Source organism: Gilliamella sp. CG22, assembly GCF_046635725.1.
Classification (GTDB): Bacteria; Pseudomonadota; Gammaproteobacteria; order Enterobacterales; family Orbaceae; genus Gilliamella; species Gilliamella apicola_I.
Genome location: NZ_JBIDFK010000009.1, coordinates 1 through 91,849, shown reverse-complemented (window position 1 = coordinate 91,849; position 91,849 = coordinate 1). Strand labels below are relative to the sequence as shown.

At 36.0% G+C, this 91,849-nt stretch carries 83 protein-coding genes, 1 tRNA gene and 2 pseudogenes; 38 read left to right on the top strand and 48 right to left on the bottom strand.

What is annotated here, in order from left to right; translation table 11 throughout:
* The 3 genes and pseudogenes from ACGH46_RS08960 to nusG all read left to right on the top strand — a co-directional run.
* Positions 1-105 (top strand): annotated as a pseudogene (locus ACGH46_RS08960) (elongation factor Tu); the annotation flags it as partial.
* Between the two features lie 136 nt (positions 106-241).
* Complete coding sequence (gene secE, locus ACGH46_RS08955) at positions 242-643, top strand: preprotein translocase subunit SecE (protein WP_065559723.1); 402 nt, start codon at positions 242-244, stop codon at positions 641-643.
* A gap of 1 nt (position 644) precedes the next feature.
* Positions 645-1,190: a transcription termination/antitermination protein NusG gene (gene nusG / locus ACGH46_RS08950; RefSeq protein WP_065559722.1), complete on the top strand. Its 546-nt coding sequence runs from the start codon at positions 645-647 to the stop codon at positions 1,188-1,190.
* A gap of 179 nt (positions 1,191-1,369) precedes the next feature.
* On the opposite strand, the gene ACGH46_RS08945 is transcribed toward nusG, so the two are convergent.
* Both ACGH46_RS08945 and ACGH46_RS08940 read right to left on the bottom strand, forming a co-directional pair.
* Positions 1,370-3,292 carry an ABC transporter ATP-binding protein gene (locus tag ACGH46_RS08945; RefSeq protein ID WP_411605346.1) on the bottom strand — a complete coding sequence of 641 codons (1,923 nt, stop codon included), beginning with the start codon at positions 3,290-3,292 and terminating at the stop codon, positions 1,370-1,372.
* Positions 3,293-3,586: 294 nt separating this feature from the next.
* Positions 3,587-5,599, bottom strand: coding sequence for an OPT family oligopeptide transporter (locus tag ACGH46_RS08940; RefSeq protein WP_267360764.1), 2,013 nt, complete (start codon positions 5,597-5,599; stop codon positions 3,587-3,589).
* A 228-nt stretch (positions 5,600-5,827) separates the two neighbouring features.
* Here ACGH46_RS08940 and mazG point away from each other — a divergent pair, with 228 nt between their 5' ends.
* Positions 5,828-6,625 (top strand): nucleoside triphosphate pyrophosphohydrolase, encoded by a 798-nt coding sequence (mazG, locus tag ACGH46_RS08935; RefSeq protein ID WP_411605344.1) that lies wholly within the window; start codon positions 5,828-5,830, stop codon positions 6,623-6,625.
* On the top strand, positions 6,618-7,055 hold the full coding sequence (locus ACGH46_RS08930; protein WP_220215880.1) for a hypothetical protein: 438 nt from the start codon (positions 6,618-6,620) through the stop codon (positions 7,053-7,055). The genes mazG and ACGH46_RS08930 overlap by 8 nt, the downstream gene beginning before the upstream one ends.
* A 235-nt stretch (positions 7,056-7,290) precedes the next feature.
* Here the strand turns inward: ACGH46_RS08930 and ACGH46_RS08925 are convergent, their stop codons facing one another.
* Together ACGH46_RS08925 and gltB are read right to left on the bottom strand one after the other, a co-directional pair.
* A complete protein-coding gene (locus tag ACGH46_RS08925) occupies positions 7,291-8,703 on the bottom strand; it encodes an FAD-dependent oxidoreductase (protein WP_294827790.1) in 1,413 nt (470 codons plus the stop codon).
* Between the two features lie 13 nt (positions 8,704-8,716).
* Entirely contained in the window at positions 8,717-13,174 is a 4,458-nt protein-coding gene (gltB, locus tag ACGH46_RS08920; protein ID WP_411605342.1) for a glutamate synthase large subunit, read from the bottom strand.
* Between the two features lie 323 nt (positions 13,175-13,497).
* On the opposite strand from gltB, the gene ACGH46_RS08915 reads away from it, so the two are divergent.
* Positions 13,498-13,947 (top strand): DUF2846 domain-containing protein, encoded by a 450-nt coding sequence (locus ACGH46_RS08915; RefSeq protein WP_411605340.1) that lies wholly within the window; start codon positions 13,498-13,500, stop codon positions 13,945-13,947.
* A gap of 155 nt (positions 13,948-14,102) precedes the next feature.
* Positions 14,103-15,308 (top strand): NAD(P)/FAD-dependent oxidoreductase, encoded by a 1,206-nt coding sequence (locus tag ACGH46_RS08910; RefSeq protein ID WP_411605338.1) that lies wholly within the window; start codon positions 14,103-14,105, stop codon positions 15,306-15,308.
* Here the strand turns inward: ACGH46_RS08910 and ACGH46_RS08905 are convergent.
* Entirely contained in the window at positions 15,305-16,741 is a 1,437-nt protein-coding gene (locus ACGH46_RS08905; RefSeq protein WP_370632181.1) for a sigma-54 interaction domain-containing protein, read from the bottom strand. The genes ACGH46_RS08910 and ACGH46_RS08905 overlap by 4 nt on opposite strands.
* 258 nt (positions 16,742-16,999) lie before the next feature.
* On the opposite strand from ACGH46_RS08905, the gene lysA reads away from it, so the two are divergent.
* From lysA to ACGH46_RS08885, 4 genes are read left to right on the top strand one after another with little or no spacing between them, the layout of a single operon-like run.
* Positions 17,000-18,397: a diaminopimelate decarboxylase gene (gene lysA / locus ACGH46_RS08900; protein ID WP_065559713.1), complete on the top strand. Its 1,398-nt coding sequence runs from the start codon at positions 17,000-17,002 to the stop codon at positions 18,395-18,397.
* Positions 18,398-18,450: 53 nt separating this feature from the next.
* Positions 18,451-19,863 carry an APC family permease gene (locus ACGH46_RS08895; RefSeq protein ID WP_065559712.1) on the top strand — a complete coding sequence of 471 codons (1,413 nt, stop codon included), beginning with the start codon at positions 18,451-18,453 and terminating at the stop codon, positions 19,861-19,863.
* A gap of 18 nt (positions 19,864-19,881) precedes the next feature.
* Positions 19,882-20,988 (top strand): alanine/ornithine racemase family PLP-dependent enzyme, encoded by a 1,107-nt coding sequence (locus tag ACGH46_RS08890; protein ID WP_267352017.1) that lies wholly within the window; start codon positions 19,882-19,884, stop codon positions 20,986-20,988.
* 53 nt (positions 20,989-21,041) lie between these two features.
* Positions 21,042-22,451 carry an amino acid permease gene (locus tag ACGH46_RS08885; protein WP_411605336.1) on the top strand — a complete coding sequence of 470 codons (1,410 nt, stop codon included), beginning with the start codon at positions 21,042-21,044 and terminating at the stop codon, positions 22,449-22,451.
* A 112-nt stretch (positions 22,452-22,563) separates the two neighbouring features.
* Here the strand turns inward: ACGH46_RS08885 and ACGH46_RS08880 are convergent, their stop codons facing one another.
* The 13 genes from ACGH46_RS08880 to aas all read right to left on the bottom strand — a co-directional run bounded on the left by ACGH46_RS08880 (position 22,564) and on the right by aas (position 35,417).
* Entirely contained in the window at positions 22,564-23,172 is a 609-nt protein-coding gene (locus tag ACGH46_RS08880) for a MarC family protein (protein ID WP_267352013.1), read from the bottom strand.
* A 154-nt stretch (positions 23,173-23,326) separates the two neighbouring features.
* A complete protein-coding gene (gene rplS, locus ACGH46_RS08875; protein ID WP_034900792.1) occupies positions 23,327-23,677 on the bottom strand; it encodes a 50S ribosomal protein L19 in 351 nt (116 codons plus the stop codon).
* A gap of 31 nt (positions 23,678-23,708) precedes the next feature.
* On the bottom strand, positions 23,709-24,461 hold the full coding sequence (gene trmD, locus ACGH46_RS08870) for a tRNA (guanosine(37)-N1)-methyltransferase TrmD (RefSeq protein WP_220215872.1): 753 nt from the start codon (positions 24,459-24,461) through the stop codon (positions 23,709-23,711).
* A gap of 16 nt (positions 24,462-24,477) precedes the next feature.
* Positions 24,478-25,005, bottom strand: coding sequence for a ribosome maturation factor RimM (gene rimM, locus ACGH46_RS08865; protein WP_267380141.1), 528 nt, complete (start codon positions 25,003-25,005; stop codon positions 24,478-24,480).
* Positions 25,006-25,030: 25 nt separating this feature from the next.
* The gene (rpsP, locus tag ACGH46_RS08860; protein ID WP_065559705.1) at positions 25,031-25,279 is read right to left on the bottom strand and encodes a 30S ribosomal protein S16; all 249 of its coding nucleotides are present in this window, start codon (positions 25,277-25,279) and stop codon (positions 25,031-25,033) included.
* A gap of 238 nt (positions 25,280-25,517) precedes the next feature.
* On the bottom strand, positions 25,518-25,892 hold the full coding sequence (locus ACGH46_RS08855; RefSeq protein WP_220215870.1) for a DUF956 family protein: 375 nt from the start codon (positions 25,890-25,892) through the stop codon (positions 25,518-25,520).
* A gap of 163 nt (positions 25,893-26,055) precedes the next feature.
* On the bottom strand, positions 26,056-26,967 hold the full coding sequence (locus ACGH46_RS08850; protein ID WP_411605334.1) for a PTS system mannose/fructose/sorbose family transporter subunit IID: 912 nt from the start codon (positions 26,965-26,967) through the stop codon (positions 26,056-26,058).
* Between the two features lie 17 nt (positions 26,968-26,984).
* Entirely contained in the window at positions 26,985-27,785 is an 801-nt protein-coding gene (locus ACGH46_RS08845; RefSeq protein ID WP_065559702.1) for a PTS mannose/fructose/sorbose transporter subunit IIC, read from the bottom strand.
* 22 nt (positions 27,786-27,807) lie between these two features.
* A complete protein-coding gene (locus ACGH46_RS08840; protein WP_220215867.1) occupies positions 27,808-28,782 on the bottom strand; it encodes a mannose/fructose/sorbose PTS transporter subunit IIA in 975 nt (324 codons plus the stop codon).
* Between the two features lie 371 nt (positions 28,783-29,153).
* Positions 29,154-30,893: a carboxylesterase family protein gene (locus tag ACGH46_RS08835; RefSeq protein WP_411605332.1), complete on the bottom strand. Its 1,740-nt coding sequence runs from the start codon at positions 30,891-30,893 to the stop codon at positions 29,154-29,156.
* A gap of 288 nt (positions 30,894-31,181) precedes the next feature.
* A complete protein-coding gene (gene murQ / locus ACGH46_RS08830) occupies positions 31,182-32,087 on the bottom strand; it encodes an N-acetylmuramic acid 6-phosphate etherase (RefSeq protein ID WP_411605330.1) in 906 nt (301 codons plus the stop codon).
* The gene (lplT, locus tag ACGH46_RS08825) at positions 32,053-33,261 is read right to left on the bottom strand and encodes a lysophospholipid transporter LplT (RefSeq protein WP_267352001.1); all 1,209 of its coding nucleotides are present in this window, start codon (positions 33,259-33,261) and stop codon (positions 32,053-32,055) included. The genes murQ and lplT overlap by 35 nt, the downstream gene beginning before the upstream one ends.
* Before the next feature lie 14 nt (positions 33,262-33,275).
* Positions 33,276-35,417: a bifunctional acyl-ACP--phospholipid O-acyltransferase/long-chain-fatty-acid--ACP ligase gene (gene aas, locus ACGH46_RS08820; protein ID WP_411605328.1), complete on the bottom strand. Its 2,142-nt coding sequence runs from the start codon at positions 35,415-35,417 to the stop codon at positions 33,276-33,278.
* A 200-nt stretch (positions 35,418-35,617) separates the two neighbouring features.
* On the opposite strand from aas, the gene ACGH46_RS08815 reads away from it, so the two are divergent.
* Complete coding sequence (locus ACGH46_RS08815) at positions 35,618-36,592, top strand: ornithine cyclodeaminase family protein (protein WP_411605326.1); 975 nt, start codon at positions 35,618-35,620, stop codon at positions 36,590-36,592.
* Between the two features lie 86 nt (positions 36,593-36,678).
* Here ACGH46_RS08815 and gpsA read toward each other — a convergent pair whose 3' ends face one another.
* From gpsA to ACGH46_RS08800, 3 genes are read right to left on the bottom strand one after another with little or no spacing between them, the layout of a single operon-like run.
* Entirely contained in the window at positions 36,679-37,695 is a 1,017-nt protein-coding gene (gene gpsA, locus ACGH46_RS08810) for an NAD(P)H-dependent glycerol-3-phosphate dehydrogenase (protein ID WP_370632180.1), read from the bottom strand.
* Positions 37,696-37,734: 39 nt separating this feature from the next.
* Positions 37,735-38,217, bottom strand: coding sequence for a protein-export chaperone SecB (secB, locus tag ACGH46_RS08805; RefSeq protein ID WP_220215860.1), 483 nt, complete (start codon positions 38,215-38,217; stop codon positions 37,735-37,737).
* A gap of 25 nt (positions 38,218-38,242) precedes the next feature.
* Positions 38,243-38,683, bottom strand: a complete 441-nt coding sequence (locus ACGH46_RS08800) for a rhodanese-like domain-containing protein (protein WP_065559726.1) — start codon at positions 38,681-38,683, stop codon at positions 38,243-38,245.
* A gap of 393 nt (positions 38,684-39,076) precedes the next feature.
* Here ACGH46_RS08800 and glnA point away from each other — a divergent pair, with 393 nt between their 5' ends.
* The 11 genes from glnA to fruA all read left to right on the top strand — a co-directional run bounded on the left by glnA (position 39,077) and on the right by fruA (position 52,308).
* Entirely contained in the window at positions 39,077-40,486 is a 1,410-nt protein-coding gene (glnA, locus tag ACGH46_RS08795) for a glutamate--ammonia ligase (protein ID WP_267360734.1), read from the top strand.
* 71 nt (positions 40,487-40,557) lie between these two features.
* Complete coding sequence (gene glnL, locus ACGH46_RS08790; RefSeq protein ID WP_411605324.1) at positions 40,558-41,607, top strand: nitrogen regulation protein NR(II); 1,050 nt, start codon at positions 40,558-40,560, stop codon at positions 41,605-41,607.
* Between the two features lie 11 nt (positions 41,608-41,618).
* Entirely contained in the window at positions 41,619-43,085 is a 1,467-nt protein-coding gene (gene glnG / locus ACGH46_RS08785; protein WP_411605323.1) for a nitrogen regulation protein NR(I), read from the top strand.
* A 179-nt stretch (positions 43,086-43,264) separates the two neighbouring features.
* A complete protein-coding gene (locus ACGH46_RS08780) occupies positions 43,265-44,239 on the top strand; it encodes a siderophore ABC transporter substrate-binding protein (protein WP_411605321.1) in 975 nt (324 codons plus the stop codon).
* A gap of 6 nt (positions 44,240-44,245) precedes the next feature.
* Positions 44,246-45,205: an ABC transporter permease gene (locus tag ACGH46_RS08775; RefSeq protein ID WP_411605319.1), complete on the top strand. Its 960-nt coding sequence runs from the start codon at positions 44,246-44,248 to the stop codon at positions 45,203-45,205.
* On the top strand, positions 45,195-46,166 hold the full coding sequence (locus ACGH46_RS08770; protein ID WP_411605317.1) for an iron chelate uptake ABC transporter family permease subunit: 972 nt from the start codon (positions 45,195-45,197) through the stop codon (positions 46,164-46,166). The genes ACGH46_RS08775 and ACGH46_RS08770 overlap by 11 nt, the downstream gene beginning before the upstream one ends.
* Complete coding sequence (locus tag ACGH46_RS08765) at positions 46,163-46,918, top strand: ABC transporter ATP-binding protein (protein WP_411605315.1); 756 nt, start codon at positions 46,163-46,165, stop codon at positions 46,916-46,918. The genes ACGH46_RS08770 and ACGH46_RS08765 overlap by 4 nt, the downstream gene beginning before the upstream one ends.
* A 128-nt stretch (positions 46,919-47,046) precedes the next feature.
* On the top strand, positions 47,047-48,075 hold the full coding sequence (cra, locus tag ACGH46_RS08760; RefSeq protein ID WP_411605314.1) for a catabolite repressor/activator: 1,029 nt from the start codon (positions 47,047-47,049) through the stop codon (positions 48,073-48,075).
* A gap of 389 nt (positions 48,076-48,464) precedes the next feature.
* Positions 48,465-49,667, top strand: coding sequence for a fused PTS fructose transporter subunit IIA/HPr protein (fruB, locus tag ACGH46_RS08755; RefSeq protein ID WP_411599611.1), 1,203 nt, complete (start codon positions 48,465-48,467; stop codon positions 49,665-49,667).
* Positions 49,667-50,602, top strand: coding sequence for a 1-phosphofructokinase (gene fruK / locus ACGH46_RS08750; RefSeq protein WP_411605312.1), 936 nt, complete (start codon positions 49,667-49,669; stop codon positions 50,600-50,602). Before fruB ends, fruK begins: the two co-directional genes overlap by 1 nt.
* 8 nt (positions 50,603-50,610) lie before the next feature.
* A complete protein-coding gene (gene fruA / locus ACGH46_RS08745) occupies positions 50,611-52,308 on the top strand; it encodes a PTS fructose transporter subunit IIBC (RefSeq protein ID WP_411605310.1) in 1,698 nt (565 codons plus the stop codon).
* Between the two features lie 51 nt (positions 52,309-52,359).
* On the opposite strand, the gene ACGH46_RS08740 is transcribed toward fruA, so the two are convergent.
* Positions 52,360-52,935 carry a TIGR00730 family Rossman fold protein gene (locus tag ACGH46_RS08740; protein ID WP_411605308.1) on the bottom strand — a complete coding sequence of 192 codons (576 nt, stop codon included), beginning with the start codon at positions 52,933-52,935 and terminating at the stop codon, positions 52,360-52,362.
* 148 nt (positions 52,936-53,083) lie between these two features.
* Between ACGH46_RS08740 and ACGH46_RS08735 the strand changes: the two genes are divergently transcribed.
* A tRNA-Asn gene (locus tag ACGH46_RS08735) sits at positions 53,084-53,159 on the top strand.
* Between the two features lie 353 nt (positions 53,160-53,512).
* On the opposite strand, the gene ACGH46_RS08730 is transcribed toward ACGH46_RS08735, so the two are convergent.
* The 8 genes from ACGH46_RS08730 to ACGH46_RS08695 form a co-directional block, all read right to left on the bottom strand.
* Positions 53,513-54,145, bottom strand: a complete 633-nt coding sequence (locus ACGH46_RS08730) for a hypothetical protein (RefSeq protein ID WP_411605307.1) — start codon at positions 54,143-54,145, stop codon at positions 53,513-53,515.
* Positions 54,111-54,524, bottom strand: coding sequence for a hypothetical protein (locus ACGH46_RS08725; RefSeq protein WP_411605305.1), 414 nt, complete (start codon positions 54,522-54,524; stop codon positions 54,111-54,113). The genes ACGH46_RS08730 and ACGH46_RS08725 overlap by 35 nt, the downstream gene beginning before the upstream one ends.
* A 365-nt stretch (positions 54,525-54,889) precedes the next feature.
* Entirely contained in the window at positions 54,890-55,480 is a 591-nt protein-coding gene (locus ACGH46_RS08720) for a hypothetical protein (protein WP_267351973.1), read from the bottom strand.
* A gap of 75 nt (positions 55,481-55,555) precedes the next feature.
* Positions 55,556-56,230: a hypothetical protein gene (locus tag ACGH46_RS08715; RefSeq protein ID WP_411597279.1), complete on the bottom strand. Its 675-nt coding sequence runs from the start codon at positions 56,228-56,230 to the stop codon at positions 55,556-55,558.
* Between the two features lie 318 nt (positions 56,231-56,548).
* On the bottom strand, positions 56,549-56,851 hold the full coding sequence (locus tag ACGH46_RS08710) for a hypothetical protein (RefSeq protein ID WP_267374250.1): 303 nt from the start codon (positions 56,849-56,851) through the stop codon (positions 56,549-56,551).
* A gap of 232 nt (positions 56,852-57,083) precedes the next feature.
* Positions 57,084-58,466, bottom strand: coding sequence for an MATE family efflux transporter (locus tag ACGH46_RS08705; RefSeq protein ID WP_411605303.1), 1,383 nt, complete (start codon positions 58,464-58,466; stop codon positions 57,084-57,086).
* Positions 58,467-58,704: 238 nt separating this feature from the next.
* Positions 58,705-59,631 carry a serine hydrolase domain-containing protein gene (locus tag ACGH46_RS08700; RefSeq protein WP_411605301.1) on the bottom strand — a complete coding sequence of 309 codons (927 nt, stop codon included), beginning with the start codon at positions 59,629-59,631 and terminating at the stop codon, positions 58,705-58,707.
* A gap of 101 nt (positions 59,632-59,732) precedes the next feature.
* Positions 59,733-62,045, bottom strand: coding sequence for an excinuclease ABC subunit UvrA (locus tag ACGH46_RS08695; RefSeq protein ID WP_411605300.1), 2,313 nt, complete (start codon positions 62,043-62,045; stop codon positions 59,733-59,735).
* A gap of 456 nt (positions 62,046-62,501) precedes the next feature.
* Here ACGH46_RS08695 and ACGH46_RS08690 point away from each other — a divergent pair, with 456 nt between their 5' ends.
* Positions 62,502-63,242, top strand: a complete 741-nt coding sequence (locus ACGH46_RS08690; protein ID WP_411605298.1) for a carbonic anhydrase — start codon at positions 62,502-62,504, stop codon at positions 63,240-63,242.
* A gap of 269 nt (positions 63,243-63,511) precedes the next feature.
* On the opposite strand, the gene ACGH46_RS08685 is transcribed toward ACGH46_RS08690, so the two are convergent.
* The 7 genes from ACGH46_RS08685 to ACGH46_RS08655 form a co-directional block, all read right to left on the bottom strand.
* A complete protein-coding gene (locus ACGH46_RS08685; protein ID WP_411597274.1) occupies positions 63,512-64,348 on the bottom strand; it encodes a transporter substrate-binding domain-containing protein in 837 nt (278 codons plus the stop codon).
* Positions 64,349-64,389: 41 nt separating this feature from the next.
* Positions 64,390-64,815, bottom strand: a complete 426-nt coding sequence (locus tag ACGH46_RS08680; RefSeq protein WP_411597273.1) for a GNAT family N-acetyltransferase — start codon at positions 64,813-64,815, stop codon at positions 64,390-64,392.
* A gap of 18 nt (positions 64,816-64,833) precedes the next feature.
* The gene (locus tag ACGH46_RS08675) at positions 64,834-65,592 is read right to left on the bottom strand and encodes an amino acid ABC transporter ATP-binding protein (protein WP_411590399.1); all 759 of its coding nucleotides are present in this window, start codon (positions 65,590-65,592) and stop codon (positions 64,834-64,836) included.
* Positions 65,589-66,329, bottom strand: a complete 741-nt coding sequence (locus tag ACGH46_RS08670) for an amino acid ABC transporter permease (protein ID WP_267351956.1) — start codon at positions 66,327-66,329, stop codon at positions 65,589-65,591. The genes ACGH46_RS08675 and ACGH46_RS08670 overlap by 4 nt, the downstream gene beginning before the upstream one ends.
* Positions 66,330-66,346: 17 nt before the next feature.
* Positions 66,347-67,318: a glutathione S-transferase family protein gene (locus ACGH46_RS08665; protein ID WP_411605297.1), complete on the bottom strand. Its 972-nt coding sequence runs from the start codon at positions 67,316-67,318 to the stop codon at positions 66,347-66,349.
* Between the two features lie 173 nt (positions 67,319-67,491).
* Complete coding sequence (locus tag ACGH46_RS08660) at positions 67,492-68,193, bottom strand: response regulator (RefSeq protein WP_065559672.1); 702 nt, start codon at positions 68,191-68,193, stop codon at positions 67,492-67,494.
* Between the two features lie 18 nt (positions 68,194-68,211).
* Complete coding sequence (locus ACGH46_RS08655) at positions 68,212-69,801, bottom strand: sensor histidine kinase (RefSeq protein WP_267360554.1); 1,590 nt, start codon at positions 69,799-69,801, stop codon at positions 68,212-68,214.
* Positions 69,802-70,080: 279 nt separating this feature from the next.
* Here ACGH46_RS08655 and ACGH46_RS08650 point away from each other — a divergent pair.
* The 7 genes and pseudogenes from ACGH46_RS08650 to citX form a co-directional block, all read left to right on the top strand.
* A pseudogene (locus ACGH46_RS08650) lies at positions 70,081-71,373 on the top strand (2-hydroxycarboxylate transporter family protein); the annotation flags it as partial.
* A gap of 94 nt (positions 71,374-71,467) precedes the next feature.
* Positions 71,468-72,310: a fumarylacetoacetate hydrolase family protein gene (locus ACGH46_RS08645; RefSeq protein ID WP_267360551.1), complete on the top strand. Its 843-nt coding sequence runs from the start codon at positions 71,468-71,470 to the stop codon at positions 72,308-72,310.
* Between the two features lie 8 nt (positions 72,311-72,318).
* On the top strand, positions 72,319-73,374 hold the full coding sequence (gene citC / locus ACGH46_RS08640) for a [citrate (pro-3S)-lyase] ligase (protein WP_411605295.1): 1,056 nt from the start codon (positions 72,319-72,321) through the stop codon (positions 73,372-73,374).
* Positions 73,375-73,665: a citrate lyase acyl carrier protein gene (gene citD / locus ACGH46_RS08635; protein ID WP_065559668.1), complete on the top strand. Its 291-nt coding sequence runs from the start codon at positions 73,375-73,377 to the stop codon at positions 73,663-73,665.
* Positions 73,662-74,549, top strand: a complete 888-nt coding sequence (gene citE / locus ACGH46_RS08630) for a citrate (pro-3S)-lyase subunit beta (RefSeq protein ID WP_065559667.1) — start codon at positions 73,662-73,664, stop codon at positions 74,547-74,549. Before citD ends, citE begins: the two co-directional genes overlap by 4 nt.
* A 12-nt stretch (positions 74,550-74,561) precedes the next feature.
* On the top strand, positions 74,562-76,091 hold the full coding sequence (citF, locus tag ACGH46_RS08625; protein ID WP_267379073.1) for a citrate lyase subunit alpha: 1,530 nt from the start codon (positions 74,562-74,564) through the stop codon (positions 76,089-76,091).
* 70 nt (positions 76,092-76,161) lie between these two features.
* The gene (gene citX / locus ACGH46_RS08620) at positions 76,162-76,698 is read left to right on the top strand and encodes a citrate lyase holo-[acyl-carrier protein] synthase (RefSeq protein ID WP_267360548.1); all 537 of its coding nucleotides are present in this window, start codon (positions 76,162-76,164) and stop codon (positions 76,696-76,698) included.
* A gap of 107 nt (positions 76,699-76,805) precedes the next feature.
* Here the strand turns inward: citX and metB are convergent, their stop codons facing one another.
* A complete protein-coding gene (gene metB, locus ACGH46_RS08615) occupies positions 76,806-77,990 on the bottom strand; it encodes a cystathionine gamma-synthase (RefSeq protein WP_411605293.1) in 1,185 nt (394 codons plus the stop codon).
* Positions 77,991-78,164: 174 nt separating this feature from the next.
* Between metB and metJ the strand changes: the two genes are divergently transcribed.
* The gene (metJ, locus tag ACGH46_RS08610; protein ID WP_065559663.1) at positions 78,165-78,482 is read left to right on the top strand and encodes a met regulon transcriptional regulator MetJ; all 318 of its coding nucleotides are present in this window, start codon (positions 78,165-78,167) and stop codon (positions 78,480-78,482) included.
* A 106-nt stretch (positions 78,483-78,588) separates the two neighbouring features.
* On the opposite strand, the gene rpmE is transcribed toward metJ, so the two are convergent.
* The 7 genes from rpmE to ACGH46_RS08575 all read right to left on the bottom strand — a co-directional run bounded on the left by rpmE (position 78,589) and on the right by ACGH46_RS08575 (position 84,685).
* The gene (gene rpmE, locus ACGH46_RS08605; protein WP_065559662.1) at positions 78,589-78,804 is read right to left on the bottom strand and encodes a 50S ribosomal protein L31; all 216 of its coding nucleotides are present in this window, start codon (positions 78,802-78,804) and stop codon (positions 78,589-78,591) included.
* A 143-nt stretch (positions 78,805-78,947) separates the two neighbouring features.
* On the bottom strand, positions 78,948-80,000 hold the full coding sequence (degS, locus tag ACGH46_RS08600) for an outer membrane-stress sensor serine endopeptidase DegS (RefSeq protein WP_267351941.1): 1,053 nt from the start codon (positions 79,998-80,000) through the stop codon (positions 78,948-78,950).
* Positions 80,001-80,112: 112 nt separating this feature from the next.
* Positions 80,113-81,486, bottom strand: coding sequence for a Do family serine endopeptidase (locus ACGH46_RS08595; RefSeq protein ID WP_324101220.1), 1,374 nt, complete (start codon positions 81,484-81,486; stop codon positions 80,113-80,115).
* A gap of 72 nt (positions 81,487-81,558) precedes the next feature.
* Complete coding sequence (locus ACGH46_RS08590) at positions 81,559-81,960, bottom strand: ZapG family protein (protein ID WP_065559659.1); 402 nt, start codon at positions 81,958-81,960, stop codon at positions 81,559-81,561.
* A 61-nt stretch (positions 81,961-82,021) separates the two neighbouring features.
* Positions 82,022-82,483 carry a DUF721 domain-containing protein gene (locus ACGH46_RS08585; protein ID WP_267351938.1) on the bottom strand — a complete coding sequence of 154 codons (462 nt, stop codon included), beginning with the start codon at positions 82,481-82,483 and terminating at the stop codon, positions 82,022-82,024.
* A 730-nt stretch (positions 82,484-83,213) separates the two neighbouring features.
* Positions 83,214-83,798 (bottom strand): hypothetical protein, encoded by a 585-nt coding sequence (locus ACGH46_RS08580; RefSeq protein WP_411605291.1) that lies wholly within the window; start codon positions 83,796-83,798, stop codon positions 83,214-83,216.
* Between the two features lie 182 nt (positions 83,799-83,980).
* Positions 83,981-84,685, bottom strand: coding sequence for a lipopolysaccharide core heptose(II) kinase RfaY (locus ACGH46_RS08575; RefSeq protein ID WP_411605289.1), 705 nt, complete (start codon positions 84,683-84,685; stop codon positions 83,981-83,983).
* Between the two features lie 188 nt (positions 84,686-84,873).
* Here ACGH46_RS08575 and ACGH46_RS08570 point away from each other — a divergent pair, with 188 nt between their 5' ends.
* A complete protein-coding gene (locus tag ACGH46_RS08570; protein WP_267351934.1) occupies positions 84,874-85,173 on the top strand; it encodes a GIY-YIG nuclease family protein in 300 nt (99 codons plus the stop codon).
* Between the two features lie 24 nt (positions 85,174-85,197).
* On the opposite strand, the gene ACGH46_RS08565 is transcribed toward ACGH46_RS08570, so the two are convergent.
* From ACGH46_RS08565 to ACGH46_RS08555, 3 genes are all read right to left on the bottom strand, one after another.
* A complete protein-coding gene (locus tag ACGH46_RS08565) occupies positions 85,198-86,184 on the bottom strand; it encodes a serine/threonine protein kinase (protein ID WP_411605287.1) in 987 nt (328 codons plus the stop codon).
* Between the two features lie 12 nt (positions 86,185-86,196).
* Positions 86,197-86,808, bottom strand: a complete 612-nt coding sequence (gene yihA / locus ACGH46_RS08560) for a ribosome biogenesis GTP-binding protein YihA/YsxC (RefSeq protein WP_065559653.1) — start codon at positions 86,806-86,808, stop codon at positions 86,197-86,199.
* 68 nt (positions 86,809-86,876) lie between these two features.
* The gene (locus tag ACGH46_RS08555) at positions 86,877-88,088 is read right to left on the bottom strand and encodes an aspartate aminotransferase family protein (RefSeq protein WP_411605285.1); all 1,212 of its coding nucleotides are present in this window, start codon (positions 88,086-88,088) and stop codon (positions 86,877-86,879) included.
* 208 nt (positions 88,089-88,296) lie between these two features.
* On the opposite strand from ACGH46_RS08555, the gene ACGH46_RS08550 reads away from it, so the two are divergent.
* The 4 genes from ACGH46_RS08550 to ACGH46_RS08535 form a co-directional block, all read left to right on the top strand.
* Positions 88,297-88,566, top strand: a complete 270-nt coding sequence (locus ACGH46_RS08550; RefSeq protein WP_065559651.1) for an oxidative damage protection protein — start codon at positions 88,297-88,299, stop codon at positions 88,564-88,566.
* Between the two features lie 8 nt (positions 88,567-88,574).
* Positions 88,575-89,645 carry a membrane-bound lytic murein transglycosylase MltC gene (gene mltC, locus ACGH46_RS08545; protein ID WP_411605283.1) on the top strand — a complete coding sequence of 357 codons (1,071 nt, stop codon included), beginning with the start codon at positions 88,575-88,577 and terminating at the stop codon, positions 89,643-89,645.
* A 365-nt stretch (positions 89,646-90,010) separates the two neighbouring features.
* Complete coding sequence (locus ACGH46_RS08540) at positions 90,011-90,556, top strand: hypothetical protein (RefSeq protein WP_411605281.1); 546 nt, start codon at positions 90,011-90,013, stop codon at positions 90,554-90,556.
* A 241-nt stretch (positions 90,557-90,797) separates the two neighbouring features.
* The coding region (locus tag ACGH46_RS08535; protein WP_411605279.1) for a hypothetical protein at positions 90,798-91,849 on the top strand (1,052 nt) is incomplete at its 3' end.

The following is a 91,849-nucleotide window of genomic DNA, read 5'->3' as shown; positions in this document are numbered from 1 at the left end:
GTATCATTAATTCACCCAATCGCGATGGCAGAAGGTTTACGTTTTGCGATTCGTGAAGGTGGTCGTACTGTTGGTGCAGGTGTTGTTGCTAAGGTTATTAAATAATTTATATTTAATAACTGTTGAAAGGGTATCATGCGATGCCCTTTCTTATCTGGTCTGTTTAGCAAAATGTTTTTATTTTAAAAAGAGCATTTTGGAAAATAGATATTATTATAAATAACATACTCATAGGTTTTATATGCAAGTAAGTAACGAAAGTCAAGCTACAAACTCGGTTCTAGATAAACTCAAATGGGGTTTAGTTTTAGTATTGATTGCAATTATTGTTTGGGGAAATTCCTATTTTGCTCAAGCAAATGATATATATCAACCTAATACAATCGTCCGCATTATTACGGTTAGTGTAATTTCACTTTTCACTTTATTTATTGCTCTTACAACCACTAAAGGTAAGTCATTTCTTGCATTTTTACAGGATTCAAGAAAAGAGTTAAGAAAGGTGGTATGGCCTTCTCGTAAAGACGCTACACAGACAACTATGCTCGTTGTGGCTGTTACAGTAGTCGTTGGTTTAGCCCTTTGGGGAATGGATACTTTATTCCGTTGGGTCGTCTTTTATTTAACATCAATAGGACGTTAATATGAGTGAAATACAACAAAAACGATGGTATGTTATTCAAGCTTATTCTGGCTATGAAGCACGTGTTGCACAATCACTACGTGAATATATCAAGTTACATAATATGGAAGATTCTTTTGGTGAAGTGCTTGTGCCTACCGAAGAAGTTGTTGAAATGAAAAGTGGTCAACGTCGTAAAAGTGAGCGTAAATTCTTTCCCGGTTATGTTTTAGTTGAAATGATGATGAATGATGCAACTTGGCACTTAGTTAAAAGTGTACCAAGAACCATGGGATTTATTGGCGGTACTTCTGACAGACCAGCCCCAATAAGCCAACGTGAAGTTGATGCTATTATGAATCGTTTACAACAAGTTGGTGATAAACCTCGTCCTAAAACGTTATTTGAGCCAGGCGAATTGGTACGTGTTAATGATGGTCCATTTGCAGACTTTAATGGTGTGGTTGAAGAAGTCGATTATGAAAAAAGTCGCCTGAAAGTTTCAGTTTCAATTTTTGGACGTTCAACACCTGTTGAGCTTGATTTTAGTCAAGTTGAAAAAAGTTAATTTTAATTGAATAAGTTTAGTTCAATTAAGAATAAAAAAATCACAGCAAAGGCTGTGATTTTTTTTGCACAAAATAAATAGTTAAAATACGATTAACAACCTGAAACTTATTGCGATTGAATTAAGACTCATGCTCTTAATATTTTGTGTGCTTCTCTTTTTGTATCTTAAATACAAAGTTAGTTTAATTGAAAATCTTCAAGTTGTTGTTGTAAATCTAACCAGTTCATTTCAGTGTCTTCTTGTTCGCTTTTAATTTTACTTTGTTTAAGTAGTAATTCGGTCAACGCTGTTTTTTTATCGTTTTCATAAATAGCAGGATCTGCTAGTAACTGTTCAATATTTTGTAATTGCTCAGTTAATAGCTCAAGTTTTTGCTCCATTTTTTGTAGCTCTTTTTTAATGGGTTGCATTTGTGCTCTTAATTCTGCTTCACGGCGTTTTTGTTCTTTGCGATCGGTGGCGGAAACATTTTGAATGCTATCATTTTTACTGGCTATGTTAACGGTATCTGGTTTATTTTCTGCTTTTTGTTCTTCGGCAAGCCATTTTTGGTAATCATCAAGATCGCCATTAAATGGTTCGACTTTGTGATCATGCACTAAATAAAATTCATCCGTTGTCGAGCGCAATAAATGGCGATCATGCGATACAACGACTAAAGCACCTTCAAAGCCTATAAGTGCTTCAGTTAATGCTTGACGCATATCTAAATCCAAATGGTTAGTGGGTTCATCAAGTAATAATAGATTCGGTTTTTGCCACACAATTAGCGCTAAAACCAATCGAGCTTTTTCACCGCCCGAAAATGTTTTAACTGGTTCATTCACTTTATCACCATGAAAATCAAAACCACCCAGATAGTTACGCAATTCCTGTTCTGTTATTTTTAGATCAGCAAGCTGAGTTAAATGCCAAAGTGGTGATTCATCGGCACGTAAATATTCCAATTGATGTTGAGCAAAATAGCCTAATTGAACACCTTTAGCGAGATTAATATGCCCCTCTTTAGGTTGAAGTTCGCCCGCTAATAATTTTATTAAGGTTGATTTACCGGCACCATTACGACCCAGTAAGCCTATGCGTGACCCCGGAACAAGATTTAATTTAATTTTTTCAAGCACGATTTTATCATCGTAACCTGCCACAACTTTGTCCATCATCAGTAATGGACTTGGCAAAAATTCAGAAGGTTTAAAATTAAAATGAAAAGGATTGTCTACATGTGCAGGGGCAATGAGTTCCATTTTTTCTAGCATTTTTATTCTGCTTTGAGCTTGTTTGGCTTTGGTTGCTTTTGCTCTAAAGCGGTCTATGTAGCTTTGTAGGTGTGCGACTTTTTGTTGTTGGCTTTCATAAAGTGATTGTTGCTGTGCTAATTTAGTTGCACGTTGAACTTCAAATGATGAATAGTTACCGGTATATTCAAACAAACTTTTTTGTTCAATATGAATAATTTTATTAACTAACGGATCTAAAAAATCACGATCATGTGAGATTAAAATTAATGTACCTTGATAGTTACTCAGCCATTTTTCCAGCCAAATAACGGCATCTAAGTCAAGGTGATTGGTAGGTTCATCAAGAAGGAGTAGATCAGAACGACACATGAGTGCTTGAGCTAGATTTAAACGCATGCGCCAACCACCAGAATAAGATTTAACTGGTAATTGTAGTTGCTCGTTAGAAAATCCTAAACCATGTAATAATGTGGCGGCTCTTGCTCGTATTGTCCATGCGTCAATGTTATCCAGTTTTTCATGAATATTAGCTATTTGTTCACCATTATTGTCTTGGTTGGCGATAGCTAGCTTTTGTTCTAGCTGTCGATATTCACGATCACCATCAATAGCATATTCAATAGCGGGTATATCTAGCGCGGGAGTTTCTTGGTTAACCCAAGCTAATTGCCATTGTGATGGAAAACTTAAGCTGCCTGCATCCGTTTGAATTTCGCCTTTTATTAATGAGAAGAGAGTGGACTTTCCGCAACCATTTTTCCCAACTAACCCTACTTTTTGTTTAGGATTAATGGTAGCAGAGGCATTATCTAAAAGTAAATTAATGCCTAAGCGAACTTGAATGGAATCAAATACTATCATGATTTTGCTGTTTAATATGTAAAATAAATTGGGTTATGCTAACAAATATTGAAAATTATGCAAAATGAAAAAGTTTAATGGGTAAAGTGAAAGTTTCATTATTTTAAAATTTAACTTGTGGCAATAATTGGTTGAGCGTGCTATTGAATATTTCCAGACAGGGAAAAGGTTATCATTTAATCTAGTCACAAAAATAGGATGATAATTAATTTATAGCGGGGTTTAAATTGGAAAAGCGATTTTATCAAGCCCTCTATTTTAAGCAATAAAGGGCTTAATTATAAATATAAATTATTACTGTTTTTTAATTGCGGATAATGCTCGACGAATAATATATAAGCAAATACCCACAAAGACAGCTAAACCTAAATATTGTGGTAAGAAACCTAAATCAGCCTCTATTGCTAATGGAGCTTCACCTTTACCTTGCGTGATACTAATAACAATAACGATCGCTAATAAGACACCAACTAAGCTTTCACCAACTATTAATCCCGAAGAAATTAATGCCGCTTTACGATCCACTTTTTTAAATTGTTCTTCAGGATTTAAATTGTATTTTTGAGCTTTAGCGTAAGCATTACGTTTAATTATCCATGATAGCAATGTACCGACAAAAATTGGGGCAGTAATTGTTGGTGGTAAATAGATACCTAAACCGACAGCTAGTGCGGGTAAGCGAAATTTACATTTTGCTTTCGCCAAAAGAAGATCAATAATAATAATCACGGTTCCAACGACTAATCCAATTAGAATCATTGTCCAATCAAGTTTATGTGAAAAGATTCCTTTTGCAATGGTTGTCATCAGTGTTGCTTGAGGGGCAGCTAAAACTTGTGATTGATCCATATCTGGTCGTGGTAATGCCCCCGTGAAACCATACGCGTTATAAAGAATTTCTAAAATAGGAGCGATAACAATGGCACCAACAACACAACCTATTAGTAATGCAACTTGTTGTTTCCAAGGTGTTGCATTAACCAAGTAACCCGTTTTAAGATCTTGCAAGTTATCATTTGAGATACAAGCAACGGCTAATACTGCGCTGGTTGTGAATAGCGCTAAGGCTGTCGCAAAGTTTGTGCCTTCAGCCGTGGAAAGTATATTATTTGCTTCGCCTAATCCAAGTAAGATAAGTGATATCACGATAGCGGCAACAATTGCAATACCTGAAATAGGGCTAGCTGACGATCCGACTAATCCTGCCATATATCCGCAAGCAGCTGCAACAAGAAAGCCCATAATAAAAGCAAATAAAACAGCACAAATAACCAGTATCCATGCAACGCCCGTCGATAACCCACTATCTGAAATAAATGAGTAAAACGTAGCGACTAAAATAATAACCATACCTGCCATAATCAAAAAGATTGATTTAGGTGATAGATCACGTTCTGTCGGTGCAATATCATTTACAGATACATCTGAACGTAACGTTTTGAATGATGTTTTTAAACCTTCAATAACTGGTTTGATTAAGGTTAATAATGTCCAAATTGCCGCAATAGCAATCGTTCCTGCGCCAATAAAACGGATATCTTTAGCCCAAAGTCCCATTGCAATATTTGCCAGTGGTTGCGTTGTATCATAATCTGTCATTGCACTTAAAATTGGAATTCCAAATCCCCAGGCAATAATGGTTCCTATTAAAACGGCAATCCCAGATACAATTCCAATCAAGTAACCTGCACTAAGAAGTGCTAATGAGAACCCCATAGGTAATTGAAAAATCGATTTTCCACCGGTAAACCAGTATGAAGCGCTTTCAGATAAAACCCGAAAACCATTGGTCAATAAACTGACAGTAGAAGCGATAACGCCTCCCACTAAAATATCTTTCAATCCTTCGTTGGCAGAAGCATCATTACTGTCTGTTTTCGAGCCTGCTTTTAAAATCTCAGCGGCAGCAACACCTTCAGGGTAAGGTAATGTACTTTTGACTACCATCACATGACGCAATGGAATTGAGAATAGTACCCCAAGCATTCCCCCAGCGGCACAAATGGCAAAAGTTAACCAAAATGGAAAATCTTGCCAGTAACCAATCATCAATAATCCAGGTAGAACGAATATAATAGATGATAGCGTTCCGGCAGCAGAAGCTTGAGTTTGTACCATGTTATTTTCTAATATGGTTGATCCTGAAAATAGTCTTAAGATTGCCATTGAGATGACAGCGGCAGGAATAGCCGAAGAAAAGGTTAATCCGACTTTTAAACCAAGGTACACATTTGATGCAGTAAAAATAATTGTAATAAAAGCACCCAGTATTGTGCCTCGAAGTGTAAGTTCTCGTAAATTATTCATATATTATCGTAAAGTTAATTCAATATGCGGTTATTATATACTTAATTCAGCTTTATGGGCTAGAAGTTATGATAACTCAATTAATTTAATCTTTTTTGTGCGTGTTTCAGGATAAATAATAGACAATTATATTTACAATAGTATAAATTCACTATTGAAAATAAAAATAGTTTAAATTTATGATACACTGATTAGATTAATGTTCCGTTACGATTGGTGAGATAGATTGTGAACCCACTCAAGCGTTTACTTGCAATTACTAAACAATTACGTGACCCTATTGACGGTTGTGAATGGGATCGCATGCAGACTTTTGATTCATTAAAATCTTATACACTAGAAGAAACTTATGAAGTTCTTGATGCGATAGATAAACAGGATATGAATGAACTCAAAAAAGAATTGGGCGATTTATTGTTTCAAATTATTTTTTACGCCGATCTTGCCAGTGAACAAGGTCAGTTTGATTTTGAGGATATCTGTCAAGCTGTTGCTGATAAATTAGTTAGTCGTCATCCGCATATTTTTGATGATAAGACAACTGAAAAACCGAATTGGGAACAATTAAAACAAAAAGAGCGTGACGAGCGCGCACAATACTCATTGTTAGATGACATACCTAACGCCATTCCTGCTTTAATGAAAGCCGAAAAAATCCAAAAACGTTGTGCGTCGGTTGGGTTTGATTGGCAGGAGTTAACTCCAGTTTTAGATAAAGTTAAGGAAGAGCTCGACGAAGTAGAACATGAGCTTAATAAAACGGTACAAGATCAATCAAAAATCGAGGAAGAACTGGGGGATCTGTTTTTTGCGACCGTCAATTTAGCCAGACATCTAAAAGTTAAATCGGAGCTCTGTTTACAACGGGCAAATCATAAATTTGAACGTCGATTTAAACAAGTTGAAGCAATACTGAAACAAAATAATCGTCGTTTAACGGATGCAACACTTGAAGAAATGGAAGCCGCATGGCAACTTGTTAAACAATTGGAAATATCAACTAGCGAAGTAAATAAATATGACTGAAAAAAATGAATTATTTCAAGAAATCGAAGCATGGGCACAAAATGCCATTTTACATAGTCCAACGTGGAGTATCAATCAACTCGATTATTCCGAAAAAAGTATTTCTGTCGTTGAAATGATTATTGGTGAATTAGCTGAGAAAAATTTTAGTATTCCTGAAGAACAGCTTAATATGATTGCTCAAGAGTATGGTTGTTATTTATTATTGACAGCCCAAAAATTATACGGCGGTGAGTTTTATTGGAATGAAGAACTTGAACAACCGATGTTAATTAGTTGTGAACCACAAGCTGCTATCGTGTTATTAACTTGGAATAAAGTCAAAGGGCGCCTTTTAGGGGATGAAGCAGATCATCTTGCCTTTTTCTTAGAAGGGTTTGCTGAGGCGACTAAAAATCCTGAAAATGGTTCTCAGGTTGTCTATTTATAGCCAAGTAATCTAATAATCAAAGGTTATTAGCTGATACAAATTCATGGTATCAGCTAATGGTAATTTAATGCCAATTATCAAAGTAAATATTCATTGGCAATTTCAATCCGATAAATAACGATATTTAGGTTGTAATCAATAAACGTTATGGTTTAGACAGATCAATAAATATTGAGTAGTAAACCTTACTCCCGCTCAGTAGGGTATGGGCATAAGGTTAACTTAGTCAATCGCTTTATACTTCTAAATAATCTAAAATCCCTTCTGCCGCTTTGCGACCTTCGCTAATGGCAGTCACCACTAAATCCGATCCTCTTACTGCATCACCACCAGCAAAGATTTTTGGATGGCTGGTTTGGTAGCCTTTAATTTCTGGGGCAACAATACGACCTTGAGTATCAAAATTGACACCATGTTCTGCTAACCAAGGCATGGCATGAGGTCTAAAACCAAATGCCATAATAACAGCATCGGCAGGAAGTATGAATTCAGATCCTTCGATAATCACTGGCGAACGGCGACCATTTGCATCGGGTTGACCGAGTTCTGTTCTAACCATTTTGACACCAGTAACTTGACCTGTATTGTTAATTTCAATACTGAGGGGTTGCACATTAAATTGGAATTGTGCACCTTCTTCTTTCGCATTTTTTACTTCTCGTTTAGAGCCGGGCATATTGGCTTCATCTCGACGATAAGCACAGGTGACTTCAATTGCACCTTGACGTATAGACGTCCGTACACAGTCCATTGCAGTATCACCACCGCCTAAAACCACAACACGCTTATTTTTCATGTCAATGTAAGGCGTATCATCGCTTTGATTATGCTTCATAATATGTTTGGTATTGGCAATTAAAAATGGAAGGGCATCATAAACACCATCCGCATCTTCATTCATTAGACCGGCTCGCATTGATTGATAAGTACCGGTTCCAACAAAAATAGCATCAAATTCATTGAGTAAGTCCGTTAATTGTACCGTTTTCCCCACTTCGGTATTCAGCCGAAATTCAATACCCATGTCGGTAAAGATACGTCGACGATTAATCAACACTTCTTTATCTAATTTAAAGGCAGGAATACCAAAGGTTAATAGTCCACCTATTTCAGGATGGCGGTCAAAAACAACGGGCGTCACACCATTGCGGACTAGCACATCGGCACAAGCAAGTCCTGCAGGCCCTGCACCAATGATTGCAACTTTCAACCCTGTTTTTTCAACATTAGACAAGTTAGGCTTCCAACCCAGTTTAAAAGCTTCATCGGTAATATAACGTTCAATGTTACCAATAGTTACTGCACCGAACTCAGCATTTAAAGTACATGAGCCTTCACAAAGCCGATCTTGAGGGCAAACCCGACCACACACTTCTGGTAGACTGTTTGTTTGATGAGAAAGCTCAACCGCTTCTAAAATTTTGCCTTCATTCACCAGTTTTAGCCAATTAGGTATATAGTTATGAACAGGACAACGCCATTCACAATAAGGATTCCCACACGCTAAGCAGCGATCGGCTTGGGCTTGTGATTGTGAAGCCGAAAATCCCTCATAAATTTCAACAAACTCTATTTTTCGAATATTCAACGATTTTTTAGGTGGATCAACACGTTGTAAATCGATGAACTGATAAACATTTTGACTCATTTCCGTGTTCTCCTTATTGTGCTTGAACATGAAGTTCTGCTGATGATCGGCTTCGATGACCGAGCAGCGCTTTTACATCACTGGATTTAGGTTTAACTAATACAAATTGTTTAGCGAAATCTTCCCAGTTAGCTAAAATTTCTTCAGCACGTGAAGAGTGGGTTAGTTGAGCATGTTCCATGATTAAGCCTCGTAGATGCTCTTCATGAATCGAATAATCAGCAACGTTTAACATTTCAACAAGTTCTTGGTTGATCCGTTTATGGAAATCACCATCGGCATCTAAAATATAAGCAAATCCACCAGTCATGCCAGCACCAAAGTTAACACCAGTTTTACCTAAGACACAGACAATGCCACCTGTCATATATTCACAGCCGTTATCGCCGATACCTTCAACCACGCTAATTGCACCAGAGTTACGTACGGCAAAACGTTCACCAGCACGTCCTGCTGCAAACAATTTACCGCCTGTTGCACCATATAGACAGGTGTTACCGGCAATGGTTGCTTCATGACTTAAAAATGCCGAGCCTTGAGGTGGTCGAATGACGATGCGACCCCCTGCCATGCCTTTACCAACGTAGTCATTGGCATCACCTGTTAGGGTTAAATTTACGCCACCAGCATTCCAAACACCAAAGCTTTGCCCAGCAGTACCGGTGAAATTGAGTGAAATTGGATCGGCAACTAAACCTTGATCACCATATTTTTTGGCAATATAACCTGATAAGCTAGTTCCCACCGAACGATCAGTATTTTGAATATCAAAGTAGAAACTTTTACTTTGACGATTATCCACAAATTGTTGTGCTTGAGTAATAATTTCTTTATTCAATACACCTTTATCAAACGGTTTATTATCTTCAGTACAGTAGACGGGTTTGCCTTCTACTGGTGTCGCAGTTTCAAGTAATCCTGATAAATCCAGTTTTTGTTGTTTAGCCGTAATACCATCAAGCTCTAACAGTAAATCGGTACGTCCAATTAAATCAACAATTCGACTTACGCCAAGTTCTGCCATGACTTCCCTTGTGCTACGTGCAATAAAACGGAAATAGTTCATCGCTTTTTCGGGTAAACCATGATAATGGTCACTACGTAATTTTTCATCTTGTGTCGCAACTCCTGTGGCACAGTTATTTAAATGGCAAATACGTAGATATTTACAACCTAAAGCCACCATTGGCCCCGTACCAAAGCCGAAACTTTCTGCACCTAAAATTGCCGCTTTTACAATGTCTGTACCGGTTTTTAACCCACCGTCAACCTGTAAACGAATTTTGTGACGTAAACCATTAGCAACCAATGATTGTTGTGTTTCAACTAAACCCAGTTCCCATGGTGAGCCAGCATATTTGACTGACGTTAATGGGCTAGCACCGGTACCACCATCATATCCCGAAATCGTGATCAAATCGGCATAAGCTTTTGCGACCCCAGTTGCAATAGTTCCTACGCCAGGTTCGGACACTAATTTCACCGAAATCATTGCTTGAGGGTTAATCTGTTTTAGATCAAAGATCAACTGTGCCAAATCTTCGATTGAATAAATATCGTGATGCGGTGGTGGCGAGATTAATGTCACCCCCGGTACGGAAAAACGTAATTTAGCTATGTAAGGGGTTACTTTGTCACCTGGTAATTGACCGCCTTCACCCGGTTTTGCACCTTGCGCTACTTTGATCTGAATCACATCAGCACTCATTAAATAGCCCGGCGTTACACCAAATCGACCTGATGCGACTTGTTTTATGCGTGACACTTTTATACTGTTATACCGAGCAGGATCTTCACCTCCTTCGCCTGAATTAGAATAGCCACCTAATGTGTTCATTGCTTCAGCAAGCGATTGATGAGCTTCAGGACTTAATGCACCAATTGACATTGCCGCCGAATCAAAACGTTTGAATAGTGACTCTTCAGGTTCAACCTGATCTAACGAAATTGCTGCATTTTCAGGGGGATTAAGTTTTAATAAATCCCGTAATGTCGCTGGCGGGCGATTATTAACGATATCGGTATAAAGCTTATAATCTTCGTAACGCCCATTGTTAACCGCTTTTTGTAACGATTGAACTACATCGGGATTATAAGCGTGATATTCGCCGCCATGGACAAATTTGAGTAAACCACCTTGGTCTAATGGTTTACGGCGTAACCATGCTTGTTTCGATAAATTGAACTGATCTTGAGCAAAATCATCAAAATTTGCACCACTAATACGGCTAGTCACACCTTGGAAACAAAGTTCTACCACATCTTTATGCAGACCAACCGCTTCAAAAAGTTTTGAGCAGCGGTACGAGGCGACAGTGGATATCCCCATTTTAGACATGATTTTGTACAAGCCTTTATTAATACCATTGCGGTAGTTGATAATGGCTTCACGGTAAGACTTATTTATCGTGCCATTGTCGACCATTTGGGCTAGGGTTTCGTAAGCTAAATAAGGATAGATAGCCGTTGCACCAAAACCAAGGAGCACGGCAAATTGGTGTGGATCGCGACAGCTTGCGGTTTCAACAATAATATTGGCATCACAGCGTAAGTTTTTTTCAACTAGACGTTGCTGTACTGCACCTACAGCCATTGGGGCAGGAATCGGTAATCGATCGGCTGCGATATTTTTATCGGATAAAATGATTAATACGGTACCATTACGTACTTTGGCTTCGGCATCACCGCATAATTGTTCAATGGCATCACGCAAGCTACCATCGATTTCGTAAGTAATATCTAGTGTTTCTGATTGATAGTAACGTGATTCCAATGCAGTTAATTGTTGGAAATCAGAGTAAACCAAAACAGGGTATTTAAACGCGACTCGATGTGCTTGACCTTCGGCTTCAGCAAAGACATTCATCTCGCGACCAATGCTAGTTGATAGCGACATGACGTGAGCTTCACGTAATGGATCAATAGGTGGATTGGTTACCTGCGCAAATTTTTGACGAAAATAATCATAGATTAATCGAGGTTTACTTGATAAGACAGCAAATGGCGTATCATCGCCCATTGAACCTGTTGCTTCTTGCCCATTTTCACCTAAGACACGAATACATTGATCAATTTCTTCTGCACTATAACCAAACTGTTTTTGGTAAGTAGCTAGTAAAGTGTCATCGTAATCACGTGAGCCAATGTTCTCATCAGGTAGACTTTCAAAAGGGATAAGCTGTTTAACATTTTTTGCCATCCATTCTTTATAAGGATGACGTTTTTGTAAGTCATTGTCCGTTTCAGAAGATTGTAAGATACGGCCTTCTTCGGTATCGATTACTAATAACTCACCAGGCCCAACTCGTCCTTTGCTGACGACTTCGTCAGGTTGATAATCCCAAATACCAATTTCAGAAGCACAGGTAATGAGTTTATCGGTGGTAATAACATAACGAGCAGGACGTAAGCCATTTCGATCTAAATTACATGCGGCATAGCGACCGTCTGACATAACAATACCAGCAGGGCCATCCCACGGTTCCATATGCATCGAATTAAAGTCAAAGAAGGCACGAAGATCTTCATTCATATCGGGATTATTTTGCCATGCTGGTGGTACTAATAAGCGCATCGCCCTGACAATATCCATCCCACCGACAAGGAACAGTTCTAACATGTTATCCAGTGAACTGGAATCAGATCCTGTGACATTCACAAACGGAGCCGCATTTTGTAAATCAGGAATCAGTGGTGTTTTAAATTTGTAGGAACGGGCTTTTGCCCATTGACGATTGCCTTCAATGGTATTGATTTCACCATTATGCGCTAAATGTCTAAACGGTTGAGCAAGTGGCCAACGTGGAACGGTATTGGTTGAAAAACGTTGATGAAATAAACAAATCGCCGTTTCCATTCGAATATCGGCTAAATCTAAATAGAATCGAGGCAAATCTTTAGGCATACATAAGCCTTTGTAGATATTAACCTGATTCGAAAAGCTACAAACATAAAAGGTGTCGTCTTGTACGCGTTTTTCAATGCGACGGCGAACCATATATAAACGGCGTTCTAAATCAATTTTCGTCCATCCTGCTGGCGCATTGACAAAGACTTGTTCAATTTTAGGAAGTGAAGATAATGCAATTTCACCTAAAACACTTTTATCAATAGGCACTTCTCGCCAACCTAATATTGATAGCGTTTCGTCAGCTAATTCCTCTTCTACAATCTGACGGCTTGCTTGTGCTTCTTGCTCATCTTGGCTAAGAAACAGCATGCCTACCGCATAATTAGTTGCTAAACGCCAACCTGCGTCTTGCGCAACTAATCTAAAAAATCGATCTGGTTTTTGTAATAAAAGTCCACAGCCATCGCCGGTTTTACCGTCAGATAAGATTGCGCCTCGATGCTGCATTCTTGCTAATCCGTGGATAGCGGTGCGCACCACTTTATGACTTGGTTGCCCTTCAATATGAGCAATCAGACCAAATCCGCAGTTATCTTTTTCATGATGCTGGTTATATAACATATCATTGCCTCTAATTCATCGCTTTATAATTTGTGAAGGTATAGGCATTAATCCCATATTGGCTAAGAAATTAAAGAAAAATGCTATTTTGGTCAAATAAATATTACTTATAAGTCAATCTTTTAATAAGTTGTACTAAAGTTATTAATGAAGCTAATAATAGAACATTATCTTTTCATTTAACTATTAGCATAACTAAATGATTTAACATGATAAAAATTATTGGGCTTATAAAATTGTTAATGATAATATGCTAATGTAAATTTTAAATAGTGTGATAACAATTTAATTCATTAATCATTATGAAAGGAATGTTTAATTTAATGAAAATTTTTAAAATAGTGTTCATATTAATTGCAAGTATATTATTTGTTGGATGTTCTGCAAGAGTTGATTTAGCCGATCCAAAATTAGATCGTGAAGCTAAAAAATTTGCTGAACCAGATGCAAATTTTTCAGGTATTTATATTTATAGAGATAGTCTAACGGGTAAACCTAGCAAAAAGGCTATTTATATTGATGGGGAATATTTGGGTAAAACGGCTGACAGAACTTATTTTTATAAAATTGTTAAGCCTGGCTATCATACCATTGAAACAGAATCTGAATTTAGTAATAATTCGCTAGAGATTTATGCAGAGGGAGGCAGTAACTATTTTATCAGGCAATATATTAAAATGGGTGTTTTTGTTCCAGGAGCGGGTCTTCAAGAGGTTAATGAACTGTTAGCCAAGAAAAGTATAATAAAAAGTAAATTAATCAAAACAGAATAAAATTATTCTAACTTGATAAGCATTGTTCAAAATTACTATTTTTAATTTACTTAATTCCGTTGGTAAAAACTGACGGAATTGTCATATTTTCAAGTTCTAGTCTATTTACTTAATCCTGCTATAATTCCTTCTATTTATGGTTTCACAAGACTATTATGCAAACTAATATTACAATTGTTGGAGCAGGGGCTGCGGGTCTATTTTGTGCTGGATTATTAGGTCAAAAAGGGCATCGTGTGACCGTTATTGATAACGGAAAAAAACCGGGACGAAAGATCTTAATGTCGGGTGGCGGAAAATGTAATTTTACTAATCTTGATGTGGATGCGCACCATTACATTTCTGAAAATCGTCATTTTTGTAAATCAGCCTTGAAACGGTTTAACCAATGGGATTTTATCCAATTAGTTAATCAATATAATATTGCTTATCATGAAAAAGATCATGGTCAGCTATTTTGTGATAATTCAGCCAAAGACATTGTCGATATGCTGCTTAGCGAGTGTCAAAAAGGAAAAGTTAACCTAATGATGCAAACGCAATTAGATGACGTCGAAGCGGTTGAAGATGGATTTAAATTGCAGACTTCGCAAGGTATGCTGAGTTGTCAAAACCTGATTATTGCTACAGGCGGGTTATCGATGCCAGCACTCGGTATGACTTCAATAGGTTATAAAGTGGCAGAAAAATTTTCCATTCCAATTGTACCGGTCAAAGCTGGGCTGGTGCCTTTTACCTTACATAAACCCTTATTAGATGTGTTATCGCAACTATCCGGTATTGCTATTCCGGTTGAAGTGACTTATGAGCAAATGCATTTTAAAGAAAATTTATTATTTACTCATCGAGGGCTTTCAGGCCCCGCCATTTTACAGATATCAAGCTATTGGCGAGTGGGTGAACCCATTACGATCAACTTATTACCAGATATGACATTTGAATCATCATTTAAACCGTTATTAGAAAAAAATCGTAACCAAACTTTGAAAAATTGTTTAGCACAAATTTTACCTAAAAGAGTAGTAGAAGCATTGATACAACTGGATATGATTACAGATATTACTGTGAAACAACTCAATTTGCATCTACAACAGCGTCTTTTTGACACATTAACCAAGTGGCATATTGTACCAAACGGAACCGAAGGGTATCGAACGGCTGAAGTCACATTAGGCGGGGTGAGTACCGATGCATTATCATCAAAAACAATGGCGACCAAGTCACAGCCGAATCTTTATTTTATTGGCGAAGTGGTTGATGTAACGGGTTGGTTAGGTGGTTATAATTTTCAGTGGGCTTGGAGCAGTGCCTTTGCATGTGCGAAGGCATTGGATGAAAAAACTGTTAGCCATCAATGTTAATGATTCATTACACCCATTTGAATATGGTACTTTTTGACCTTATATTGTAATGTAGTACGCGAAACATTTAATAATTTAGCGGCATTGATAATTTTTCCATTAGCTTGATTTAACGCATCGATAATCAATTGTCGCTCATAGTTTTCCACTTGGGTTGTTAAATCCCTAAATCGAGAAAAATTTGTGGCAGAATCATCGATTTTTGTCATGACATCTGCTTGCTGATGAGGGCTTTCAATTTCAAATAGCTCTTCATCAAGAACGATATGTTGTAATTCTCCGGGTTCATTTTGTAAAACCATACTTCGGACAATTGCATTTTCAAGCATACGTACATTGCCTGGCCATGGTGCTGACATCAATTGTTTCAAAGCATGCTTACTTATACCACTGATGGTTACTTTTATCTCATCTTGGTGTTTATCAATAAAATAGCGAGCTAAAACAGGAATATCTTCTGTTCGTTCGCGTAGTGCAGGAAGTTTTATTAATCCCACATTTAATCGATAAAACAGATCACTGCGCATTTTACCGTTTTTTAAAAGATCAGTAGGTGATTCGTTCATGGCGGCCACAATGCGAACATCAGAATGCAGCTCTTTATTGCCGCCTAGTCGCCAGTAGGTTTTTTCTTGTAGAAATCGCAATAACTTGCTTTGCATTTCAAGTGGCATGGCGTTTAGTTCATCAAGAAATAGTGTGCCACCGTTAGCCAGTTCTAGATAACCTTGGCGATTTTCAGCTCCCGTAAAGGCGCCTTTCACAGTACCAAATAGTGTACTTTCAATTAGCGTAGTAGGTAGTGCACTACAATTGAGCGATATAAAGGCTTTATCTCGGCGGTCGCTAGTTTGATGAATTAAATGGGCGAAGAGTTCTTTACCGGTACCTGTCTCACCAACAATGAGTACTGGCACATCATTAGCGCCTAAAATATTCGTCTGATCAATAACCGATTGCATTTTTTGAGATACAAATACGATTTCGGGAAGTGATTGTTCTTTACTGTGATATAAACGGCTGTTGAGTTTAAAAACTTGATCTTGTAATTGTCTTACATTAGATAAATTTCGACCGATTTCGATTGCGCCAATGATCTGTTTGTTATGATTGTAAAGTGGAACCGTGGTATGCAAATAATCGACAACTTTACCAACATGATTATAATAGCATTGATAATTATCCAGATATTCCTTACCTTCTAGCAAGGCTTTTAACATAGTACTATCTTCTTTTTGTAAATTAGGATAAACTTTAAGCAATGGTTTTCCTATAGCTTTATCTTGAGGATAGCCATCGAGTTCTGCACTTTCCTGATTGTAGTAAATATATTTACCTTCTTTATCAATAATGGCCATTGGCTGATGTATTAGATCAAAAAAATGTTTAAATATTTCCAATGATTGTAATAATTCAGGATCAACTGTCATGATATTAGTACCTTATAAAATTTGGATTATTGCTTAATAGCATACTTTTATTTAAATACCTTTCGACTATCACTAAAAAATGACAAATTTTTGTCATAAAGACATATTTTTAACTTAATGACAAAATTTGTTGCTAGATTGTTTAGTTTAACTTATTGATTATTTGTATTATTAAATTGGCATGCTGATTGCATTACAAGAGAAAAGCCATTTTACTTATTTTCTTATGTACTTTTTGAGTACTCATTAACTGGAGGTCATATGTCCGACAAAATTATGTCAAATTATAACAAATTACGTCACGATCTTATAACTAAAGATCGTCGTTTTAGTGCTGAAAACGGTAAATTATGTTTTGATGGCGTTAATTTAGAAGAGTTAGCAAGAAAATATCCAACGCCGTTTTACGTGTTTTCTGAAAAAGAAATTGATCGTAATGTTCAAGAAATTAAACAAGCATTCAAAGCGCATCCAAAAACAAAAATTTTCTATGCTTCTAAAACTTGTTCGGTTATGGGCGTACTCAAAGCCATTAAAGATGCGGGTATTTACGCTGAAGCAAACTCAATGTTTGAAGTACGTAAATGTTTAGAGATTGGTTTTCCGGGTAGCCAAATCGTGTTTAATGGTGTGGTAAAAAAACCAGTTGATCTTGAATATGCCATTAAAAATGATCTGTATATTATTAACGTCGATAGTTTATATGAACTTGATATTATCGATGAAATATCAAAAAAATTGAAAAAAGTGGCGAATGTGTGTGTACGTGTTGAACCGAATGTACCATCAGCAACACACGCTGAATTAGTTACTGCTTATCATGCTAAGTCAGGTATCGATTTAGAACAAGCAGAAGAGACTTGTCGCCGTATTCTTGAAATGCCTTATGTCCATTTACGTGGTCTACATATGCACGTTGGGGATCAAGTACCGGAAGCTGAACCTTTTGCGAAAGCAACCAAAGTACTTGTTGATGAATCTCGCCGTTTAGAAGAGGTGTTAGGAATTAAGTTTGATTTAATTAATGTAGGAGGTGGTATTCCTGTTCCTTATAAATACGATGACGAAAACGGTAACCCATTACAAGACAATATGTATGCCGGTATTACAGCCCAAGATTTTGCTGATGCAGTCATTCGTGAAGTACATAAATGGCGTACCGATGTCGAAATCTGTATTGAACCTGGTCGAAAAGTTACCGGTTCAGCTGGGGTGCTATTAACAGAAGTTGCCTGTGAAAAACGTAAAACGAATTACGATTTAGACGGTAACATCGAAGAACATGTTGAATGGAAATTTGTTGATGCAGGTTATAGCGTGTTATCTGATAGTCAACATTTCGATTGGTTCTTCTATGTTTATAATGCATCTCGAATTAATGAATCACATGATGAATATATTAAATTAGCCGGTCCTTTGTGTGATGGTGGTGACTATTATCATGTTGGTGTTAAAGGTGAAGAGTTCTTATTACCTAAAGATACCGACATTGGCGATATTATTGCTTTCCTTGATGCTGGAGCTTACACCATTGAAAGTCAGACAGTCTATAACAATCGCCCTCGTACGTCGGTTGTGATGATAGACAAAAAAGGCAAAGATCGCTTGATTCGCCGTGAGGACACTTACGAAGATATGGTTGGATACGACATCTATTAATCATGATTTATCTGGGGCACACGTTGCCCTAGATACTACAATGTGAGGTTATTATGAGTGATTCTAAAGATTCAAGTTTGCTCGGTATCAAAGACATTGTATTTATGAATGTCATTGCGATACTGAGTTTACGACAAATTCCTAACGTTGCTCCTTATGGCGCATCAGCAATGGTGCTTTGGCTCATTGCGGCATTTTGTTTGTTTTTTCCATTAGCCATGGTGTGTGGTGAACTTTCAACAGGTTGGCCAAAAGATGGCGGGATATTTGTTTGGGTTAAAGAGGCATTTGGTAAGCGTATCGCTTGGATTGTAGTGGTTTGTTTTTTATTTTCCTGTGTACTCTTCTTCCCATTGATGTTGCAATTTGGTTTTACTGCTATTGGTTATATGTTTAGTCCCGAATTAGCCCAAAATGAAGTATTTATTGGGGTGGGATCCATGGTGGTCTTCTGGATTTTAACACTGATGAATATTCGGGGATTAAAATGGACTAAGATTATTAATAGCGTGAGTGCTTGGCTTGGTGTATTTATTCCCGCAGCGATTATTGTCTTACTCGCGATTGTTTGGTTATTGACTGGTCATCCAATGGCAACCGATTATACGCATTTAAGTGATTGGATTCCTGATTTAGGCAGTTGGGATACGATTGTGTTTTTATCCAGTATGATGTTTGCGTTTGCTGGGCTTGAAGTGGCACCAATGATTGCCGGGCGTACACGTGATCCACAACGTGATTTTCCAAAAGCGATGGCTGTGTCAGCAATTGTTATTGTTGGTATTTATATGATTGGCTCTTGGGCTATCAATACATTATTACCAGCCGAAGATACCGATATTGTTGCTGGCGTTATGCAAGCGATGCAATCTGCTGCCAATGTATTACATATGCCTTGGTTGTTACCTGTTATGGCAATATGTTTATTCTTTGGTGCCTTAGGACAAATTAACTCATGGTTAGTTGGGCCGATCTATATGCTACAAGAAGCCTCTAAAGAGGATAATTTGTTGGGTGAACGTGTAGGTCGTTTACATCCGGTTTATCAAACACCGACATTTGCACTGGTTGTTCAAGCAATCATCGTTACTGTACTTTGCTTCTCAACATTTGTATCACCAAGTATTGCTGCAGCTTATTGGATGTTGACGGCGTTGACAACAATTTGCTATTTCATTCCTTACTTAGTGATGTTTATCGCTTACTATCGACTACGAGTGACTCAACCTGATGTACCACGTAGCTTTAAAATTCCGGGTAAAGTGTTACCAGTGGTATTACCCGCTTTAGGGTTCTTATCTACACTATTTGCTGTGATTTTAGTCTTTATACCACCAGCTCAAATCGATATGGGTGGATACGTTGAGTATATTGCTAAGATAGTTGGTGGCGCTGTACTTGCGATTGTATTAGCAGAATGGATATATCATCGTGCTCAAAAACGCAATCGTTTGCTCGAACAGTAAGGTATAGAGGAGTAAAGCATGTACAAACCCATATTGGAAATTGATTTACGCAAATTAAAAGAAAATGCTCGTGTTGAGAAAGACATTTTAGCTAAACACGGCATTGAAGTCATGGCTGTCAATAAAGTATTTGATGGCTGTGTCGAAACAGCGAAAGCTGTATTAGAGGGTGGTATTGATGTTATTGCTGAATCAAGAACTTACAATTTAAAAAAACTCAAAGAGGCTTTAAATTGTAAAACGTGTTTATTACGTAGTCCTTGTTTAAGTGAAATCAGCGACGTTGTGAAATATGCGGATATTAGCTTAAATAGTGAAAAGCAAGTCATAACGGCTTTATCTGATGAAGCCGTTAAACAGCGAAAGATTCACCAAGTGTTGCTCATGGTGGATATGGGGGATTTACGAGAAGGTATCTGGTTTGAGCATCTTGATGAGATTATTGATACCGTCAATCTCATTCTTTCGTTACCGGGTGTTGAGCTTTATGGGCTTGGCACCAACTTTAACTGCTATGGAACCGTTTTGCCTACGGTTAAAAATGGTGTTGATTTTTTACACATAGCACGCAAAGTAGAGGAAACTTGTGGTATTAAAATCAAATACTTATCTGCCGGTAATTGTACCAGTTACCATTTGTTAGATAAAGGTGTTTGGCCTAAAGGATTGAATCACATCAGAATAGGTGGTTTACATGAGTTTGGTATTGAATATGTCGATATGAAATATCTGGATGAATTTCATCATTCCAATAAACCTGTCGATAAAGCATGTAGCGATATCTATAAGCTATACGCACAAATTATTGAACTCAATAGTAAGCCAACCGTGCCTGTAGGGGAGCTTGGAGTCGATGCCTTTTTAAATAGTAAAACCTTTGTCGATCATGGTACTCGTAAACGTGCACTACTTGCTTTTGGTCGTCAAGATGTGCCGGCTGAAAACTGTGTACCTATCGATGATAGTATTACGGTTTTGGGGCAAACCAGTGATCATACCATCGTTGATATTGAAGATGTGTTAGAAACATTGAAAGTAGGTGATATGATTGGTTTTGAACTCGATTACACAGCCTTACTTATGGCATGTCAAACGAATGGTGTAGAAAAACGGTTTATTTATTAATTCGTGTTAGCTGCTGGTTTCCAGCAGCTTTTTTACCTTACTAGGCGGTTTACATGGCAACATCTGAATATCAAGGAAGTTCCTATCCGAGTACCACTAGTTTAAAAAAGAATTTAAAAAATCGGCATCTGTTGATGATCTCTTTGGGTGGTTCGATTGGTACCGGATTATTTATTGGTATTGCAGCACCACTTAGCACGGTTGGTCCGCTAGGGACGATTATTGCTTATTTGATGGCTGGTTGTATTATGCTCTCCACCATGCTCTGTTTAGGTGAGCTTTCATGCGCATTTCCTCATGCCGGTTCTTTCCAGCACTATGCGTTAATGTTTATACCTAATCCCATTTGGAGCTATACTATAGGTTGGTTATATTGGTTAAGTTGGGTGCTGTCGATGGCGGCTGATTTAACGGCGGCATCAATTATTGCTCACCAATTTATCACTTCTATTCCTATTTATCTGTTTAGTCTAATTATTTTAATTGTTTTAACCTTTGTACATCTCACATCGGTACGAGCTTACGGCGAAAGTGAATACTGGTTTTCAACAATAAAAGTTCTGGCAATTATTGCTTTTATCGGGACAGGTATTTACTTGCTATATCATCAATATGCTGAAACTCATGTGCTACCAACATTGAAAACAGAAAACGGATGGTTTCCTAACGGTTTTTCAGCGATTTTTGTCTGTATGACGATTGTCACTTACTCTTTTCAAGGCGTTGAATTGATAGGAAGTGCAGCAGGGGAAGCCCAATCACCGCAAACCGTTTTACCTAAAATAATTACAGGTGTCGCTTTTAGAATCATCCTATTTTATGTTTTAGCAATTGCAGTTTTGGCACTCGTTTATCCCTATGGTAATGCACAAGAAGAGATAAGCCCTTTTGTTTGGGTATTTACGCAAGCAGGCATTAATTTTGCATCTTATGTCATGTTATTTGTGATTTTTTGCGCCGCTATATCGGCAGCTAATTCTGCAATTTATGCTAGTTCTAGAATGTTATGGTCAATGTCTCAGGATAATTTAGCACCAAAATATTTTGCAGAGGTAAATAGGCGGGGTGTGCCAACCAAAGGAATATTGTTTATATCCATTATTGCGCTGGTATCATTATTTTCAAAGTACATTGCTGCGGAAAAACTTTATCTTTATTTGGTTGCAGCGACAGGGCAGGTTGGATGTTTTGCTTGGATTATTATCGCTTGGTGTCAATTTCAGTTTCGTCAAGGGGTCAATAAGGGGAAATATCCGCAAGAGACCATTAAATTTAAATCGCCATTTTATCCATGGCTTGCGATCATTTCGATGGTGATTAATACGATTATCATTATTGGAGTTTGGTTTGGTGAATCTGGCTATTTTATTTTTATATCGGAATTGGTATTAATTATGATTATTATCAGTTCGTATTTTTTCTTCAAGAAAAGAAAATTAATTATGCCCCATGCAAATGACTAAACTATTTGGTTAAATAAGGTTGGTGTAATCACTCACTACCGTAAACGTAGTAGTGATTACCGAGAAGATAACATCTGACCTTTGTCATTATCTAATATATTCAATGATCTGACTAATTAAGATTTAAAATTCCGGCGACGCCAGTAAATACGACTTGGGCAGCAATTGCTGAAATTAATAATCCGGTTAATTTTGATAAAATTGCAATTCCGGTATTTTTTAAAACTTTAGCGATGGTTTTAGAGCATAATAACATGGCATAAATACCACTTGATGCAATGAATAGTGATAACGCACCAATTAAATTTTGAATTAAACCATCTGAACTTGTCCCTAATACGATAATTGTACCAATTGATGCGGGGCCCATACAAAGCGGGATAGCCAAAGGGACAACACTAATATCATCATCGCTATTAATTTTATTTTTGTCAGGCGAATCGTTCATTAATGCCACTGCCGTTACAAAGAGTAATGCCCCCGATCCAATTCGAAATGCATCGAGAGTAAAGCCAAAAATACTAAACATCGCATTACCGAAAAAGAATAGCACAATGCCAATAATAAAAACGGCACAAGACGTTTTACGTGCGGTTTTTCGGCGTGCTTGTTCATCATACTGTTTTGTACCACTCAAAAATGCACTTAATACAGCAGGTGGTGTCATTAATGCAAATAATTTTATTGTTGTGGCAAGAATCTCAACAAGATAGTTAGCCATAGTATTACCTTTTATTCGACCAAGATATTGCTTGAATTGTGTCAACGATAGCTGGTGGGAAAAAATATTGGTTACACATAAAAACGGTCACCTTAATGGTGACCATATTTAATTTAATCTATTTTAATCGTTTTTTATTGTTAATCAATAAAAACTAGTTTAGGCGCTCTTTAATACGAGCCGCTTTACCACGAAGTTCGCGTAAGTAGTAAAGTTTAGCTTGACGTACTTGACCACGACGTTTCACAGTAATTGAATCAACAATCGGTGAGTGAGTTTGGAATACTCTTTCAACACCTTCGCCATTCGAAATTTTACGTACTGTAAATGCAGAATGTAAACCACGATTGCGAATTGCAATAACCACACCTTCATATGCTTGAAGACGTTTTTTGTTACCTTCAACAACCCACACTTTTACTTCAACCGTATCACCCGGACGAAAAGACGGGATGTCTTTTTTCATTTGTTCTTGTTCTAATTGCTGAATAATTGCATTTTTCATAATATTATCTCTTACTAGTTATACTGAAATCTTAATGGCTATGTTTATCCTGATATTCACGTTGAAACTCAGCGAGTAAACATTGCTCTTCATCAGTCAGAGCTAGATTTTCAAGAAGATCTTCTCTTCTTAACCAAGTTCGTCCAAGGGATTGTTTTAATCGCCAACGACGAATCGCTTCATGGTGACCAGACATTAACACGTCAGGCACCGCCATTCCATCTAACACCTCAGGTCTGGTATAGTGAGGACAATCAAGTAAACCGTTAGCAAAAGAGTCTTCTTCTGCTGATGATTCATGATTTAACACGCCGGGAATAAATCTTGCCAGTGCATCAATCATCGTCATTGCCGGTAATTCACCACCACTCAATACGTAATCTCCAATTGACCATTCTTCGTCAATCTCGGTTTGGATCACGCGTTCATCAATACCTTCGTAACGTCCACAAATCAAAATTAATTTTTGATTTTGTGACAATTCGCAAACGCCTTGTTGGTTCAATTTGCGCCCTTGTGGGGAAAGATAGATTACTTTTGTATTGTCACCTGCCACAGCTTTCGCTGCATGAATTGCATCCCTAAGGGGTTGTACCATCATTAACATACCCGGCCCACCGCCATAAGGTCTGTCATCGACAGTCTTATGCTTATCATGCGCAAAGTCGCGCGGATTCCAATAATTTACTGTTAACAGCCCATTTTTTACAGCTCGACCAGTTACGCCATAACAGGTAATGGCTTGAAACATTTCGGGAAAAAGGCTAATTACGCCAATCCACATAGTGTTACCTTACCAATTAAAAAGCAGGATCCCAATCGATCACAATCATTTTTGTTGTTAGATCAACTTGTTTAATAAATTGTTCTTCAACAAAAGGGATTAAACGTTCTGTTGCTCCAAATGCATCTTTTAGATTTGCTTTTACCACCAATACATCATTAGAGCCGGTCTCCATTAAATCAGTGACCTGACCTAAATCGTAACCGTTGACTGTTTTTACTCGGCACCCAATCAGATCTTTCCAATAAAAATCACCATGATTCAGTTCAGGCAAATTTTCAGCATCGACAAACACTTCAATGTTGGTTAATGCATTGGCTTGATCACGATCGTCAACACCTTTGAGTTTCACAATCATATCTTGATTATGGGGTTTAAAGCTTTCTACGATTACTTCTTGCCATTTTCCAGCTCGCTGGATATACCAAGGTGTGTAATCAAAAATACTATCTGGAAATTCTGTAAACGAAAAAATTCTGAGCCATCCACGAATGCCGTAGCTTGAACCAAGTTTACCAACAACAATGAAATTCTCAGTATTCATTTTACAGTGACTATCTATTACTTAATTAAGCAGCTTTTTGTGCTTGTTTGATCAATGAATTAACACGATCAGAAACAGTTGCACCTAAACCAACCCAATGATTTACGCGATCAAGATCTAAACGTAATTCTTCTGCTTTACCTTGTGCAATTGGATTAAAGAAACCAATGCGTTCGATAAAACGACCATCACGTGGGTTACGGCTATCAGTGACAACTACTTGATAAAAAGGGCGCTTTTTAGAGCCACCACGAGCTAAACGAATAGTTACCATAACATCCTCTTAAATTAAAAAATAATCTTTTTCCTGCCCAACATGGACAGAATCAAAGCCCCAGAATTATACTCCTTCTGGCAAAAAGTGCAATGACTGATTATGATTGATAGAGACAAGATAGTATATAATAGATTCAATTAAAAAATGAATAGACAAAATAGCATTCATTATCCGTTGTCACCCTCACCATGAATAACGCTAGAATAATTTATAATATTTTGGATATTAGCATCGATTATTTTTGACTTGGTTTGCGAGTAAATGCTCGCTTTAAAACACCAAAAAAACCTAATGATTTTACCATTTTGTCACCACCAATATAAACTCGGATTGCTCTTAATACGTCTTTAGGATTTTTTGAGGCAAAGGTAAAGGAGCCATTTTGTTTTGTGTGGATAGTATAACGTGGTATCCATTTTCCCCCAAATAAGACGGATGCAGAAACATATTCGACTTCTTGCCATGGGATTTGAATGTATTTACGTGCATCTCGCTGATGATAAAATTCCAACGCTTTATTTCCAATCATAATTTGTCCATACTCGGTAAAAGCTGTAAATGCGGTAGCTTTAACGGTTAGGTCTATTTTAGAGTTTAATGATTGAACCATTTATATGACTTCCATATTAATACTAAAGTTAATTTATTGTTTTTTTATGACTCGAACAGCCAAAACCTTTGGACTCAATTATTCAAATATTTGTTGATAAAAGATAAAAAAGCATAATTTAAACAGTAAATTATGCTTTCTATCGATTACTTAAAGTTTGAACTTATAGAAGACCAATCACGTGTCCTGCAATCCCGACAACAAAGAGTCCGAGGATTATTAAGATAGGTGATACTTTTTTACGTAATAACCACATGCATAAAAAGGTTAAAAGTAACGGAACCAGTCCTGGTATCAGTTGGTCTAAGTTATTTTGTAGGGTGGTGACCTTTTCTTGAGTAAGGGATAACCCCGCTTGCATTTGTTGTAATGCGGTTTGAATGCCTTCTGAACCAGCTGGTAAGTGATTCCAATCAATAAAAGCACCGTCGCCTAATTTAACTTTTGAAACAACAGGTTGAAAATTAATTGATACCCACCTTTGCACCAAGGCCGCCAGAATAAACATCCCTAAAATGGAAGCACCTTTGGTAATTTTTTGCAATAAGCCACCCGATAAATTATCGGTGATTTTAGCACCTGTACGGTAACCAAACTCTTGGGTGTACCACATAAAACTCCAACGGATAATATTCCAAAGTAAAAAGAATAAAATTGGTCCCATAACATTGCCACTAAGTGCAAGTGATGCGCCAAGCGCACCAAGCATTGGTCTTACCGTAAACCAGAACACGGGATCACCAACTCCGGCTAAAGGTCCCATCATTCCAACTTTTACACCTTGGATGGCAACATCATCAACAGCAGCACCATTAGCACGTTCTTCTTCGAGAGCAAGCGTTACACCAAGAACCGGTGAAGCTAAATAAGGGTGAGTGTTAAAGAATTCTAAATGGCGTTTAAGTGCTGCTGAACGATCTTCTTTGGTGGTATAAAGTTTTTTTATTGCAGGGATCATTGAATAGACCCAACCACCATTTTGCATACGTTCATAATTCCAAGAACCTTGGAGAAAGGTTGAGCGCCAAGCAACCGCTAAACGATCTTTTTTGCTTAATTGAATTTTATCAGTCATTTTTTTACTCCAAGTACTTAGTAATCATTTAAAATATCGTCAAGTGGATCACCTTTGCTTCCACCATTTGATGAATTGCCACGTTCTGAAAGGCTAAGATAAATCATTGCTAATGCAATACCTAATGCACCTAACGCAATAAGGGTTAATTGTGAGATAGCTGCAACCACAAAACCAATGATGAAGAATGGCCAAACTTCACGATTTGCCATCATATTAATTACCATGGCATAACCCACAGCAACGACCATACCACCACCAATTGCCATACCTGTTGTTAACCATTCAGGCATAGATTCTAATGCGCCTTTTACTGTTTCGGCTGGAATAAATAATAGCGCAGCTGCCGGAATGGCAATTCTTAAACCTTGTAAGCAGATACCTAATATTTGTAATAGTTCAATTTTACGGATATTACCTTCTTCTGCCGCTGCATCCATCATATGTACTAATGGTACAGCAATCGTTCGGACAATCATTGTTAAAAATAATCCTGCAACTGCTAAAGGAATGGCAATAGCAATAGCTGTTGATACGCCTGCAGCACCTTGTCCACCTAAAACCAAAATAATGGACGAAGCAACAGAGGCTAAAGCCGCATCGGGTGCAACAGCTGCACCGATGTTAGCCCAACCTAGGGCTATCATTTGTAATGATCCACCCAGAACAACACCCGCTTCAAGATTACCGGTCACCAAACCAATTAATGAACAGGCAACTAATGGTTGATGAAATTGAAACTGATCTAAAATACCTTCCATTCCTGCCAGAAAGGCAATAACTATCACTAAAATGATAGCAACAATTGATAATGTCATAATATAACCTCTTGTATAAGTCCTAATTCTTTTGTGCTGCTAATTCTTCTTTCGCTTTTTTCAACAATTCATCCATATTACTATTAGAATCATTAGGTACTTTGCGAACATCAAATTTCACGTGTTTTTCTTTTAATTTTTCAAATGTTTCTACATCATCCGCATTCATTGACAGCACTTTATTTACCATTACTTTACCGACAGAGTGCGCCATTGAGCCAATATTAAGGGTATCAATGTCGACCCCGCCTTCAATAGTTCGTAATACATCTTGTGGGTTTTCGAATAGTAATAATGCCTTAGTATTGCCAAATCGTGGATCGCGCGAAACTTCGATGATTTTTTTAATCGGCACGACATTTGCTTTTACCCCCGGAGGAGCGGCTTCTTCGATCAGTTTTTTTCTTAATTCATCTTTCGATACTGAATCCGATACCACGATGATACGATTAGGATTGGTTGATTTTGTCCAAGCGGTGGCGACTTGACCATGTAATAAACGAGAGTCAACCCGAGCCAAGACAATTTTCATTTTACCATCACCTAGAACGGTGCCTTCAGGTATGGTATTCGTTTGTTGAGTAGCAGTGGTGCTTGCAGCCGGTGCTTCAACTGTTGCTTTAATTCCTTCTTTCGCTGATTCTAAGATTGCAACGGCAATTTCTTTAGCAGTTTCCATTGAAAAACGAGATGAATAAGCTTCAATAAGCATCGGTAGATTTAAACCTGCAACAATTGCCCAATTAGGGTGTTCACCACATAGATTATTTGCTTGATTAAATGGCGTGCCACCCCATAAATCAACTAAAAAAAGTACTTCATTTTGATCGTCGAAAGTTGCTATTGCGGCTAACATTCGTTCTTTTAAACTTTCAGGGCTATCACTCGGATGCAAGGTTACGGCTTGCACGTTTTCTTGCTCTCCAAAAATCATTGACCCAGATTGTAGAATCCCTTCTGCAAACTCACCATGAGTTGCTAGAATAATTCCTACCATACAACTACCTCCCAATTTTTATATTATATTCATAATATAAATGTCATAAATTTTTATCAAAAATTGATATTAAAAATTAACTATAAATAATATAGTCTGTAACTTTAAACAGGGCTGAAATTCGTGATATTAACGAACCAATATAAGTTTTATTTCGAATAGAATTATTGAAATAAATCCCCATTTTGTAAATAGCTTTTTGTATAAATAATCTGTTGTCCTTCATAAAATACAAAATGTTTAATCATAAAAAAGTTAAAGTCTTTTATTTGATAATTGAGTTGTGTCATTGGGTGTTAAAGTTTACTCATTGACAAATTTCAACTTCTTGACAGAACAATAAGATCGATAATCTTATTCATTAAGATTAGTTATTTTAACCATAATGACTTATTATGATATCTAAGATCAAGTTCATGACTAAACCACCGCCCATTTAATACCTCAGATATTAGCGTTTTTTTTATTTCTGGTGGGATAGATTGGTCTTTATCCATTTCATCAAGCACATCACGGTAAGAAAAATGTTGTCTTCCCATATAAACTATAGCTTTTTCTTTGTCGGCATTGATATAGAGTAGTCCCTTATCCGCATTATTATTTGTTGTTGACCAATTATTCCAATAAACTAAATCGTCACCATTAGGATCGCCGTTATAAATAAAATTATGTATATATTTTTTATAAATCTTACTGAGTTGTTTAGCGCCTTGAGTTTTATAGGCATTTGCTATTAACCCGTTATAATTTTCTGAATACGGATCCATCAGTGGTAAAAAAACACCATGAAAAGCACCATATAATCCCATTGGTAAGCCTACAACATTTTGATCTTCGCCATATTGTATTTCCATACCATAAATTTTTGCTTTATAAAAAGGTGCCATTTTTTGGGCTGAGTCTGAAACGTTAAATAAATCATATAATTTTCCGCCATATTTATTGGCGAATTGAAATGCTGTTAGTGTTTGTCCACTTGGTATACCATGATTGAAGGATGAGCTAAAATAAGCTGAAGATTTTGCGAATAATGAAAATTCACCCGTACCGGTCAGCATGATCAATGGCACAGAATGATATTGATGCGTATTAAAACCTTCTTTGGGGATCACATAGCCGTCGTTATATAAATGCGGAAAGACACTCATTCTGATTCCGGCATTATTCATCAGTGAAACCAATCTTTCAGAAGATAGGCTATACAAATATGCTTTGACATCGGGATGCTTGGTTAACAGCCAATGATAAGCTTGTTCTTCAGTCGGCTTTATTTTATCTTCAACAGCAAGTGGGGCTATAGCTTTGGCAAAGACTTTAATGCTATCCTCTTTATTTGCAATGGTCATACCACCACTAAAAGAGATCGCTTTTTGAAATTTATCTTTAAAAATAGGTGAGATTAACATCGCCATCACATCTCGCCCACCCGCTGAAAAACCAGAGACAGTGATATTGTTAGGATTTCCGCCAAAATAGGTAATATTGTCTTTAATCCAATCCAATGATTTTGCCATATCCAATAACGCATAGTTTCCAGAATCTTCGAGTTTATCACCCGTTTGCAAGGCAGGAAGCGGATTAAATCCTAGTGGTCCCAAACGATAATTAATTGAGATAAAAATTGCATCCAGATCGGTTACCATGCCGTTGCCTGTCATCTCTTCTGCTTTTCCGATTTGGTTGTTTCCACCGTGAATATAAACGAGAACTGGTAAATTTTTTTTATTATTATTCGGTCGATAGATATTGAGATTTAAACTATTATCTGAACCAATGATGTTATTTTCATTGAGCTGAAATGCGATAGGACTTGCTTGAGTTGCATCAAATATACCTTCCCATGGTTCAGGGTCAATCGGTTTTTTCCATCTTAACTCCCCTGAGGGTGCTTTCGCATAAGGTATGCCTGTCCACACGAGAACGTTGTTGATGTTGTCGAGTTGACCTTTAACTAATCCAAATTGGGTTTTTATCAAAGTTGGATCCGAGATAGTGGATATCGTTGATAAATTGGAATTTGTTAAAAGCTGATGATTTTGACTATAGACAACCATTGGCGTTGATAGGATGAAAATACCAAGTATAGCGATATGAAATAGTGTTTTCCTCATACAATGTCCTTGTGTGTCTTTCAAAAATTGAATAAAAAATTAATATCAGAAATTAGCGAGAAGTGTATACATCCATGAAAGAAGTGATGAATTTACGCTTAATCTAACTAAATCATATTATTATAATTATCTCATTATACTGTTATGCCAGTAATATTCTGTTTAAATAAATGGTACAGTTTTTATATTTCTCTATTATGTAATAGATTGTCAATAATCCTAATTTGAAAATTAGACATAGATCATAAAAACAGACCATTTATGTTTATTTTTTCTATAATTATCTTATCAACTCGCCGATAGTGCTTTTCTGATAAAACCATTATTTTCTGATAATAATTTTTTTGCTTGATCAACATCAAAGTGACCGAGAATCATTAAAATAGCTGTTTTACAGTGTCTATCACTCTGTTTAAGTGCTAACACCGCCGTTTGGCGGTCACATTCAGTTGCTTGCATGACAATGGATATTTGTCGCTCAATTAATTTAGCATTAGTGGCTTCGACATCGACCATTAAATTACCGTAAACTTTACCAATTTTGATCATGCTAGCGGTGGTTAACATATTAAGGACAAGTTTTTGTGCTGTTCCGGCTTTCATTCTTGATGACCCCGTTATCACTTCAGCTCCTACAATTGGTGTGATGGCGACGTCTGCCAGATCAATCATAGGGGCATTGGGGTTACAGCATAAACTTATCACTGTTGCGCCAATTGATTTAGCAAATTGCATACCACCTATAACGTAGGGAGTGCGACCACTTGCGGCAATACCAACTAAAATATCATTGGCTGAAAAGTGAATATTTTTCAAATCAGTTATTGCTAATTCAGGATTATCTTCGGCATTTTCAACGGCTTTAAAAATTGCCGTTTGACCACCAGCAATCAATCCGATGACTTGTTGAGGAGGGGTGCCATAGGTGGGTGGGCATTCACTTGCATCTAAAATACCAAGCCGACCTGAAGTGCCGGCACCGAGATAAATTAAACGACCGTGATTTAAAAAAGTTTGACTAATCACATCCACTGCTTTAGCGATATTTGCTAACTCTTTTTCAACAGCAACGGCAACATGCTTATCTTCATTATTGATGATTTTGAGTATATCGATCGTCGAACAGCTATCAATTTTTTCGCTGTATGGATTACGACTTTCAGTTAACATTTTTGATAGATTTATTGGTTGCATACTTTTTTAATCCTAGCCACAGTAAAAAGATGACAATTGCAAATAAAGCGCCGAAACTAACGCCAATTGTTATTATCGAGATCTTAAAAGATACAGCAACAGTATAAAGACCCAACATAACCATCATTGTAGTATATTCACTTAAATTTTGTACGGAAATGACACTGCCTGCACCCACAAGATCTTTACCCGTTTTTTGAATTAATGCATTTAAGGGTACTAAAAAGAATCCGCCTAACGCACCAATAACAATTAATAATACATAACAAGCAATAAGGTTGCTTTGTAAAGTGAATGCGATAACGGCAATGCCCATCATAATACCTGCCGGAATGCAACGTAACGTATTATTGATTGAGATCAGTAAGCTGGCTAATCCTGCTCCAATAACAATACCGATAGCAACGACTGCATTTAGATTTGTTGGTGTTGCGATATCAGTAATATTTAAAACAGCTGGTACCCAAAGGATTAATAAAAATCGTAAGGTAACTCCCGCCCCCCAGAATAGACTTGTGCCTAATAAAGTATATAAAACAAGTTTATTATTGAGAATAATGTGAACGGTTTTACTAAAATCTTTTATCATACCCTTTATATTCCATTGAATATCTTTTCTGGCAGCAGGGAGTTTAGGAATAAAAATATTAGCAATAACAGCAAAACCATACATTAATACACATGCAAGTAAGGACGCACTGACATTCATATCGGCAAGATGTCCACCAGCAAGTGAACCCAGTAAAATAGCCGCAATAGTGGATGCTTCTATCAATCCATTCGCTTTGACTAAATTATTACCTGAAGTCAGTTCGCCTAAAATGCCATATTTAGCAGGCGAATAACCCGCTGCACCAACACCTACTAAAAAATAGCCAATAAAAGGGTTGAAATTAAGACAGATACAGGCTGCGCCTAATAGCTTCATACCATTTGAAATCATCATGACTTTTCCTTTAGACATACAGTCTGCAAATTGACCAACAAAAGGAGAAAGGATGATAAAAGGAATCACAAAACCGATTTGTAGTGCTGACTCACTCCATTCTGGGTACTGAAGTTTTCTGATATAGGCAAGAATAGCAAAGAATATTGCATTATCTGCAAATGCCGAAAAGAATTGCGCCAGCATGGTTGCCACCATGCCTTTGCTTAATAGTGAATTGTGGTTCATGTGATATCCTTATGCTATTCGTCAGCCATTTTTCGAAGTGTGATAAAGTCTATTTTTCCTGTTCCAAGAAGTGGAAGTTCTTTAACAACACGAATATCACGAGGAACGGCTAAAGCAGGAATACCAAGTTCTTGTGCTGTTTGACTTAGTTGTTCACGATCTAACTTGGTTGAAGTTGTGAAAAGTACAATTGCTTCCCCTTTTGCTGCATCAGCTTTTACTGTTGCACCATGCATTGCATCGGGATCCACTTTTTTAGCGAGTGCCTCTACACTCTCTAAAGAGACCATTTCACCTGCTATTTTGGCAAATCGTTTTAGTCGTCCTTTAATGGTGATAAAACCTTCATCATCAATTGAAACGATATCACCGGTATCGTACCAACCCTGTTCAGCTTCACCGTTTTCATCTATGGCGACAGGTGGTTCAAGGGTGCCTGGATTTTCAACGCGCAAATAACCTTTCATCACGTTTGGCCCTTTAACTTGTAACTCTCCTCCCTCACTAATGCCAGGTATATGAATTAACCGTGAAGTCATCCCCGGCAATAAACGACCAACTGTGCCATTTTTAAATGCCATAGGTACATTGAGGGCAACGACCGGTGCACATTCGGTGACGCCATAACCTTCTAAAATACGAATGCCATATTTATCTTTCCATAGTTCTCGTACTGGTTCTGATAATTTTTCAGCGCCAGCTACCACATAGCGTAAACGCATAAAATCAAATGGGTGGGCATAGCGAGCATAGTTAGCTAAAAAAGTTGGTGTACCAAATAGAACGGTACAATTTTGGTCATAAATAATTTCAGGTACCATTCGATAGTGTAAAGGGTTTGGATATAAAAATGTACGACTACCTGAAAAAAGCGGTAAAAACAAACCAGCTGTGATACCAAAAGCATGAAACAACGGTAACGCAGACATAAATCGATCGGCTGGAGTAGGATCAATGACCGATCGAATTTGTTCAACATTAGCAAGTAGACTACCATGCGTATGCACAACCCCTTTAGGGTTACCCTCAGAGCCTGATGTAAAAAGAACAAGTGCTTCATCATCACTTGTCTGATTACATTCAACAAAACGTGGAATATATTGATTCACTGCCACATAGAGCTTATCTTTTAAAGTCAAACTACTACGTAAATCTTCCAGAAAATACCACTTAATGCCTTTGATCTCATCTAAGAGATAATCCAGTTTACCTTTTTGAATAAATTTACGCGATGTGACAATGGATTTAATTTCGGCGGCAGTAATTGCACAGGTTAATCCCTTTGTACCAGCAGTATAATTAAGCATGGCAGGTACTCGGTTTTTCACTAATAAACCGAAAATAGTCGCAACGGTGATTGTGGCATTGGGGAGTAAAACACCCACTCGTTCTTTTTTCTCGGTAATTTTTTCGATAATGCAACTTACACCAATAATTTGCTTAAGTAAATTACGATAAGATAATTCGGACGTTGTCGGGTCTTGTACTGTTCTTGATTTTGTCCCGTAGCGAACTTGTGCTTCAAGTAATGCTTCAAATAATGTTAATTTAGGACGGCTTGCCAAACGAGCATTCATCATGATTTGATGCAATTTTTCACCCGCTATATAGCGTTTGTCTTTTGCTTTAGGCACATTTGGCATTGGAATTGTGGTCGGTTCAAGTACATGAATCGTTATTTTAGGAAATAAGCGACGTTTAAACAGTCCTTTTAGGCGGCTAGTTAATGTGAACTCTGCTCCTTCAATCCAGATTGGTACAATTGTTGCTTTCGATCGAGCCGCTACAAAAGCCGCTCCATCATAAATTTTCATTAATGACCCTGTTACGGTGATTCTTCCTTCAGGGAATATGACTATCGGACGTCCTTTTTCAATTTCGCGTACTAAGCGTTTAATCGCCATAGGATTAATCGGATCCATCGGCACAAAATCCACGTACCGTTTTGCTAAACGAACTAACCAGTGATCAATATAACCTGAATAAATGGCAAACACGGGTCTAACAGGTAAGAAAACACCGATTAGAAGACCATCAAGAAAGGAAACATGGTTAGGAGTGATAAGCAATCTTTCTTGCTTTAAGTTTTTTAGGTTACCATAAATTTTGACATGAAAAAGAAACTTTAAAATAACCCTTAATATATTGAATAACATCTTAATTCTCAATTTCCGTGCAAAATTGCACCTTGTCATAATAGTGAAAATAGAGCAAATACACAAGATATGTTGTTTATTTTGAATTTATTATGAATAATCTGAACATGATTAATGATTTTCTTTGTTTAGTTATCTAAAAGTTAGACAATGCCTATAAAAAACGTAAAATAAATCATAAAAAAAGGTCTGGAGTGAAAATGTTAATTTTATCCGCAAATGATATTCAACATGTTTATAGTATGAAAGATGCCATTGAGGCAGATAAACAAGCTTTAAAAATCTATACCCAAGGAGATAGTGAAGTGCCTTTACGTATCAATTTTGATATGCAGAAAGGGCAAAGTTTATTTATGCCTGCGCATATAAAAGGTAAGGATATCGCTGGCATTAAAATTGTGTCTGTATTTCCGGATAATCCTAAATTGGGTAAACCCTCCGTACCAGCGCAAGTGATGATGTTAGATCCTTTAACTGGGGAAGTTTGTGCCATTTTAGATGGTACTTTTGTAACTCAACTTCGTACAGGGGCGGTACAAGGTGCGGCAACCGATCTTTTAGCAAGAAAAAATGCTCGACGAGCAGTGTTAATTGGAACAGGAGGTCAGGCAGTATCACAATTAGAAGCCATGTTAACCGTTCGGGATCTGACTGATATAGCTATTTACGATATCGATGAACAAAAAGCGAAACAATTTACGGAAGCGATGAAAAAACACTTTTCACATTTTTCAGCCAATCTTTATTTTTCGCAAAATTTTGATGAAGACATTGGTCAAGCAGATATTATCACCTCAGTGACAACATCTAAAGTGGTCACATTTAATGGTGATATCGTTAAGCCTGGTACTCATATTAATGGTGTGGGTGCATATACCCCTGAAATGCATGAAATACCAAGTAATATTGTTGAAAAAGCGGACATTCGTGTACTTGATACTAAAGAGGGCGTTTTTGCCGAAGCAGGGGATATTATTGATCCAATTAACCAAAAACGTGTATCAAAAAATGATTTTTTTGAGTTGGGTGAATTAGTTACTGATTCGCAAAAATGTCGCCAAAACGATGAGCAAATCACATTATTTAAAACGGTGGGAACAGCCGTTCTCGATGTTTATGTTGGATATGATATTTATCTAAAAGCAAAAGAAAAGGGTATTGGAACAAATATATAAGCTAAAGATTAGAAAGAATAGCTCATTTTAATTACAACGTTATTTAATAGCGTTAATACAAAGTGATGATATAACGGTATTAAAAATTAACTTTTTAGTTCTTCTTTCTGTGATCGTCCGAGTAAGGTCATTGCCGCTTGTTTAGGATCTTTATGCTCGTATAGTACTTTATAAATTTGTTCAGTGATTGGCATATCCACATGATATTGTTTTGCAAGTGTCCAAACTTCTTTAGTATTTTTAAATCCTTCGACAACTTGTGCGATAATATCTTGTGCTTCTTGAATAGATTTATTTTGTCCCAGCAAAATACCGAAACGTCGATTTCGTGATTGATTATCCGTACAGGTTAATACAAGATCACCAAGTCCAGCCATGCCCATAAACGTTGCAGGATCTGCACCAAGCGCTTCGCCCAATCGCATCATTTCAGCCAGTCCACGTGTAATTAACGCTGTCCTTGCATTCGCACCAAAACCCAGCCCATCAGACAATCCTGCTCCTATCGCAATCACATTTTTAATGGCGCCACCAAGTTGCACCCCAATAAAATCTTTACTGCTATAGACCCGAAAACTTTTACTACAATGAAATAAATTTTGTAACTCAGTTAAAAAATCATCATCCGTTGAAGCAACTGTTACCGCCGTTGGCAAACCTGAGGCAACTTCTTTAGCAAAAGTAGGGCCTGAAATGACAGCTAGGGGGATTTGATTGCCTAAAATTTCTCTGGCGACATCTTGCAATAAACGTCCGGTATTGACCTCAAGTCCTTTGGTTGCCCAAACAATTTTACTATCTTTGCGTAAATAGGGTTTTATTTGCTTTAAAATAGTACCAAAAGCATGGCTAGGTACCACTATGAGTAAGATTGGTGACGCTGAAACAGCTGTTTGCAGATCACTTTCAATGTGCAGTAATTCAGGAAAAGGAATATCAGGCAAAAATTGTTTATTTTGCCTGTCATGCTGTAAAGCCATCATTTTGTGTGAATTATGTCCCCACAATAATGTTTGATGACCATTACGTGCAAGTAAAATAGCTAAAGAGGTTCCGTAAGAACCTGCACCGATTACTGTGACAACAGCATGTTTTTCCATAATTAACCGTTAGATTTATCGTTCTAGATTAAATCACAATGATTATTGTAATGTTTCTGTTGATTCTTCTTCAACTGATTGTTGTTGCTGTTGAAGATAGTTCATAAATAACACGTCAAAGTTAACCGGTTCTAAATTAACTGGTGGGAAAGAACCTTTAATGACTAAGTTAGAAATTGTTTCTCGTGCATACGGGAATAAAATATTCGGACAGTAAGCACCTAAACAGTGTTGTAACTGTGCGTCATTGAATCCAACAAGTGAAAAAATACCTGCTTGCGTAACTTCACAAATATAGGCAACTTCGTCTTGTGATTTCATTGTTACTGTAATGCGTAATGCGACTTCATAAACATCATCATTTAAGGATTGAGATGATGTATTCAATTCAACATTCATGGCTGGTTGAAATTGTTTGGTAAAAACTTCAGGTACATTATTGGTTTCAAATGAAACATCTTTTGTATAAATACGTTGAATTGCAAATTGTGTTTCTGGTTGTTGTGTATTGTTTTGTTCTGTCATGATCTAACCTTATTTTAATATAGTTTTATTTTCTAACTAATGGTAAATTTTCGCCATTCCATCCTGCAATGCCATCTTTTAATGCAAAAACATTCAAGAAACCTTGTTTAACAAGTACTTCACCGATACCGGCTGATGATAGACCATTATCATCAACTAAAATAACAAAATTTTCTTTATGTTTTTCAATAGAATTTGCACTCGCATTTTTGATATCAATGGGGAGTATATTCAGGGAATCGGTAATATGCCCCTTTTTGAAACTATCAGCTGATCGCAAATCAATGATTTTAGCATTTTGTTTATTAATCAGATTGATTGCTTGAGCATTATTAATGATTTTAACTTTTGATAACTTACTTTTGATGGTTAAGACAATGATTGCAATAAAAAGTACAATCCAACCTAAAGAAAGTAAAATATGATTTTTAACAAAAGGTATAATTTCGAGTGTAATAAAGTCCATACTTTTATAATTACCTAGTTTTTCAATATAAGAAGAGATTATAGCGATATTATGCACTGAAATACAGTACCTATAAGAAAATCTTGTTGTTCCCCAAATTATCGAGCGTTAAATTGAGAAGATTCTTATTGAGTTTTTGATTATTACAAGGATGATTGAATGCGTGAACGACATCTTTTTAGCAAAATAAATGTGCAACGCCTTTTATTGGTGCATTCTAAGTGTTTTTATGCATTATTTTGGTGCATCAATGCTATTTGTGTTACTATTTAACCCGTAAATTCACTAGAAAAACGTGACTTAAAACTTGGCATCATATTTGCATAAAAGAAAATAACTTGGCAAGAATGCCTTACGAACTGAACAATTATTTGTCCTCAACGGAGAAGATACATGTCTATACAAAAAGTATTAACACTAATTAAAGAAAATGATGTTAAATTTGTCGATTTGCGTTTTACTGATACCAAAGGTAAAGAGCAACACGTTACGATACCCGTTAGTCAAATTGATGCTGACTTTTTTGAAGACGGTAAAATGTTTGACGGTTCTTCAATTGCTGGTTGGAAAGGGATTAATGAATCGGATATGGTATTAATGCCTGATGCTTCAAGTGCCGTTATTGATCCATTTTTTGAAGATGTAACATTAAATCTCCGTTGTGATGTACTCGAACCTGCAACATTACAAGGTTATGATCGTGATCCACGTTCAATCGCAAAACGTGCTGAAGAGTTTTTAAAATCTTCAGGCATTGCTGATACCGTTATTTTTGGACCAGAACCCGAATTCTTTTTATTTGATGATGTTCGTTTTGGTTCACCGATGTCAGGTAGTTTTGTTCATATTGATGATATTGAAGCCGCTTGGAATTCAGGCACAAAATATGAAGAAGGTAACAAAGGTCATCGCCCAGGTGTAAAAGGCGGTTACTTCCCACTTCCTCCGGTTGATTCATCGCAAGATATCCGCTCAGAGATGTGTTTAATTATGGAACAACTTGGTTTAGTGGTTGAAGCTCATCACCATGAAGTGGCAACTGCAGGACAAAATGAAATTGCTTGTCGTTTCAATACATTAACTAAAAAAGCGGATGAAGTTCAAATTTATAAATATGTTGTGCAAAATGTAGCGCATATTTATGGTAAAACAGCGACATTTATGCCGAAACCGATGTTTGGCGATAATGGTTCAGGCATGCACTGCCATCAATCTTTAGCTAAAGATGGGGTTAACTTATTTGCCGGTGATAAATATGCAGGGCTTTCTGAAATGGCATTATTCTATATCGGCGGTATTATTAAACATGCTAAAGCTATCAATGCATTTACTAACCCTGCAACAAACTCATATAAACGTTTAGTACCAGGTTATGAAGCGCCTGTTATGCTTGCGTATTCTGCTCGTAACCGTTCTGCTTCAATTCGTATTCCGGTTGTGACTAGCCCGAAAGCACGCCGTATTGAAGTTCGTTTCCCTGATCCAGCAGGTAATCCATATTTATCATTTGCTGCGCAGTTAATGGCTGGTTTAGATGGTATTATTAACAAAATTCATCCTGGCGATGCAATGGATAAAAACTTATATGATTTACCACCGGAAGAATCTAAATTAATTCCACAAGTGGCGGGTTCACTTGAAGAAGCGCTTAATGCATTAGATGCTGATCGTGACTTTTTAACGCGTGGTAATGTCTTCACTAATGATACGATTGATGCGTATATTGATTTAAAACGTCAAGATGTTGATCGTGTACGTATGACACCACATCCAGTTGAATTTGAACTTTACTATAGTTTATAAATTTATCTAAAATTTAAACAGTTAATCCACCGTGTAAAGCGGTGGATTTTAATGAGGACGGAATACCGACGATGACATTTGATAGTGAATCTGATGCTGATCTTGTTCTCAACTCGATGATTACAAGTATTTTATTACTTGATAAAAATCTCAATATTGTTTACGCCAATACCGCTGCCCAACAGCTATTAGCACAAAGTCCCAAAAAGTTATTAGATAGTTATCTTCCTGATTTATTGAGTTACCATTCTTTAGATTTCGAGTTAATGCAAAGTTCATTATCCAAAAATCAAGGTTTTACGGATACTGAAGTGAATTTGGTGGTGAATAATGAATTGCATATCTTATCGTTAACGGCACAACCCTTAAGTAATGAACAGATCTTAATTGAAATGGCGCCTTTAAATAAACATAAACGGTTAAGCCAAGAACAGTTACAACAAGCTCAACAAAGTGCTGCTCGTGAACTTGTGCGAGGGCTAGCACATGAAATTAAAAACCCATTAGGTGGGCTTCGAGGTGCCGCACAATTATTATCACGAGAATTACCAAAAAATGAGTTGCAAGATTATACGCAGATTATTATTGAACAAGCAGATAGATTAAGAAATCTAGTAGATAGGTTATTGGGACCACAGCAACGCTTGCACCAAAAAGTACAAAATATTCATCAAGCGATTGAGCGAACTTATGCGTTATTATGCATCGAAAAACCATTAAATGTGACTATTTTACGGGATTATGATCCAAGTTTGCCAGAATTTATCCATGATTCAGAGCAGATCGAACAAGTTATTTTAAATATTGTGCGAAATGCTTTACAGGCTATTGGTACGAAAACAGGTACGATAACAATCAGAACGAGAACTTCCTTTCAAATTACATTGCATGGACAACGTTATCGACTATGTGCACGTATTGATATTGAAGATAATGGACCGGGGGTACCTGTTCATATTCAAGATACACTTTTTTATCCTATGGTAAGCGGTTATGAAGGTGGGACAGGAATCGGTCTTTCTATTGCACATAATATTGTTGATCAACATCATGGTAAAATTGAATTTAATAGTTGGCCTGGACACACTGAATTTTCTGTCTATTTGCCAATCAAACAATGAGGTAATTTAAAATGAATGTTTGGGTTGTTGATGATGATAGTTCAATTCGTTGGGTATTAGAAAAAGCACTTACCAATGCGCATTTTAATTGTATTAGTTTTGCAAACGGTCAAGATGTGATCGAAGCTTTGACTAATCAACTACCCAAACCAGCTGTACTAATTTCTGATATTAAAATGCCTGGCATCGATGGTCTATCATTACTTAATTATATCAAAGCACAATTCCCCCATTTGCCTGTCATTATTATGACAGCGCATTCTGATCTCGATGCTGCTGTCAATGCTTACCAAAAAGGCGCTTTTGATTATATTCCCAAACCCTTTGATGTGGATGAAATGATCCAACTTGTTGAACGTGCTATTGCACAGTCTCAACATTTACAAGTACCAAATTATCAACGTACTCATGTTACGGCAAAAGCATCAACAGGCATAATAGGTGAAGCACCTTCAATGCAAGAGGTATTTCGGATTATTGGACGCTTATCAAAATCTTCTATTAGTGTGCTGATTAATGGTGAATCAGGTACAGGTAAAGAGTTAGTCGCAAAAGCGTTGCATACTCATAGCCCTCGATCTCATTCACCTTTTATCGCACTTAATATGGCAGCGATTCCCAAAGATCTGATTGAATCGGAACTTTTTGGACACGAAAAAGGAGCGTTTACTGGGGCTGCACAAATCAGGCACGGACGATTTGAACAGGCTAATGGTGGAACCTTATTTTTAGATGAAATTGGTGATATGCCTCTTGATGTTCAAACACGGTTACTTCGAGTCCTTGCCGATGGACAATTTTATCGTATTGGTGGTTATTCCCCCGTAAAAGTTGATGTCAGAATTATTGCCGCAACGCATCAAGATTTAGAAGCAAGAGTGCGTGAAGGCAAATTTCGGGATGATTTGTTTCATCGCTTAAATGTAATCCGTATTTTATTGCCTCCATTACGTGATCGTGCTCAAGATATTCCGAAACTTGCAGAGCATTTTTTATATACCACGGCTAAAGAGTTAGGCGTTGAAAGTAAAGTTTTTAGTCCCGAAGCGATGAGTGTTCTATGTAAATTTAATTGGCCGGGCAATGTAAGACAGCTTGAAAATACCTGTCGTTGGGTGACAGTCATGTCTTCTAGTAAAGAAATTTTAGTGCAAGATCTACCACCAGAGCTATTACAATTTCCGATGCCTAAAATTTCGGTTGGTCGTAATGATATAAGTTTGACATTAAACGACTCTCAAGTTGCAATGGATTGGCAATTTTTACTGGAACAATGGGCTAAACAATCGCTTGTCGCAGGAAAATCGAGCATTTTAACTGAGGCAGTGACAGAAGTAGAGCGTATTTTATTAAATTGCGCACTTAATTTTACCCGAGGACATAAACAAGAAGCAGCAAATTTATTAGGGTGGGGGCGTAATACTTTAACCAGAAAGTTAAAAGAGTTTTCAAATAAAAATGACAGTGATATTGGCTAATTGATCTATAAAATTTTGACATAACGCTATGTAAAGAAACGTTTTCTAATCATTTAACACTGACTTTAGATATTCTTTAAAGTTTATTGAACACTGAGTTGTTTTTAGATACAATTTAATGCAAATGAGAATTATTTATATTTGTGTTATTTTTATCTGAACAATAATTAGGAGTTCATATGTATTCATTTATCAAAGTTAAAATTACAGTGCTGTTTGCTGTATTGCTGTTAGTTGTTGGGTGTGATAATAATAAGAATAACCAAAAACCAGATTATTCTGATATTAAGAAAGATGCTCTGGTAATTAAACACGCTCAAGGCGAAGCACTTTTTGAGTCTGTTCCCAAAAAAGTAGCTGTTTTTAACATTGCAACTCTTGATATTATTGATGCATTGAATATTCCAGTCTCAGCTGTACCACAATCAAATGTCCATTTACCTGATTTCTTATCTAAATATAGTGATAAGTCCTATACTAACATTGGGACTTTGTTTGAGCCAAATTACGAAGTACTTAGCTCTATCAACCCTGACTTAATTATAGCAGGTGGACGAGCAACAGATGCCTATCCAAAGTTGGAAAAATTAGCAGAAACAATCTCCTTAGATATTGATTCCAATAACTTCTTAGCGAGTTTAACTGAGCGAACTCGTCAATTAGGTTGGATTTTTGAAAAAGAAAAAGAAGCATCTAAATTGATTGAAGACTTTAATCAAAAAATTGACCAACTAAAATCGAAAACCAGTACAGCCGGTTCAGCATTAGTGATTATGATTAACGGTGGGAAAATGTCTGCATATGGCCCTAAATCACGTTTTGGATTTGTTTTTGATGTGTTAGGTTTCCAGCCAGCAACCACTTTCCAAGAAGCCGGTCGTCATGGGAATAGTGTTACTTCTGAATTCATTTTAAGTACTAATCCCGAATGGATATTTGTGTTAGATAGAGATAATGCCATTGGTAATAAAGAAGCCCAATCAGCACAACAAGTGTTAAATAATGAATTAATTCAAAAAACGGCAGCATGGCAGCACAATCATATTGTTTATCTTGATTCAACATCGATGTATATCGCAGGCGGGATTCAAACGTATAGTCGTTTAATGGATCAAATAGCAGAAGCACTACAAGAATCATCGACTAATCAATAAAAAAACATGAAGTTGTCGTTATATTTTATTGCAGGCATCATTATTTTATTAATTTTGACTGCAATAAGTTTGTTTATCGGTGCAGGGCATGTCAATTTACATGAACTTTTTACCAACGCTAATATGCAGCAGATCTTTTTTGTCAGTCGTTTGCCAAGAACGTTAGCGTTATTGTTAGCCGGTAGTGCAATGAGCGTTGCTGGCTTAGTGATGCAGTTATTAACACAAAACCGCTTTGTGGAGCCTACCCTTGTTGGCACCACCCAATCAGCCAGTCTTGGTTTACTCATCATGATGGTATTCGCGCCCGAACAAAGTGTCATGATCAAAATGGTGGTTGCAAGTTTATTTGCGATGATGGGTACGATTCTTTTTATGATAATATCCCATAAAATTGTTCTCAAATCAGCACTAATGGTTCCACTTATTGGGATTATGCTAGGTGCGATAATCAGTGCTGTGACCACATTTTTTGCCATGTATTATGATCTATTGCAATCGCTTTATGGATGGCAGTCAGGTGATTTTTCTGGGATTTTGCAAGGTCGTTATGAACTATTGTGGCTAGTTTGTGGTTTGACATTGGTAGCATGCTGGAGTGCAGATCAGTTTACGATCGTGGGGTTAGGTCGAGATTTTTCGGTTAATGTGGGACTTAATTATCGTCGAGTCATGATAATTGGACTAATTGTCATAGCATTGATTGGCGGTATTGTTGTGGTGGTGGTTGGTGTATTACCGTTTTTAGGATTAATCGTCCCCAACATTGTCAGCTTGTTATTCGGTGATAATGTGCGTAAAACCATTCCTTGGGTCTGTTTATTTGGTGGGGGATTGGTATTAATTTGCGATATTATTGGACGTTTAATTCGCTATCCATTTGAAATCCCTGTCAGTGTAATTCTTGGTATTGTCGGTGCCGTAATCTTTTTAATATTATTAAGTCGAAAAAAACATGCTAGTTAGTTCAAAACACTATCTTTCCAGTCAAAAAAGAGTTTGGCTATTATTGAGTATAGCGCTTATTTGTATCATCTTTTTTATGACCTTTAATCTAAAAGGGAATATTAGGTATATTTTGACTCATCGTATGTGGATAGTGTTGACGATGATATTAGTTGCTTTTTCGGCTGCAACATCCACACTCCTTTTTCAAACCGTGACCCATAATCGCATATTAACGCCGTCGATAATGGGGTTTGAATCTTTATTTGTCTTAATTCAAACAATTGTCATTTTCTTTATCGATGTGCAAGGTATTCCTTACATCGGTATTATGGGCAAATTTATCGTTGAATCGCTTTTACTGATCTTATTTTCTCTATTGTTATATAAAGGTTTATTCACAAAATTTAAGCAAAATCTTCATTTAGTATTATTAATTGGGATTATTCTGGGCACACTTTTCCGCAGTTTTGCAAACTTATTACAACGGTTAATGACACCAACTGAATTTGCTGTTTTGCAAAGTCGAATTTTTGCTACGTTTACTCGGGCTGATCCCATTTTAATTATTTTTTCATTCATTATTGCAATATGTATCGGACTATTTTTATGGAGAATGCGTTTTCAATTTGATGTTTTGGCTTTAGGACGTGATAACGCTATTAATCTTGGCGTTAATTATCATCAAAGCGTGACAATTATTTTACTTTTAGTCTCGATATTAGTTGCAATTTCAACCGCATTGGTGGGGCCGTTTACCTTCTTTGGTCTACTGATAGCAAATTTAGCTTATAGCATAAGTCGCTCAAGCCAACATCGATTTTTACTTCCCACGGCCTTTTTACTTGGCGTGATTTTTCTGGTGGGTGGTCAAATGTTTTTAGAGCATGTTTTGAATATGGTTGGCGCCATTACGGTCGTCATAGAGTTTATTGGTGGTAGTCTGTTTATCTTCTTATTATTGAAAAAGGTACCGATGTGATACAAATTGATAATATTAATAAAAAATATCAAACCCTTTCGGTTTTAAAAAATGTTACCGCCACCATTCCACAAGGGGGAGTAACAGCAATCATTGGGCCTAATGGCGCTGGAAAATCAACTTTACTTTCGATTATAAGTCGACTTTTGAACGCTGATGAAGGAAACGTTAAAATTCTAGACATGGATGTGTTTAAAACGCCGAGTGATAAATTAGCTACTCATCTTTCGGTATTAAGACAAGAAAATCGCTTTACCAGTAGGCTTACCGTATTTGAACTGGTCGGATTCGGGCGTTATCCTCATACAAAAGGGCGTTTAAATCCTGATGATTATCAGCATATTCATCGAGCATTGGATTTTTTAAATTTAACTGAGTTTAAAGATCGTTTTTTAGATGAGTTATCTGGCGGACAGCGACAACGAGCATATGTCGCGATGGTGCTTTGTCAAAATACTGAATATGTGTTACTTGATGAACCGTTAAATAATTTGGATATGAAGCATGCAGTTTCGATGATGAAACAGTTACGACGTGCTGCGAATGAACTTGGTAAAACCATTGTCATTGTTATTCACGATATCAATTTTGCATCAGTCTATTCGGACTATATTTTAGCGATGAAAAATGGGGAACTGGTCTATCAAGGAACTCCAACACAGATTATGAATTCAGCTATTTTAGAAGATATTTTTGATACGCCGGTTAGCATTGAAACTATCCAAGGACAACATATCGCTGTATATTATTAATGTAGATTGTCGTATGTTATTTAAGCGTAAAATATTGCAAATAATAAACAAGTTAAAGTAAATTAATATTTGCTAATTCCTTCTTTCCATGCTAAAAAAAAGACACGCCATTTGCCGAGATAACAGTGATGAAGTTAGAGGAAATTGCACTTTTAGCTGGTGTGTCAAGAACGACTGCAAGCTACGTAATAAACGGAAAAGCGAAAAAATATCGAGTAAGTGATCAAACTATTGCTAAAGTGATGGCAATTGTTAAAAAGCACAAATATCAGCCTAATGTTGTTGCTGCAGGACTTCGAGCAGGTAAAACAAGAACTATTGGTATTATTATCCCTGATTTAGAAAACAGTAGTTATACCCGCATTGCCAGTTATTTAGAGCAACTCGTCAGAAAAGAAGGATACCAACTACTTTTATCCTGTTCTGACGATAATCCAGAAATTGAAAAAGAATGCATTGCACATTTAAAACAAAGAAGGGTGGACGCTTTAATTCTGTCATCGTCTTTTGTTACGGATTCAGACTATGCGTTTTATGATGATTGGGAAAATTTTAAGATTCCTCTATTTGCATTAGACAGAACATTATCGAGTAAAAAATTTAGAAATATTGTTGGTGCAGATAAACAAGATGCGAAAGCACTTGCCCAAGCATTTAACCATTTTGTTCAAGGCAAAGTCATTTATATTGGTGCTCTACCTAATTTATCGGTAAGTCAGCATCGTCTTGAAGGGTTTAACGCGGTAACATTAAAAAATTGTAACGATGTTGATTTTTTATATGCTAATAATTATAGCCGACAAGATGCTGATACGGCTTTTAGTCATTGGTTAAACAATCATGAATTACCAAATGGTATTTTTGCAACTTCATTTTCACTTCTTCAAGGTACAATTGATGCCATATTAAGAAAATTTGGTCATTTACCTGAATCATTAACTATTGCAACGTTTGGCGATAATGAATTACTCGATTTTTTGCCCTGTAAAGTGATTTCACTTTCTCAGGATCATAAAGAAATAGTGGAGTTGACTATCACATTACTCCAAAATTGTTTGAATCAGCAAAGTTATCAATCAGGTACTACTATGATCCCAAGACAATTAATTTACCGTGGCAGTTTGAGCCGTCAACGTATGAGTAAATACGAAAAATAAAAAAACTCGGAAGCTTGTCACTAAATAGGTTGTTGCATGATGTATTACTAAAAACGCTATAATATTATTGCTTGGACATGTTTAACGTTTTATGAAGGCTGAAATACATGACTTAGAAATTAATGAAAAATACATTACATTAAAGGTAGCAAAATGATGTAACTAAATAACAAAAAATGTCTAAAATCTATTTTGCATTTATAATAAATAAATTAAGATCAAAAAATTAGATCTCGATCACATATTTGTTATTGATAGTTATAATTTATTGGATAAATAATTTTAATTTATTCATTATTGCTGAAACGATTCAATAAAAATCATTAAATGGATTTATAGATGAGTCATTTTAGTCGACCCAATATTTTTAACCCAGAGGTATTTATTCTATGTTTCATTTAGTTAAAGAAGATATACATTTAAATGAACACGCTACTAATAAAACAGAAGCGATAAAAAAAGTAGCGGCAGCATTAACTAGTGCCGGTTTTGTCGAAGAAGGATATGTAAATGGAATGCTTGAACGTGAAGCGCAAGCTGCCACTTATCTGGGTATTGGCCTTGCTATTCCACATGGCACTACCACCACTCGTCATTTAGTTAAAAAGACGGGTGTTCAAGTTTTTTGTTTTCCTGAAGGTGTTGAATGGGGTGATGATGGTGAAAAAGCTTATGTCGCTATTGGTATCGCCGCTAGTTCTGATGAACATTTAGAGTTACTTCGTCAATTGACGCATGTTTTAGGTGCTGACGGTGTTGAAGAACGAATCAAAAACATTAAAACAGCAGATGAAGCACTTGCTATTTTAACCGGAAAAACAGAACAAGAAGACAGCCAATTTTCAATGAATGAATCATCACTTTTATTGGATATCAATGCTGATAGTTTAGCCACTTTACAAGCGTTAAATGCATCACGCTTAAAACAACAAAATGCTGTAAATACGGCTTTTATCACTCATGTGCTGGATAATAAACCAACTTATCTAGGTAGTGGGGTTTGGTTGAACGATAGCAAAGAAGGCAATCTAAAAAATGCGATTGTGATTAGTCGTACAATAAGCAACGTAAATGAAGATAATAAACCGGTAAAATTACTTATCACGATGTCGGTTGTTGATAATGCAATGTCTGAGGTTATTGATCGTATTGCGCGTTTAGCATTTTATGAAAAGTTAGATTTAATGTTATCGGCAAGCACGGATAAATTAATCAATTTACTGATGACAGATGACTTGCCTTCAACTATCGATAATTCTCAAACTGAACAAGCTAACTCAGCAGCGCCATTAGCATCGGATTCAAGCCAAGCTTTAACTCGTGAATTTATCGTGCCTAACGAAAATGGTTTACATACTCGTCCATCTTCAGTATTAGTTAAATTGGTTAAAGAGTTTAATAGCAAAGTAACTGTTGCGAATCTTGATGGAAAAGGGGAGCCAGTAAGTGCTACCAGCTTAATGAAAATCGTTGCACTTGGAGCCAAAAAAGGCAGCCGTCTGCAATTTACTGCGGTCGGTGATGATGCTGAGCAAGCACTTGATGCTATCGGTAAAGCAATTGAAAGCGGACTTGGTGAGGGAACAGAATAATGAATTATCGTGTTGCAACAATCACCTTAAATCCTGCTTATGATTTATTAGGATTTTGTCCAAAAGTCGAGTTGGGTGATGTAAATTTAGTTCAAACGAATGCTTTACTTGCCGCAGGCAAAGGGATTAATGTTGCTAAAGTATTGTCTGATCTAGATATAAAATTAACTGTTGGTGGTTTTTTAGGTCAAGAAAACCGAGATGGTTTTAATCTATTATTTAATTCATTAAATGTAGTCGACAAATTCCAAACTGTAGAAGGCCGTACACGTATTAATGTCAAATTGACTGAAGAAAATAGCGAAGTGACGGATCTAAACTTTTCAGGCTTTACAATTACTGAGCATGAATGGCAACGTTTTGTGACAAGTTCTCTTGAATGGTTAAAAGATATCGATATGGTCGCGATAAGTGGCAGTTTACCTGCCGGCGTATCACTTGATAAATTTACACAATGGATGGAGCGAGTTAAACAGATCTGCCCAAAAGTGGTGTTTGACAGTAGCCGAGATGCGTTAGTCGCTGGATTGAAAGCTAAGCCATGGTTAATCAAACCAAATGATAAAGAGCTTGAAATGTGGGTCGGACGTAAATTAACGACACTAGATGAAATTAAAACAGCTGCGATGGAATTAGTAAAAGGTGGCGTTGAAAATGTTGTGATTTCACTAGGAAGTAAAGGCGCTTTGTGGGTGACTCAACATGAAGCATGGTTGGCTAAACCACCAAAATGTCAAGTAGTGAGTACGGTCGGTGCTGGTGACTCAATGGTTGCTGGAATCATGTATGGATTAATAACAAATCAATCGATTAAAGATACCCTGGTATTTGCATCAAGTGTTGCTGCTTTGTCTGTTGGACAAGCGGGTGTGGGGATTTCGGATCGCCAAGCTGTAACTGATATGCTAGGCAAAATTGAAATAAATGCTGGTTAGGAGTTTGCATGAATATTTATATTGTTGAAGGTAGTAATACAGGTCCTGTAAATGGACGTTTAGCCAGAGCGGAACTCGCATTGGCTGCCAATTCGTTGAATTTTAACGTAACCGATAATTCAGATTCTGCTGATGCGATTATTGCTATCGGGACTGGTGAAATTAGTGATAAATCCGTTATCGGTAAAAAAGTTTATGTGGTAGAAGATATTAATGCGTTATATGCAAACCCAAAACAAATTCTAACAGAAGCACAAAGTAAAGCGGTTGTTTTTGAACAATCAGCTCAACGTGTTTCAGCGCCTACCTCTAATACAGCTGCAAAACGTATTGTTGCAGTAACAGCGTGTCCAACTGGAGTGGCACATACTTTTATGGCTGCCGAAGCGATTGAAGAAGAAGCTAAAAAACGTGGTTGGTGGTGTAAAGTTGAAACGCGTGGATCAGTCGGTGTTGGTAACGAACTCACACCAGAAGAAGTCGCCTCAGCAGACATTGTGATTGCCGCTTGTGATATCGATGTGGATTTAAGTAAATTTGCGGGTAAAAAATTATATCGAACTAAAACCGGCCCAGCGCTCAAAAAGACTGCGCAAGAGTTTGATAAAGCATTCGAAGAGGCAACGGTTTATCAACCTTCATCAACTTCAGTATCGGCTAAATCAAGCAATGAGAAGAAAAGTTTTTATAAACATCTTCTAACTGGTGTTTCTTATATGTTACCAATGGTGGTTGCCGGTGGATTGATCATCGCACTTTCCTTTGCTTTGGGTTCATTTGAAAACATTGACGGTGTACAAAAATTAGTTGGCGAACCACATTTAGCGCAAATTGGAGGCTTGGCATTTTCGCTTATGGTGCCATTACTAGCGGGCTATATTGCTTATTCAATTGCGGATAGACCAGGGCTTGCGCCTGGCCTGGTCGGAGGATTGCTTGCGGTCTCAACAGGTGCAGGATTTTTAGGTGGTATTATCATTGGTTACTTTGCTGGATATTTTGCATTATTAATCGCTAAATACCTTCCCCTACCAAAAAGTATGGAAGCCTTAAAACCCATTTTAATTGTGCCACTATTGGCAACATTAGCGACAGGGCTTGTCATGCAGTTTATTGTTGGTACACCTATTGCTTGGTTAATGGGTGAGGTAACAGACTGGTTAAATTCAATGGGCACGGCTAATGCTGTTATTTTAGGTGCAGTGTTAGGCGGTATGATGTGTACAGATATGGGCGGACCAATTAATAAAGTTGCTTATGCTTTTGGTACGGGATTAATTTCTGCGCATGTTTATGCACCAATGGCTGCTGTGATGGCTGGTGGTATGGTACCTCCATTGGCAATGGGTATTGCAACGCTAATCGCTCGCAAAAAGTTTGCTAAAGCTGAGCAAGAAAGTGGTAAGGCGTCATTAGTATTAGGCTTATGCTTTATCTCTGAAGGGGCAATTCCTTTCGCTGCGCGTGATCCGTTACGTGTTATTCCATGTTGTATTCTAGGTGGCGCAATTACTGGTGGTATGGCATTAGCATTTGGTTCAACATTAATGACACCACACGGTGGATTATTTGCTCTAGCAATTCCAGGTGTCGTTAAACCTGTGGGTGGTTATCTGTTATCCATTGTTGTTGGATCGGTTATTGCAGGGCTTGCTTATGCAGCTATTAAAGCACCAGAAAAAGAAGCTGTAGCGACGACAGCTTAAAAAGCATAAATTAAAACGTCATCTGATGATGGCGTTTTTTCTTATATTCACTTATTTTTTTACCCAGCGTTGTAAATCTTTCGGAACGAAATCGTCCATTTGTTTCAACACAAATTCGGCGTTATCACTAACAATTAATGTGTTATAAAAATTTTCCCGAATAAACCCTTCTTGCACAGCATGCTTTAAAAAACTCAACATAGGTTGCCAAAAGTTTGCAATATCAAATAATGCCACCGGTTTTTCATGATAACCAATTTGCATACCAGTCCAAACCTCAAAAACCTCTTCTAATGTGCCGGTACCGCCTGGCATAGCGATAAAACCGTCAGCTAGTTCTGCAAGCCTTGCTTTACGTTGATGCATATTGTCGACCACCTCTAATCGGGTAATGCCATGGTGAGCAGTTTCAGCTTTAACTAAACGTTCAGGGATGATGCCGATGACTTCACCGCCATGAGCTAAAACAGCATTAGCAATCATTCCCATCAGCCCTTTATTACCTCCGCCATAAATTAATCGCCGATTTTGTTTTGCTATAATTTTACCGAGTTGCTCGGCAGCTGTTCGATATTCCAAACGATTGCCTTCACTGGCACCACAAAATACACAAATATTTTTTTTCATAAATCATACTCTAGCTATTCTTACCGTAGCCCTTTATTTTAGCATAGGCGATGTATTATTTGTTTACTCACTGAGCAGTTAGTTTTATTTCGTGTTTTAACGATTGACATAATCGTTATAGATCGTTAATATTCTGACCGTCGAGTGTTCCTCCATAGTTCAGTCGGTAGAACGGCGGACTGTTAATCCGTATGTCACTGGTTCAAGTCCAGTTGGAGGAGCCAACTTTCCACTTCATCTCATATCTATACGTCTCTATTTGATTATAAATCAATATTTTATATTTTTTTAGTATACCGCTTATCCATATACATTTATCAATTTTTCTATCAATTTACTATTTTTTCGGGTTCAAATGAGGGTAAACAAAAATGCTCATTTTTTTCAAATAAAAAGTAAAGCGATACTTTGAGGCTCTCTTTCGAGAGCTGCATGATAAGCAGTTGCTTCAGCAACAAAAAACTTTGGGCTTGAAGCTTTGGCAACCTGTTCGGCATCAAAACCAGCTGGCAGATAATAGCATTAACTTCATAAATTTTTCTATTTCTGCAAAATTTTGTAATTATTTCACCATTAACTATGGTTTCATAAATTTGCGTTCGATAAGTTCACCGTCTTTATAGGTTTCTGTGTACAAAAGTTTGCCTTTTTTGCGGGTGGATAAGATGGGTTCATACAGTTCATTATATTGTTGTTCTAATTGATGACATTTCCAAATACCAACAGGCAGGCCATTTTTGTATTCCGATTCGAGATAAATATAACCGATACCTAGAGGCGCATATTTACTGCCTGTTATCTCAATCCATAAACCTTCGCGGGTATGGTTTTGAACTAAACCTTCCTCTGTAACATTAAGATCTGTATTTTGAAAAGAACCATTAGTATCATAATAACGGATGAATTTTCCTTGGGGTGTCAGTTGATATGTTCTTTTTTCATAAGCATCACTGTCTGTCTCATCACTACCAAGATCCCTAATAATTATTTTCCCATTATCATAATAGAAAAATCGATAGCTTCTACCCAGATCATTTCCATATTCGTAAGTGGCTACTAATCTATCCACAATTTGATCAGAGCTGATAGAGATAATGGATTGAAAAATAAGGTGTCTTCCATACTCGCAATGGTTGCATTCTAACTCAAGGTTCTCAGTGGTGAGTAGAAACAGATCAAACTGAGAAAAGCCGGCTATTTTTTTCCACATGAACTGTAATCTTCTGGTTTAAAATATCGTTGATATTAAATGGGATATCATAGGAATCCTGAACAATCTGCTTTAAATTTTCTTGGGTTAAAGTAATCTTATAGGATTGTTCTGATTGGGACTGCTTATATAAATTTCTGGCCAATTCATCAAAAGCTTTTTCACTCCCAGAACGTTCATTTTCTGTTTCTGCATCTTGCCAATGTGTGGCAAAAGGATATAAAACATGTTTATCACCAATTGGCGGGCTGGCAAGTGGAGCTTGCATAATTTGGGTAATAAGATCGTCTTTTTTATTTTTATTAATCGGTTGGCTATTCGCCATTTGATTACAACCTATCATAAATAGGATGGTGAAACATACTATTATCAATCTCATTGCCAATATTCCTTGTTTATTTTTTACAATGTTTCCCTCCATACTTAACGCCCGTATAAAATAACGGGTGCAGTATATGAGTGCGGTTTTCAGAATTTATGGAGAGTATATACCTGATTTCAGATAATAGTGAATTTATTTCTTCTTTATTTTAGGTGGATTTTTAATTGATAACTTACTATGAATATTAACAATTTTTGCCAGAATATTTTTTTATTATCACGCATATTATGCACGGCAATCCATAGTAAAAAAATCCTGAATAATTATATATCATTTAGTCGCAATAAATTGGTATATCATTATTCAGGATTTTTATGTTGATTTTCTATAAACTATTTAAAACTAATTCTTTTTTAAAACTATTATTTTCTATTGCGTAATACGCCATATTTGAAGTAATCTTCCATTCCTACAATATCCTCAGTATTGTAATCAGCAGGTATAGGACAGTCCAATATTTTGGTTTCAATTGATAAAGGTTTTAATTTTATTTCCTTAGTGACTTCATAAATTTTTTCAATCTCAAAAAAATCATTTTCTTTATCAAATGTCCCCAAACAAATTCCATTTTTATTATTTTCTAATCGAACATCAATAGAATATACATATTTATTAGCAACGGGGAGCACATCTCTTAAAATGTCATTTTTATCATATAAAAGAATATAATTATCTTTAAGATTACCTTTAATACATATCGGTCGAACATAATAAAACTCTGCATCAAGACCAAAAGTATCTGGTAGGTAGTAGTCTTCATTATTAAGATTAAAAAGCATGTCTAACTCTTTTGATTTAAAATAATCATTATTTCGATCATATTGTGCTTCATAGACGAATTTTGTATCTATATATTGATTTTCGTAGGCATTACAACTGAATGGTAAAAAAATTGCTAAAAATAAACTAATCAAATAGTTTTTAATTTTTATGGTAGTGCGGTTTATTTTCATTTTCATCATCTCCATCTTTGGTATTATAGGAATTTAGTCTAATTTTTGCCGATATATTTTTTATTACCACGCATTTTATGCACTGCAATCCATAGTATAAAAATCTAGAATGGATAAATACCATTTATTATCTAATTGGGTTAGATAAAATATAAAAATATTTTTTTCATGATTCGGTATTATACCTGGAAAGTTTTCTATATAGACAACTTTAACTGTTTTAGGGGCTATTTTATCGGCAATGGATTGATATTCCTCCCAAACAGGGTTTTTTTCAAATTGATAGTGTTTTAGTTCCCAATGATAATAACCAAGCGCTATTTTTAAAGCCTCAATATTTTTTTCTTTTGAATTGGCATACAGACCTAGTTTAGTGACTTTTTCACTACATGGATCAAATGTAGGATATTGTTCATATTGTATTTTAGGATTGCCAGATATTGAAAACCCTAGCAATTCATCGTCTACCCAAGACGGTATTGTATTTTCAATTATTTTATTATTCGATTTAAATTGTTCAATTCTTCTCATTGTTGGGCTGGTACTTCCATTATATACAATGAAAAGACCTATATCTTTATTAATATATTGGTTAATTTCTTTAAAATTCTTTTTATTAAAAAGGTCAATAAGTTGATAAACCGTAGCATCAAAATGTGGGATTGTTTGAGTCACTGCTGATTGATTTTCTATTTTTTGACTACATGCTATATTAGCCAAAGACAATAGAATCAGTAATAATATTCTCATTTTAAAATTGTTTCCTTTCACTATTAAATTAACCTGTTAAGACTATTTAGAACTCATTTTTTCCGCTTTATCAAATACCCAGTGATTATTTTTGAAATGGTATAAATAATAATAAGCATCCAGTTTAAACTTAAAATCATCATCAGAATAAATTTTTTTGATGTCTTTGTTTATAAGTTACGATATATCATAATTATCTAATCTTCTTTCGAGTAAATGTTTCTCTATTTCATTACTTAATAATTGTGGTCAATTAACCTGTTTATAAAAAACAAAAATATATCAAACCCAAAAAAGTAATATGAGGTAAAAATTGCTTCATAGGGTTTTCTCTTTTGTATTTTTATGTTTTAAAAAAAATAATATCAGTAAAACTGAAATATAAAGAATTAAAGGAATTTTATAAATCATATCAATGATATTTTGTCCTATCATTTCATTTTCATCAGAAAACAAAACATAATAACTATTGTGACTTAAATAATTAATATAATTATAATTTTCAGAAAGAGGATTCAATTTTAGCGCCAAAAAGACAGTAGGATCATCGTTGCAAATAAGAATTTGGGTAAAACCTTTAATTAATAGTAATAGTATTATTAAGATCTTTAATAATTTCATATTGTCATCCATTTATAATCTTATTGAACTGATTGAATTTCGACTTTAATTCGGGGATGTGCTTCATAAATATTACTTTTTCCCTATTCTTTTCTTCCAATAATATAATGATATTCAATATCTACCCAATTATTTTTTACAATATATCTTTCTTCTCCTTGATTAACTTTTGTACTTAGCTTATTTGCTTAATATTGTTTGTGATAATAGCGTAGCAATAGACGAGAATAACTTATTCCAAAATTGATTTGAATTTTAATGATTTCAGCCTTTTCTTCACCCACAAAAATGACCATAAACATGAAAGTAGGTTTCCGATTGCCATAGAGATAAAAATGCCATTCATTCCCATTTTTTGAACATAGACTAAATATAGTCCTATAGAAAAAATAATGATCATTCTAATATAAAGGATAATTACCGCAGGTAGGGGTTTTCCTGTCGCTTGAAAGAATGATGCGATTATCCACGTTATTGCCATAAAACAAAAGGTAAATGATACGATTAGCACTTGTTTTCTGGCAAAATCAATCACTTCTGGTATTGAAGTAAATATTGAAAATAACCAAGGAGAAAGTAATACATAAAATGCTGCAATGATGCTACATAATATCATTATTGTCCTTAAGCTTAGATTTAAAGCTTCTTTAATCCGATCAAGTTGATTACGTCCATAATTTTGCGAAATAAAGACCGTCATTGCACCAGCAATAGCAATCATCGGAATAACTAAAATCTGATCAATTCTCCCAACCAATATCCATGCATTCATTGCATTTTCATCAAAGGTATTGGTGATCATTTTGTTATATGCAACGATAATGATATAAGTTGAGGCTGTCATTAAAAACTGAGGCAATCCAATCCGTATGATTTCTCTGGCAATTTTTCCGTTAAAGTGAGCAAAGTTAAATGTTAACGGAATTCTTGATTTTCCCTTGTGTATAAAGCGGATTAAATAGATAAAAGCCATAAATAACGATATTGTTGTGGCTAAACCTGCACCAGCCACCCCCATATCGAGTACAAATATCAATATCGGATCAAGTATGATATTGAGCGTTACCATAATCATAAATGATATTGCAGTAACATATGTCAGGCCTTCGCCAATAAGAATACCGCCATAAACCTGTAATAATATTATGAACAGTAAACCAGGGGCTAATGAATATAAAAACTGTAGACTATAGACTGTTGCTTCTAGGCTTAATTTATCACCTGATAATAAATTAATAATTTGTGGGCCAAAAGCATAACACATAATCATAAATGGCACGGTTAGCAGTAAAGCTATGACGACACCTGTAACACCTAGATTTTGATAATGATTAAATCGTTTTTCGCCGATTAATCGCCCCGTTGTGGTACTGAGTCCAACGGCTAAACCTGAGGCTATAGCTTCAAAGACAAAAAATAATGGAAATAAAAGACCGGTTCCCGCCAACGGAGCTGAAGAAGTAGGATTGATCAATGAAATAAAATAGGTATTTATGATTAAGTAAGCATAATTTAATAAGTGACCAATGAGAATGGGAATCCCTATTTTTATAATTATTGGCATGATTGGACCTTCAAACATGCCTTTTTGCAATTTTTCTTGAAAATTTGACATAGATTTCTCTTTAAGTTTATTTTTTAAATAGTGATGTTATTTTTCTCTAGCGCAAAAAGCGTCTAATCGACATGTTATCGAGAGCAAAATATCCATTATATTTTTCACTTTATAGTACCTGCCCAAACAGCACCTATCCCAACCTAAAACGTTTTGATAGACAGTTCATGGCGGGAAAACCTTCTTGCCTTTTGGTGGAATGAATCGCAGAAGGGATATTTTATTTACGACGAAAAAATTAACTGTCTGTAATTGATGGAATAATATAATCCGCCATGAGTTCCCACCTATCGATTATCATTTTGTCTACTTTCGATACGATTGCCACTATCAGATCCTTTTCGGGAACACAATAGAGATAAGTTCCGCCTATGCCTGCCGCGAGAAAAGTGTTAATACCCTTATCTTCTCTAAGCCACCACATATAGCCACAATCTTCCGTATGCTGTTTTAGCGATTCAGTTATCCAGTTTTCTGAAATGATCGGCTTGTCATTGCAATGGCCTTTATTCAAATACAAATATCCCAAACGAAGCATATCACGCAGAGTTAAAGACAGTCCCCAGCCTCCAGTATTGATATTTTGAGGATCTTTTATCCAACCGGTAATACTTTCACCATAGACCTCTTCTTTAGAAAAGGATTTCATCTGCTGGTCAACGATCTCTTTAACCCCTAAATGGCTGAATAATGATTTATTGGCAAATTCTCGGCTTGATAGTCCCGTACTCCGCGTAATAATCGCTGAAAGAAGGTGCGCATTAGACATATTGAATTGAAACTCCCCAAGCTGGCCTTTTTGTCCCAACATTTCAAGCATAAACATCGTCCAATTCTTTTGCCTTCTCAACCTATCTAATGGCTCACTCTTTTTCCAAGAATAGGGTGCAGTCATGGTAAGTAAATGTTTGATTGTCAGATGTCGCTTTAACATATCACTAGCTTTGGATTCCGCTTCTGGAAAGAAATCCAGTATTGGTTGATCGACGTTTTTTATATAACCCTTATCAATGGCTATTCCCACTAAAGCGGAAGTAACGCTTTGTGTTACTGAAGTTAGATGATGAGTATTTTCAGCATGGTAACCTTTGAAATATTTTTCAAAAACAATGCCGCCTTTTCGCAAAATAGCGATTCCTTTAATAATGCCTAATTGAAAATTCAAGGCGATATCCAGCTCTCTCAATTTATCTGGATTCATATTCACCGATTCTGCATCAATGGTTTCTAATTCTTTTACATTAGCCATAATCAAGTATCCACTTTTTAAATCGTAAGGTATTTTCCGATTAGTGATTTTGGATTTTTTACCAAGTCTTTAGGCGTTCCTTCGGCAATGATTTCACCGCCTTTTAATCCTCCTTCAGGACCAAGCTCCACAATCCAATCACACGATTCAAGAACTTCATGATTATGTTCAACAACAATCACAGAGTTTCCGCTTTTGATTAATTCATCCAACAGTTTTATCAGTTGAGCTGTATCATAAAGGCTTAAACCGGTAGTGGGTTCATCCATGATATACAAGATATGACCTTTTCGTTGCCGTCCTAATTCCTTCGCGAGTTTTAGTCTTTGGGTTTCCCCCCCGCTCATTGTTGAAGTGGGTTGCCCAAGCTTTATATATCCCATACCAATCCGTTCCATTATCTGTAACGGACGAACAATGAAATCATTATCACTAAATAGGGCTATCGCTTCGGAAATCTGCATATCAAGAATTTCTGAAATATTTTTCCCTTTATACGTGACAGTTAAAACTTCGTTGTTATATCTTTTACCTTTACATTTTTCGCACGTTGCGTACATTTTTAAGCTACCTTCAGGAAAAATAGCTTTACGTCCACTACCATTACACTCTCGGCAAGCGCCCTCGGAATTGAAGGAAAAGTGTCCCGCCGTTAAATTTAACCGTTTTGCTTCGGGTTGTTCTGCAAATAATCTGCGTATCTTGTCCCATATTTTGGTAAAAGTAACAGGATTCGAATTTATATTTCTTCCTATTGGTACCTGCGATACTTCAGCAAAGCCAGAAATATTTTCTGCGCCATCAAACCTTTCGGCTATTGTTTCGATTAATAGTGATTCATCTTCAAAATCTACTTCGTTTTCTTCTCCATTGGTATTGTTCTTATTGGCGTCTAAGCGAAAATAACTTTTTAACAGGGGCGTAAGTGTGTTCGATATCAAGGAGCTTTTTCCACTTCCGGAAACGCCCGAAACCCCAATAAGAACGCCTAATGGAAATGCGATTGAAATATCTTTTAAATTGTTGGTTTTGGCGTGTCGAATGACTAAACGAGGAATAGCAGAATCATCGATATTTTGTTTTAACATCCTTACCGGCATTTTTGCTTTGCCGGAAAGATATTGTCCTGTCAATGATTTATCGCATTTTAACAGACCTCCATAATCACCTTCATAAATCACTTCTCCGCCTTCAATCCCCGCTTTTGGGCCAATATCAATGATATGTTCAGCTATTTCTATCGTACTTCTGTCATGTTCCACAACAATAACCGTGTTGCCTAAATCTTTAAGCGCTTTTATAGATTGTAAAAGTTCAAGTTTTTCTGATTCATGTAGACCTACTGTGGGTTCATCAAGAATATAGATAAGTGATTCAAGTTTCGACTCCAAATGCGAGTTAAGGAAGAGTCGTTGTATTTCCCCACCACTTAGTGAGGACATTTCTCTATAAAGTGACAAATGACCTAAACGAGAAGCAATTAATGAGTTTGTTTTACCTAAAATATCTTTAAGAAGATTTTTCCCAAATTGCGTTATTTCGTTTAGTTCCAATGCCGATTCAAAAAACGTTTTAGCCTCGTCTAAAGTCATTTTACCGACTTGACCAATATGTTTATGATTAATTAATATGTTGCGAGCTTCTTCACCAATGCGATATCCGTGACATTCTGAGCAAAGTGTTATTTCATACAGACCATTTAAATATTCGCCTCTTTTGTGTTTAGCTTGCAAAATTCTTGATAAGCAGAAGCTTTGATTTGCACTGTTATTGCTGACATAATGCCCGTTTACCACGTCTTCTTTTATTTCATCCGGTATTTCTAAATAAGGCTGATCCATATAGCCTTTGAAATTCCTTTCCAAGACGCGAAGTATACCGGGGGTTACCCCGATAAAATTAAATAACTCTCGAACGGTAGGATTTTTATTTGCAATAAGCTTTTCCATATTAACGTGATAATATGCGCCTCTGCCAGCGCATTTCATACACATTCCGTTAGGGTTATTATAGGAAAAATAGCCTAATTCAAGGCGCTCTTCCTCATGTCCACACTTAGCGCAGATCCTATCTTGTCCAATAGTTTCGTTGCACTCTGAACATTTAACCTGCCCTTCACTTGAATACAGTAGGGCGAGAAGGTTAAATATGTTTGTTTTTGAACCGACTGTTGATCTTGGGTTATTCTGACGTACAACGCTTTGCTTAACTGCAATTGTCGGGCCGATACCCTCTATGCTTGCAAATTTTCTCTCATTTTCAAGTCCCGGAAATATTCCTAATGATTGAAGATACCCTTTACGTCCTTCTTCAAACACAATATCAAACATCAGACTAGACTTTCCTGATCCACTTATACCGGTGGCAACGGTTAATTTGTTTTTGGGAATAGTAATATCAACATCTTTAAGATTGTGAATCCGAGCTCCTGTTATTTTTATACTTTTCATCTAATCACACCTTGTCTTTTTAATTAAGAAATTTCAACTAATTTATTTATCGTTAAGATCAAACTATTGAGGAAATATAGAGCATTATTTTTTATTAGTGAAATGAAATATCTATATTTTTTAAAATTTATTGACAAAATTGCAATTTTGTGAATTGGTTGTATTTTACCGTCATTTGGTTAACTATATTGTTTATTTAAAAAACAGTTCAAATTTTTTAAGAGGCCTTAATGAGGTTTTTTGAGAGAATTGTTTTAATTAACTAATTTTAGATAGTCAGACTAGTTTAATAAGTCTATAATTTCGTCACAAATTACATTATTAAGTTGATAAGTTATGAAATTGAACATAAGGATTGTTGCTTTAATTGCAACATTTAGCTTCCCCTGTTTTGCAAATGAACATACCACTCATTGGGGATATGATGGGCAAGAAAAGCCTGAAAACTGGGGAAAGCTTTCACCGGAATATTCAACTTGTGAAAATGGCAAGAATCAATCGCCAATCAATATTGAACATGCGTTTAAAACAAATCATCCTGAGCTTAGTCTTATTTTCAATTCTGCTAAGCAAGAAATGATTAATAATGGTCATACTATACAAATCAATGTATCGGGTGAAAATAGTTTAACGTTGGATGATGAAGTTTTTACATTACAGCAATTCCATTTTCATACGCCTAGCGAAAATGAAATTAACGGTAAGCATTATCCGATGGAAGCGCATTTTGTTTATAAAAATCAAAATGGCGATTTAGCAGTAATGGCGTTAATGTTTAAAGAAGGCAAAACTAATTTAGAATTAGAAAAAGCATGGCATCAAATGCCAACAGCGGTGAATAAAAGCCTGATATTTGATAATGCCATTAATATAAAAGCGTTATTACCCAATGTATTGGACTACTACCGCTTTAGTGGTTCACTGACTACGCCACCTTGTACAGAAGGGGTAAGGTGGATTGTGTTAGAACATGAAAGTTATGCATCAAAAGCACAAATCGAAAAATTTCATTCAATTATGCAGCATGATAATAACCGACCAATTCAACCGTTAAATGGACGAATCATTGTTGATTAATTAGTTTGGCTCTGGAATCATCTTTCCAAGAGCCATTAATTATCAATAAGAAAATCTTCTAGTCTTACATTTTATAGCTTAAAGATACTTGTAAAAGTAAAGACCTTGATACCATTTGAGTATAAATCCATACTAAGCCTTCCCCATAATATTCAGCATTTTAAAGCATTGTGAATAAGTGCTTTATATATCTATTTCATTATGGTAGGCAACGCTATTTAACCCCATGTTTTAGCTATAAACCAATTGGTTATTTTGATTATGTTAGTTCACTGTTTGGGTGAATAATCAGCACCAAAATAATGAATACTAATTTCTGATAATTTTCCATTATTGATGATCTTTTGGATGCCTTGATTGATATCTTTGGTTAATTGTTCACCTTTCTTTCCTTTGCTGATCAATAAGTAACTATAGGGGGAAGCAATACGTTCAGCATCTTCGTTGCTTAAATCGATACTTTTGAGTTTCAAGTTATGTTCGCTGATATATTGCGACAACATGACTTTATCAATTAACTGAAAATCATATTGTCCTGTTTCAACATGCTGTAACACTGGCAGTAAGTCTGCTTCACTGTAAATAATGTTGACGGGGTTATCGGGATGTTGTTCATTGTATAACTCTAAGGCTGTAGCATAATTAAGCCCCGGTGAAACTTCAGTCGATTTGCCTTTTAAATCACTAAAACGGTTAATATTGTCATTATTTTCAGCTACTGCTATCACATATTGGTTCATGAAAATTGGCGAAGAATAAAAATATTTTTCTTTGCGTTTTTCATTCATCGCATAATTATTGGCTCCGACTTGATAACGTTGAGAGTCAAGTCCTGCTAAAACCGAAGGAAACTCGGTAACTTCAAAATTGATTTCATATTGTGGTAATTGGGCAAATACCGCTTTGACTACCTCAATATCGTAGCCAATTAATTCTCCTTTATCATTTACCGTCGTAAAAGGGCTAGGTGCGCCAGAGGTAGCAATAGTAATTTTTTCCTTTTGGGTTGTTGGTGAGTTTTCTTTTGCGTTATCACAGCCAGATAATAAAACAGTTAAAGTTAGTACGCTTAAAGCTGAAATAAAATAATTTGTGGGGATATTCATAATGCTACTCTCCTTTTTTACGGAATAAAGCTAAAACAGTTTTAGATAAAACCCATATTTTTCATTTCTGTTTGATGATCGACCTGATAACGAGCCATTCCCGTTTTCATTAAATCGAACCCCATATTTTTATAAAATTCGATGGTTTGGGGATGAGTATAAAGAATGATATTGCAGTGTTTGACCTGTTCTACCAGTTTTTCCACAATTAACCGTCCAAATTGCTGACCATGTAAATGGTTTGCCAGAGCAATGTTATAAATGGCTGCCTGACAAATACCATCTGATAATGTGCGTCCCACACCCACTACTCGTTTTTTTTCCAGTAAAAAAACGACGCCATAACTCTGTTTAAAGACTTGTTCTTGGGTTTTGGCATCAAGCGAACTGAGTCCATAAAAGGCAAGTAAGTCAGCGACATCTTGCCAGTTAATATTTTGACAATGTTGTTGTAAAACAATACTCATTACGACCTCTTTTATTCATTAGATTTCATAATCCATTTGCATGGTATTGTAATAGCGCGTTAAAAAATCACGGGTTCTTTGCTGAGTTGGATTGGTAAAAACTTGTTTTGGTGTGCCGTCTTCTATTATTTGCCCTTTATCCAAGAAAAAGACTCGGGTTGCGATTTCGTGTACAAAACTCATTTCGTGAGAGACGAGGAGCATAGTTATACCCGACTTTGCTGCTAATTTTATCGTAGCTAACACTTCTCCGACTAATTCAGGATCTAAGGCGGAAGTGGGTTCATCAAGTAATAATACTTTAGGATCCATGGCTAACGCTCTGGCAATGGCTACTCGTTGCTGTTGTCCTCCCGATAGTTGTTTGGGGTAATGATAGATTCTTTCACCTAGTCCAACTTCAACTAATTTGTCATAAGCTATTTGTTGTGCTTTATCTTTGGGATATTTTTTTACAACAACTAATCCTTCCATTACATTTTCTAATGCATTTTTTTGTTGGAATAAATTAAATTGTTGAAATACCATTGCAGTTTGTTGGCGAAATCTGACTAATTGCGATCGCTTTACACGGCTGACATCCAACTCAATATCGTCAATAGTAATTTTACCGAATTGCGGTCTTTCTAATAAATTTAAGCATCGTAGCAATGTTGATTTGCCTGCTCCTGACGCACCGATAATTGCCACAATATCATGAGGTTTAATATGAAAATTAAGATTATTAAGTATTGAATTATCTTGAAAAGATAAAGTTAAATTTTGCACATTTATCATAATAGCTTCCCTCGGCGATAACTTGGTGTATTCACCGTGTCAGATATCGTAAGGCGCTTTTCCAAATATCTAACGATTAATTCAATAATAATGGTTAATGCCCAGTAGATGAGTGCCAATGAAATATAGACTTCAAAATAGCGATAACTATGTCCAGCTAAGGTTTTACCTCTGCCCGTCATTTCAGTTACAGAACAAACGAAGGCGAGGGAGGTTCCCTTAAGTAAGCCTATTAGTGCGTTACCAAGGTTGGGTAAGGCGACAATAAAGGCTTCCGGAATAATGATTCGACGTAATAACTGGCTATAGGTCATACCAAGAGATTGGGCTGCTTCAATTTGTCCTTTATTTACCGATTGTAATGCGGCACGTATTGTTTCTGAATTATATGCCGCTTCATTAAAAGAAAACGCAATCAAAACAAACAGCATTGGCGGAACACTGTTAACATTAAAATCGGTATGATAATAATAATTGATATAACGTAATATAATAGGAATACCATAGAAGCTTAAATAGAGTTGCACTAGCAATGGCGTGCCTCTAATAAATGAAACAAATATCATCGCTATCTGGGAAAGAACAGGTATCTTGTTCATTTTAATAATAGCGATGATGAGTCCTAACATTACTCCCAGTAACATTGAAAAAAGAGTAATAAACAATGTGACCGGCAAATAAGCAAGTAATGTCGGAATTTGGCTGAAAATTAATCCAATATCTACTATATTTGGCATTCGTATTATCCCAATAATTAGTGACTGGTACTAAAACGTTTATCTCGATTATGGGGAGCATGCCAATTGCTAACATCAGGGCCTAAAGGCAAAATATCATAAGGATTATGCGCATTATTACTCAAAAAATAGCCCTTTTTTATCGCTTCAAAATCGGTGGTTTCACCAAAAGCCGGGATTTGATACAGATCTCTGGCATAAGCCCATAAATTAGGGTAATCAATAATTCGATTACGGTTAGTTTTGAATGCAGAATAATAGGCAACATCAAAGCGTGCTAATGTAACATACAGACGAATATCGGAATCAGTAATATTATCACCAAATAGATAGCGTGATTTGTCTAAACGTTGCTCCAATTTATCTAATTGATTGAATACAAGATGATAAGCTTCTTCGTAAGCTTTTTGTGAGCGTGCAAACCCTGCCTTATAAACGCCATTATTCACTTCATGAAAAATCACATGGTTAAGTTCATCAATTTCCTTACGTAAATGTAGAGGATAAAGATCGGGCGCACCTGATTTATGAAAGGGTTTAAAAACGGTTTCCCAGTAGTAGGTTAAATTAAAATAGTCATTGTTAACCACTTTGCCGGTTTTCACATCCACTATGGTTGGTACGGTTGCTCGACCATGGTAATTGGGATCTGTCGAGGCATAAATTTCAGGTAAGTAGCGAATACCGAGCACCGGATCGACGCCTTTAGGATCCAGCGAAAACTCCCAACCATGGCTGGTACGGACGGGTGATACTTTACCAACACTGATCACATGCTCTAACCCCAATAACTTAATCGCTATCATCTGGCGGTGTGCCCAAGGACAAATTGCCGCCCAAATTAAACGATAACGACCCGATTCAACCGGCAGCATGCCTGGCTCGTTGCCGAAGGGAGTATCAAATCGATTAGATTGACGAACAAAAGCGCCATCTTGGTTAATTTCATTATTTTCGGTAGTGACTACCTTTCCTATCGCTATAGACATATGCTTACTCCTCTTATTTGATACGGCAGAATCAATCCTGTTTCAGGATTGGATAAATTCAATCTAGCATCAAATATTTAGAGGATAAAATAATAAATAAGCATATTTATATAATTATCAATTATATGGATAGCTGGTTTTAGTGGTACTTAACTCGTGTTTGGTAATTGGAACTATTTACCTAATCGTTTATATAGTCTTTCAGGACGCCCGATTTTTCCATGGTTAAGTTCAACGGTTAATAATTTTGTTTGAACACAGTGTTCTAAATATCGTCTGGCGGTCGTTTTACTGATTTGGGCATTTTCGACTATATCATCTACCGTTAACGGTTTGTCTGTTTTCATAAATAGATCTTTAACTTTTTGTAGAGTGATTTCCTCGATACCTTTTGAATGACGATTAATGCCGACAAAATCTTTCGTTTGCAAATTAAAAAGTTCATCAATTCTTCGTTGATTGACATGCTTTTGTAGGCTTTGCCGATATAAGAACAGCTCAAAGCGCTCTAACGAATGTTTTAAACGTTGATAGGACAGTGGTTTTATTAAATAATCAAATGCCCCCAAGCGTATTGCTTTGCTACACGTATCCATATCACTGGCTGCAGTAATGAAGATAACATAACAATCTAGATGATTATTAATGATATATTCAAAAAGATCGATACCTTTTCCATCTGGTAAATAGTTGTCTAATAAAATTAAAGTTGGTTTTAATTTATCGATCATTATTTTTGCTTCAGCTAAATTGGAGGCAATACCGATAACGTTTACTTTGGTATCACGTTGAATAAAATCAGCATTTAGCTCAGCTAAAATTGGCTCATCTTCAACTATAAGTGCTTTAATTATATCATCTTTTGATTGATTCATACTTTCTTATCCCTCATGTTATTTGGGTATGAAAACGGAAAAAATTGCACCGTAAGGTTCATTATCTTCAAATGTAATATAGCCATTAGCTTTTTTAATGTAAGTCAAAACGAGATGCAAACCAATCCCATGTTCTTTAGTATCTTGTGATGTGACGCCGGGTTTAAAAATTGAATCACGAATTTTTTCATCTATACCACAACCTTGATCACTAATTTCTAAAACAATTTCATCGGTTGCATCACTAAGATATAAATAGATCGTTTTATTGCCACGATCGTTTTTCAAACTAGCATTGAATGCGTTATCAAGTAAATTACCTAAAATAGACATAAATTCTGTTTCGGTAATTGAATCGGGTAATGCATTTAGCTGGCATGCAGGATCGAACATCAGTTTTAAACCAATTTCATGTGATTTAGAATATTTACCTATTAACAGACCACATACAGCAGGTACTTTAAAATGTTCAGTTATAAAATCTAAGCTAGCTTGATTATCGGCAGAGTGCAACGCAATAAAAGATTCTGCTTCTTGGTAACGCTTCATATAAATTAAGCCAGATAGTGTTGCCATCCAATTAAGATGCTCGTGTCTTAATGTGCGCAAATTATCCACATATTGATTTACCTGAGTTAATTGCATGCTTAATAAGTTAATATCATTGTAATTACGGAACGTAATAACCCAACCTTTAATCTTATTATCAACCATAATTCGAATTCGATTAGCAATGACAATAATATTATTAAAATAACAAATATGATCATGTATATCTCGGATTTTGTTATCATTTCCACATATAAATTCTGTTGATTCAATAAAATCCCATAAGGTATGATGAATCAATTCGTTATCTTTGACTTTAATTTTTAACATCGATCTTGCTGATTGATTGATATTCATAATTTTGTATTCAAGATCAATGGCAATGACACCCTCAAAAATGGATTCCATAATTGATTTTTGACTTTTTACCAGTAATGCAATTTCTTTCGGCTCCAAATTAAACATCTGTCTTTTGATTGCCTTAGAAAAACAATAAGAAAAGATAAACAATGCTAAAAATAGTAATGAACAAAAAAAGATAAAAGGGATGACTTGTTTGATATGTAGTGCATAAATATCATCAATCATATAACCAATTGAAACAATGCCAACAATTTTACCTTGATCAACTATTGGTGCTTTGCCTCTTAATGCTAACCCAAGTGAACCTTTACTAATGGTAACACTGCTATTGCCATTGAGTACTTGCTGATTATCGTCACCAATCATGGGTGAAAATAGGGCATTATTGGCAGTATGAAAAAGGCGATGGGCATTTTCATCACCAATAACAATATAACTTGCGTCACTTTGTTGAAAAATATCAATTACTAATTCAGCTATTTTATTAGTATCTTTTTCTCTAACATATTTTATTAAACTGGGTATTACTGCTAATTCTCTTGCTTGAATTTGCGCTTTTTCACCTAAACTTCGGTATAAATTTGTTTCTGTCGCATTCCAAATATAACTTTGTAATAGAGCTAAAATAATCAATGAAAAGATCAAAAGAGATAAAAATAATTTCGTAGTAAATGATAATTGTACTTTCTTTCGCATTTTTACATTTACTTTTCAAATTAAAGTAGAGGTGAGTGTAACACAGCATAAAAAAACTTTGAGCCATTAAAACCATAAAAACCACAGTTAAAATATGATTTATATCACAAAAATGAGATTCATATTTTGTCACTATACGCGCCAATTAATTCGAACAAATCAAATCATTTTGGAGAAAAAATACATATGGTGGATTTCAATTCAATTGGAAAAACGCATAATCAAAAAGAATCAACGAGTAAGCCCGTTGAGCAAAATTTAAAAGGGTGGCCTTATAATTGGTGGCGACTCATGGACAATTATAAAATTGGTGTAATTCCACTTCCATTATTTATTATTGCTGGTATTCTTATTTTCACCGAAGTGTTAGTAACAGGTAAGTTACCGAGTGAAATCGTTGTTATGGTTGTCACTTGTGCATTTTTTGGCTTTTTGTGTGGTGAAATTGGTAAACGTTTACCGATCGTTGGTAAAATGGGTGCAGCAGCAATCTGTGCAACCTTCATTCCATCTGCTTTAGTTTATTATGGAATTCTTCCTACGCCAGTTGTTGAAGCAACAACTAAGTTCTATAAAGATACGCATATTCTTTATTTATACATTTGTTGTATCATCGTTGGTAGTATTATGAACATGGATAAGAAAACACTTATTCAAGGTTTCTTAAAAATCTTTGGACCGATGGTATGTGGTGAGATTGTCGGGATGCTTGTTGGTGTCGGTGTCGGTTATCTACTAGGTTTAACACCGTTTGAAACATTCTTCTTCTTGGTATTACCTATCATGGCTGGTGGTGTTGGTGAAGGTGCAATTCCACTTTCAATTGGCTATGCTGCAATTTTAGGTATGGAACAAGGTGAAGCCCTAGGTCGTGTATTACCGATCGTTATGTTAGGTGGATTAACGGGTATTATTTGTGGTGGTGTCCTTAACCGTATTGGTAAAGCTTATCCACATTTAACAGGTAATGGACGATTATTACCAGCGTCAGAAGAAGACGAAATTACAGATAAAAAAGCAGCTAAAGCAGATTCTGTTATCGATGTGACAACATTTGCTTCAGGTGTATTATTAGCCGCTATCCTTTATATGGTTGGTATGATTGGTCATAAAGTGACAGGTATTCCAGCGCCAGTAGGAATGTTATTTGCAGCTGTATTTGTTAAATTAATATCAGGTGTTTCACCAAAAGTATTGAGTGGTTCACAAGTCGTTTACAAATTCTTCCAAACGTCTGTCACTTATCCAATTTTATTTGCGGTAGGTGTGGCAATCACTCCATGGGATAAAATTGTTTCTGCATTTACGTTAACTAACTTAGCAGTTATTGTTTGTACCGTGGTTAGCTTAGTAACAACAGGCTTCTTTGTAGCGAAAAAATTAGGTATGTATCCAGTAGATGCGGCTGTTATTTCATGTTGTCAAAGTGGTCAAGGCGGAACAGGTGACGTTGCAATATTAACCGCAGCGGAACGAATGGAGTTAATGCCATTTGCACAAATTGCAACCCGTATTGGTGGTGCGATTAATGTATCGGTATCGTTACTTATTCTCGGCAATTTCTTAGTATAGTTAAATTTTTTTAACAACAACCTTAGCCTAGACTAGGGTTGTTTGTTTTTATTTTATAGTAATAATTAATACAAACAGCTTTTAAGGAGTACTCATGAAGCTTGTCAGTTATCTTGTCTCTGGTAGAGCAAGTTTTGGTCTTCTCACTAATCATGGTATTGTTGATTTAAAACAAAAATTTGGTGACAAATATGCTGATTTGAAATCATTACTTGCTGATGAAGAAGGCTTGTCGCTAGCGAAAACCTATGTTAATGCTCCAAGTGACATTAATGAGCAAGATATCACTTATTTACCGGTTATACCGAATCCAAATAAAATTTTATGTGTTGGCATGAATTATGCTGAAAAAAGAGCAGAATTTAATGAAACCAGTTCGGCACCAACATTATTTGTTCGTTTCCCTGATTCACAAACAGGGCATAAAACAAATATTCTCAAACCAGCTATTACGAATGAACTAGATTATGAAGGTGAACTTGCCATTATCATTGGTAAAGGTGGTTTTCGTATTAAGCAAGAAGATGCATTATCACATGTAGCAGGTTACAGCTGTTATATGGATGGTTCAATCCGCGATTGGCAATATACTTGGTTTACGGCAGGTAAAAACTGGCCAAGTACAGGTGCATTTGGCCCTTGTTTAACCACGACTGATGAGATTCCTGATCCTACCGTATTATCTTTAACGACCTATTTAAACGGTCAGGAAATGCAACACGATTATGTCAAAAACTTAGTTCATACTGTTCCTGAACTTATTTCTTATATCAGTACTTTTACCCGTTTATCTCCTGGCGATGTTATTCTTACTGGTTCACCGGGTGGTGTAGGTAAAAAACGCAATCCTCCAGTATTTATGAAAGATGGCGATAAAATTGAAGTTGAAATCTCTGGAATTGGTCGTTTAACGAACTATGTGGTAGCAGAAAAATAGGTGATATTATGTATAGTTTAGTCGATTTTTCAGTGGTAGATATCTCAAAATCATTAACTGAACGAGAACAAATTATTCGTTTGTTAACGCTATCGGATCTAAACTTAGACCCTCAAGTCCATATATTTATCGTTGCTTACATGGACGGTAAAATGGTAGCTTGTGCAGGCATTGATGACAATATTATTAAATGTGTTGCAATTGACCCGGATTATCGTGGAAATCAGCTTAATTTGACTTTGTTGGATAATGTTATCAAATATGCTAATGAGCAGGGGCATTTTCATCTCTTTTTATATACTAAACCTGAAAATATCGACTTTTTCAAAGGGTGTGGATTTTATCCTATCGTCGAGGTAAATAATCTTGTCGTATTAATGGAAAATACCCCCGTTGGAATTAAGCAATACTGTAAATATTTAAGTGAACACCGTAAAGAAGGGAACAAGATTGGCAGTGTAGTGATGAATGCTAATCCATTTACAAAAGGTCACCAACATCTTTTGCAGTATGCTGCCAGTCAATGTGATTGGCTTCATGTTTTTGTCGTCAATGAAAATGTTTCACTGTTCCCATTTGATGTACGTTTACAACTGGTGAAAGAGGGATCGAAACACTTAAAAAATGTCACGGTACATGCAAGTTCAGCCTATATTATATCTAGAGCAACATTTCCTACTTATTTTTTAAAGGATAATGATAAAATTGATTACGCTTACATGGGGATCGATTTATTAATTTTCCGTAATTATATTGCCCCAGCACTGAATATTACCTATCGTTTTGTTGGAACCGAGCCCTACAGTCAAATAACTAATGCTTATAATACTTCAATGCGTTATTGGTTACAGGATAAAGACGTTAGTCCTTTCCCGGTTGTGACGTTAGTTGAAATTCAACGTATTCTTGACGGGGAAGATATCATATCCGCTTCGTTGGTTAGAAAATTACTGGCTGATGAGCAATATGAAGAGGTAAAACGATTAGTTCCTGAAACAACATGGAACTATCTAGAGGCTAATTTAGATTCAGTCAAAAATTTAATTCGTTCAAAAGGTAACTAAATGAAAATCAAGAAAGAAGCCATGGCTGGCACTCTCGAATCAAGCGATTTGTTAGTGAAAGTCACTCCTAATACAGGAATTGAAATTGTTATTAATAGTGATGTTAATAAGCAATTTGGCGATCAAATACGCGCCGTTGTTGAGCAAACCTTAACAAGTCTTAATGTGACTGACGGTTTAATTATTATTGATGATAAAGGCGCTTTAGATTGTGCGATTAAAGCTCGAGTACAATGTGCAGTATTGCGTGGCGCAGAAGAAGAGAACTTAGATTGGAGTAAATTACTATGAAAAAATTGCGTCGAAGTATGTTATTTCTGCCGGGTGCGAATGCAGCGATGTTATCCACTTCGTTTGTCTATAAGCCTGATTCAATCATGTTCGATCTTGAAGATGCAGTATCATTAAAAGAAAAAGATTCTGCTCGTTTATTGGTTGCACAAACATTACGTCTTCCGGTTTATAAAGAACATGGAATTGAAACTGTTGTTCGAATCAATGCGCTCAATACTCCATTTGGCTTAAAAGATCTTGAAGCTGTTGTGAGAGCAGGTGTTGACGTTGTACGTCTACCGATGACAAATAGTGCTGAAGATATCCATGAACTTGAAGCTCATGTTGAACGAATTGAAAAAGAGTGTGGTCGTGAGGTTGGTAGTACTAAATTAATGGCAGCTATTGAATCTGCGTTAGGTGTAGTAAATGCTGTTTCAATCGCAAAATCTTCACCACGTTTAATTGGTATAGCGTTAGCTGCGTTCGATTATTTAGTTGATATGCAAACTGAGCGTGGAGACGGTACCGAACTATTTTATGCACGTTGTGCTGTTTTACATGCAGCGCGAGTGGCGGGTATTGATGCATTTGACGTGGTTTATTCTAACGTTAATGATGATGAAGGCTTCTTGAAAGAAGTTAGCTTAATCAAAAAATTAGGTTATAACGGTAAATCACTGATTAATCCAAGACAAATTGAATTACTACATAATGCTTATGCGCCAACAGCTGCAGAAGTTGAAAACGCACAAAAAGTGGTTGAAGCTGCTGAAGAAGGTGAAAGAAAAGGGCTTGGTGTGGTTTCATTAAATGGCAAAATGATTGATGCACCGATTATTGCACGTGCTCAAAAAATTATTGAGCTAGCCAAATATTCTGGTGTACGTAAAGAAATTTGATAGGATTAAAAAATGACGACTTCTATAGACAAAAAAATTGATGATTTGCTAAAACAGCATCCCGATCTAAAAAATATTGCACCGTTTGTTGATGCTAATGCAACAACGCCTTATTTAAAAGATGAGTCAAAATACACACGTAAATTATGTGATTCTATCGAACAAGCAATTCATAAATGTGAATTACGTGATGGAATGACGATCTCTTTCCACCATGCTTTTCGTGAAGGTGATAAGGTCATTAACAAAGTTGTTGAAACGATCAGCAGACTTGGTATTAAAAACTTAACGTTAGCATCAAGCTCATTGTTAAGTTGTAACTCTGCCTTGATTCCACATATTGAAGCAGGTGTGATTACCAAAATTTATACCTCTGGTTTACGAGGTAAATTGGCTGATGCTATTTCACATGGATTAATGGATAATCCTGTTCATATTCACTCTCACGGTGGACGAGTAAAACTTATTCAAAGTGGTGAAATTAACATTGATATCGCATTTTTAGCTGTTTCAACAGCGGATGAGCAAGGTAATGCCAATGGTGTATCGGGTAAATCTCAATGTGGTGCATTGGGTTATGCGATGGTTGATGCGCAATTTGCGAAAAAAGTAGTCTTGTTGACTGAAGATATCGTTGGTTATCCAAATCATCCGGCAAGTATTCGTCAGGATCAAGTCGATTATATTGTTAAAGTCGATGAAGTTGGTGACCCGACTAAAATCAGTGTCGGTGCAGCGCGAATTACCAGCAATCCACGAGAGCTAATGATTGCTCGCTATGCTGCGGATGTCATTGAGTATTCTGGCTATTTTAAAGACGGTTTCTCAATTCAAACCGGTTCAGGTGCGTCTTCAACGGCAGCCACCCGATTCTTAGAAAATCGTATGCGAGCTAAAAATATTACTGCCTCATTTGCATTAGGTGGTATTACAGCAAGTATTGTTGATTTACATGAAAAAGGGTTAGTTAAACGTTTACTTGATACGCAAAGTTTTGATGGTACCGCAGGACAATCTTTAGGTAAAAACCGAGACCATATCGAAGTTTCAACCAATGTCTATGCAAACCCTGCATCGAAAGGGGCGAGTGTGGATGAGTTAGATATTGTTATCCTTAGTGCATTAGAAATCGATCTTGATTATAACGTTAATGTATTAACAGGATCGGATGGTGTTATGCGGGGTGCGTCTGGTGGTCACTGTGATACCGCGGCCGGTGCAAACTTAACCATTATTGTTGCGCCATTAATTCGTAGCCGTATTCCAACTGTGATTAAGAAAGTGACAACTGTTGTAACACCAGGTGAGAGCGTTGATGTGCTTGTAACTGACCATGGTATTGCTGTTAACCCTAATCGTCCAGAAATCGCTGAACGTTTAAAAGCAGCAAACTTACCGGTAATGAGCATTGAAGAGCTTTACCAACGTGCGGTGTCATTGACTGGTGAACCAAAACCAATTGAATTTAAGGATAAAATTGTTGGTATTGTTCATTATCGAGATGGTTCGGTGATTGATGTAGTACGCGAAGTTAAAGACTAACTAACTTGCAATAGCATGACATGATGACATGCTATTGCCTTCTTTTATCTAAATAGCAGACAAGACCACAATGATAGTAAAATTTGATGATGGTACACCAATCACGCTTGAACAGATGTTACTTGCGAAAGAAAAACGAGTTGCCAATCAACTTTTTGCAATCACACACTATCAACAACCAATCATCTCACTTTGTTTGGTTATTCCGGGAGCTATTAAAAATAGTAGTGGAGCACACTATCTATTTAATCAAGCGATCCAAGCATTACATCACTGTTTCAGTACAAACAATATCACTATCGTGAATGAACAGCATTATCATCAAATCACAGGGTTTGAAGCGATTATTTCGGTAGCTTGTCAAACAAAAAAGTTAAAACAATTTTGTATTGATATTGAAGATAATCATCCTTTAGGACGATTATGGGATATTGATGTTATTGATCCCACTACCCAACAGAGCCTTTCTCGAGCTCAATTTGAACAACGTCCAAGGCAATGTCTAGTGTGTGATGAAGTAGCAAAAATTTGCGGACGAGCCAAACGACACTCACTTGATGAGATATTTACCGCAATTCAAAATAAAATTATCCATTACGGCAAATAAGATTTAAAATTCATTATCAAAATCAATTAATTAAATCTTAAAAGGATTGATGAAAAAGATTATAATAGTGGAAATCATCAACCCATAATTTAATTGAATAATTAAAGCTAAATAGCCGCTAATGCTTGTTTTAAATCACCGATTAAATCATCGATATCTTCTAATCCAACTGAAATGCGTAATAGTTGATCGGAAATGCCAGCCGTCTTACGAGCTTCGGCACTAATTCCTGAATGGGTCATCGTTGCAGGGTGACAGACTAAGCTTTCAACTCCACCTAATGATTGTGCCAAGGTAAATATATTCAGCGCTTTTAAAAATTTAGGCATAACATCAGCATTGCCGACCAATTCAAAACTTAAAAGAGAGCCAAATCCTTTTTGCTGTTTTTTAGCAATATCGTGACCAAGATTAGACGGTAAAGATGGATGGAAAACTTTAGCAATTTTAGGATGATTCACTAAAAACTCAACTACCTGTTTAGCATTGTCTTGTTGTAGTTTAACACGAGCAGCTAAAGTACGTAATCCACGCAATAATAAGTAGCTATCAAACGATGATGTTAACGTTCCAATGTTGTTTGCCCACCATAAGACATCTGTTGCTAATTTTTGATCTTTGAAGACCAGAATACCAGCCAATAAATCGGAATGGCCATTTAAAAATTTGGTACAAGAATGGGTGACAATATCGGCTCCAAGTTCTAATGGCTTTTGTAGAATAGGTGTCATAAAAGTATTGTCCACTAATACAATTGCACCCACTTCATGCGCTTGTTGAGTGATCGCTTGAATATCGACAACACGCAAAAGAGGATTACTTGGTGATTCAATTAAGACTAATTTAGGACGGAGATTTAACGCTTCTTTCAATGCAACAGGATCGGACTGATCAACAAATTTTGCTTTAAAATGACCTCGTTCACTTAAGCTGTTAAATAACCGATAACTGCCACCATAGCAATCATGAGGCGCAACCACTAAATCATTAGGGGATAATAATGCAACGCTAACTAAATGAATGGCTGACATTCCACAATTCGTTAATATAGCATCCGCTCCACCTTCCAATTTTGCGACAGTTTGTTCAACTAATCGTCGGCTAGGATTTGATTTTCGACCATAATCAAATTCTCTGGGTTTTGCAAACTCTTCATAGCGGTAACATGTTGAAGGTGTAATCACTGGAACGACACTACCGTATTGATCATCGGTATTTAGACCACCCCGGACAGCAATCGTCCCTTGATTTAAATTAGCACATTGGCTTTGATTGTTAGATTGATTAGCCATAATAACCTTCCTAAACCTCTTGATTTATTCTTAGATATCAGTTGTATAAGAATAACACAATTAATAAAGACGTCAACATGTCTAGACGTCTAAGTATCTTGGTGTGTAGATTGCAGTAAAACAAAAAAAACGTTAAAATTATCCACATTATTTGTGATGTAATTTGGTGGAAAAATGATGAAATGGAATGGCGACTATATCAGCCCTTATGCTGAGCACGGTAAAAAAAGTGAGCAAGTAAAAAAAATTACTGTTTCAATTCCGTTAAAAGTCTTAAAGATATTGACTGATGAACGTACTCGTCGACAAGTGAATAATTTGCGTCATGCAACCAATAGTGAACTTCTTTGTGAAGCTTTTTTGCATGCTTATACAGGGCAGCCTTTACCATGTGATGAAGACTTACAAAAGGATCGAGAAGATGGTATTCCACAGCAAGCTCAAAAAATGATGAGGGATTTAGGTATTGATCCTGATCTGATTGATGAATAAAAATTAAATGGTTATCATCGTTCAGTATCATTAGAGATGGGATATAAAAAAGGCGCATAAAGCGCCTTTTTTTATGATAATAACGAAAAAATCGTTACAACAAAAACTATTTTTTACCGCCAACCATTGAAAAACGTTGTTTGAATTTATCTACACGTCCACCAGTTGCAACATCACGTTGTTTACCAGTATAGAATGGGTGACACTCACCACATACGTCAAGATGAATATCATGACCAATAGTTGAATGAGTTTTGATAACATTACCGCAAGAACACGTTGCTGTAATTGCTTTATATTCTGGGTGAATACCTTCTTTCATAATAAGCCTCTAGAGTTGGTTCGTATCGCTATATAAACGGCTGTGAAAGCAAAGTCTATACACCATACGAGTGTTAAAAAACATGATTAAGGTTGCGAATTATACGCTTTAAACTGCTGGTAATCAAGCAATAAAAGCCTTGTTTAAACAGGTAACTGACCAATAGTTACTTGTAACTCAACCTTTTCACCGTTTCGCAATACTACTATGGGGACGGTTGTGCCTGGTTTCAACTCGGCTATTTGATCCATTGTTTGAATAATGGATTTTACAGGCTTGTTATCAACCATAATTAAAATATCATCTGTTTGTACTCCGGCTTGTAAAGAGGGACCTTCGGCATTAGTAACCAAAATACCTAAAACAACCGGCATATCGCTTGGATTTCGAGTAGGCGTAAATTCTAATCCATCAATACCAATATAACCGCGAATTATTTTGCCGTCTTGAATCAATTTATTCATTATCTTTACCGCTAAGGCCGTTGGAATGGCAAAACCGATACCTTCGGGTACTTCATTTCCTAAATTTTTAGCAAAGGTTAGGGTGTTAATTCCAACTAATTCACCTTTAGTATTGACTAGTGCCCCTCCAGAATTACCATGATTAATTGATGCATCAGTTTGAATAAAGTTTTGTCGACGATAAGGACTTAAACCATCACGTCCTGTTGCACTGATAATACCTTGCGTAATGGTTTGCCCAATATTATATGGATTACCAATAGCTAAAACAACGTCTCCAATCTTTGGTTCTCGGTTAGGATTGATGTGAATTGTTGGTATATTGGTAGCTTCAATTTTAAGAACTGCAATATCAACCAGTTTATCAGAACCAACAGTTAGCGCTTCAAAAATTCGTCCGTCTTGTAAAGCAACGATAATTTGTTCTGCACCATCAACAACATGATAATTGGTAATAATGTAACCCTGCTTACTCATAATTACCCCAGAACCTAGTGGTGTAATTGGGTTATCTGTCGATTGTTGAGACATTGCATTCACTGAACGGCTGTAGATATTCACAACCGCTGGTGCAGCAATTTTGACAGCATCAGAATAACTTATGGGTTCGTTATCAAAGATTGATCTTGAAAAGTTTGATTGTGTTCCATTGCGCAAGGTCGGAAATATAATCAATAGCACTATCGCTAAAACAGTACCAATCAATATAGGCCATAAAATTTTCTTAAGCATAATGATTTGATTGTAAAGGGTGATAAGAAGATTTTAGCACATCTGACTAGATGTTGAAATTAATGATTTTCGTCGATACAAAAGCATCGACGAAAAAAAATTTATTCAGGAATTAGCGTAAAATTAAATATAAACGGCTATCACCCCGAACAATATTTAGCGCAATTGCAGATGGTTTGCTGTCAATAATTTTACGAAGATCCGCAATATTGTTGACACGTGTTTTATTTACACCCGTGATAAGGTCGCCTTCTTGCAGGCTTAAACTTGATGCAGGTGAATTTTTAGCAATGCTCTCAATAATTACACCTTTTTGTCCTTTAATTTCACCATTAGTTAATATAGCGCCGTCAAGGGAAGCGTGTAAAGATTTTGCTTCAGTCGTCGATTCGTCGCTATTTTTTAATTTTACACTAACGGTTAGATTTTTACCGTCACGAATTAAACCTAATTCAACAGTTCGTCCAACACCAGCGGTAGCAATTTTAGCTCGTAATTCGGCAAAACTATCAACGGGTTTTCCATCCATTGACACAATCACATCGCCAGATTTAATACCCGCTTCCTTTGCGGCCGAGTCATCGATAACTTCACTAACAAATGCGCCTTTTTGAATTTCGAGATCAAACGCCTTTGCAATATCAGAAGTTAATTCATTCCCTTTTATACCTAATACACCCCGTTTGACTTCGCCAAATTCAATTAATTGCGAAGTTAAATTTTTCACCATATTACTTGGAATCGCAAAACCGATACCTACATTTCCACCACTAGGTGCAATAATGGCGGTATTAATTCCAACTAATTCACCATTTAAATTGACCAAGGCTCCACCAGAATTGCCTCGATTAATTGACGCATCTGTTTGAATAAAATTCTCAAAACCATTCATACTAAGTCCACTACGAGCAAGCGCGGAAATAATACCCGAAGTAACCGTTTGACCAATTCCAAAAGGATTACCAATTGCCACAACATAATCACCAACACGTAATTTATCCGAATCAGCGAGTTTCAGTGCGGTTAATTTTTTACCATCTTGAATTTGCAGTAATGCAATATCACTTTGTTGATCTTTACCAATTAATTTGGCTTGATACTCATGACCATCATTTAAAGAAATAATGATTTTATCTGCATTTTCAATAACATGATTATTGGTTACTACGTAGCCTTTTTCAGCATCAATAATGACACCAGAACCTTGACCAGTAAACGCTCTCGATTGACTGTCAGGATAACCAAAGAAACGTCTAAATTCCTCTGGCATGTTATTTTGCATCTGAGCAACACCTTCAACTTTAATGCTAACAACAGACGGTAATACTGTTTCTAGCATTGGAGCCAAACTCGGTTTTTCAGTATTATTATCGGTAGGTATCGATGGAAAAGCAGCATAAGCATTTGAAAACATCGATAAACTTATACTTATACTTAAAGCAATAACACTTAATAGTTTTTTTTGTTTTTTTACTGAATTGTTCATTTTACAACTCTCGCTTTTCGAATAATTTAAAAATAATAGAAACTTGTACTAGCGTTTACTAGTGAATTCGTATTAAGACCGTTGATCATCCGTTTTAAATAAATTTGAAGGATTATCAGAATAATCTTTAGGTTGCTTTTCTAAAACTAATTTTGGGCTACTGTCAGAATTATTTTCATCAAGACTAAGATTAGGCATATTTTCGCTACCAATAATCTGTTGCGAATTTTCTGCCATATGTTGATAAAGACGTCTAAACTCTTTAGCCATATTATCTAAGATTTCAGCACTGTGGGAAAAATGTTGAGCAATCATTTGTTTTTGAGTTTTCAACTCTTCTTGTGCTTTATCAAGCTCTCGTTTGGTATTTGCATATTGACGAGCTTTAGGACTAACCACATTCATTAAAATAGCGCCAACAATCAAGCCTATCACTAATCCAATTAAAATATAAATGATGATGTCTTTTTCCATAAATTACTCCTTGTACTTTATATAGTCTGATTATATAAAATTAATATAAACTTGCTAGTTATCATTTTGCATGGTTAGCAAGTTTAATCAATTGTTTTTTTAGTTTATTTGGTGCATTTTCTGCTAATGCATATAAATAAGTTGCACTAATTTGTGTCATGGTACTGTTCATTGTAGCATCATTTGACGAATGATTAACCCTTTGGGATGAAGGTGCAGCAATATCAGGATTAATACGATATTGAATTGATGCTAAAGATGGCAATAGGTTTTTGCGAATACCGGTTAATAAATTGCTTTGTTCATATTTTAGCCGAGTAAGCCAACTCGCTGAACTGACTTCAAGAATGAGAATACCTTGCCTAAAATTAGATACCCGACATTGAACATTTAACGGAGGAGGCAGTAGATCAAATACAACATTAGCTAATTTTTTTAACGCATATATTCTTTCTTGAATATGCAATAAAGAAGAATCTTGCGTCAAAATTGACGAAAGTATTTGTGGTTCATTATCACGCATAGGCTAACCTCATGCTCTCCATTATGATCTTTTGCTCTGTTTAAAAAACATACGCAATATATGACTAAAATAATTTAGCGCATCTAATAAAAAATATCTTACTAAAAAAAAACATTTACAGATAGTTAAAAAATCTTTTTCAAATTGTTAATCTAGCATACTGAAAATAAACAACTTGTTTTTGAAGTCGATACTTTAAAGGAATAGCACCGTTTAAAAACGTTTATTTCAAGTAATAGCATAATTATCGTTTTATAAAAAAGGAAATCATCATTTATAACTATTATTTTAACAAAGATATCCAAGCAGTAAATGACTAAAAGAAATAATTGATACAGATTACTTATGTCACTAATTTAATTTGATATATTTCAAATTAAAACATAAAAAATTGTTGAAAATTGTAAATAAATGACGTGGATTGTAATTTAAATAAGATTATCATTGCCGATTATAAAAATTAATAACAAAACTTAAAAAAATTTAATTAAACAGAAAAAGTATAAATAGTATGAAGCGATTGGGTTATCGTATTATGTCACTGTTTTGGTTTTTTGCATCTTAATTGTGTTTGTTAAAATATTCGCTTTAAATTATGTCCTGATCTAAAACCTGTATTTCAAACCGTATATTAATGATTTCTGTTCAATGACACTAAAATATTAAATACGGTGATTTTGGTTTAATACTTAATAAGTTTAGAAAAATTTAATTCAAATAAAACGTGTTATTATTTTAATAAACATGATTGAATTTTATTGATTTCTTTATTTAGTGCATCGATAACTAAGTCAGGATGTGATCGTTGTAAAGTTTTAACGTTTTCAAAACCATCATTTACTGTCGAACCCGTATATTGTTGAGCCTGTTTAATGTTGCTAAATAGATAATGAATATTGTTTTGATGGTGAGTAGCCGTTAAAGTATAACTGACAAAATATTTAGCGTTATAATGATAGTCGGTTATGGCATTGGCAACAACATGATTTCCTTCAACTAGCTTAATCGTTTGCCCCCCATTTATTGTGATCGATTGTTGATTAGGGATGTTGTATGAATACCACCAAGGTGATCCAAAATAACTTTCATTTGTTAGCACAACTGGTCCATTATTGAGTTCTTGTGCAGTACACAGCGACAAGGAAGAATGAAGATTTTGGGTTGGTATTGTTTTGCTATATTTATTGAGAATATCATCGCCCGATGCGTTTTGTGATATTTCGACGCCTTGGGTTTGATAAATCGACGCCATTTTGGGCGATGTACAGCCCGTTAGCACAGCAACAAGAGTGAATAAAATTATAAACGCTTTCATGGCTAGCTCCTCATAGGTGTTAAATGGTTTATTGATTAGTTTACTCATATCGATAAACATTAACCATAAATTGATATTTAAAATTGAATGAAAAGAACCAATGTTAAAAATGTGGAAATCAATAACAATTTTAGACGTTATGCGAGTGAGGTAAATAATTACCTCACATCATTAAGATAATATTAAACCTTTTTACCACGAATTTTTCGTGATAATCGTTTAAATCCATGGGTGAATTTTTTAATTGCCATAGCCATAGCCGGAACTTTAATCTTAATATTAAATCGTTCTTGCAGTTCTATGGCATCGTTAGCTTTGGTTAGCCAAATAAACCCTGAATTTGTTAAGTCGATGGCTTTAATTTTGCCATCTGGCGTTAAAATGAAATTACCGCCATGCACATCGTTAGAGACTAAATTATAATGATGAAGTTTTTCGATACAATTTTTGACTTGTTCGCCATGTAATTTCATTTCGTCCCTTGTTAATGAACGACCTTCGATAAAATTAAAAATCATATAGTGGCGTTTAGTTTTTTTATCGAATGCGACTAAATAAAGCTCATAAGCTATGTCGCATTTATCCTGCGAAATTTTAGCTAATTTGTGGATTAAATTGAAATAAAAATCACCGGTTATTTTGGCAATCAGTCGACGTTCCAAACGATTTTCAACGCCACCATCAATTTTAAAAATAAATTTGCTTTGGTTATGATTAATTAAATAAGTATATCTTTCAATACGATCACTAGGATCCAGTAATTCATGGTGACCTTCCTCTGCCAGAAAGTCATCAAACAGTTCAAGATAGTCAATTTTATCATTTTGGACGTAAGCGAACTTCATATCACCACGTTCAGTTTCAATTATATTTGCAAAGTTATTCAAATTACTTGGCTCCAACATACAACAACACAATTGGTTTATCTTAAACACTATCTATCTTAAAGTAAATGAAACGATGATAATTATAACGTTTACATAACCTAATTATAATCATCAAAATTTTGCGCTGATTAAAATGTTTTCTTATAATTGAAAATTATTGATAAATACGTTAACTGCTATTGATTACTATGCTAAATAAGTCATCAGTTTGGTTTCTCTATATTATTAAAACGGCTAATCAAACATTCTATACCGGTATTACTACAGATATAAGTCGACGTTTACATCAACATCAAACTGGTCAAGGAGCTAAATATTTGAAAGGTCATCAAGATCTTACGCTTGTCTATCAAGTTTATGTTGGGGATAAATCCACAGCTTTAAAGCTTGAGTATCGTATCAAACAACTTTCTAAGACTCATAAAGAAAAACTTATTGCACAATCGCCTAACTTAACGGAATTATTGGCAAGATTCATTGCTAACTAATTTATTTTTAGATGAGTTTATAATTCAAAATGCCGACATCAATGCTAAAGGTGGTGAGTAAATTGCTTTAGTTTGCTGTTCAAATTCCTTGAGTTGTTGATACCAAAAATCAACATCTGTGATCCAAGGAAAAGCAGCAGTAAAAGCCGGGTCTTGCCAACGTGTAATAATCCAAGCCAGATAATGAACCATTCTCATTGCTCTTAATGGCTCAATTAATTTAATTTGTTGACTATCAAAATCGTTAAACTCTTGATACATTTCTATTAAAGCATCAAGTTGTAGACGTTGTTCTTGCCGATTACCATTCAGTAACATCCATAAATCTTGAATTGCAGGGCCATTACGTGCATCATCAAAATCGACAAGTATGGCTTGGTCTCGCCATAATATATTACCAATATGACAATCACCATGTAAACGGATGCATTGCCAATCATTATGCCAATGTTGTTCAACGGCTTTAATTAGGTGTGTCAGGTTTGTTCTAAGCGCTGAATGAATATTTTTAGGAATAAACTGACAAGATAAAAGTACCTCTTGAGGCTGATAAAGGTACTCTTCAAGACCGATTGTCGGTCGGTGTATAAAGTTTTTTTGAGCGCCAATTTGATGCATTCGTCCTAATAACAGTGAGACTGACTCCATTTGTTCAATGTTATCAGATTCGTATTGTCTGCCGCCTATACTTGGAAAAAGCGAGAACAAATAACCTTGATATTCATGCAGAGTGTTGTTATTGACTATTATAGGCGTAACAACAGGGATTTCAGCATCAAATAATGCTTGGGTAAATTGATGCTCCTCAAGAATTTGCTCTCGATTCCAGCGATGTGGACGGTAAAACTTAGCAACATAACGTATTCGCTCTTCATCCATAAATTGGTAGACACGATTTTCATAGCTATTTAATGCTATTAAACCCGAATCAACACGTATCCCGATAGACAATAAACAATCAAGAATAAATTCCGGGGATAGCGCCTGGAATGAAAAAGCAGGATGATTCATTAATTTTCTCTTTTATTGTTGGTTAAACCATTCGTTTAATTGCCATTTTAATGGTTCAAGACCAATACGTTTTGGTGATGAGAAAGGGGATACTGTAATATCACCTTGAAAAGGTAAGATGGCTTCTTTGACCATATTAACTTGTTTTTTGAGCGCTCCAGACGCCAGCTTATCTGCTTTGGTCAATAACAACATGACGGGAATGTTCACCGATACCGCCCATTCAATCATCTGTTGATCTAAATCTTTTAAAGGATGTCTTATATCCATTAATATCACTAAACCTTTAAGGCTTTCACGTTTTTGTAGGTATTCCCCTAATGACTTCTGCCATTTTCGCTTGATTGTTTCTGGCACTTGCGCATAACCATATCCTGGCAAGTCAACCAACCGACAATTAGGCTCGACTTCAAAAAGATTAATAAGCTGAGTCCGCCCCGGTGTTTTACTGGTTCTGGCCAACCCTTTTTGGTTAGTCAGCGTATTAAGCGCACTCGATTTTCCTGCATTTGAGCGACCGGCAAATGCGACTTCTACACCACCGTCAAAGGGCAAATGTGAAATATCTGGTGCACTTAATATAAATTTAGTTTTTGCATAATTTAATGGTCGAATATCGTACATAAATAAGTATCCTATAAATGCGTAGACAGCATTTAATCGATTAAAATGCTGTTACTGTATAGAAAAACTTAAGCATTGACAACTTTTTCAACGGCTTTTGCAAATCGGTTCATCCCTTCTTGGATTTCATCTTCTGATATAATCAGTGAAGGTGTAAAACGTAATACATTTGAACCGGCATTTAAAATCATTACTTTATATTCTGTTGCGACGTTCAAAAAATCGCGAGCTTTGTCATGAAACTCAGGTTGTAATTCAGCGCCAATAAGTAACCCTTTTCCTCGATATTCTCTAAACACATTGAATTTGTCATTAATTTCTTCTAGTTTAGCAATAAATATTGCTCGACGCTTTTCGATCCCTGAAAGCACGTCTGGTGAATTGATAATATCAAACGCTTCACAGCCTACTGCACAAGCAAGAGGATTACCACCATAAGTGGTACCATGTACACCAACATGCATCACAGAGGATACTTGATCGGTGGTTAACATTGCACTAATCGGGAATCCGCCACCCAATGCTTTAGCGGAGGTTAAAATATCCGGTATCACATTGTATTGTTGATAGGTGTATAAACTGCCTGTTCGTCCCATGCCACATTGAACTTCATCAAATATTAGCAAGGCATTATATTCATCACAAAGCAACCTAACACCATTCAAAAATTCAGGTGTAGCCGATGCTAAGCCGCCTTCCCCTTGTACCGGTTCAAGGACGACCGCACAAGTATGATCATCCATGACCGCTTTAACAGCATTAAGATCATTAAACGGAACATGAACGATATCAGCTGGCTTAGGGCCAAATCCATCGGAATATTTTGCTTGACCCCCAACAGAAACCGTGAAAAAAGTGCGTCCATGAAAAGATTGGTAAAAAGAAATAATTTTAGTTTTATAAGGATGAAACTTTTTTGTGGCATAATAGCGAGCAAGTTTGAACGCTGCTTCATTGGCTTCCGCCCCTGAATTGGCAAAAAATACGCGATCAGCAAAAGTATGGTCAATCAGTTTTTGAGCAAGCATTAATGCCGGTTCATTAGTAAACACATTGCTGACATGCCACAATTTTTGACTTTGTTCTTGTAATGCTTTGATTAATCTTGGGTGGCAATGCCCTAAAGCGTTGACTGCAATGCCACCAGCAAAATCGATGTACTCTACGCCATTTTGATCCCAAATCCGGCTACCTTCACCTCTAACGGGGATAAATTGTGCGGGTGAATAAACGGGTAAAATGACTTTATCAAACAATTCTCGAGAAACGTTATGTTGCATTGTTACATCCTTACCTATATTGACATGTTGCAATCTATTTTATGCCAAATAGAGGTTTAGTAAAGTAAATAATTATTCATTTAATTTGAATTAAAATTCAGTTTGAAAGTTTTGCGTATGATAGCGACCGAATAATTTTCTTCTTTTACATAATTGTTTTCAGTTATAATTGGACACTATTTTTAATTGTATTTGGAAAAAGATTAATATGAGCCGCATTATATTTTGCCATTATTTACAAGAAGAATCGGAAGGTTTGGATTTTCAGCTATATCCGGGAGAGCTTGGCAAGCGTATATATAACGAAATTTCAAAACTAGCTTGGCAAGAATGGCTTAAAAAACAAACCATGTTAATCAACGAAAATAAACTCAATATGATGAATCCTGAACATCGAAAAAAAATTGAAGATGAAATGGTTAAATTTTTATTTGATGGTGAAGATATCATTATTGATGGCTATAAACCACAAAATTGAGAAATCACATGAAAAATAACATAAAAATTATTACATTATTTGTTACTGCAAGTTTTTTAGCGGGTTGTCCTAGTAAAAATGCAAATTTCGATAATGAAGATTATTATGTTAAAGATACCAATGCATTTAATATTTTAATCAGCCAATATGCTAATAATATTGAACAAATATGGGGGCCCAAAGAGGTGCTTATTGCGGGACCTAAAGATTATGTTCAATATGAGGATAATTTAGAAACGCGAGTTCACATTAACTTTGTTTCTGGGGTGATTACGATAGAAACATTGTCTGATATGCCCATAATCAGTTTAAAAGATGCTATTGTTTCAACGCTACTAATGCCAGAACCAGATGATATTATTCGGCATGGTAAAATGGGGCAGGATCAGTCACAAGAGCCTTTTTTGTATAATCAGGTGCTTGACCAAGAAATGCAACCTATTCGTTGGAGTGGTAGAGCCAATAACTTTGCTGACTATGTTCTTGCTTATAATATGCAAGTTCGCACATCGGGTTCTCATCAAATTACTTATGTTGAAATTAAACTTGTTCCTAATCATATCAATCAGCGCGCCAGAAAATTTTTACCGTTAGTGATTGAAGCATCAAATCGTTACCTTATAGATGAACGATTAATTTTAGCGATTATGGAAGTTGAATCGGCATTTAACCCCTATGCTGTGAGTCGTAGTGATGCACTTGGATTAATGCAAGTTCAACAACATACTGCTGGACGCGATATTTTTTCATTAAGGGGAAAATCAGGGGAACCTAGCAGGCAATTTTTACTCGATCCTAAAAATAATGTTGATATGGGTACCGCTTATTTATCACTATTAAAAACAAAATATCTAGCTGGGATTAATAATCCTATTTCTTTGAGATACGCAATGATAACATCTTATAATGGTGGTGCAGGTAGTGTACTTCGTACCTTCTCTAGTGATCGTAACGAAGCGATTAACATTATCAATTCTATGACCCCACAGCAAGTATATCGAAAATTGGTTACTTCCCATGTTTCACAAGAGTCTCGCAACTATCTTATCAAAGTCAGTAGTATATTAGACAATAGGTAGGATATAAAATAGTCGTGCCATCATATTATATTGATTTATTTATATTATGATGGTCTTTATTAAAGAAACAATAGTTATTTAATTAATCCCGATTTGTTAATTTTAAATTTCACTTCTTAAAAAAAGCTTACCGTGAAGGTAATTGAAATTGATAATAATCTGTTTTATTTGCTGTTTAACCGCTTACAACTCTTAGCAAATAAGGAGTTGATGCGGTTTCAACCTAAACTTAGAATAAGTGAAAATAATAGTAAAGTTTTAGCCATTAAATTTTTAGTAAATTTTATCTTTTCTTTATATCGTTTAAGGTCATCAACCTAAATTTAATAACAGAGTTGCAATAAAATGAAAGGAAATGCTAATTCATGAATAAATGTAAACGGTTCCGTATTTTTTCTGATCTGGTAATAGGTTTGTTGATTTTGCTTGGATCAATTTTTGCTTTCGCTAAAACAATGACTAATTTAATCATGCTTAGATCTATTGATGATGAATTAAATACAACAGAAAAATTGAACTCAGGCATCTACCATTCTGGACTCTCCTTACAAAAGTTATTTCTTGCTTCTTTGGGATTTTATAAAGATACAAATTATCCGATTAAAAATGTCGGATCTCACAATGAGATATATCAGCAACCTAATTTAGATAATCACTGTCAATTAGAAACATTGTTTTTCAGTCATAGCCATTTTGTTACAGCGCTATTTGAAAAGACTGTTACTGTTATAAAAGAACTATTATCAATAGACAATAAATACAGTGTAATCTCGGCTGCTCAATACGGACTTTTCAAAAACAATGTTAATGCGGCATCCTTTCAGATTTTAGGTCAATGTGTTGTGCAAGATAGCAATTTGCTAACTAATTTATTTCAACGAAAAGATAGAGCGTATAAAAAATACACATAAAGATATTAACTTGATGATATCTTGATAGTTTAAGACAAATATTTATTATTTATTGATCGTTTTATTCGATCAATATGTTATGTCAGCTCAAAAAGTCTCAAACTAAAATGTTATTTAAATCATTAATTATTAATTAAATGTTAACTTAAAACGATAATCGGTATAGATGTTAATAAAAGACATTTAACTGAACTAACAATAAATAAAAATAATAGCTATTAAAAGAAAGGAAATAAATTAGATGAAAAAACATAACTGGACCCGACATCCGCTTTGTTTGGGGATAAGTGTTGCTTTTTTACTCGGCTCAAATGGTGTTTATGCCGGTACGGATAACGTGCCCAAATTGAACATTATCCGGGATGAGTTTAATGCAAAAGAAAAGCTTAATTTAAGTATCTATAATCCTAAAGTGAAGTTAACTTCACAAGGATTATTTACAACACCAATGGGGCTTTATGTTTATACCAACTATCCAACCAAAATTGCGGAATACCAAATCACCATTTACCGACAATCTGATTTAGATAACCAATATCCCTTAAAGACTTTCCGTTTTAGTGATATCAGCCCTTATGAAGCGGTATTATGGAATGGCGATACGGATAATGGTGAGCCATTATCGATTGATAGCGAGTATAAAGCGATTTTAACCACCACCAGTTATGACGGTTTGAAAGACAATGTTTATGCGACATTTTTTAAGACATTAGGTTATGGCAGTGCACAAACCGACAGTGATTTTATTTCCTATAGCAAATCTAACCTCCAATCTACCTCGTCGAATTTATTATTTGGCCAATTAAAATCAGACAGCACCATACCGGGCTTTGGTGAAAGCCGAATAAACCATCAGGGCATCGTCACCAGTGCGCAAGACCGTAAAGTGGTCATTCAAATGGCGGGACTGGAAGATAAAAAAGCAGTGATGCTCAATGGTGAGCGCTTAGTGGTGGACGACAATGGTCGAGCCATGCGCGAGATAATTTTATCCCCGGGTGATTATCAGTTTGATTTAAGCTGGCAGGATGAGCAGGGTCAGACCTACACACAGCAGGAAAAGCTGGTGGTGGAGCAGGAAGATGACCTTTTCTATGTGGGCATAGTGGATGTGACGTATGCGCAAAACAATGTCAGTGGCGACGGACAATCCATACTGGAAGAGGCAGACAGTCATCACTACAGCGGCAAAGGGAGCTGGGATGGACGGGTTGCTTTTTACTTAAAAGCGAACAAAGGTGATTATCGCATTACCGCCCATTTAGACACAACGGAAACCCGGCTGAAAAATGC

Bases quoted from the DNA above. Each gene is read 5' to 3' on its own strand.
- ACGH46_RS08655 (WP_267360554.1), bottom strand. From the start codon at position 69,801: ATGCGAAAGAAAGTACAATTATCATTTACTACGAAATTATTTTTATCT.
- ACGH46_RS08660 (WP_065559672.1), bottom strand. From the start codon at position 68,193: ATGAATCAATCAAAAGATGATATAATTAAAGCACTTATAGTTGAAGAT.
- citF (WP_267379073.1), top strand. From the start codon at position 74,562: ATGACGACTTCTATAGACAAAAAAATTGATGATTTGCTAAAACAGCAT.
- ACGH46_RS08945 (WP_411605346.1), bottom strand. From the start codon at position 3,292: ATGATAGTATTTGATTCCATTCAAGTTCGCTTAGGCATTAATTTACTT.
- citX (WP_267360548.1), top strand. From the start codon at position 76,162: ATGATAGTAAAATTTGATGATGGTACACCAATCACGCTTGAACAGATG.
- ACGH46_RS08800 (WP_065559726.1), bottom strand. From the start codon at position 38,683: ATGGACTTTATTACACTCGAAATTATACCTTTTGTTAAAAATCATATT.
- ACGH46_RS08685 (WP_411597274.1), bottom strand. From the start codon at position 64,348: ATGAATATCCCCACAAATTATTTTATTTCAGCTTTAAGCGTACTAACT.
- ACGH46_RS08895 (WP_065559712.1), top strand. From the start codon at position 18,451: ATGAGTGATTCTAAAGATTCAAGTTTGCTCGGTATCAAAGACATTGTA.
- ACGH46_RS08580 (WP_411605291.1), bottom strand. From the start codon at position 83,798: ATGAAAGCGTTTATAATTTTATTCACTCTTGTTGCTGTGCTAACGGGC.
- ACGH46_RS08850 (WP_411605334.1), bottom strand. From the start codon at position 26,967: ATGACTGATAAAATTCAATTAAGCAAAAAAGATCGTTTAGCGGTTGCT.
- fruB (WP_411599611.1), top strand. From the start codon at position 48,465: ATGTTTCATTTAGTTAAAGAAGATATACATTTAAATGAACACGCTACT.
- citE (WP_065559667.1), top strand. From the start codon at position 73,662: ATGAAAAAATTGCGTCGAAGTATGTTATTTCTGCCGGGTGCGAATGCA.
- ACGH46_RS08915 (WP_411605340.1), top strand. From the start codon at position 13,498: ATGAAAATTTTTAAAATAGTGTTCATATTAATTGCAAGTATATTATTT.
- ACGH46_RS08815 (WP_411605326.1), top strand. From the start codon at position 35,618: ATGTTAATTTTATCCGCAAATGATATTCAACATGTTTATAGTATGAAA.
- degS (WP_267351941.1), bottom strand. From the start codon at position 80,000: ATGCTTAAGAAAATTTTATGGCCTATATTGATTGGTACTGTTTTAGCG.
- murQ (WP_411605330.1), bottom strand. From the start codon at position 32,087: ATGCAACCAATAAATCTATCAAAAATGTTAACTGAAAGTCGTAATCCA.
- mltC (WP_411605283.1), top strand. From the start codon at position 88,575: ATGAAAAATAACATAAAAATTATTACATTATTTGTTACTGCAAGTTTT.
- secB (WP_220215860.1), bottom strand. From the start codon at position 38,217: ATGACAGAACAAAACAATACACAACAACCAGAAACACAATTTGCAATT.
- ACGH46_RS08845 (WP_065559702.1), bottom strand. From the start codon at position 27,785: ATGACATTATCAATTGTTGCTATCATTTTAGTGATAGTTATTGCCTTT.
- ACGH46_RS08885 (WP_411605336.1), top strand. From the start codon at position 21,042: ATGGCAACATCTGAATATCAAGGAAGTTCCTATCCGAGTACCACTAGT.
- ACGH46_RS08740 (WP_411605308.1), bottom strand. From the start codon at position 52,935: ATGAAAAAAAATATTTGTGTATTTTGTGGTGCCAGTGAAGGCAATCGT.
- ACGH46_RS08695 (WP_411605300.1), bottom strand. From the start codon at position 62,045: ATGTTTGATATTGTGTTTGAAGAAGGACGTAAAGGGTATCTTCAATCA.
- ACGH46_RS08670 (WP_267351956.1), bottom strand. From the start codon at position 66,329: ATGCCAAATATAGTAGATATTGGATTAATTTTCAGCCAAATTCCGACA.
- citD (WP_065559668.1), top strand. From the start codon at position 73,375: ATGAAAATCAAGAAAGAAGCCATGGCTGGCACTCTCGAATCAAGCGAT.
- lysA (WP_065559713.1), top strand. From the start codon at position 17,000: ATGTCCGACAAAATTATGTCAAATTATAACAAATTACGTCACGATCTT.
- ACGH46_RS08840 (WP_220215867.1), bottom strand. From the start codon at position 28,782: ATGGTAGGAATTATTCTAGCAACTCATGGTGAGTTTGCAGAAGGGATT.
- nusG (WP_065559722.1), top strand. From the start codon at position 645: ATGAGTGAAATACAACAAAAACGATGGTATGTTATTCAAGCTTATTCT.
- metB (WP_411605293.1), bottom strand. From the start codon at position 77,990: ATGGCTAATCAATCTAACAATCAAAGCCAATGTGCTAATTTAAATCAA.
- ACGH46_RS08555 (WP_411605285.1), bottom strand. From the start codon at position 88,088: ATGCAACATAACGTTTCTCGAGAATTGTTTGATAAAGTCATTTTACCC.
- ACGH46_RS08780 (WP_411605321.1), top strand. From the start codon at position 43,265: ATGTATTCATTTATCAAAGTTAAAATTACAGTGCTGTTTGCTGTATTG.
- rplS (WP_034900792.1), bottom strand. From the start codon at position 23,677: ATGAAAAATGCAATTATTCAGCAATTAGAACAAGAACAAATGAAAAAA.
- ACGH46_RS08910 (WP_411605338.1), top strand. From the start codon at position 14,103: ATGCAAACTAATATTACAATTGTTGGAGCAGGGGCTGCGGGTCTATTT.
- rpsP (WP_065559705.1), bottom strand. From the start codon at position 25,279: ATGGTAACTATTCGTTTAGCTCGTGGTGGCTCTAAAAAGCGCCCTTTT.
- glnL (WP_411605324.1), top strand. From the start codon at position 40,558: ATGACATTTGATAGTGAATCTGATGCTGATCTTGTTCTCAACTCGATG.
- ACGH46_RS08585 (WP_267351938.1), bottom strand. From the start codon at position 82,483: ATGCGTGATAATGAACCACAAATACTTTCGTCAATTTTGACGCAAGAT.
- fruA (WP_411605310.1), top strand. From the start codon at position 50,611: ATGAATATTTATATTGTTGAAGGTAGTAATACAGGTCCTGTAAATGGA.
- ACGH46_RS08680 (WP_411597273.1), bottom strand. From the start codon at position 64,815: ATGAGTATTGTTTTACAACAACATTGTCAAAATATTAACTGGCAAGAT.
- glnA (WP_267360734.1), top strand. From the start codon at position 39,077: ATGTCTATACAAAAAGTATTAACACTAATTAAAGAAAATGATGTTAAA.
- ACGH46_RS08590 (WP_065559659.1), bottom strand. From the start codon at position 81,960: ATGGAAAAAGACATCATCATTTATATTTTAATTGGATTAGTGATAGGC.
- ACGH46_RS08540 (WP_411605281.1), top strand. From the start codon at position 90,011: ATGAATAAATGTAAACGGTTCCGTATTTTTTCTGATCTGGTAATAGGT.
- trmD (WP_220215872.1), bottom strand. From the start codon at position 24,461: ATGTGGATTGGCGTAATTAGCCTTTTTCCCGAAATGTTTCAAGCCATT.
- ACGH46_RS08925 (WP_294827790.1), bottom strand. From the start codon at position 8,703: ATGAGTCAAAATGTTTATCAGTTCATCGATTTACAACGTGTTGATCCA.
- glnG (WP_411605323.1), top strand. From the start codon at position 41,619: ATGAATGTTTGGGTTGTTGATGATGATAGTTCAATTCGTTGGGTATTA.
- yihA (WP_065559653.1), bottom strand. From the start codon at position 86,808: ATGTACGATATTCGACCATTAAATTATGCAAAAACTAAATTTATATTA.
- ACGH46_RS08880 (WP_267352013.1), bottom strand. From the start codon at position 23,172: ATGGCTAACTATCTTGTTGAGATTCTTGCCACAACAATAAAATTATTT.
- metJ (WP_065559663.1), top strand. From the start codon at position 78,165: ATGATGAAATGGAATGGCGACTATATCAGCCCTTATGCTGAGCACGGT.
- ACGH46_RS08595 (WP_324101220.1), bottom strand. From the start codon at position 81,486: ATGAACAATTCAGTAAAAAAACAAAAAAAACTATTAAGTGTTATTGCT.
- ACGH46_RS08645 (WP_267360551.1), top strand. From the start codon at position 71,468: ATGAAGCTTGTCAGTTATCTTGTCTCTGGTAGAGCAAGTTTTGGTCTT.
- ACGH46_RS08665 (WP_411605297.1), bottom strand. From the start codon at position 67,318: ATGTCTATAGCGATAGGAAAGGTAGTCACTACCGAAAATAATGAAATT.
- ACGH46_RS08715 (WP_411597279.1), bottom strand. From the start codon at position 56,230: ATGAGAATATTATTACTGATTCTATTGTCTTTGGCTAATATAGCATGT.
- ACGH46_RS08550 (WP_065559651.1), top strand. From the start codon at position 88,297: ATGAGCCGCATTATATTTTGCCATTATTTACAAGAAGAATCGGAAGGT.
- rpmE (WP_065559662.1), bottom strand. From the start codon at position 78,804: ATGAAAGAAGGTATTCACCCAGAATATAAAGCAATTACAGCAACGTGT.
- ACGH46_RS08855 (WP_220215870.1), bottom strand. From the start codon at position 25,892: ATGGTTCAATCATTAAACTCTAAAATAGACCTAACCGTTAAAGCTACC.
- ACGH46_RS08730 (WP_411605307.1), bottom strand. From the start codon at position 54,145: ATGTGGAAAAAAATAGCCGGCTTTTCTCAGTTTGATCTGTTTCTACTC.
- cra (WP_411605314.1), top strand. From the start codon at position 47,047: ATGAAGTTAGAGGAAATTGCACTTTTAGCTGGTGTGTCAAGAACGACT.
- ACGH46_RS08940 (WP_267360764.1), bottom strand. From the start codon at position 5,599: ATGAATAATTTACGAGAACTTACACTTCGAGGCACAATACTGGGTGCT.
- ACGH46_RS08835 (WP_411605332.1), bottom strand. From the start codon at position 30,893: ATGAGGAAAACACTATTTCATATCGCTATACTTGGTATTTTCATCCTA.
- lplT (WP_267352001.1), bottom strand. From the start codon at position 33,261: ATGAACCACAATTCACTATTAAGCAAAGGCATGGTGGCAACCATGCTG.
- ACGH46_RS08930 (WP_220215880.1), top strand. From the start codon at position 6,618: ATGACTGAAAAAAATGAATTATTTCAAGAAATCGAAGCATGGGCACAA.
- secE (WP_065559723.1), top strand. From the start codon at position 242: ATGCAAGTAAGTAACGAAAGTCAAGCTACAAACTCGGTTCTAGATAAA.
- rimM (WP_267380141.1), bottom strand. From the start codon at position 25,005: ATGAATACTGAGAATTTCATTGTTGTTGGTAAACTTGGTTCAAGCTAC.
- ACGH46_RS08725 (WP_411605305.1), bottom strand. From the start codon at position 54,524: ATGAGATTGATAATAGTATGTTTCACCATCCTATTTATGATAGGTTGT.
- aas (WP_411605328.1), bottom strand. From the start codon at position 35,417: ATGTTATTCAATATATTAAGGGTTATTTTAAAGTTTCTTTTTCATGTC.
- ACGH46_RS08710 (WP_267374250.1), bottom strand. From the start codon at position 56,851: ATGAAATTATTAAAGATCTTAATAATACTATTACTATTAATTAAAGGT.
- ACGH46_RS08770 (WP_411605317.1), top strand. From the start codon at position 45,195: ATGCTAGTTAGTTCAAAACACTATCTTTCCAGTCAAAAAAGAGTTTGG.
- ACGH46_RS08720 (WP_267351973.1), bottom strand. From the start codon at position 55,480: ATGAAAATAAACCGCACTACCATAAAAATTAAAAACTATTTGATTAGT.
- ACGH46_RS08775 (WP_411605319.1), top strand. From the start codon at position 44,246: ATGAAGTTGTCGTTATATTTTATTGCAGGCATCATTATTTTATTAATT.
- ACGH46_RS08705 (WP_411605303.1), bottom strand. From the start codon at position 58,466: ATGTCAAATTTTCAAGAAAAATTGCAAAAAGGCATGTTTGAAGGTCCA.
- ACGH46_RS08690 (WP_411605298.1), top strand. From the start codon at position 62,502: ATGAAATTGAACATAAGGATTGTTGCTTTAATTGCAACATTTAGCTTC.
- gltB (WP_411605342.1), bottom strand. From the start codon at position 13,174: ATGTTATATAACCAGCATCATGAAAAAGATAACTGCGGATTTGGTCTG.
- ACGH46_RS08570 (WP_267351934.1), top strand. From the start codon at position 84,874: ATGCTAAATAAGTCATCAGTTTGGTTTCTCTATATTATTAAAACGGCT.
- ACGH46_RS08565 (WP_411605287.1), bottom strand. From the start codon at position 86,184: ATGAATCATCCTGCTTTTTCATTCCAGGCGCTATCCCCGGAATTTATT.
- ACGH46_RS08675 (WP_411590399.1), bottom strand. From the start codon at position 65,592: ATGATAAATGTGCAAAATTTAACTTTATCTTTTCAAGATAATTCAATA.
- citC (WP_411605295.1), top strand. From the start codon at position 72,319: ATGTATAGTTTAGTCGATTTTTCAGTGGTAGATATCTCAAAATCATTA.
- ACGH46_RS08890 (WP_267352017.1), top strand. From the start codon at position 19,882: ATGTACAAACCCATATTGGAAATTGATTTACGCAAATTAAAAGAAAAT.
- fruK (WP_411605312.1), top strand. From the start codon at position 49,667: ATGAATTATCGTGTTGCAACAATCACCTTAAATCCTGCTTATGATTTA.